Source organism: Bradyrhizobium sp. CCBAU 53415, from assembly GCF_028128735.1.
In the GTDB taxonomy this organism is placed as follows: domain Bacteria; phylum Pseudomonadota; class Alphaproteobacteria; order Rhizobiales; family Xanthobacteraceae; genus Bradyrhizobium.
In genome coordinates, this window is sequence record NZ_LBJF01000017.1 from 56,673 (window position 1) to 165,034 (window position 108,362).

Consider the following 108,362-nt stretch of genomic DNA (forward strand, 5'->3'; position numbering starts at 1 on the left):
GTAAGTCCGGAACCCTCCGGTTGCCTTGACGGCGGTGCCGCGGCGGGCTCATGGCTTCGGTGGCGCGCGCTGAAGTTGACGGAGATCAAACGGGTGGCGCTGGTACCTTCTAATCTGTCATCCGGAGGAAACTGTGATGAATGGGTCAATGCCCGGGCATCACGCGGCCCGTGTCGAGGCCGCCATCGCGTCAGGCCAGGCGGCTCGGTCCGCGCTCGTGGCCTCGTGGCGTCGTTCCTCCAGATTGCATCATCTCGATCCCGGCGGCCGCACTGCGCCGATGCGCCTGACGGAAGCCGAACTGCAGCAGGCACGCGAGCGCATCGCGCCGCTTCTGGCCGCCGCGCAGGGCGCGATGGACCGGCTCTATCAGGCCGTCGGCGCCGCGGGCTGCTGCGTGCTGCTTGCCGACGGCGATGGCGTGCCGGTCGATCGCCGCGGCACGGTGGCGGACGATGCGACGTTTCAGTCCTGGGGCTTGTGGACCGGTGCGCTCTGGAGCGAGGAGTACGAGGGCACCAACGGCATCGGCACCTGCCTCGTCGAGCAACGCTCGCTGACGATCGATCGCGACCAGCATTTCTTTGCCCGCAATACGCTTCTGAGCTGCACCGCCGTTCCGATCTACGACCATGAGGCGGCGCTCGCGGGTGTGCTCGACGTCTCCTCCTGCCGCGCCGACCGCACCGATGCCTTCGCCAGCCTGATCGCGCTTGCGGCGGGCGAGGCGGCCAGGCGTATCGAGGCCGACCTGTTCCGAAAGGCTTTTGCCCATGCCCGCATCGTCCTGACGCAAGCTGCGGACGGAAGTTGCGGCGGCCTCGTTGCGGTCGATGCGGACGATCTCGTGATCGGCGCGACCCGCTCCGCCCGGGTGGCGCTCGGAATCGCGCCCGGCCGGGCCTTGCAGCCGTTGCCCGCCGCCGACCTTCTCGGCGGCGATGTCGCGCGCGATCATCTTGCCGGCGGCCAGCGCGCGGTGTTGCAGCGGGCACTGCTCCGCGCCGGCGGCAACGTCTCGGCAGCCGCCAAGGCCCTCGGCGTCAGTCGCGCCACGCTGCACAGAAAGCTCAAGCGGTTCGAGCTGAACCACTGAGCCGGGCTGTTTACTCAAACCCCCATCTCGTGCCCCGGACGCAGCGCAGTGCGTCGCCCTTGCGACGTGGTGCGCTGCTGAGCCGGGGCCCATGTCTCCGCGATCTCGTTCTCGGCCACATATGGGTCCCGGCTCTGCGCCGCAACGCGAAGAGCGTTGCAGCGCGTCCGGGACACGACGGTGTTGCCTCGCCCGCGACTGTCGCAGAACTGCGACAGGTCCGCCCCACCATCGCTCCCGTCAGGGCTGACAGAAATCGCCTCCCGCATCATCGTCCGCGCAAGTCGTGAACACACGACGACAAGCGCAAACAGCAAACATCGGGAGTGATCAATGAACAAGGTGGAATTCCTCAGCGTCGCCAAAGTCCCCTTCGCCGAACGCTATGACAATTTCATCGGCGGCAAGTTCGTGGCGCCGGTCTCCGGCAAGTATTTCGACAATGCTTCGCCCGTGACCGGACAGATCGTCTGCAGGATCGCGCGGTCCGACGCGCAGGACGTCGAGGCCGCCCTCGACGCGGCCCATGCCGCCAAGGCCGCCTGGGGCCGCACCAGCGTCGCCGAGCGCGCCGCGATCCTGAACCGGATCGCCGACCGCATGGAGGAGAACCTGGAGCGGCTTGCGATTGCCGAAACCTGGGACAACGGCAAGCCGATCCGCGAGACCCGCGCCGCCGACCTGCCGCTCGCGATCGATCACTTCCGCTATTTCGCGGGCGTCGTCCGGGCCCAGGAGGGCTCGATCGGCGAGATCGACCACGACACCATCGCCTATCATTTCCACGAGCCGCTCGGCGTGGTCGGCCAGATCATTCCCTGGAACTTTCCGCTGCTGATGGCCTGCTGGAAGCTCGCGCCGGCGCTCGCCGCCGGCAATTGCGTCGTGCTCAAGCCCGCCGAGCAGACCCCGGCCTCGATCATGGTGTGGGCCGAGATCATCGCCGACATCCTGCCGCCGGGCGTCCTCAACATCGTCAACGGCTTTGGCATCGAGGCCGGCAAGCCGCTGGCGTCCAGCCCGCGCATCGCCAAGATCGCGTTCACCGGCGAGACCACGACGGGCCGGCTGATCATGCAGTACGCCAGCCAGAACCTCATTCCGGTCACGCTCGAGCTCGGCGGCAAGTCGCCGAACATCTTCTTCAAGGACGTTATCGCCGAAGACGATGACTTCTTCGACAAGGCGATCGAAGGCTTCGTCATGTTCGCGCTGAACCAGGGCGAGGTCTGCACCTGTCCGAGCCGGGCGCTGGTTCACGCGGATATCTATGACCGCTTCATGGAGCGGGCGCTGAAGCGTGTCGCCGCGATCAAGCAGGGCGATCCTCGCGATCCCACGACCATGATCGGCGCCCAGGCATCCGGCGAGCAGCTGTCCAAGATCCTCTCCTATATCGACATCGGCAAGCAGGAGGGCGCCAGGGTGCTGGCCGGCGGGGGACGCGCCCAGCTCGCGGGCGATCTCGCCGGCGGCTTTTACGTCCAGCCGACCGTGTTCGAGGGCAACAACAAGATGCGAATCTTCCAGGAGGAGATCTTCGGTCCCGTCGTCTCGGTCACGACCTTCAGGAACGACGAGGAAGCGCTCGCGATCGCCAACGACACGCTCTACGGCTTGGGTGCCGGCGTCTGGAGCCGCGACGCCAATCGCTGCTACCGCTTCGGCCGGGAGATCCAGGCCGGTCGGGTCTGGACCAACTGCTATCACGCCTATCCCGCGCATGCGGCCTTCGGCGGTTACAAGCAGTCCGGTGTCGGGCGCGAGACCCACAAGATGATGCTCGATCACTATCAGCAGACCAAGAACCTCCTGGTCAGCTACAGCCCGAAGAAGCTCGGCTTCTTCTGATGAGGGATATCCCGCTCAGGAGGTCGTCATGCCCGGGCTTGTCCCGGGCATCCACGTCCTCCGTACCGCGGGGCAAGGCGTGGATGGCCGGGACGAGCCCGGCCATGACGTCGCGGAAGCTGCAGCGTCCCATTCGTGGGACGCGTTTTTTGACCGGCAGGCTCGCAGGCTCTTGATCCGCGCGCACCCCATGGCGCGCATAGATTTGTTGCCCGATCAGCGCCAAAGATTTTGCAATATTTCGATCACGTTGCAGTGCGGCATAATGAAAGGCGTGTCATGCCGCCGCGGTGCTTTCGCGCGCGGTTGACTTGGGTTAGAGAGGGCGAAAGTTTTCTCTGACCCGGAATTCCTATGGCCGCACCCAAGAAAGCCGCCGCAAGCCCTCCACAGGACAAGACCGACGGCGGTTCGCCTCCGGAATTCACCAGGGAGCAGGAGCTCAAGGCGCTCCGCGACATGCTCCTGATCCGTCGGTTCGAGGAAAAGGCCGGCCAGCTCTACGGCATGGGCGCGATCGGCGGCTTCTGCCATCTCTATATCGGCCAGGAGGCCGTGGTGGTCGGCATGCAGATGGCGCTGAAGCAGGGCGACCAAGTCATCACCGGCTATCGCGATCACGGCCACATGCTCGCCACCGGCATGGATGCCAACGGCGTCATGGCCGAGCTCACGGGCCGCCGTGGCGGCTACTCCAAGGGCAAGGGCGGCTCCATGCACATGTTCAGCAAGGAGAAGCAGTTCTACGGCGGCCACGGCATCGTCGGCGCCCAGGTCTCGCTCGGCACCGGTCTCGCCTTCGCCAATCACTATCGCGGCAACGGCAATGTCAGCGTCACCTATTTCGGTGACGGCGCGGCCAACCAGGGGCAGGTCTATGAGAGCTTCAACATGGCGGAGCTCTGGAAGCTGCCGGTGATCTACGTCATCGAGAACAACCGCTACGCCATGGGCACCGCGGTCTCGCGCGCCTCGGCGCAGCAGGATTTCTCCAGGCGCGGCGTGTCCTTCAACATCCCGGGCAAGCAGGTCGACGGCATGGACGTCCGCGCCGTGAAGGCGGCGGGCGAGGAGGCGGCGGCCTGGTGCCGCGCCGGCAAGGGTCCCTTCATCCTGGAGATGCAGACCTATCGCTATCGCGGGCACTCGATGTCCGACCCAGCAAAATATCGCACGCGCGAGGAGGTCGAGAAGGTCCGCCACGACCAGGATCCGATCGAGCAGGTGCGCAACCGTCTCCTGGCGGCGAAGGTCAGCGAGCAGGATCTGAAGGCGATCGATGCCGAGGTGCGCGACATCGTCAACGCGTCCGCCGATTTCGCCCAGCACGATCCCGAGCCGGATCCCGCCGAGCTCTGGACCGACGTTTACCGCTGAACGCGCGCAAGCTTTCGTTTGGAGAAGATATGCCAATTCAAGTGCTGATGCCCGCGCTGTCGCCCACGATGGAGAAGGGCAACCTCGCCAAATGGCTGAAGAAAGAGGGCGAGCCGATCAAGTCCGGCGACGTCATCGCCGAGATCGAGACCGACAAGGCGACCATGGAGGTCGAGGCGACCGATGAGGGGACGCTCGGCAAGATCCTGATCCCCGAAGGCACCGCCGACGTTGCGGTGAACACGCCGATCGCCACGATTCTCGCCGACGGCGAGAGCGCCGCCGATCTCGGCAAGGCGTCCGCGCCGGCCAAGCAGGAGAAAGCCGCGGAGTCAGCGCCGCCCGCTGCGGCCGAGGCGCCGCAGCCGAAGGCCGCGCCGGCCGCCCCGCAGGCCGTTGCCGAGCCGGATCCGGATGTGCCCGCCGGCACCGAGATGGTGACGCAGACCATCCGCGAAGCGCTGCGCGACGCCATGGCCGAAGAGATGCGCCGCGACGCCGATGTGTTCGTCATGGGCGAAGAGGTCGCCGAATATCAGGGCGCCTACAAGGTGACGCAGGGTCTGCTCCAGGAGTTCGGCGCCAAGCGTGTCATCGATACCCCGATCACCGAGCACGGCTTTGCCGGCGTCGGCGTCGGCGCCGCAATGACCGGCCTGAAGCCGATCGTCGAATTCATGACCTTCAACTTCGCCATGCAGGCGATCGACCAGATCATCAACTCCGCGGCCAAGACGCTCTACATGTCCGGCGGTCAGATGGGGTGCTCGATCGTATTCCGCGGGCCGAACGGCGCCGCTGCGCGCGTCGCTGCCCAGCACAGCCAGGATTACTCGTCCTGGTACTCGCACATTCCGGGCCTCAAGGTGGTCGCGCCGTATTCGGCGGCGGATGCCAAGGGCCTTCTGAAGGCGGCGATCCGCGATCCCAATCCGGTGATCTTCCTCGAGAACGAGGTGCTCTACGGTCACACCGGCGAAGTACCCAAGCTCGACGATTTCGTGATTCCAATCGGCAAGGCGCGCATCGTTCGTTCCGGCGGCCATGTCACCATCATCTCCTGGTCGAACGGCATGACCTATGCGCTCAAGGCCGCCGACGAGCTCGCCAAGGACGGCATCGAGGCCGAGGTGATCGACCTGCGCACGCTGCGGCCGATGGACACCGAGACCATCGTCAACTCGGTCAAGAAGACCGGCCGTGCGGTGACGGTGGAGGAGGGCTGGGCGCAGAGCGGCGTCGGCGCCGAGATCGCCGCACGCATCATGGAGAACGCCTTCGATTATCTCGATGCGCCGGTCGCGCGCGTCTCCGGCAAGGACGTCCCGATGCCCTATGCCGCGAACCTGGAGAAGCTCGCACTGCCTTCCGCGGCGGAAGTCGTCGAGGCCGCCAAAGCCGTCTGCTACAGGTAGATCATGGCGGGCCCCAAGGAGCAGCCACTTCCGCCCGACGTCATGAGCCGCGACGACGCGGTCGAGATCCTGCGCGTGTTCGTGCTGGACGGCGGGCTGTCGATGGCGTTCCAGCGCGCCTTCGAGGAGCCCGACATGTGGGGCCTCCTGCTCGTCGATCTCGCCCGTCATGCCGCGCGCGCCTATGCGCGCGAGAGCGAATATACCGAGGAGGACGCCCTGAACCGGATCCTCGACATGTTCCAGGCCGAGATCGAGCGTCCCACCGACACCGGCACCACGACGCCGCGCGGCAAGGGGCACTGACCATGGCGATCGAGTCCTATCATCACGATTTCATGCTGGAAGCGATCCGCGAGGCGGAGGCCTCGATCGCGCAAGGCGGGCTGCCGATCGGCGCCGTGCTGACGCGCGACAACAAGATCATCGCCCGTGGCCACAACAACCGCGTGCAGGAGAACAACCCGATCCTGCACGGCGAGATGAGCTGCCTGCGCGAAGCGGGTGCGATCTCGTTCCACGACACCGTCATGTACACCACATTGTCGCCATGCTCGATGTGCGCGGGCGCGCTCGGGCTGTTCAAGGTCAAGCTGGTGGTGATCGGCGAATCCGTCACCTTCGAGGGCTCCAAGGACATCCTCGACAAGTTCGGCATCCCCTGGATCGACCTTGCCGACGACCGCTCCATCACGATGATGAAGAATTGGCGTTCCATCCCTGCCAATGAGCGCCTGTGGCAGGGCGACATCGGCAACTAAACCTGGTCCGTTCGTCTTCGCTGTCGAAAGACGACGTTTTGCAAAGTTCTTCTTGAGGTCAGCATGCCCATCAACATCCTGATGCCCGCTCTCTCGCCGACGATGGAGAAGGGCAACCTCGCCAAGTGGCTGAAGAAGGAAGGCGACAAGGTCAAATCCGGCGACGTCATCGCCGAGATCGAGACCGACAAGGCGACCATGGAGGTCGAGGCCATCGACGAGGGCACGATCGCCAGGATCCTGGTGCCCGAGGGGACGCAGGACGTCCCGGTCAACGACGTCATTGCGGTGCTGGCCGGCGAAGGCGAGGACGTGAAGGCCGCAGGCAGCGCCAAGCCCGGCGCTTCGGCTGCGCCGCCGAAGGCTGCCGAGGCTCCCGCTGCTGCTCCGGCGCCCGCGCCCACGCCCGCCGCGCCCAAGGCCGCGCCGCCGCCCGCGGCTGCACCCGCGCCGCAGCCCGCAACTCCGGCCGCGCAGGCCAATGGTCATGGGGGCCGTGTGTTCTCATCGCCGCTGGCGCGGCGTCTCGCCAAGGAAGCCGGCATCGATGTCGGCATGGTCACCGGCACCGGACCGCACGGCCGCGTGGTCGCGCGCGACGTCGAGCAGGCCAAGTCCGGCAAGGGTCTGAAAGCGCCCGCCGCGGCACCGTCAGGCGCGCCCGCGATCGCGCCGACCATGTCGGACAAGCAGATCCTGTCGCTGTTCGAGCCCGGATCCTACGACATCGTGCCGCATGACGGCATGCGCCGCACGATTGCCCAACGTTTGACCGCGTCGATCCAGAACGTCCCGCACTTCTATCTCACCATCGACTGCGATATCGGCAAGTTGCTCACTGCCCGCGAGGAGATCAACGCCGCAGCGCCGAAGGACAAGGAGAAGAAGCCGCTCTACAAGATCTCGGTCAACGACTTCGTCATCAAGGCGATGGCGGTGGCGCTGCAGAAGATCCCGAACTGCAACGTGAGCTGGACTGAAAGCGGCATGGTCAAGCACCACCATTCCGATGTCGGCGTTGCGGTCGCGATGCCGGGCGGCCTGATCACGCCGATCATCCGCAAAGCCGAGACCAAGACGCTCTCCACCATCTCCAAGGAGATGAAGGATTTTGCCGCGCGCGCGCGTTCCCGCAAATTGAAGCCCGAGGAATATCAGGGCGGCACAACGGCCGTCTCCAACCTCGGCATGTACGGCATCAATCACTTCACCGCCGTGATCAATCCGCCGCATGCGACCATCCTCGCGGTCGGCACCAGCGAGGAACGTCCCGTGGTGCGCGGCGGCAAGATCGAGATCGCGCATATGATGAGCGTGACCCTGTCCTGCGATCACCGCGCCATCGACGGCGCGCTCGGCGCCGAGCTGATCGGCGCATTCAAGCAGCTGATCGAAAACCCCGTGATGATGATGGTCTGACGCGGCGAATTTGCGTCGTCGTTGCGAGCGAAGCGAAGCAATCCAGGACGTGACCGGCAGACTGGATTGCTTCGTCGCAAGAGCTCCTCGCAATGACGAGCCGTAACATTCGAGCCGGTTGAACGATGGGAACGAGCATACAGCATGGCCGACACATCCTTCGACGTCATCATCATCGGCTCCGGTCCAGGCGGTTACGTCACCGCGATCCGTGCCGCGCAGCTCGGCTTCAGGACGGCGATCGTCGAAAAATCCTATCTCGGCGGCATCTGCCTTAACTGGGGCTGCATCCCGACCAAGGCGCTGCTGCGCTCGGCCGAGATCTACCACTACATGCAGCACGCCAAGGATTACGGCCTGTCGGCGGAGAAGGTCTCGTTCGATCCGAAGGCCGTGGTGCAGCGCTCGCGCGGCGTCTCCAAGCGGCTGAACGACGGCGTCGGCTTCCTGATGAAGAAGAACAAGGTCAGCGTGATCTGGGGCGCTGCTTCGATCGACGCGCCGGGCAAGGTCACGGTGAAGAAGTCCGACGTCGAGGCGCCCAAGGGATCGCTGGGCGAGGGGACCTATCAGGCCAAGCACATCATCGTTGCGACCGGCGCCCGACCGCGCGTGCTGCCCGGCCTCGAGCCCGACAAGAAGCTGATCTGGACCTATTTCGAGGCGATGGTGCCGGAGCGGATGCCGAAATCGCTGCTGGTGGTCGGCTCCGGCGCGATCGGTATCGAGTTCGCCTCGTTCTTCCACACCATGGGCTCCGACGTCACCGTCGTCGAGGTGCTGCCGCAGATCCTGCCCGTCGAGGACGCCGAGATCGCCGGCCTTGCACGCAAGCGCTTCGAGAAGCAGGGCATCAAGATCATGTCCTCGACCAAGGTCACAAAGCTGGAGAAGAAGGCCGACAGCGTCGTCGCCACCATCGACGACGGCAAGGGCAAGCCCGTCACCACCGAGTTCGAGCGCGTGATCTCTGCGGTCGGCGTCGTCGGCAATATCGAGAATCTCGGCCTCGAAAAGCTGGGCGTGAAGACCGACCGCGGCATCATCGTGGTCGACGGCCACGGCAAGACCAATGTTCCCGGCATCTACGCCATCGGCGACGTGGCCGGCCCTCCGATGCTCGCCCATAAGGCCGAACATGAAGGCGTGATCTGCGTCGAGGCGATCAAGGGCCTCAACCCGCACCCCATGGACAAGAACATGATCCCGGGCTGCACCTATTGCCATCCGCAGGTCGCGTCCGTCGGCTTGACGGAAGCCCGGGCGAAAGAGAATGGCCGTGAGATCCGCGTCGGCCGTTTCCCCTTCGTCGGCAACGGGAAGGCCATCGCGCTCGGTGAGGACCAGGGCCTCGTCAAGGTGATTTTCGACAAGAAGACCGGTCAGCTCCTCGGCGCCCACATGGTCGGCGCGGAGGTCACCGAGCTGATCCAGGGCTACGTCGTCGCCATGAACCTGGAGACCACCGAAGAGGAGCTGATGCATACGGTCTTCCCGCATCCGACCCTGTCGGAGATGATGAAGGAAGCCGTGCTGGATGCATATGGAAGGGTATTGAATATTTGATCGGCGAGTGCGCTGCCCGCCATCGTCATTGCGAGCGAAGCAATCCAGACTGTCTCTGCGGAAAGAATCTGGATTGCTTCGCTTCGCTCGCAATGACGAGCAGAGAGACCTGTTTGCAAGACGAGAAGGAAATCCCCCCATGCACGACAACGACAACCTCACCATTGAACGTCCGACCTTCGTCACCCATCTCGAATGCGCGATGGAAGGCGATCGTTACGCCGCCGACCAGGTCCACAACCTCTCCAAGGCCGGAAAGCCGCTTCTTGTCCGCTACGACCTCGCCGGCGTGAAGAAGGCGCTGACCAAGGACGCACTCGCACAGCGTCCCGGCGACATGTGGCGCTATCGCGAGTTGCTGCCGGTGCGCAAATGCAAGGACATCGTCTCGCTCGGCGAAGTCACGACGCCGCTGATCCGGCTGCCGAAGCTCGGCGCAAAGCTCGGCGGCGGCGAGATCATCGTGAAGGACGAGGGGCGGCTGCCGACCGGCTCGTTCAAGGCGCGTGGGCTGGTGATGGCGGTGTCGATGGGCAAGGCGCTCGGCATCAAGCACATGGCGATGCCGACCAACGGCAATGCCGGCGCGGCGCTGGCGGCCTACGCGACGGCCTGCGGCATCAAGACCACGATCTTCTGTCCGGCCGATACGCCGGAGGTGAATGTCAGCGAAATCGAGCTGCAGGGCGCAACCGTCTACCGCGTCAACGGCTATATCGACGATTGCGGCAAGATCGTCGGCGAGGGCAAGGCAAAGGTCGGCTGGTTCGATACCTCGACCTTGAAGGAGCCGTACCGCATCGAGGGCAAGAAGACGATGGGCCTCGAGCTCGCCGAGCAACTCGGCTGGGACGTGCCCGACGTGATCTTCTATCCGACCGGCGGCGGCACCGGCCTGATTGGCATGTGGAAGGCTTTCGACGAGCTCGAGAAGATCGGCTTCATCGGCTCGAAGCGCCCGCGCATGGTCGCGGTGCAGGCCTCGGGCTGCGCGCCGATGGTGCGCGCCTATGACGCCGGCACCGAGCATGCCACGCGCTGGGAAGATGCCCACACCATTGCGTCGGGCATCCGCGTGCCGCAGGCGATCGGCGATTTCCTGATCCTGCGTGCGGTGCGCGAGAGCAAGGGCTTTGCCATCGCGGTTGACGACGACAAGATCTCGGCCGCGCTGAACGAGGTCGCGCGCGAGGAGGGACTGCTGTTGTGCCCAGAGGGTGCCGCCACCTATGCTGCCTACAAGGAGAGCCTCGCCGACGGCCGCGTCTCGAAGGGTGATCGCGTCATGCTGTTCAACTGCGCAACCGGCCTGAAATACCCGCTGCCGCCGGTCACCCGCACGCTCGACCGCCACAAGCCGATCGACTATTCGCGGTTCTAGCGCGGCAACACGCCACGGACGATTCCTCTTCCCGTACGCGGGAAGAGCAAAAAACAATATCGACATCGCTGGGGAGAAGACAATGACGAAGACCGTTTGGGCTGCGCTGTTTGCTATTCTCGCGTTCACCGGCGCCGCGCGCGCCGATGATTTTCCATCCCATCCCATCACCATCATCGTGCCATTCGCGGCCGGCGGGCCGTCGGATGCAATGGCGCGGGTGCTCGCGGAGCGCATGCGCGTTTCACTTGGTCAGCCTGTGGTGATCGAGAATGTCACCGGCGCGGGCGGTTCGATCGGCGTCGGCCGCGCCGTGCAGTCGCTGCCTGACGGCTACACCATCTCGTTCGGCCATCTCGGCACTCACGTTGCCAACGGTGCCGTCTACAAGCTCAAATACGACCTGGTCGCCGACCTCGAGCCGGTGGTGTTGCTGCCGAGCAATCCGATGATCATCGTCAGCAAGAACGCGGTGCCCGCGACCTCGCTCAAGGAGCTCATCGAGTGGCTGAAATCGCGCACCTCGCCGCCGACCGCAGGCACCGCGGGTGCAGGCTCCGGCAGCCACATCGCCGGCGTCTATCTCGAGAACGTCTCCGGGATCAAGCTGCAATACGTGCCGTATCGCGGCACCGCGCCCGCGCTGAACGACCTCATCGCCGGCCAGATCGACCTCATCGTCGACCAGACCTCCAACTCGATCAACCAGGTCCGCGCCGGCACCATCCGCGCCTACGCCATCACCGACGACAAGCGCCTGGCCTCGGCGCCCAACATTCCGACCGCGGAGGAGGCGGGCCTCAAGGGCTTCAAAATGACACTGTGGTCCGGCATGTGGGTGCCGAAGGGGACTCCCAAAGAGATCGTGACCAAGCTCAACGCCGCGGCCGTGGAGGCGCTGAATGATCCGGCGGTGAGGAAGCAGCTCGAAAGCCAGGGGCTGGAGATGACACCCAAGGATCAGCTCACGCCCGAAGCGCTTGGCACCCGTCAGAAGGCCGAGATCGCCAAATGGTGGCCCATGATCAAAGCGGCGAACATCAAAGTGGATTGAAGCGGGCGGCGCACGCCTCGCGGTGTGTCGTCAGGTTCGGCGGCTCATTCTGAGCGGGCCGCGAACGGGAGGCCGTCTCGCGGGAAACCCTCGCGAGAAGCGGGATTGATCCCGGTCGCTGCCACCGTTCCGCCTCCCGGCCTCCGGGCGCTCACTGCATGGTTTCGTGACCTGCTGCCAGCGCGCGGTCCAGGCATTGCATCAGATCCGAGGCGGCGAACGGCTTGCCGAGAAAACAGATTGCCCCGGCTTTGAGCGCACGCACACGTACGCTCTCATCCGGGAAGGCCGTGATGAAGATGAACGGCGTTGCCGAACCATGCCCGCGCATCTGGGTCAACAGATCGATTCCGGTCATCAGCGGCATCTGCACGTCGGCGATCACGCACGAGGTGTCGTTCGAATCGGTCGACCTCAGGAACTCCTCGGCCGAGGCGAACGTGTGGACGATGTATCCGCGCGACTCCAGGAGGTTGTTGATCGCAGCCCGTACGTAGGGGTCATCGTCAAGCACCGAAATGACCGAGGCCACTGACAAGACGTCCGCTCCTCACCCGGGATTACGCTTGCCGTCGCCACGGCTACACATAAACCGGCAAGATGGACCTGCCAGCCACGATTGGAAACTCATACTTAGGTTTGTGCGTCGGGCTTGTTGGGCCCGATCCCGAGCGCCTCGCTCATCCGCACCAGATCGGCCAGCGACTTCGCGCCCATTTTCCGCATGATCTGGCCGCGATAGATCTTGACGGTGATTTCCGCCAATCCGAGCTGGGCGGCCACTTGCTTGTTCATCAGGCCGGCCGTGACCAGTGACAACACGTCTCGCTCCCGCGCGGACAGTGACTCGAAGCGTGATCTCACGGTCGAGACCGTCCTGTTGAGGTCGCGGCGCTTGCGGTCTCGCTCGATCGCGGCCTGGACTGCGTCCAGGATGTCCTGGTCGCGGACCGGCTTGGTCAGGAAGTCAATCGCGCCGCTCTTCATGGCCCGTACCGTCATGGGAATATCACCGTGACCGGTAATGAAGATGATAGGCGTGTGGATATTCGCCTTGGCAAGATCCGACTGCAGGTCAAGGCCGCTGGCTCCGGGCAGGCGGATGTCGAGCACCAGGCAACTGGGGACTTCCGGCGGCTTGGCCTGGAGGAGCTGCGGTGCCGAGCCGAATGCTTCGACCTTGAGGCCGACCGACTCGAACAGATTGGTGAGCGCACGGCGCATGGACGCGTCGTCGTCGACGATGAAGACGACTGGCTGATCACCGTCCTCCTGCGGCGGCGAAAGCTCCGCGCGCTCGGTCACGATGTTTCCTCTCGATGGAAGGGCAAAGTGATCCGAAAAGTCGCGCCGCGCTCCTGGTTGGGTGCGACGAGAAGCCGTCCGCCATGGGCCTCGATGATGGATCGACAGATCGACAGTCCCATGCCCATGCCCGAGGACTTCGTGGTGAAGAAGGGCATGAACAGGCGGTCTATCGCCTGTTCACTGATGCCGACCCCGCAGTCGGAAACGCTCACCAGCACCGCGCCATCGCCGCTCGCCGCCGAACAGATCGCCAGCTCGCGCGGGCGATCATGGACGTCTTCCATGGCCTCGATCCCGTTCATGATCAGGTTGATCAGGACCTGTTGCAACTGGATTCGATCGCCGAAAATTTTCGGCAGTGCCGACGACAGCTCCATTCGCACCGACACGGCGTGGCTGGCCATCTCGCGCTGAACGAGCGCGACGGCCTCCCGCACGACCACGCTGGCGTCGAGCGGAACCATCTCGATGTCGGACCGCTTGGCGAGCGCCCGAACGCGACGGATCACGTCGCTGGCACGCGTGCCGTCCTCGATGATCCACTCCACGGAGCGGCGGGCCGCTGTGAGATCGGGCGGACTGCGCTGCAGCCAGGCGAGGCAGGCGTCGGCGTTTGCGATCACGGCGGCGAGCGGCTGATTGATTTCGTGGGCAATGGACGCGGTCAGCTCACCCAGGGTCGTGACACGCGTCACATGGGCGAGCTCGGCCTGGGCCTTGCGCAGCGCGTCTTCGGCCTGATTGGCCCGGATGGCCGCGGTTACGTCGGTGCAGACGCCACGATAGCCCAGAAAAGCACCGTCGGCGTCGAAGAAGGGCTTGCCGCTGGTTCGGACGTAGATCGGCTGCCCGTTGCGATCCTTGCTGCGATACACCAGGTCGCGGAACGGGACGTGGGCGTCGAGCGCCGCCCGATGTTGTCGCCATTTCTCGGGTTCGAGATCGGCATCAGGAGCGATGTCCCAACGCGTGAGTCCGATCAGGCCGGCGGGGGCGGTGATGGTATCGGAGTGCTCCGATATCTGGGTGACGCGATGGTCTGGCCCGGTTTCCCAGAACCAGTCCGAGGCGGTTTCGGCATAGTCGCGGAAGCGCTGCTCGCTCGCACGCAGCCTGCGCTCCGCTTCCTTGGCCGCCGTGATGTCGGTCACGGATCCGACGAACTCCACGCAACCGCTGGAATCTCGCATGGCCCGGGCCACCGCTCGGACGTACTTGATCGAGCCGTCGGGCATCAGGAGTCGGTATTCGTGATCGTAGTCCTTTCCCTCTCGGGCGGCCCGACCCGTCGTCTGTTGCACCGCGAGCCGGTCGTCCGGATGGATCCGCTGGAGCATGAACGGGATCTTTGGCCTGGTTTCCTCGTCGCACTGGAAGATGCGATAGGTCTCCTTGGACCAGGTGATCTCGCGGGTTGCGGCCTTCCAGCCGAAACTGCCGGTGTGGCTCAGTTCTTGCGCCTGGGCGAGATAGGCCTCGCTCTGTCGCAGCGCATTCTCCGCTTCCTTGCGCTCGGTGATGTTCTCGCAGGCTACCAGGACGATTGGTCCGCCGTCGGCCCGCAGCATGGACTTGGCATTCTCGCGCACCCATAGCACCGAGCCGTCCTTGCGTATCTTCCGGATCTCCCAGGTGTGGGACTGATCGACGGTCTCGAGGCACAGCGCGACACACGCGCGGACGAAGTCGCGATCTTGCTCGAAGAAGACATCCAGCACCGATCGGCCGATCAGTTCCGCCGCAGTGTAGCCCAGTTGCGCGGCGCCGAACGTGTTCACGTTGATCACGGTTCCGGCCGGATCGACCATGAAGTACATGACCGGAGTGTGCTCGAAGACTTGCTGCCACTGCTTGACCGTCTCGAGCAAGTCGGCGCCATCGAGCTCGTTGCGCGGCTTGGCGGCGACGGTTTGCCTTACGCAACCGGCGAGGAATTGCGCGGCTGACTTCCCGAACGTCGCTGCCCGGCCAGGCTTCATCGCAGATGCTCACGGCGCTCTCGCCGTGAATGCGAGTAGAGCACGTTGCCGCGAGAGGAGCAATTCCGGCCGTTCGCCTCTGAATCGAACGCTGCCGCCCTGTCCGGCGCGGCGCATCAAGTACGCCATGCCGGCAAGCTCTTCACGGTGACCGTGCAGCCGGAGCGTCGTGCGCCGTCTCGTTGAAAATGAGCCAGCGCGGGAGCCCCCGGGCGAGTACGGGACAAACCTAGGTATAGCTCCTCCATTCCTAGTCATATCGGTCATTTACCTCCGTACAATTGAGCGTCGCGTGCCCGGGGGAATAGCCTCATGACCAATCGGGAGTGTCCCGAATGAGGTCGAAGGGAACGAACTGGCAAAGCGCGAGCAACAGAGGGAGACAACAATGTGCGAGACATCGGTACTTCCTGAGCGTGGCCCATCCGAGTCCGAACGTTGCTCTTCAGTCAATGGCTGTGCGGTGTGTGGCGGCAAGTTTGGTCTGATCCGCCACTATTCCTGGCGCACCGCGCTCTGCTCCAGGAAGTGTGTCGATCGCTTCCGCACGCGCCGCGAACGCGACCGCCGGTGGTTGTTCCGGGCTCAGGTCGCGTGAGGCCGAATTGGAGAGCTGACGTCGTTCCGAGGGTCTGATCCGGGAGCCCGTACATTGAACCGTTCATGCAAGCTGCTGTGCTCGATGGTTCTCCTCGGCTCGACTGCGACGGTCCAGGCACAGGAGACGGGACACGGTGCCGTACATCGCCAGCACCCACCCCAGGACCAGGCGCTGCACGAAAAATTCTATTCGACCTGGCACATGCCGGACAATCCGGGCCTCAGTTGTTGCAACAGTGCTGACTGCTATCCGACCGATATCAAATACATCGACGGTCAGATCTATGCCCGGCGCCGGGAGGACGGCAGATACATTCCGGTCCCACCGCAAAAGGTGGAGCGAAACAGGGATAATCCGGACGGCCGCAACCATCTTTGCGCTCCGCCGCCCGCACTCTCTCCGTTGGATAGCGTCTACTGCTTCGCCCTGGGAGGTGCCACATGAGATTCGCGTTCGTGCTGGTGAACGGCCGGACTCCGTTCCGGCAGGCCTGGTGCATGCAGTGCTGCGAGCCGATCAGCGGCAGCTATCTCCGCGAGATCTCCACCCGCCTGCCCTACTGCGACCATCAGTGCTACGCGCTGTTCTGCGAGACGCTCGCGAAAGATCGCGTGAGGGCGGCTTCATGAAATTCGTCCTGGTCAACCACGAGCCCCCGTTGTGCACGACCACGTGCAGCACATGCTCGCGGTCGATCCGGTCCGGCTACGTCCGGCATGTGCGGACACAGCGCCGTTACTGCGACTACGATTGCTACCGGCGCGGTGAGCTCGTGACGCTGTTGATGCCGTGGTCGGCGCCTGGGCGCAACGAGCCGGCCGTCGGGAACGTCGAGGTCGCTCGCTTGGTCGAGATGTTCGCGGTCCTGAGTGCCGTCTTTTGCTGGAGTTGCACGACCCACGCCTGGACCTTCGCAAGAGCCTTGACCGGCGCATATTTGGCCGGTCGCGATCCGATCACGATGGAAGGAGGTGACACCTAGCCGCGCGACGGCACTCGCGTGGAAGCCGCAGCGACGTAACCTGGCAGGCGCCGTGTCCAGCCCCGGCGATGTCGACTAGGGAGTGGGCGCTGCGGCCGCCACCGGTGCCGTTGCACCGGCCTCGTGCGTGACGACGCGCCGATCGCTCTTGCCGGCGATCGTACCGCTATCCTCGAAGCGCGCGCGGTAGACCAGCACGTTCTCCATCACACGCTGGACGTAGTTGCGCGTCTCCGACAGCGGGATGCGCTCGACCCAGTCGACCGGATCGACATTGGGATCCCTGGGATCGCCGCGCGCCTGCACCCATTCGCGCACGCGGCCGCGGCCGGCATTGTAGCCGGCGAAGGTCATGATCTGGTTGCCGCGGTATTCCGACAAGAGCGCACTGAGCTCGGCCGCGCCCATCTGCGTGTTGTAGACGGGATCGGAGACCATCCTGTCCCAGTCGTAAGTCAGGCCGAAGCGTTTTGCGGTGTCGCGGCCGGCCTCGGGTGTCACCTGCATGAGCCCGACCGCATTGGCCGGCGACTTGTCGCGCTGGTCGAACGAGCTTTCGGTGCGCGCCACCGAATAGATCACGCTGGTCTCGATCGCGGGCGCGACCTGCTTGTGCTCGGGGATGCCGATGGTCGGAAAGGCGTACTGGTCGAGCGCGAGCCCGCGCGCCAGCGCCGTCTTGCCGACCTCCAGCATCACGCGCGCATCGTTGCGCCGGCCGGCCAGCTCGCCGAGCGCTTCGAGCGCCGCGACGTCGGTGCTCTCCTTGGCGAAATCCTCGGCGTAGTAGAACACGATATCGCGCTCGCCGATGCCGTAGAGCATGTCGGCGGCGCGCACGCGCTCGTCCGCCGGCGGCGTATCGGCGGCGACCAGCACGGGCGCGGGCGGACGCAGCTCGATCCGGTCGAGGCCGAGCTTTGCGCGGGCGAGCTGGCCGTAATAGGCGGTCTGATAGCGCGCCGCAGCCCGATAGCTCATGCGCGCATCGGCCATTGCGCCCATGGCTTCGGCGGCGCGTCCGCGCCAGTAATGGGCCCGCGACAGCGCGATCGGATTGGCCGAGCCCTCGTCGATTGCGGCGAAGTGCATCATCGCCGTCTTGGGATCGTCGAGAAAGCGCAGCGCGATCCAGCCGCACATGAAGTGATAGTCGACGCGATAGACTTCCTTTTCCGGCACCGCGGCGGTACGCACCACGTCATAGGCGGTCTTGAACTTGCCCTGGTCGAGCAGCTTGCGCGCGAGCAGACGACGCTCGCGCCACCAGGCATCCGTGTCCTGGGCCGCCATGGTGTCGGGCGCGGCGGCCAGGATGACCTCGGCGGCGTCGTCGATGCGGTCCTTCTGCAGGTGCCATTGCGCGCGGCACAGCACGTAGCCGAGATCGCGGCGGGCGTCAGCGGGGACGTCATCGAGATCGTCCTTGGCCTTGCTCGCCTTGCCGGTGACCGCGGCGCAGGCCTTCACGATCGCGAGCGCATCCTCGCCGAGCCGTTTGGCCGCGCGCCTCGCGCCCGCATAATCCTTGACGCCGAGGCGCTTGTCCATGCGCGCGCGGTGATCGTCGGCGGACAGAAGATCGTGAAAAACTTCGTAGGAATCCTCTTCGCTGCGCTCGGACAGTTCGTCGGCGCGCCAGGCTTCGCGCACGAGCCGGGCGGCCCTGTCGGTCTCGCCGTCAGCGAGCAGGACGCGGGCGAGCGCAAACTTGCCCTTGGCGCTGGTCGGCCGGTCCATCGTGAACTTGTGCACGGTGGCGGCGTCGGCCTTTTCCTGCCACAGCCGCGCCTCGGCGCGCCGGCGGAGCAGGGCACTGCTCGGCCAGTCCGGATTGGCGGCGAGGAAGGCGGCGTAGCGCTTGAAGTTCGCCGTGCTATCGGAATGGCGCAGCATGTACCAGTCGGCGAGCTTCTGTCCGGCAGGATCAGCGATGCGGTCGCGCGCCGCGCTCGCGTCACCCGTCCTGCCCTTGCGCGCGAGATCGATGGCGTCCCTCAGCGCGGCGAGGTCGCCGGTCAGCGGCGGCGGTGCCGGCTTGTCCGAGGGCTGGTCGACCGTCTTCTTCGATCTGCGCTTGGCCTCGGCGTGTTTGCCGTGCCGCGCCTTGCCGGTGGAGGCATGGCGGTGCTTGCCGGCCTTCGCCTCGTGCGTCTTCTTCGGAGCGGATGATTTGTGACTGCTCTTCGCCGCCAGTTCGGTGGGAAGGAGGGCCACCGCGGCCACGGCAACGACACACGCGAGCGAGCGTAGGCACTGGTTCATTGGATGGTCCCCCTGCGAAACCACTACAAACCAAGGTCCGCGACGACATGCGGCTTGAGAATCAAAGCACCGAACGATGCCGAGGCATCGTGGCGCATTCGATACGCTGTCGCAACAATGCGGCAAAATACGGATGCGATGAGGGAACTTCCGCAAAGGAGAAAAGGGCAGCCTGTTTAACCTTTTGTTAACATGCGGACCCGCGCGGCGGTTGCGCATGGTGCAGGGCGCCCAGGAGGCCAGATTGCGCGTGTTCCCGCAGCCAGTCCGGTGTATGGAGTTCCCTTGCTTCGTCCTTTAGCCCTTTGCCTCCGCACCCCATGCCGATTTTCAACCAGTCGATCCGGCGCAAGATCGTCGGTATCGCCCTCGGATTGATCGTCTTGATGTTGGTCACCTCGATCCTGTCGATGGTGATGTCCAGCCAAGTCGGCGTCCTGCTCGACGAGCTGACCAACCGCTACATCCCGGCCTACAGCCATCTGGCGCGTGCCAACATTCACTCGCTGGAGCGAGGCCTGGCGCTGCGGCGGATGGTCATGACCCGGATGGAGGCGCCGTCGGACGAGGAGGCGTATGCGGCGCGCCTTCGCGAATTCGAGGAGTCGGACCGCAAGATCGAGGAGGACGCCGAGGCCTCGCGCAAGCTGATCAACGCGATCATCGACGATCCCAGGACGTATTCCGACAATGCCGCGCTGGGACGGATCGATATCCGCATCGAGACCGCCGTCGTCGAGCTGCGCCGCGACCTGAGCGAGGACCATGCGAAGCTCCTAAAGCAGGTCGACGCCAGGCAGATGACCGAGGCCCGCGGCACGCTGGAACACATCGACGTGCTGCGCGACCAGTTCAACCGGAAGGTCGATGCGATCCGGTCCGACATGCTGACGCAGGTCTTCTTCTCGACGTCGCAGGTGATCGGCCGCCAGCATCAGGCGATCATCATTTCGGGTGTCGTGACGTTGCTCGCGGCGATCGTCGGATTTGCCTTTGCGCTGCTGGTGTCCAGCGGCATCACGCGTCCGGTACGGCTGTTGCTCGCCGGCACCCGCGAGGTCGAGGCGGGCCGGTTCGACAAGCCCATCACCGTCTCGACGCAGGACGAGATCGGCGAGCTCGCCGCGGCCTTCAACCGCATGATCGAGCAGTTGCGGCACAACGAGCGCATCCGCGAGACCTTTGGCCGCTACATCGATCCCAAGGTGGTGCAGGGGTTGATCGACCGGCCGGAGGTCGCGATCGACGGTGAGCGCCGGGTGATGACCATCATGTTCTGCGACATGAGCGGCTTCACCTCGATGAGCGAGGGCATGACGCCGCGCGGCCTCGTCAAGGTGATGAACCACTATTTCACCGTGATGTCCGCACCCGTCAGGAACAATCGCGGCGTCATCGACAAATACATCGGCGACGCTATCATGTCCTATTGGGGGCCGCCGTTCATCGAAGAGGACGAGCAGGCGCTGCTCGCCGGGCTTGCCGCCGTCGAGATGGTCGACCAGGTGCCCGCGCTGCAGAAGCAGCTGCCCGATCTGCTCGGTATCCGCGCCATGCCCGCACTGTGCGATCTGCGGATCGGCATCGCCACCGGCGAGGTCCTGACCGGCAGCATCGGCTCCGAGCTGATGATGAGCTTCACCGTGATGGGCGACGCCGTGAACCTCGCCTCGCGGCTGGAGGCCGTCAACAAGATCTACGGCACCCGCATCCTGATCTCGCAGGCGACTGCGGATGCGATCGGCTCGCAGCTCGAACTGCGTGAGATCGATCGCCTCGCGGTCGCGGGCCAAAGCGCGCCGCAGGCGATTTTCGAGGTGATGGCGAGACCGGGCGCGCTCACCGATGCGCAAGCGAGCCTGCGCACGCACTACGTCGAAGGTCTCGCCGCCTATCGTGCCCAACGCTTCGATGACGCCCGCGCCGCCTTCAACGCGGCGCTCGAGGCGATCCCCGGCGACGGCCCTTCGCGCACGATGCTCGACCGCATCGCGCAGTTCGCGGCCGATCCGCCGCAGGCCGGCTGGGACGGCGCCTGGCGGCTGGAGCAGAAATAGGCTGCCGCGGAAAAATTGATGCTACCCGATAACGATGTTCGCCGTGACCTATTTCGCGGGTTTAGGTTCGCTGTCCTTGTGGCGTTTGATGGGGACACGCCGATGACAGAACTTCAAGACAGGCTGGAACGGTTCGAGACACTCACCGCCGAATGCGAGCTGATCGCCAAGCTCGCCACCGACAGCACCAAGCGCGAGTTCTATCTGAAACTCGGGGAGCAGTACCGTCAGCTGTCGTTGGATATTCGGCAGGCGATCGCGGCCAGGGCCGCGGCCTGAGGCCGGCTGCAATCCGTTCTTAACTTCTGGCGCGCATTCTAATTCTAGAAGCACGCGGGCGTCGCTGATGGGCGGCGGCCCGTGGTGGGAAGGCCGGGGTTCGTTGCAATGCAGCGCACCTCGCGCGTGTCGTTTTGCCAGGCCTGACAGGGCAATCCCATGCGCCTCGTTGCAGTGATCTTGTTCGCGCTCATGACGGCGGCCTGCGATCAGGAGCAGGACATCACCGGCTCGACGATGTCGAGCTGTCCGATGCGAAACTACAGCTACAATCCACGCGACATGAACCAGTGCGTCAGCGCCTGCAAATCGTGCGATCGCGGCACCACCGTCACCTGCACGACCTCCTGCACACTCAAGGGGGCTCGCTGAGTTCCTGATTCTTGTGAAGGTCGATGGCGGCGCGCGCAAACCCGCCGGCGCATCAAGGCAGGAGGCTGGCGGTGTTCGGGCACCGGAACTATTCACATGGATTGATCATTGGAAGGACTGGGCAAGACGCGGAGTCCGATGAAATGGGTATGCTCGATCCCGGCCGGTTCCTGGTGTCGTGCTCGCATTGCGATGCCTGGCCGATGGCCGCCAACGTGAAACGTTCGAGCTGGTCGGCATCCCCGCACGAGGTCCGTTTCATCTGCGCGCGCTGCCGCCACGAAGAGACCGCGATCGTCTCGGCCTCCGGCGAACTGACGCCGATCAGGCGCATCGACATTCCGCCGCGCGATGTCGCCGTCGCCTGGGCTCAGGCCCAGCGCCCGCGGGGACGGACGTAGGCGGCGCGCGCGCCATCCATTCGCGAATGACTGCGCGTCGCATCTTCGACTTCGACATTTGAGCGTCTCCAAGGGGGCGGACCAAGGCAGGATCAAGCCATGCCACTGCTCCTGCCTTCCGTGACCGGCAGTGTCTACGCCGCCTCTTGCGAGCAGGGCGCTGCCGCACGCATGTTCGGCGCCTTGCAAGACGACGAAGCCACGCTTCACCGCCGCCGCGCGAAGATCGTCCTTCGCTTGCGGCCTCTGCGCGTCGAGCCAGATCACCAGCACGGCGCGCGGCCCGAGGAAGCCGTCGAGCCAATCCATCGCCGCATCGACGGCGCTTAGCGGCAGTCGTCGCTTCTGCAGGTCCATCATCGATTCCATGCTCTTCGCGCCGACCACGACGATGCGCTGCCCTGGTGAGCAACCTGCGAGCGCGATCATCGGTTCAATGATTCTGTCGCGGACCTCTGAAGTGGACATGAGTTCACCGGTTCGGTTGTTGTGGCCTGGCAGGCAGGCGCAAACTGCGCCTCGAATCTCGCGACCGGCCGATCGCGTTGCGAGAGCTCCACATCGTGGCCGTCCACGAGCTTCGCGGCGCGAGAAATCGCGGAGCCAGCCTGGGGAGTTTGTCCTGCCAAGGCCTGATGGGGTCTGTGATTGTTGTAGTAGAAGAGTTGCTCGAAGAGTTCGTTGGCGATGTGGTCGAGGCTGTCGAAGGTCGATGACATCGTCATCGAGGGTCCGCCAGAAGCGTTCGACCTTGCCATTGGTTTGCGGCCGATAGGGCCTGGTGTAACGGTGTTTGATGTCGAGCTCGAGCAGCAGGGCGGCGCCGACTCAGTCGAGCGGTCGCGCCGTTTTCGCGACCAAGTGGGGAGCGTGGCTGGTGTCGTAAAATCAGAGGTTGTGGGTGGCGATCCCCAGGAGGGTATCTTGGTAGGTCAGCCCGTGTCTTCTGAGCCACGATTGTGCCGTCCCTGCAACAGTCGGTCCGGATTTGACCCACATCACCGGCGGTTCGCCGCGTCGCCGCTTTTTGGCCACACCCGAACATGAATAAAATCATGCTCATGTTTTAAGGGGCAGTGGCTGTCTTCGAAGGCGACGAGAAAATCCCAAGGTCGATTCAAATCTTGGCTCTGATTTTTCGGGTCTGAAAGGGTTGACCGGGGAAACTGGTTGCGATGAACGCAAGGACCGACAAGCAGAGGCTGCCGAGCCGTCACGTGACGGAAGGCCCTGCACGTGCGCCGCATCGATCCTACTTCTACGCCATGGGTCTGACCACCGAGCAGATCCACCAGCCCTTCGTCGGCGTCGCGTCCTGCTGGAACGAGGCCGCTCCCTGCAACATAGCGCTGATGCGCCAAGCCCAGGCGGTCAAGAAGGGCGTAGCATCGGCCGGCGGCACGCCGCGCGAATTCTGCACCATCACCGTGACCGACGGCATCGCCATGGGCCATGACGGCATGCGCTCCTCGCTGCCGTCGCGCGAATGCATCGCCGATTCCGTCGAGCTGACCGTGCGCGGCCACGCCTATGACGCGCTGGTCGGCCTTGCCGGCTGCGACAAGTCGCTGCCGGGCATGATGATGGCGATGGTTCGCCTCAACGTGCCCTCGATCTTCATCTATGGCGGCTCGATCCTGCCCGGCAATTTCCGCGGGCAGCAGGTCACCGTGCAGGACATGTTCGAGGCCGTCGGCAAGCACTCGGTCGGCGCCATGTCGGACGAGGACCTCGACGAGATCGAGCGCGTGGCCTGCCCCTCGGCGGGCGCCTGCGGCGCGCAATTCACTGCCAACACCATGGCGACCGTCTCCGAGGCGATCGGCCTCGCGCTGCCGTACTCGGCCGGTGCCCCGGCACCCTACGAAATCCGCGACGCCTTCTGCATGACCGCGGGCGAGAAGGTGATGGACCTGATCGCGTCCAACATCCGGCCGCGCGACATCGTCACCCGCAAGGCGCTCGAGAACGCGGCTGCCGTGGTCGCGGCCTCCGGCGGCTCGACCAATGCTGCGCTGCACCTGCCGGCGATCGCGCATGAGGTCGGCATCAAGTTCGACCTGTTCGATGTTGCCGAAATCTTCAAAAAGACACCATATGTCGCGGATTTGAAGCCGGGCGGCCGTTATGTCGCCAAAGACATGTTTGAAGTAGGTGGCATACCGCTTCTGATGAAGACGCTGCTCGACAACGGCTTCCTGCACGGTGATTGCCTTACCGTCACGGGCCGCACGATCGCCGAAAACCTCAAGAGCGTGAAGTGGAATCCGCACCAGGACGTGGTGCACCCGGCAGACAAGCCCATCACCGCGACAGGCGGTGTGGTCGGTCTGAAGGGCAATTTGGCGCCAGAAGGTGCGATCGTGAAAGTCGCGGGAATGTCCAACCTCAAGTTTACCGGTCCGGCCAGGTGCTTCGACCGGGAGGAGGATGCTTTCGAGGCGGTCCAGAAGCGTACCTATCGCGAAGGCGAAGTCATCGTGATCCGCTACGAGGGCCCCAAGGGCGGCCCCGGCATGCGGGAAATGCTCCAGACCACAGCGGCGCTGACCGGCCAGGGCATGGGCGGCAAGATCGCGCTCATCACCGACGGCCGCTTCTCCGGCGCCACCCGCGGCTTCTGCATCGGCCATGTCGGGCCGGAAGCCGCCGTCGGCGGCCCGATCGGGCTGCTTGAGGACGGCGACGTCATCGAGATCGACGCGGTCGCCGGTACCCTTAACGTAAAATTGAGCGACGCCGAGCTCGCCCAGCGCAAGACCAAATGGAGCGCTCGCGCGACTAACCACACGTCGGGTGCGCTCTGGAAATATGCTCAGCAGGTTGGACCAGCGGTCGGGGGGGCAGTGACCCATCCGGGCGGCGCGCACGAGAAACAGTGCTATGCGGATATCTAGGCGTGCCATAGTTGCGTTTGTGTTGGGGGCGGCTGCGCTGGCCGCGCCGGCGCTCGCCTTCGACGGTGCTCCGGTCAACCCGAAGGACGCGACCATCCCTGTCGTGACCACCTTGCCGGGCGCCGCGGGTGCGGTGCGCACCAAGGTTCCGCCGGCAGTCGCAGGCCAGGAAACCTCGCTCAGCGCACTGCAATATGCCGCGGAGGGCGGCCACCCCATCGCGCAGTGGAAGCTTGGCCGCATGTACGCCAATGGCGACGGCGTCGCCCAGGACGATTTGCGTGCCTTCGAATATTTCAGCCGGATTGCCAACGCGCATGCCGAGGACAGCCCGTCGGCGCCGCAGGCGCAGATCGTGGCCAACGCCTTCGTCGCGCTCGGCCGCTACTATCTGGCCGGCATTCCCAATTCGAAGATCAAGGCCGATCCGGACCGTGCGCGGGAGATGTTCTCCTATGCCGCATCCTATTTCGGCAACGCGGACGCGCAGTATGACCTCGCCCGTCTGTACCTGAAGACCCCGGACGCCTCGCGCGAGGACTTCCGGTACGGTGCGCGCTGGCTCGGTCTCGCCGCGCAGAAGGGGCAGCATCAGGCCCAGGCGCTGCTCGGCCAGATGCTGTTCAACGGCGACCGCCTGCCGCGGCAGGCCGCGCGTGGCCTGATGTGGCTGACCCTGGCGCGCGACAGCGCCGGTGCCGAGGAGATCTGGATCAAGGAAAGCTACAACCGCGCCTTCGCCAAGGCCTCCGACGACGACCGCGCCATGTGCCTGCAAATGCTGGAGCAATGGGTGCAGGGCCGTAGGGAGTAATCACTCCGCGCAGTCGTTCGGGGGCGATGCTTCGAGCCGCCCCGGAATGACGGCGCTGATGGCTCACGCCGCCTCCAGATCCAGATCCGCCCACACCGGCACGTGGTCCGACGGCTTCTCCCAGCCGCGCACATAGCTGTCGATGCCGACATTGGCGAGCCGGTCGCTGGCCTGTGGCGACAGCAGCAGATGGTCGATCCGCAGGCCCTGGTTCTTCTGCCAGGCCCCGGCCTGGTAGTCCCAGAAGGTGTAAAGCCCGGGCTCGTCGGTGACGGCGCGCAAGGCGTCGGTCAGGCCGAGGCCGAGCAGGGACTGGAAGCTCTCGCGCGTCTCCGTCTTGAACAGGGCGTCCTCGGTCCAGGCGGCCGGATTGTGCACGTCGCGGGCATGCGGGATGACGTTGAAGTCGCCCGCGAGAATCAGCGGCTCCTCAGCCTTGAGGCGTTCCTTCGAATACTCGAGAAGCCTGGACATCCATTTGAGCTTGTAGGGATATTTGTCGGTCCCGACCGGGTTGCCATTGGGCAGGTAAAGGCAGGCGATGCGCAGCACCCCGCGCTTGAGCGTGACCACGCCCTCGAGGAAGCGGGCATGCGTATCCTCGTCGTCGCCGGCAAGCCCCGACTTGGTCTCGTCGAATCGCAGCTTCGAGAGCAGGGCGACGCCGTTGAACGTCTTCTGCCCATGGGTGACGACGTTGTAGCCCAGCGCCTCGATCTCCAGCCGCGGAAAGGCCTCGTCGACGCATTTGATCTCCTGGAGGCAGACGATGTCGGGCTGGCACTCCTTCAACCAGGTCAGAAGGAGATCAATTCGCTGCCGGACCGAGTTCACGTTCCAGGTGGCTACTCTGATGGACATATCGACGGCTCCGGGCGGGGGCCATGGTTAGAACAAACTGCAAACGCGCCCGTCAAGGAGGCCGCAAAATCTCCCACAAAATTAACCCGGCCTAAGCAGGCGGCGGGCCATTGATGGTCAAAAGGTTCCGCGGATGGGATGGCCGGACAAGTCGATGAAGCGAACTGAGCCGCGTGACGGCCTGATCGGTGCGTTCCTGTATTGGCTCGGCGGCTTCGAGATCGAGGACGGCCTGACTACCGATCTCAGCGAGCGCGAGATCAGTCGCATCCGCGCCAAGCAGATCGACGCGGTGACCCGGCTGATCCCGGTGACGATGGCGGTCACGATGCTGAACGTCGCCATCGTGCTGATCCTGTTCTGGGGCAGGGGCTGGAACGACTTCCTCGCGATCTGGGGTCTGACGCTTGCCGTCACCGCCTCGCTCGCGGTGCGCTCCTGGCAGCGGTCGCATCAGAACCCGCCGCAGGAGGCTTCGCCGCGCGCGGCGCGGCAGATGCTGCGGCAGGCATTCTTCCTCGCCGCGATCTGGGGCACGCTGCCGCTCGCCCTGTTCAGCCGCACCGAGCCGACCAGCCAGCTCATCCTGGCCTGCCTGATGGTCGGCATGATGTCGGGCGGCGCCTTCACGCTCTCGGCGTTTCCGCGTGCCGGCCTCGTCTATCTCGCCACCATGACCGTCGCCTGCGCCGGCGCGCTGCTGCTATGCGGCACCGGGACGTATCTGGTGACCTCGGTGTTCCTGCTGCTGTTAGCATTCTTCATGGCGCGCAATATCGTCTCGCAGGGCAATCTGTTCCTCGGCAATCTCAAGGCGCGGCTCGAGCTCGAGCGCCAGACCGAGATCATCTCGCTGCTGCTAAAGGACTTTCAGGAGAACGCCAGTGACTGGCTGTGGCAGACCGATGCCGATGGGCATCTGATCGACGTGCCGCAACGCTTCGCGGACGTCGCGCAACTGCCGCTTCCGCTATTGAAGGGATCGTATTTCGCCGACGTGCTCGACATGCTCTGCCCGGAGGACAAGAGCGCAGCCTACGACGTTGTCGGCTTGATGGAGCAGAACGAGCCGTTGCACGAGATGAATCTCAAGGTCGTTGCCGGCGGCGAGGCGCGGCTGTGGTCGCTGACGGCGAAGCCGGCCTATGATCGCGAGGGACAGTTCCTCGGTTATCGCGGCTTCGGGCGCGACGTGACCGAGCGTTGGCGCGCAGAAAAGGCCGAGGCCGAGAGCCGCGCCAAGTCCGACTTCCTGGCGGTGATGAGTCACGAGATCCGCACGCCGATGAACGGCGTGCTCGGGCTTGCCAGCATGCTGCTCGAAACCGAACTCGATCCGGAACAGCGCGAAGCCGTCACCACGATCCGCGAGTCCGGCGACAATCTCCAGCGGATCCTCAATGACATTCTCGACCTGTCCAAGCTCGAAGCCGGGCGCTTCACCTTCGAGGTGATCGACTTCGCCCCGCAGGCTTTGGTCGAGGCTGTCGCGACCGTTGTTCGCGCGAGCGCCAAGAACATGGGGCTGACGGTCAAGGTCGAGCTCGATCCGAACCTGCCGCCGACGCTGCGCGGCGACGTCGCACGCATCCGCCAGGTGCTGCTCAACCTCGCGTCCAATGCGGTGAAGTTCACCGATGAAGGCGAGGTGACGATTTCGGCCACCTGCCGGGCGCGACGCGACCTGCTGGCGACCGTCGAATGGACAGTGACCGACAGTGGAATCGGCATCGCGCCGGAAAAGCTCGGCCTGCTGTTCAGCGACTTCGCCCAGGCCGATGCCTCGATCAGCCGCCGCTTCGGCGGCACCGGCCTCGGCCTTGCGATCTCGCGGCGCATCGTCGAGCAGATGGGCGGCACCATCGGCGTCACCTCGACGCCGGGCGAAGGCTCGACCTTCCGCTTCACGCTGGTGCTGCCCTGGAGCGAGGCGCAGGCGTCCGATCAGGCAGGCGGCCGCGACGAGGTCGACGATCTCAAGGCCCGTATCGCCGGCCTCGACCGGCCGCTGAAGGTGCTGGTCGCCGAGGACGATGCCGTCAACCGCATGGTCGTGAGCAAGATGTTGGGATCCTTCGACGTCGAGCTGCGCGTCGTCGCCGACGGCGCCGAGGCCGTCGCGGCAGCATCCGAGGGCAATTATGATGTCGTACTGATGGACGTGCGCATGCCCGATATGGACGGACTTGCCGCCACCCGCGCGATCCGCGCACAAGGCGGGCGCTTCGCAGCCCTGCCGATCGTCGCGCTCACCGCCAACGCCTTCCCCGAGGACGTCAGGATCTGCCGCGAGGCCGGCATGTCGGACTTCCTCGCCAAGCCACTGCGAAAGCCGGCGCTGGTTGCGGCACTCCTGCGCGCGCTTGACGGCCACGTCACGTCTGAGGGCGCGCCGCTCCAGCCGGAGCTGATGCCGGTCGATGTCGCGTGGACGGACGAGGAAAGGCAGATAACGGGCGCGTAAGCGGGTCAGACCGAGAAGCTGGTCCCGCAGCCGCAGGACGCGGTCGCATTGGGATTGTTGACGCGGAACGAGGCGCCGATCAGGTCATCGACGAAATCGACCTGCGAACCCGCCAGGAACGGCTGCGAGGCGGAATCGACCAGCACCACCGCGTTGTCCTGCTCGATCACGAGATCGTCGTCGGTTCGCGCACGATCGATGTCGAACTTGTACTGGAAACCGGAGCAGCCGCCGCCCTCGACGGAGATGCGCAGCATCGCGCCGGAACCTTCGCCCTTGAGGATCTCCCCAATCCGGCGTGCGGCCCGGTCGCTGATGGTCACGGCAGTCGTCATCACTGGTCTCCGATCGTCCCGCAGTCACACAGGGGTCTTGCCCAATTCATTTGGTATCCCGCGCCAAGCATAGTTAAGTGCCACCATACGCAGAATCAAATGGATAGGGACTAAATTCGCCGTGTCCGTCGGAATGGCAGCCCCCCGCGCGCCCTATGCCTGCGACCCCGATCGCAGCCGCGGCCGGCTGGTCGCCGAACCCCCGAGCCGGACTCGCAGCCCGTTCCGGCGGGATTGCGACCGGGTGATCCATTCCACCGCGTTTCGCCGGTTGAAGTACAAGACCCAGGTGTTCGTGTTCCACGAGGGGGACCACTACCGCACCCGGCTGACGCATTCGCTGGAGGTGGCGCAGATCGCCCGGGCGCTGGCCCGGCAGCTCGGGCTGGACGAGGACCTCACCGAGACATTGGCGCTCGCCCACGATCTCGGCCATCCGCCGTTCGGGCATGCCGGCGAGCGGGCGTTGGACGCCTGCCTGACGGAATTCGGCGGCTTCGACCACAATGCCCAGACGCTCCGCGTCGTCGCTTCGCTCGAGCACCGCTATCCCGAGTTTGACGGGCTCAACCTGACCTGGGAATCGCTGGAGGGCATCGTCAAGCACAACGGCCCGCTGACCGACCGCAGCGGCGCGCCGGTCGGGCGCTATCGCGAGCACGGCATTCCCGTCGGCATCGCCGACTACATCAAGACCTATGACCTTGAACTATGGAGCTTCGCCTCACTGGAGGCACAGGTCGCCGCGCTCGCCGACGACATCGCCTATGACGCCCACGACATCGACGACGGCCTCCGCGCCGGCCTGTTCCACCTCGACGATCTCAAGGTGATGCCGCTGACCGCGGAGATCATCGCCGGAATCACTGCGCACTATCCCGATCTCGAAGACGTGCGCCGCGGCGCCGAACTGGTGCGCGAGCTGATCTCGCACCTGATCGGTGCGGTATTTGCAGAGACACAGAAGAACCTCGCGGCCACCAAGCCGCAATCGGCCCAGGATGTGCGCCAGCAGAGCCGGGCGCTGATCGCGTTCCCCGCCGAAGTCGCGGAGGAAGAGGCCGCCATCAAGACCTTCCTGTACCAGCACATGTACCGCCACAAGCGGGTGATGCGGGTGATGGGGGAGGCGGAGCAGATCCTGTTCGACCTGTTCGCAAAATACCGGAAATCCCCCGGCGAGCTGCCGCCGGAATGGCTGCTGGGGGTGGAGGCGGACAATGAAGGCGACCGGGCGCGCCGGATCGGCAATTTCATTGCCGGAATGACGGATCGTTTCGCCCTGACCGAGCACCAGCGGCTTTTTGACTCGACCCCGGATTTGCGTTAGGCGGCGGCCATGCCCGACACATCCTCATCCCTGCATCTGTTCGCCGACGTGCTCGCGCGCGTACATGCTGCCTGCCGCGCGCTCGCGGTGGAAGCCAAATGGCCCGAGGGCGTCGATTTCTCGCGCGTGGTGGTCGAGCCGCCGCGCGATGCCTCCCATGGTGACATGGCGACCAACGCCGCCATGGTGCTTGCGAAAGAGGCAAGGGCAAAGCCCCGCGAGCTCGCCGAGCAGATCGCCGAGCGGCTTCGCGCCGACGCGCTGATCGCCAAGGTCGACGTCGCCGGTCCCGGCTTCATCAACCTGACACTGAAGCCAGCCGCCTGGGCCGAGGCGCTGCGGACCGTGTTGCGCGAGGGCGCCGATTATGGCCGCCTGCGCGGCGGCTCCAAGGTCAATGTCGAGTACGTCTCGGCCAATCCAACCGGGCCAATGCATGTCGGGCATTGCCGTGGTGCCGTGTTCGGCGACGCGCTGGCGGGCCTGCTCCAGTTCGCCGGCCACGACGTCACCCGCGAATACTACATCAACGACGCGGGCGCACAGGTCGACGTGCTCGCGCGCTCGGCCTTTCTGAGGTATCGCGAAGCGCTCGGCGAGAACATCGGTGCGATCCCGGAGGGCCTCTATCCCGGTGACTATCTGAAGCCGGTCGGCGCGGCGCTTGCGAAGGAGCACGGCGACAAGCTTCTCGCGATGACCGAGGCGCAATGGCTGCCGGCGGTGCGCGCCAAGGCGATCGCGATGATGATGGACGAGATCAAGGACGATCTCGCCGCCCTCAACATCCGCCACGACGTGTTCTTCTCCGAGCGCTCGCTGATCGAGGGGGGCAACAACAAGGTCGCCGAGACCATCGATTTCCTGCGCGCCAAGGGCGACATCTATGAAGGCCGTTTGCCGCCGCCGAAGGGCGCGCCGGTCGAGGATTGGGAAGACCGCGAGCAACTGCTGTTCAAGGCCACGGCTTACGGCGACGACGTCGATCGTCCGCTGATCAAGTCGGACAATTCCTATACCTACTTCGCCTCCGACATCGCCTATCACAAGAACAAGTTCGACCGCGGCTTCGCCGAGATGATCGACGTCTGGGGCGCCGATCATGGCGGCTACATCAAGCGCATGCAGGCGGCAGTGAAGGCGATGACATCCGGCAAGGGATCGCTCGACGTCAAGATCGTGCAGCTCGTGAAGCTCTTGCGCAACGGCGAGCCGGTGAAAATGTCCAAGCGGAGCGGGGACTTCGTCACCCTGCGTGAAGTGGTGGATGAGGTCGGCCAGGACGCCGTCCGATTCATGATGCTCTACCGCAAGAACGACGCGGTGCTCGACTTCGACCTTGCCAAGGTCATGGAACAGTCGCGCGACAACCCGGTGTTCTACGTCCAATACGGTCACGCGCGCGGCCACTCGATCTTCCGCAATGCACGGGCCGAAGTGTTCCCGGAACTGCCTGAGGATACCGGCAAGCGGATCGCCTGGCTCGGTGAGTCGGCGGTCGAGCGGCTGTCGGACCCGGTCGAGCTCGATCTTCTCAAGCGCCTCGCAATATATCCGCGCATGGTCGAGGCCGCCGCCACGGCCCACGAGCCGCACCGAATTGCCTTTTATCTCTATGATTTAGCCAGCGAATTTCATGCACTTTGGACGAAGGGGCGCGATTTGCCCTATTTACGCTTCATTATCAATAATGATGCAGATCTTACAAAGGCGCGGCTGGCGATGGTCCAGGGCGTCGTCTCGGTCCTGGCATCGGGCCTCGCCATCCTCGGCGTCCATGCCCCGGACGAGATGCGGTAGTTTGGGGCGAACTGCCTAAGGGTATTGGGGGGTAACCGGCAGAAGCCGGATCGCTTAGATTTGGTTGAAAGCCTTGTGGGTCGAAGGCCGTGCCTTGGTCGAGGGGCGCGCGGCTTTCCCGAAGGGACGCATCATCACGATGGCCGAACGATATCAGGACAGACCGTTTCCCTCCGATGACTTTGGTCGCGGTGGCGATCAGCATGGGAAGGGGGAAAGTGATCCCTTGGCCGAGCTCGCCCGTCTGATCGGACAGACCGATCCGTTTGCAGCACAGGGGCGACCGACTGCGCGTCCGCCGGCGACGCCCGCCCAGAGCTATCATGAAGACGATTATCGCCGGGACGATGATCAGCAGGACTATGCCGAGCGGGCCCCGCCGCCGGGGCCGCCCTCATGGATGCGCCGCGCCAACGTGCAGCCGCAGCCGGCACCGGCGCCGGAACCCAATTATCCCGTCTCCGTAGCCCCGGTTCATCCGTTGCATCGCTATCCGGCCAACCCCGCCGTGCCCGAGCCTGATGTTTATCGGCCGCAGGCCTATCAGGATCACGGGTATCAAGATCAGGCCGATCAGGATCAGGCCTACCAGCAGCACGGTCAGGCCTACCAGGAGCAGGCCTATCAGGAGCCGTACGCGCAGCCCGATCCGTCGCGCTACGACGATGCGCTCTACGGCCGGCTGGAGACAGGCGCGCAGGACTATCAGCGCGAGCCGGCCTATCCGGATGATCCTTACGCCTACCAAAGCGACTACCCCGAGGACGAGCTCGACGAGCCGAAGAAGCAGCGCGGCGGCATGATGACGGTCGCGGCGATCCTGGCGCTTGCCGTGGTCGGCACCGGTGCGGCCTTCGCCTACAAGACCTATATCGGCTCGCCCCGCAGCGGCGAACCGCCGATCATCAAGGCCGACAACACGCCGACCAAAATCGTGCCGGCGCCGACGGACTCCGCGGCCAAGGTGCCGGACCGCATGGTCACCGGTGACGGCACCGAGAAGATCGTGCCTCGCGAGGAGGCGCCCGTCGATGTCAATGCCAAGGCGGGCGGTCCCCGAGTCGTATTCCCGCCGCTGAACCAGAATGCGAACCCGCCGTCGGTGGCGAGCGTCTCGCCATCCGCGATTCCCTCGCCAAGCGCGGGTCCGGTCCCGAGCAACGGGACCCTGCCGAGCAATTCGCCGCGCCCGATACGGACCGTCGCCGTGAAGGGCGACCAGACCGATAGCGCCACGCCGCAATCTGCCGCTGCCGCCAGGTCGACGGCTGCTGCAGCGAAGCCCGTTGCGCCTGCCACGTCGCACAATCCGCCGACCTCGGCCAATGCCAGCGCCAATCAGCCGATGTCGCTGGCGCCGCAATCGGTTCCGGCGGCCGAACCGCCGCAGCGGATGGCTGCGACCACTCCGACTCAGCTGGCGCCCGCCAGCAGTGGCGGTGGCGGCTATATCGTGCAGGTCTCCTCGCAGCAGAGCGAGGAGAGCGCCGCTGCGTCGTACCGCGTGCTTCAGAGCAAGTATGGTAGCGTGCTCGGCTCCCGCTCGCCGGTGATCAAGCGCGTCGACCTCACCGACAAGGGCAAGGGGATCGTCTACCGTGCCTTCGCTGGGCCCTTTGGCTCGGCGGAGGAGGCGACGCACACCTGCAACAGCCTGAAGTCTGCAGGCTTGTCCGCCTGCTTCGTCCAGAGGAATTAACGGCCGTTTCCTTGACCCCCTCGCGGGGCAGGGTTAATCGGCCGTTATGAGCACGCGGGCCTTCATTACCGGCGTATCCGGAACGGAACTGACCGCCGCCGAGCGGGAGTTTATCCGTGCCGAACGCCCATGGGGCTTCATTCTCTTCAAGCGCAACGTCGCGACGCCGGCGCAAGTTACTGCGCTGGTTGCGGAATTGCGGGCGGTTGCCAATGCTTCCGATGCTCCTGTCCTGATCGATCAGGAAGGCGGACGGGTGCAGCGGCTTGGCCCGCCGCACTGGCCGGTCTATCCGCCGGGGACCGTATTCTCGAATTTGTACGACACTGATTCGGCACTCGGGCTGACCGCGGCGCGCCTGAGCGCCCGTCTGATTGCAGCCGATCTTGCCGATCTCGGCATCTCCGTGGATTGCCTGCCGCTGGCTGATGTGCCCGTGCCGGGCGCCGACGCTGTCATCGGAAACCGGGCCTACGGCACCGAGCCGGGAAAGGTCGCGGCGATTGCCCGTGCGGTCACCGAGGGCCTGGAGCAGGGCGGCGTGCTGCCGGTTCTCAAGCACATTCCCGGTCATGGTCGGGCCACCGCCGATACCCATTTCAAGCTGCCGACGGTCGACACGCCCCGGGACGAGCTGGAACGGACCGACTTCGCCGCGTTCAAGCCGCTTTCGGACCTGCCGATGGCCATGACTGCACATGTTGTGTTTAGCGCGGTCGACCCCGCCCATCCGGCGACGACATCTGCGACAATGATTGCTGACGTGATTCGCGGCGCAATCGGGTTCCAGGGTTTGTTAATGAGTGATGACGTGTCGATGAACGCGCTGTCGGGGAATATCGCCGAGCGGACCCGCGCCATCTTCGCGGCCGGCTGCGACATGGCCCTGCATTGCAATGGCAACATCGAGGAGATGCGCGACGTCGCCGGCCAGACGCCTGAATTGTCGGGCAGGGCATTGGAGCGGGCGAAAGCCGCGCTCGCCGCACGCAAGGCGCCGCAGCCGTTCGACCGGGCGGCCGCGCGCGCGGAACTGGACGCATTGATCGCACGGGCAAACACGGCATCGGCATGACCGCAGAAATCCTATCGTTTGAAACCGGGCGGCCCGCAGAGCTCGCCGAGGGTGAGCCGGCGTTGGTGGTGGACGTCGAGGGCTATGAAGGGCCGCTCGACCTCTTGCTCGCGCTGGCGCGGCAGCAGAAGGTCGATCTCGCCAAGATTTCGATCCTCGCGCTGGCCGACCAGTACCTCCACTTCATCGAGGCCGCGCGGAAGATCCGGCTGGAGCTTGCGGCCGACTACCTGGTGATGGCGGCTTGGCTTGCCTTCCTGAAGTCGCGGCTGCTGCTGCCGGAGCCGCCGAGTGCGGAAGGTCCGAGCGCGGAGCAGATGGCGACGGCACTGGCCAACCGCCTGCGGCGGCTGGAAGCCATTCGCGAAGCCGCCAATCGGCTCATGAACAGGCCGCAATTGCAGCGCGACATCTTCCCCCGCGGCGAGCCCGAGCAGATCGCCGAGATCAAGCATCCGAAATACACCGCGACGCTGTACGACCTGCTCACCGCTTATGCCGCGCAGCGCCAGTCGCGCGTGCTGGCGAGCGTGCACCTCGCCAAGCGCACGGTGTGGTCGCTTGCGGAAGCGCGCGCCACGCTGGAGCGGCTGGTCGGCAGCATCACCGAGCAGGACGATTGGGGCGTGCTCGACGACTTCCTGATCCGGCATGTCGCCGATCCGACACAGCGGGCAACGGTGTTCGCCTCGAGCTTCGCCGCCGCGCTCGAGCTGGTGCGCGAAGGTCAGCTCGAGCTGAACCAGAAAGAGGCGTTTGCGCCGATCTATTTCCGGAAGGGGCGCCCAAAACCGGTCCCGGACGCAGCTCCCGCGCCCGATGCGCCGGTCGCTTAAGTGCAAGAAGGAGAATCTGCCATGGCAAGCCTGGCTGAAGTGCGGGTAGAAGAGGCCGAGCCGATGGAGAACGAATCCCAGGCGCGTCCCGAGGAATTGCGGCTGCTGGAAGCGCTGCTGTTCGCCTCCAGTGAACCGCTTGATACCGCGACGCTGGCCAAGCGCATGCCCGAGGGCGTCGACGTCAAGGCCGCGCTCGAGCAGTTGCAGGCGGATTATGCCTCGCGCGGCGTCAACCTCGTCCGCGTCGCCAACAAGTGGACGTTCCGCACGGCCGGCGATCTCGCCTGGCTGATGACGCGGGAGAGCACCGAGACCCGCCGTCTGTCGCGCGCCGCGATCGAGGTGCTCGCGATCATCGCCTATCACCAGCCGGTGACGCGTGCCGAGATCGAGGAGATCCGCGGTGTCGTCACCTCGAAGGGCACGCTCGACGTGCTCCTGGAGACCGGCTGGATCAAGCCGCGTGGCCGGCGCAAGACGCCCGGCCGTCCGTTGACCTTCGGAACCACCGAGGAATTCCTGTCGCAATTCACCCTGGAACAGCTCGGCGACCTGCCGGGCCTGGAAGAGTTGAAGGGCACGGGCCTCCTGGATTCGCGCCTGCCCACCGGATTTAGCGTGCCGACGCCGTCCGATGACCCCGCTCTGCGCGAGGACGAGGATCCGCTGGAACCGGGCGATGACCTCGATCTCGCGCTGGCGCCTGCGGTCGAGCCCGAAACGTCCCAAGAGACGTCGGAGGGCGGCAATGAGGGCGGCGGCGAGGCCGGCACCGAGGAGTGACGCCCGTCCGCTTACGGGCCCTGCGACCGGTTAACACTAGCAAGATTGCGTAGTGCCGACAGCGAATTGGCGCTGCCTTGGTCCTTGTTTTTGACACCCGCCAAGCCTAGGTTTCGGTAAAGATCGGCCGGGTCCCCGGCCACATGCGTTTGGAGGGTTGCAGGATGGGTTCACTCAGCATTTGGCACTGGATCTTGGTGATCGCAGTGGTCCTGCTGCTGTTCGGCCGCGGCAAGATTTCGGATCTGATGGGCGACGTGGCGCAGGGCATCAAGGCGTTCAAGAAGGGCATGCAGGACGACGACAAGCCTGCCGAGAAGCCCGAGCCGGCGAAGTCGATCGAGCACAATGCTGCGCCGACCGCGGCACGGTCCGACGTCGGCAGCAAGGCCGTCTGAGCCAGAGAGCACGCGAGACACGGGTAGCATAGTGGCCCCGATCCTGCGCGCAAGGATTGGGCCGGCTCCGGCTGGCGTGAACGGAAGACCTCATGTTCGACATCGGGTGGAGTGAACTGGTCCTCATCGGGGTCGTGGCCCTGATCGCTATCGGCCCGAAAGAGCTGCCGGGCGTTTTGCGCATGGTCGGGCAGTGGATGGGCAAGGCTCGCAAGATGGCTGCCGAGTTCCAGGGGCAGTTCCAGGAAGCGATGCGCGAGGCCGAGATGGCCGACCTCAAGAAGAGCTTTGACGAGGTCAGGGAAGCCGCCACCGGCTTTACCAGCAACAATCCGTTGACCTCGCTCCAGAAGGACGTCAGCGACGCGCTTCGCGTCGATGCGCTGGACAAGCCGGCCGAGACGCCTGCGGCCACCCCCGTCGATCCGCCCGTTACGCCCACGACGCCGGAGACGCCGACGCCTGCGACCTTCATGGAAGCCGAGGCGCATGCCGCTGCGAACGAGCCGCTAGCGATCACCCGTGAGGTCGAACAGGCCCCGGTTGCGCAGGACACCGCGCCATCCGAGGCGATCAAGGACGCCAAAGCGTCATGACCGACGTCGATATCGAGGCCAGCAAAGCCCCGCTGATGGACCATTTGATCGAGCTGCGCTCGCGGCTGATCAAGGCGCTGCTCGGCTTTGGCATTGCCTTCATCTTCTGCTTCTTCTTCGCCAAGCAGATCTACAATGTGCTGGTCTGGCCGTTCGTGTGGGTCGCTGGGGCCGAGAACTCCAAGTTCATCTACACGGCGCTGCTGGAATATTTCATCACGCAGCTCAAGCTCGCGCTGTTCGGCGCCGGCTTCATCTCGTTCCCGATCATAGCGACGCAGATCTACAAGTTCGTCGCGCCCGGGCTCTACAAGCATGAGAAGCAGGCCTTCCTGCCTTATCTGGTCGCGACCCCGCTCTTCTTCTTGCTGGGCGCGGCGCTGGTCTATTTCGTCGTGCTGCCGATGCTGGTCCGCTTCTCGCTCGGCATGCAGCAGGCCGGCAGCGACGAGACCGCGCAGATCCAGCTGTTGCCCAAGGTCGGCGAATATCTGTCGCTGATGATGTCGCTGATCTTCGCCTTCGGCATCGCCTTCCAGCTTCCGGTGATCCTGACGCTGCTCGGCCGCGTCGGCATCGTCACCTCGAAAATGCTGCGCGAGAAGCGCCGCTATTTCATCGTGATTGCTTTCGTCATCGCGGCCGTGCTGACGCCGCCGGACATCCTCAGCCAGTGCTCGCTGGCGATTCCCTTGCTGGCGCTCTACGAGGGCTCGATCATCGCGGTGGCGATGGTGGAGAAGAAGGCCGCCGCCGCGCAGGCCTCGACAGGCACTGACGTGTCGACGCCGGCCAATCCGGCGGAGTAGGGCATCCCGACCTCCGCCGTCATTCCCCGCGAAAGCGGGGAATCCAGTACGCCGCGGCCTCTCGTGGAATCACTGCCGTCTCTGGAATACGGGATCGCCCGCTTTCGCGGGCGATGACGGAGTGCTAGGGGAAGGCGCGCCAATGGAAGATGTCAGCATAAACGTTGACGATTTGCGCGCTGACCCAGGACCACGGCCATGCACGACATCAAATCGATCCGCGACAATCCGCAAGCCTTCGACGCCGGCCTCGCTCGGCGTGGCCTGAAGCCGCTGTCGGCCTCGCTGCTCGCGATCGACGAGAGGCGGCGCGCGGCGATCCTCGCCTCCGAGCAGGCGCAGGCTCGACGCAACGCGGCCTCGAAGGAAATCGGTGACGCCAAGAAAGCCAAGGACGAGGCGCGTGCGGCGAAGCTCATGGCCGAAGTCGCCGAGCTGAAGACCACGATGCCGGAGCTCGAAGCGGCCGCGAAGGCCGCCGACGAGGAGTTGACGAAAGAGCTATCCGCAATCCCGAACATTCCGTTCGACGAAGTGCCTGATGGCATCGACGAGCACGGCAACGTCCAGCACCATTTGTTCGGCAACAAGCGCAACTACAGCTTTGCGCCGAAGCTGCATGACGATCTCGGCACCGCGCTTGGCTACATGGATTTCGAGGCGGCGGCCAAACTCTCCGGCGCGCGCTTCGTCGTGCTGAAGAAGGGTCTGGCGCGGCTGGAACGCGCCATCGGCCAGTTCATGCTCGATCTGCACACGACCGAGCACGGCTACACCGAGATCAACCCGCCGCTGCTGGTGCGCAACGAGGTGATGTTCGGCACCGGGCAATTGCCGAAATTCGAGGACGACCAGTTCTGGGCGATCAAGGGCGAGCTGTTGGCTGCGCCCGACCATGAGCGGCTGAAGACCGAGCGCCTCGGCTTGATCCCCACGGCCGAAGTCTCGCTCACCAATCTCGCGCGCGAATCCATCCTCGACGAGAAGCAATTGCCGATGCGGCTCACCGCGCTGACGCCGTGCTTCCGCGCCGAGGCGGGCGCGGCCGGGCGCGACACGCGCGGCATGATCCGCCAGCACCAGTTCACCAAGGTCGAGCTGGTCTCGATCACGACGCCGGAAGCGAGCAGGGACGAGCTGGAGCGGATGTTGTCCTGCGCCGAGCAGGTGTTGCAGAAGCTCGACCTGCATTACCGCGTCATGACGCTCTGCGCAGGGGATATGGGTTTCTCGTCGCAAAAAACCTATGACATCGAGGTCTGGATGCCCGGGCAGGGCGACGGCGGCATGTTCCGCGAGATCTCGAGCTGCTCGGTCTGCGGCGACTTCCAGGCCCGGCGCATGGATGCGCGCTCGCGCGGCCCCGACGGCAAGCCGCGTTTCGTGCACACGCTGAACGGCTCCGGCACCGCGGTCGGCCGCGCGCTGATCGCCGTGATGGAGACCTATCAGCAGGAGGACGGCTCGATCGCGGTCCCCGACGTGCTCCAGCCCTATATGGGCGGGCTGAAGGTGATCGCGCGCGCGTAGGGTCGCGCGGACCCGAAGGCCGGCTATCCTGCCGGCCCGCCAACGCGAACCCACCGTTCATGGCCTTGCACCGCGACATCTTCTGGGGCGGCCGACAGCAATGGGCGGCGACAAGGTGACCGCGCGGAAGGCCGCCTCGCGCGCCTCCTGCTGCAATGGCGCATTCGCCGCTGGCACGACCAGGCCGGGAACCTGCCGCCGGACCGCAATCGTCCGGTTTGCCTGATCGGCCCTGGCCGGATAAGACGGCTCAGACCGGCTTTCAGGAATCGATCTTCCGATGCGCATTCTCTGCACCAATGACGACGGCATCCACGCTCCCGGCCTCAAGGTCGTGGAGGAGATCGCGCGCGCCTTGTCGGACGACGTCTGGGTGGTGGCGCCCGAGCTCGACCAGTCCGGCGTGTCGCATTCGCTGTCGCTGAACGATCCCTTGCGCCTGCGCGAGGTGGGCCCGCGGCACTTTGCCGTGCGCGGCACGCCGACGGACTGCGTCATCATGGGGGCCCGCCACATCCTGGGTGCCAAGCTGCCTGATGTCGTGCTGTCCGGCGTCAACAAGGGCCGCAACGTCGCCGAGGACGTCGTCTATTCCGGCACCATTGCCGGCGCGCTGGAGGGCACCATCCTTGGCCTGCCGTCCTTCGCACTGTCGCAGGAGTTCAGCGTCGAGACCCGCGAACGGCCGCCATGGGACACCGCGCGCAAATTCGGGCCGGACATCCTGCGCAAGGTGATCGCCGCCGGCGTCCCGAAGGACACTGTCATCAACGTCAACTTCCCGTCCTGCGCGCCGGAGGAAGTGCTGGGCATCCGCGTCACGCGCCAAGGCAAGCGCAATCTCGGTTTCCTCAGGATCGACGAGCGCCGGGACGGCCGCGGCAATCCCTATTTCTGGGTCGGCTTCGAGCGCACCGCGATGATGGATACGCCTGCCGACGGCACCGATCTCGCGGCGCTGCGCGAGCGCTACGTTTCCGTCACGCCGCTCAGGCTCGACCGCACCAACGAAGCTTTTTCGGAAGAGCTGACCGCGACGCTGAATAGCGGTTAGCCGCCGCGAAGGGCGGCTTCGATGGTCTTGCCGAGCGCGTCCAGCTGAAACGGTTTTTGGAGCGCCGGCCGGTCGCGATACTGTTCGGGCAGGCCGGAGGAGCCGTAACCGGTGGCGAAGATGAACGGGCGGCCCTTCGCCATGATGACATCGGCCACCGGCGAAATGACCTTGCCGTTGACGTTGACGTCGAGAATGGCGAGATCGAACTGGGTGGATTGCGCGAGCCGCATGGCCTCGGTGATATCGCCCGCTTCGGCGGCAACCTTGTAGCCGAGTTCCTCCAGCATGTCCGCGACCATCATTCTGATCATGACCTCGTCCTCGACGAGGAAAACAGAGCGGCCCGAAAGCCCTGTCGGAGTCATAGGTGAGTCCTTGCCCATACTCGCGAACGTTTGCAGATAACGATGAGCGACGCAATGCGCGTTTCGGCGAACGCAAATCCGCAAGAGGCTTAGCGCTTTGAAAGCCCGTTGTGGTCAAATGCTATGCCGAAAGGCTATCATGAGTTCCTGAGCCGGAACAAGATTCTCGTCTCGGGTTCTTGCGATGCAGTACGGGGACCCGCCAGACGAGATGAGCAACAGCAGCAATGACGTCCCATCAGCATCCGCCGGAGAAGATGATGTTTCAGCTGACGCTGAGGCGTCGGGGCATCAGCGATCAGGCCGTGCTGCGGACCATGGAGGCGGTGCCGCGCGAGCTGTTCGTCGACGAGACCGATCGCGACGGCGCCTATCGTGACAGCGCGCTGCCGATCGCCTGTGGGCAGACCATCAGCCAGCCGTTCGTGGTCGCCTACATGACCGAGCAGCTCCAGCTCCAGAAGCAGCACCGGGTGCTCGAAATCGGCACCGGCTCCGGCTACCAGGCTGCCGTGCTGTCGCGGCTCGCCGGCCAGGTGTTGACCGTCGAGCGCTATCGCAAGCTGGCCGACACGGCACGCGCCCGACTCGAAAAGCTCGATTGTCACAACGTCGAGGTGATGCTCGGCGACGGTCTCAGTCTGCCTCCCAATATCGGTTCGTTCGATCGCATCATCGTCACCGCGGCGGTGGAGCAGATTCCGGAGAACCTGGTCGAGCGGCTGGAGGTCGGGGGCATCCTGATCGCCCCCGTCGGTCCGCTCCAGGGCGTCCAGACGCTGACCCGCCTGACCCGCCGCGAAACCGGGATCGAGCGCAAGGAACTCGTCGAGGTGCGCTTCGTGCCGGCACTGCCCGGCGTGGCGCGGGAGCTGTAGAATCCCGGATCGGCTGTGCCGCCAACGTCTTATTGAGAGGGTTAAGCCGTTATTTACTCGGTGCGTGTTTACTTAAAACACCAGTTCTGTTGCGTACGAGTGAGTAACCATGTCCGCTGTCGCCGAGTTGCTTTACTCGCGCCGCGTGCCGCAGGTCGCGGTGCTGGCGCTGATCTCCTTCAGCTTTGCAGGGTGCAGCGCCGACATGTCGTCGCGGCTGTCCCAGTCGAACTTCTCCAATCCCTTCGCCTCGGAATCCACGGGATCGGTGCAGCAGGCGTCACCCCCGCAGCGTGAGCTGCCGCAATATGCGCGGCCGCAGACGCAGCCCGGTCATTATCAGTCGCAGCCCTTGCCGCCGCCGGCAGTGTCCGCGCCGCAATCCTATCCCGTTGCTGGAGGTGGCGGCGTGTCCGGTGGCGGGCGCGGCGTCGGCTCCTACGCGCCTCCGGCGCAGCCGCATCTGGAGACCACGGCCGCCGTGCCGTCGCGCTCGGTCGCGGTCGCTCAGCCGGCCGGCGGGACCAAGATCATCGTCGGCACCAGCGATACGCTCGACGTGCTCGCCAAGCGCTATCACGTCACGCCGCAGGCGATCCTTGCCGCCAATGGCTACAAGGGCCCGCGCGCGCTCTCGCCCGGCCAGCAGCTGATCATCCCGCATCCGGCGACGGCCGCTGCGCCAGCGCCGGCTCCGGTCGCGGCAGCTCCTGCTGCGAAGCCGGTTGCCACCATGGCTGCGCCGTCGGGCACCCATTTCGTCAATCGCGGCGATACGCTCGCCAGCATTGCCCGGAAGAACCATATCCCGACGGCTGAACTTGCCCGCGCCAACGGCCTCGATCCGTCTGCAAAACTCAAGCTCGGCACCAAGCTGACCGTGCCCGGTGCCAGGACTGCTGCTGTCTCGGCGCCTGCGGCTCCGGTCGCAGCCGCGCACGTTGCTGGGACGCTCCAGCCCGTCGCGGCCGCTCCCGCGCCCGCCACCAAGATGGCGGCCGCCGCGCCGGCGCAGAGTGCGCGCCTGGCCCAGGCGACGGCCAATGTCGAAGACAAGCCCGCCGAGACGCCGGCGAAGGCCGCGGAGGCCACCGGCGCGCTGCCGACCTTCCGTTGGCCCGTCCGCGGCAAGGTGGTCACGAGCTACGGCGCCAAGACCAACGGCAAGTCCAATGACGGCATCAACCTCGCTGTGCCGGAGGGGACGCCGGTCAAGGCGGCAGAAGACGGCGTCGTCGCCTATTCCGGCAACGAGCTGAAAGGTTACGGCAATCTCGTCCTGGTTCGGCACTCCAACGGCTACGTCACCGCATATGCCCATGCGAGTGAGCTGTTGGTGAAGCGCGGTGATACCATCAAGCGCGGCCAGGTCATTGCCAAGTCGGGTCAATCCGGGGAGGTGGCGTCGCCGCAGCTCCACTTCGAGATCCGTAAGGGATCGACCCCGGTTGACCCGCTCCAATTCCTGAACGGAGCGTGAGGCGAGCCGCTTCGGTCGGGCTCACCCCCGCCAAAACACGCTGCCATCGTCCGCCTTGTGCACAATTGCGCACTGGGCGGACGATCCAGCATTCCAGAGACATCGGTTGTTTAGCCGCCAAGCCGCGGCGTACTGGATTCCCCGCTCCAGTGCGCAATTGCGCACAAGGCGGGGAATGACAGTTGTGGGTGAGGCAAGACCGTCCGCTACTTCGCCGTCAGCTTCACGCCGAGCCGCCCCGCCAGTTCCTGCACGAACTGCCAGGCGACGCGGCCCGAGCGGGAGCCGCGGGTCGTGGACCATTCCAGTGCCTCGCGCTCCAGCGCCTCGTCGTCGACCTTGATGCCGAAATGGCTGCAATAGCCGCGCACCATGGCGAGATATTCGTCCTGGCTGCAGCGGTGGAAGCCGAGCCAGAGGCCGAACCGATCCGACAGCGAAACCTTCTCCTCGACCGCTTCGCCCGGATTGATCGCGGTCGACCGCTCGTTCTCGATCATCTCGCGCGCCAGCAGATGGCGGCGATTGGAGGTGGCGTAGAGAATGACGTTCTCGGGCCGGCCTTCGATGCCGCCTTCGAGCACGGCCTTGAGCGACTTGTAGGACGCGTCGTTGCCGTCGAAGGAGAGGTCGTCGCAGAACACGATGAAGCTGAAGGACGAGGCCCGCAGCTGCTCCATCAGCGCCGGCAGGCTCTCGATGTCCTCGCGGTGGATCTCGATCAGCTTGAGCTTGTCGGCCGGTTTGCGCTCCGCGTTGATGCTGGCATGCGCCGCCTTCACCAGCGACGACTTGCCCATGCCGCGTGCGCCCCAGAGCAGCGCATTGTTGGCCGGCAGGCCATCGGCGAAGCGCTCGGTGTTCTCCATCAGGATGTCGCGCATCCGGTCGACGCCCTTCAGCAGGAACAGCTCGACGCGGCTGACCCGCGGCACGGCCGCAAGGCGCCCGTCGGGATGCCAGACATAGGCATCCGCCCGTTCGAACGACTCGCGCTCGACGGCCGGCCTGCCCTGGGCGGAGAGGTGCGCCGCGATCGTCTCCAGCGCGCGGACGATGCGCTCCTGGGAGAGGTCCGGGGCTGGCTTGGCGACGGCCTTGGGGGCCGCCGTGGGGCGTTTTGCCGCGACGCTGGCGGGCTTCCTGGCAGGGGTGTGGCGGCCTTTGCCGGCCGGGCTTTTGCTTGGTTTTTTTGGCATGTCCGAAGTTCCTGAGAATGCAGCCTTATCGGGCCTGACGGCGCGCCGCAAGGTGATCCAAAAGGACAGTCTGGCAGCGTTGCAATTGGGGCAATGGCCGCTATAGTCCGCGCGAATTTGACCGAACCGGTCGCCTTCGAGGGCCTGACCGGCTTTCTCCCGTTCTCACGAGGATCGTCCGAATGCTGATTACCCCTGCGTATGCCCAGGCCGCGGGCGCCGGCGACACCAACAGCATGTTGATGTCGCTGCTGCCGTTCGCCCTGATCTTCGTGATCATGTACTTCCTGATTCTGCGTCCGCAGCAGAAGAAGGTCCGCGACCACGCCGAGCTCGTGAAGAACATCCGCCGCGGCGACACCGTCGTGACCTCGGGCGGTCTCGTTGGCAAGGTCACCAAGGTCGTCGACGACGACCAGATCGAGTTCGAGATTTCTGACGGCGTGCGCGTGCGGCAGATGCGCCAGATGATCTCCGGCGTGCGAGCCAAGGGCGAGCCTGCGAAAGAAAGCTCGAAGGAAAGCGCCAAGGACGACACCGCGGCGAAGTGAGCGCTCGCGCGAGTCTCTATAAGTCTCCTGCAAGTCTCCCGATCTGACAGGTCCAGTCGATGTTGTATTTCACGCGGTGGAAGGCGCTGGGGATTATCCTGACGGCGCTGATCGTGTGCCTCTGCGCGGTCCCCAACTTCTTCCCCGAGGCGCAGGTCAAGACCTGGCCCGCCTGGGCGCAGCGCCGGCTCGTGCTCGGCCTCGACCTCCAGGGCGGCTCCTATCTGCTGCTCGAGGTCGATTCCAGCTACGTGAAGAAGGAGCGACTCGACCAGGTTCGCGACGACGTTCGCCGGACGCTGCGCGATGCCAAGATCGGCTTCACCGGCGGCGTCACCGTGCGCAATGATGCGGTCGAGGTTCGCATCACCAAGGAAGCCGACGCGCAGCCGGCGCTCGCCAAGCTGCGCGAATTGTCCCAGCCACTCGGCGGGCTGATGGGATCGAGCGGTCAGCGCGACCTCGATGTGGCTGATGCCGGCGGCGGGGTGATCCGCCTGAGCATTCCGCAGGCCGCGATGCTCGACCGCATGCGCAAGACCATCGAGCAATCGATCCAGATCGTCGAACGCCGCGTCAACGAACTCGGCACCGTCGAGCCCGTCATCCAGCGCCAGGGCAACGACCGCATTCTGGTGCAGGTCCCGGGTCTCCAGGACCCGACGCGCCTGAAGGAACTGCTGGGCAAGACCGCGAAGATGGAATTCCGCATGGTCGACACCTCCGTGCCGCCGGATCAGGCGCAGCAGGGCAGGTTGCCGCCGGAATCCGAGCTGCTGATGAGCGCATCGCCGCCGCCCACGCCTTACGTGGTCAAGAAACAGGTGCTGGTCGCCGGCGGCGACCTGACCGACGCCCAGGCGAGCTTCGACCAGCGTACGGGCGAGCCGGTCGTCAGCTTCAAGTTCAACACGTCGGGTGCGCGCAAGTTTGCGCAGGCGACGCAAGAGAACGTGGGGCTGCCGTTCGCGATCGTGCTCGACAACAAGGTGATCTCGGCGCCAGTCATTCGTGAGCCGATCACCGGCGGCCAGGGCCAGATCTCCGGCAATTTCACGGTGCAATCGGCCAACGATCTCGCGATCCTCCTGCGTGCCGGCGCGCTGCCGGCGCCGCTCACGGTGGTCGAGGAGCGCACCGTCGGTCCGGGCCTCGGCCAGGATTCGATCGAGAAGGGCGAGCTTGCGGCCTATGTCGGCTCGATCCTCGTCATCGTCTTCATGCTGTTGACCTACCGCCTGTTCGGGGTGTTCGCCAACGTCGCGGTGGCCATCAACGTCGCCATGATCTTCGGCCTGTTGTCGCTGCTCAACGCCACGCTGACGTTGCCCGGCATCGCCGGCATCGTGCTCACCGTCGGCATCGCGGTCGACTCCAACGTGCTGATCTACGAGCGCATCCGCGAGGAGCTGCGCGGCGGCCGCAACGCGATCTCGGCGATCGACGCCGGCTTCAAGCGGGCGCTCGCGACCATCCTCGATTCCAACATCACCACCTTCATTGCCGCCGCGGTGCTGTTCTACATCGGCACCGGCCCGGTGCGCGGCTTTGCCGTGACGCTCGGCATCGGCATCATCACCACGGTGTTCACCGCCTTCACCATGACCCGGCTGATCGTCGCCGGGTGGGTGCGGTGGAAGCGGCCGCAGAGCGTGCCGATCTAGGAGCCTGATCGTGACTCACACCGTTCTCATCGGGCTCGGCGTCCTCATTGCCATTCTCACCGTGGTTTCGGCCCTCGGCCTGCTGCCGTCGCTGCGCATTGTTCCGGACAACACGCATTTCGACTTCACGCGATTCCGCCGCATCAGCTTTCCGATCTCGGCGGCGCTGTCGATCGTCGCGATCACGCTGTTCTTCACCCATGGCCTGAACCTCGGCATCGACTTCAAGGGCGGCACGCTGCTGGAGGTGAAGGCGAAGTCCGGCACCGCCGACATCGCGGCGATGCGCACCAAGCTCGATGCGCTGGGTCTGGGCGAAGTCCAGCTGCAGCAGTTCGGCGGCCCCGAGAACGTCCTGATCCGTGTTGCGGAGCAGCCGGGTGGCGACGCCGCGCAGCAGGCGGCCCTGCAGAAACTTCGTGGCGCGCTCGGCGACAGCGTCGACATTCAGCGCACCGAGGTGCTCGGTCCGCGCGTCGCAGGTGAGCTCCTGGCCTACGGCATGCTCGGCCTGATGCTCGCGATCGTCGGCATCCTGATCTATCTCTGGTTCCGCTTCGAATGGCAGTTCGCGCTCGGGGCCATGATCGCCAACGTGCATGACATCGTGCTGACCATCGGATTCATGTCGATCAGCCAGGTCGATTTCGACCTGACCAGCATCGCCGCGCTTCTGACCATTCTCGGCTATTCACTCAACGACACCGTCGTCATCTACGACCGTATCCGTGAAATGCTGCGGCGCTACAAGAAGATGCCGATGCCGCAGCTGCTCAACGAGTCCATCAACTCGACGCTCTCGCGCTCGATCATCACTCACTTCACGGTGACGCTGGCGCTGCTCGCGCTGTTGTTGTTCGGCGGTCACGCGATCCACAGCTTCACCGCGGTCATGATGTTCGGCGTGGTGCTGGTCGGCACCTACACCTCGATCTTCATTGCGGCCCCGATCCTGATCTATCTCGGTGTCGGCGAGCACCGCGAAGATGCGCCCGATACCGCTACGCCGGCGAAGAAAAGCAAGGCATGATCCGAACCTCGTGCCGTCGCAGGCGTTTGCGAGGGCAGTAAGCCAATTCGGACGAAGCTCATGGCCGGCGATCCCAATGCTCCGCATTTCCCGCGCTCGGCGCCGATCGATGCCTATGGCAAGGGCGGCTTCGCCTTTGCCGGCATGTCGCATCGCGGCTCGTTGCTCTTCCTGCCCGACGCGATCTGGGCCTGGGACGTGACGGACCCCGCGAAGATCGACCGCTATTCGCTGGATCGGGTCTTCGCGGCCGCCAACAGCATCGACACGCTCCTGGTCGGCACCGGAACCGGGCCTTGGCTGCCGCCCCCGGAGCTGCGTCAGGCGCTCAAGGCGGTGAGGGTGGTGCTGGACACGATGCAGACCGGGCCCGCCGTACGGACCTACAACATCATGATCGGCGAACGGCGGCGGGTTGCCGCTGCGCTGATCGCAGTGCCATGAGCAGCCCTGCGCCGCCGCCCGACTCCGTTGCGTTCTGCGCCGATCTCGTGCGCAGCCATGACTTTCCGCGCTTCGCCGCGACCCTGTTCGCGCCAGCCGCCGAGCGCCGCGCGCTGCTGGCGCTATATGCGTTCAACGTCGAGATCGTCCGCGTCCGCGACCACGTGAGCCAACCCTTGCCCGGCGAGATCCGCCTGCAATGGTGGACGGACATGCTGTCGGGCCATGTCCATGGCAGCGCCGAGGGCAATCCGGTCGCGGCCGAGCTGCTCTGCGCGATCCGCGATTTCGAACTGCCGGTCGAGCCGCTGTCGCTGCTTGCCGAGGAGCACCAGTTCGATCTCTACAACGACCCGATGCCGACCATGGCCGCGCTGGAGGGGTATCTGGCCGCAACCTCGTCGGCGTTGTTCGGTCTGGCGGCGCAGGTTTTGGGACCGCCGTCGGAGGCGGTCGAGCATCTCGCCCGCCATGCCGGGCTGGCGCAGGGCATCGTGCAGGTCATCGCCAATCTGCCGCGCGATGCCGCGCATCGGCAATTGTTCCTGCCGCAGCAGGTGATGGCGAGGCACGATTGCAGCATGGAGGACGTCTTCGCCGGCAAGGAGACACCAAATCTCCATGCCGTGCTGGAGCAGCTTGCGGGAGAAGCCAGGCAGCATATGACGGCAGCTTCGTCGCTGCTGGCGCAGGTGGCGCCGTCCGTGCGGCCGGCGTTTCTGCCGCTGAGCCAGGCGCGCGCCGATCTCAAGCGCCTGTCGCGTCCGGGACGCAATCCGTTTGCGTTGCAGCCGTCGTCGCGGCTGCGCACGCTCTGGACGCTGTGGCGCGCCTCGCGATTGCGTGAATTTACCAAATAGAGGCTGGCTTATCGCCTGGGCCGGCCAAATGCTCTATGCTGTCCCATGGCCGATTTGTCCCAAAGCATGTCCGATCTGAGCGGCTTTCCGGTCGCGCCGGGTGACATTCATGCCGCGGCCGAGACGATCAGGGGCGCCGTCGTCCAGACACCCTGCAGCCATAGCCGCACGCTGAGCAGTATCTGCGGCTGCGACATCTGGCTCAAATTCGAGAACCTCCAATTCACTTCCTCGTTCAAGGAGCGCGGCGCGCTCAACCGGCTCACTGCGCTGACGCCGGAAGAGCGCGCGCGGGGGGTGATCGCAATGTCCGCGGGCAACCACGCGCAAGGCGTCGCCTACCACGCCAAGCGGCTCGGCATTCCCGCCACCATCGTCATGCCGATCGGCACGCCCATGGTGAAGATCGAGAACACCAGGCACCACGGCGCCGAGGTGGTGGTCACGGGCGCGACGCTGGAAGAGGCGGCCGCCTTCGCGCGCAGCCACGGTGAAGCGCGCAGCATGATCTTCGTCCACCCTTACGACGATCCGCTTGTCATCGCGGGGCAGGGCACGATCGGGCTGGAAATGCTCAAGGCGGTACCGGATCTCGACACGCTGGTCGTTCCGATCGGCGGCGGCGGGCTGATCAGCGGCATTGCCATTGCCGCGAAGTCGATCAAGCCGTCGCTGCGGATCCTGGGCGTCGAGGCCTGGCTGTATCCCTCAATGTACAACGCGATCCATGACGGCAATTTGCCTGTGCGCGGCGACACGCTCGCCGAAGGCATCGCGGTGAAATCGCCGGGGAAGATCACCACCGAAATCGTCCGCCGCCTGGTCGACGACATCGCGCTGGTCAATGAAGCCGAGCTCGAGCGCGCGGTCGCCACCCTGATCTCGATCGAGAAGACCGTGGTCGAGGGCGCCGGCGCCGCGGGCCTCGCCGCGCTGATGTCCGATCCGTCCCGGTTTGCCGGCCAGAAGGTCGGCCTGGTGCTGAGCGGAGGCAATATCGACACGCGGCTGATTGCCTCCGTCCTCACCCGCGAGTTGGCGCGCGAGGGACGGCTGACGCAATTGTCGCTCGATATTCCTGATCGCCCTGGGCAGCTTGCCGCCGTGGCCGCACTGCTGGCCGAAGCCGGCGCCAACATCATCGAGGTCTCGCATCAGCGAACCTTCTCAGATCTTCCGGCCAAGGCGACGCTGCTGCAGCTGGTCATCGAGACCCGCGACAGCGCGCATCTCGACGAGGTAATGGCGAGACTGAGCGCATCCGGACTGAGCGCGCGCTGCACCTGAGCGGTGCGCGGGCATGCCGCTATCGCGACGCCAGAGCCGCGAGGTGACCGATCAGCCGATCGATCTCGGCTTCGGTATTGTAATAGTGCGGGGATGCCCGCACGAGCGGCGGCAGCGAGCGGAGCTCGGCATCGATGCGGGTACTTGATGGGTCCGACGCGCCGATCGTGATGCCGGCGGTAGCGGCGCTGCCCACGATGGCGTCCGCCTCATACCCGTCCATCGTGAAGCTGACGATGGCGCCCGGCGCGCGGCCGAGGTCGCGAATGGCGAGGCCGCGGACGGACGCAAGGCCGTCCCGAAGGCGGTCCGCCAGCAGACGGCACTGCTGCTCGATGGGACCCATTCCGATATCGAGTGCATAATCGACGGCAGCGCCGAGCCCGAGCCGGGCCGCATAATTGTTCTCCCAGGTCTCGAAACGGCGCGCATCGTCGCGGAGCCGATATTCATCCCGCGAGACCCAGGGCGCGGCGAAATGGTCGATCATCGGTGGTTCGAGCTGTTGCAGTAGAGCCCGGCGGACGTAGAGAAAGCCCGTGCCGCGCGGGCCGCGCAAGAACTTTCGCCCCGTGGCCGACAGCATGTCGCAGCCGACCGCCTCGACGTCGACGGCCATCTGGCCGACCGCCTGACAGGCGTCGAGCAGATAGGGAATACCATGTGCCCGGGCGATCTTGCCGATCGCCGCTGCCGGATTGACCAGCCCGCCATTGGTCGGAACCCAGGTGATGGCGATCAGCTTTGTGCGCTCATCGATCATGCGTTCGAGCGCGTGCACGTCGAGTTCGCCGCTGGCATCGCTCGGCACGACATCGATCGTCGCGCCGGTTCGCTTCGCGACCTGAAGAAAGGCGACATAGTTGGCAGCGTATTCGGCCTCGGCCGTCAGGATGCGGTCGCCCTTGCGGAAGGGAAGCGCGTAGAACGCCATCTGCCAGGCAACCGTCGCGTTCTCCACCAGGGCGATCTCGTCAGGTGCGGCATTGAGCAGACGCGCCACCGAGCCATACACCGCGTCGAGCCGATCGGATTCACGGTCGGCGGCGGCATAGCCGCCAATTTCGCTTTCCAGGTCGATATGTCCCTTCACTGCCGCGACGACCGGCGCCGGCATCAGAGCCGCACCCGCATTGTGCAGGTATGCGAGCCGGCTGGTGGCTGGTGTGTCGGCACGTATCCGGTCGAGGTCGATCACTTACGCCTCCGCTTCTCGCGATCTTCGTGCATGAATTAGACGCGTCGAGGACTGCGAGCAAGACGGCGCAGTCTTGGCTCAGATGCAGAGGCTGAGCAGCTTGATTGTGCAGGCGCTGGATCTGGGCTTGGTTGCGGGCGCCGCCTCGCGCTTCACGGCAACCAGCGGCTCCTTGTCCTTCTTGCCCTTACCCTTGCCCTTCTCGTAATCGCCGGCGATCACCATGGCCCAATAGGTGCGCTTGCCGCTGGCATTCCTGGCGCTGGCGATGCCGACGCGGGAGGCGTTGTGCAGCAGCAGGTTCTTGCGGTGCCCGGACGAGTCGATCCACTGTCCCAGCGTCTTCTCGAAATTGTCGTAGCCGTAGGCGATGTTCTCGGCGGCGCGGCCCGCGCCCGCCGGCGCGACGCGACGGTTGAAGGGCCCGAGCGCGTCGTGACTGAGATCATCCTTCGCCGCCATGGCGCGGGCCTGGTCCATGGCGATGCGGTCGAGGGTGGCATCGCGGACGACGCGGACCTCACCGTGCTTGAGACGGAAGCTGGAGATAAGCTCGGCCGGAGATTCGGCCATGGCTGGCACAGCCGTCAGCAGCAGGAAGCCGGCGATCAGGCCGCCAACCACACGATGCATCATCGTCCCCCGAGTCCCCATGATCCCGCCAAGCCCGAATGATCCGACCGCTTCTCTATCGCCAATGTGGAGGCTTCAAGGCACGGACCGCCACACTAGCTCGCCGGCAGGTTCGCCTCGAAATTGAAGCGGTCGCGCAGGTTCTTGCGCTGCTCCAGGATATCCTTGAGGAAGGCACGGTCCTGCTCGTTCTTCATCATGGGCTCGATCAGGTCGAGCTGGTTCATGGCGACCAGTTGCAGCACCTCGGTGCGCGGCTTGCCGCTGGTGGTGCGTGGCAGGGCGTGCACGACCTGGATGTGCTCGGGCGGCTTCGGTCCCTTGGCCGCGGCAAGCTCGCTGCGGAGCTGGCCTTCGAGCGCGGCCTGATCGGCCTCGACGAAGGCGTAGAGCCCGACGCCGGAGCGGCGGTCGGCAAAGGCGACGATGGCGGTATCGCGCACGGCGGGATTCCGGCGGATCAGTTCGGCGAGCACCGGCGCGTCATTGACGAGCCGCCGGCCGCCGCCCTCGCGGTCGGTGAAGTTGAACAGGCCGCGGGTGATGGCGCGATAGACCTTCTTGCCGGTGGCGAGCCACAGGCTCGCGGCGAGCGACTTCTTCGCCAGGATCTTCCGCTCCCGCGGCGTCAGCGCCTCCGGCGCGTAGGAGCGCTTGTGCTTCAGCAGGTGCCGCAGGTCTTCATAGGCGAGGATGCGATAGAGCCGGCCGCGCCGGGCAAAGCAGGCCGCAAGCTGGAAGTCGGTCACATAGGCCCGGCCGTCGCGGCCGACCAGCCAGTTCTGCTCCTTGGCGAGATCGTTGTGGCAGATACCGGCACGGCGCAGCCGGCGCAGCGCGGTCTTGGCCGAGCGGAAATAGGCGAGATCGCCATGGGGCTTTGCCAGATGCAGCGCGACGCCGTCGACGAAGCCGCGCACCAGAGCGCGGCGTCCGGCCCACAGCAGCTCGGGACCGACGTTGAGGCCCTTGGCGCGCACCAGCGCGTGCTTCTCGCGGGCGAACAGATGGCGTGCGAGCAGAAACGACCACCATGGCACCTCGTCGAGCCGGCGCAGCACCGCGTCGGTCTCGCCGCCCTCGTTGCGGAAGCGGCCGCGCTCGACGGTCGAGAACACGTCGCGCTTGAGCAGCACGCCTTCGGTCCAGCGCGCCGACAGCTCCGCGGCATCGTCCTTGGGGAGGCTCATCGAAAACTCACGCGGCAGCGGCAATGCGCAGGTGATCGGCGATCCAGCGGTCGAGATCGGCGAGCGCCCGTGCGCTCATCGCCTGCTTCTTGGCCACCGTCTTCTCGTTGCCGCGCAACCGCGTGCCGTCGGGCTTCTTGGTCGGCACGTTTGCGAGCGGCGGGAACAGGCCGAAATTGATGTTCATCGGCTGGAACGAGCGCGTGCCCGGTTCGATCGTCTCGATATGGCCGCCGGTGATGTGGCCGAGCAGCGATCCAAGCGCGGTCGTGTTCGGCGGACTTGCAAGCGTCTCGCCGCGCGCGTCCGCGGCGGCGTAGAGACCGGCGATCAAGCCGACGCTGGCGGATTCCACGTAGCCTTCGCAGCCGGTCATCTGACCGGCGAAGCGCAGCCGCGGCTGCGCGCGCAGGCGCAACTGGCCGTCGAGCAGCTTTGGCGAGTTCAGGAAGGTGTTGCGATGCAGGCCGCCGAGACGGGCGAACTCCGCCTTTTCCAGCCCTGGAATGGTGCGGAAGATGCGCTGCTGCTCGCCATACTTCAATTTCGTCTGGAAGCCGACGATGTTGTAGAGCGTGCCGAGCTTGTTGTCCTGACGGAGCTGCACGATCGCATAGGCCTTCGTGGCGGGATCGTGCGGATTGGTGAGGCCGACGGGCTTCATGGGACCATGGCGCAGCGTCTCGGGGCCGCGCTCCGCCATCACCTCGATCGGCAGACAGCCGTCGAAATAGGGCGTGTTGGTCTCCCACTCCTTGAACTCGGTCTTCTCGCCTGACATCAGCGCGGCGACGAAGCCGTCATACTGCTCCTTGGTCATCGGGCAGTTGATGTAATCGGCGCCGTTGCCGCCGGGGCCGACCTTGTCGTAGCGCGACTGGAACCAGGCCACCGACATGTCGATGGACTCGCGGTGCACGATCGGCGCGATCGCGTCGAAGAAGGCGAGGGCGTTCTCGTCGGTCAGCGCGCGGATCGCATCGGCGAGCGGCGCCGAGGTGAGGGGGCCGGTGGCAACGATGACGTTGCTCCAGTGGGCCGGCGGCAGGCCATCGACTTCGCCGCGGGCGATCTCGATGAGGGGATGGTCGTTGAGGGCCCTGGTCACGGCCGCGGAGAAGCCGTCGCGGTCGACCGCGAGTGCGCCTCCGGCGGGCACCTGGTTGGCATCGGCCGCGCGCATGATCAGCGAGTCGAGCCGGCGCATCTCCGCATGCAAGAGGCCGACGGCGTTGTTGGCGGCATCGTCCGAGCGGAACGAATTGGAGCATACGAGCTCGGCGAGCCCGTCGGTGCGGTGCGCCTCGGTCGTGCGGTCCGGCCGCATCTCGTGCAGCACCACGGGCACGCCCGATTTCGCCACTTGCCAGGCAGCTTCGGAACCGGCGAGGCCGGCGCCGATCACGTGGACGATGTTGGATTGGGGTCCTGTCATGGGGCGGACAGGTAGCGCTTTTCCACGGAGAGTGGAATCGCCGAGATCGAGTTTTCTGCCATCAGAAACGACAACGCCCGCACGAGGCGGGCGCTATCGGTCCGTTCCGGTGAAGGGCTGAATGATATCAGCCCTGATACTGGCCGGCGGCAACGCGCGGGATGTCCGAGCGATCGAGGCCGATATCGGCCAGTTCGCGATCGCTGAGCTGGGACAGCTCGGCAACATTGCGCTGATAGTCCCGGAAGGCCTGGATCATGCGGATGAGCGAGAGCAGCATTGGTAGTCTCCTGTAGTTCGATTCAGCCCTTGTCCGGGCCTCATCGTTGAAATGAATATAGGTGAGAGTGGTGCAGTGCGAAAGTTCCGATGTTGCGATGCAGCTAAGCGAAGCGCGCATAGCGCAGGTAAGGGGTGATTAACCTCTTGGCGGTCTTGCCCAGGAGTTGAGCGGAGCTGACCGTCTTCTGCAATAAAATACCGTGAAATCACGGGTTTATAACAGGCGTTTGCGGTTCCCGATGAGATTGAAATGGGTTGCGTCCTCATAATCCGCAACACGATGCGTTAGCTTGTAAGCCCAAGTCCCGCATGCATGGATCGCATGAAACGTAAGATATAGAAGTGAATATAAATTACAGTATTTGATCCGTCATCCGTCCGCGCAGGCTACGATTCGCGGGCGCTGCCCGACAGGATTGGCATCGGCGCACCCTGGTGCATGCGCCGCCATAAGTCTGGGGCCAATCACCGCCCCATTTGATGCGGTGCATACACGGCATACGTGCGTCCCCTGACGACCAAGCGCATGCGGCTCTGCGCGGCGTGCAATATCACGCAATTCTCGCGGAGAATTTATTGCGGCAAGTTGCCGCATCCGGAGGAAAGTCATGACACAGATTCCAGCAATGTCGCCGGGTCTGGCCCAAGAACAAGAGAAGGGAAAGTAACATCATGACGAAGTTACTCGGGGTTATCGCAATTGCCGCCGCCGCGTTCGCGGTCGCACCGGTCCAGGCCGCCAAGCACGCCGTGGGCGGCTGCAGCGGGGCCAATCTGGAGAAGACGGAGACCGCGATCGAGAACATGGCCGACGGCGACAGCAAGTTCGTCGCGCAGAAGGAGATCGCGGCGGCGCAGGGCGCGCTGCTCAACGGCAAGATGGGTGCGTGCGGCGCGCACCTGAACAAGGCGACGCACGCCGCCATGGGCAAGTGAACGCTGACCAAGAGAGGGCCGGTCGCCTGGCGGTCGGCCCTGTGAATTTTATCGAGTGTTGTCTAAGGAGCGCGTGCCAGCTGGGTTGCGAAATAGGCGACGGTCTTGGAATAGACCTCGCTCTTGTTCCACTGCTGCAGCACCGTAAAATTCGGACTGCCGGGCTGCCAATCCTTGCCCTTCTGCCAGCCATAGCCGGCAAGATAGTTGGCGGTGGAGGCGAGTACGTCCGGCGCGTTATGCAGGAGATCGCGCTTGCCATTGCCGTCGAAATCGACGGCATATTTCATCCAGGACGACGGCATGAACTGGGTCTGGCCGAGCTCGCCGGCCCAGGCGCCCTTCATATCGGCTGGGGCGAGATCGCCGCGCTGGACGATGCGCAGCGCATCCATCAGCTCGGCTCGAAACTGCTCGGAGCGGCGGCAGTCGTAGGCGAGCGTTGCCAGCGATCGGATGGTGGCGAACTTGCCGGTGTTGACGCCGAAATCGGTCTCCAGGCCCCAGATCGCGACCAGGACCTCGCCGGGCACGCCGTAGGCCTGCTCGATGCGCGACAGCACGGAGCCGTATTGCTTCATCCTGTTGGAGCCGCGCTCCAGGCGTGGCGGCACCATGCGGCCGGAAAACTCCTCGAAGGACTGGGTGAAGACCTTTTGCGAGCGGTCGCGGTTGAGCACGCTCTGATCGAGCGTCACGCCGGCGAGCCCGGCGGTGATGGCCTGCTGCGAGATGCCCTTCGCCGCGGCGTCGGTCTTGAAATCTGCGAGCCAAGCGTCGAAATTGCCCGACCCGCAAGCAACGGCGGCCGCCGCTGGCTGGGCGGACAGAATAAACGCGGAAAGGGTGAAGGCTGCGACAGCGAGACGGGAAATCGTCGGGGTCATTCGAGCAAATGAATTCCGTGAAGCGATCTGAGAAGCGATCTGACCGACGGGCGCAATCTCAGTTGGAACCGCGGCCAAAGCAAGGCGCCCACCAGCTGCGATCCTGCCCGAGCCGGGGCAGGATCGCATGTCACGATATCGTCAGGCGTCCGTCCGATTTCGCCACGGGAAGAGGTTGGCCGGGAAGTCGGCGGCGGGCTTGCGCGGACGATGCGGCGGGGGCGGTACCGGCCGTGCCCCGGGCTCCGAGGCGATCACTTTGCGGTAGAGGTGCCAGGTGGCATGACCGAGCAGGGGGATCACCACGGCGAGGCCGAGGAACGCCGGTATGGTCCCGAGCGCGAGCAGCACCGCCACGATCACGCCCCAGGCCGCCATCGGCACCGGGTTTCTTGCGACGACGCGCAACGACGTCACCATCGACTCGAACGCGCCGGCATGACGGTCCAGCATCAAGGGGAACGACACGACGCTGATGCAGAGCGCGGCGAGCGCGAACAGGAAGCCCGTGCCGCAGCCGACCGCGATCAGCCACCAGCCTCGCTGCGTGGTCAGCACGCGCGTCATGAAGTCCGAAAGGCCGGTGACGCCCTCGTAGCCGAATGCCGCGATATAGATCGCCTGCGCGGTCGCAACCCAGGTGACGAACAGGGCGAGCAGCAACGTGCCGAGGCCGAGCATCGCACCGAACGAAGGCGAGCGCAGCACCTCCATGGCATCCCAGGCGCTGGCCGGTTCATAGCGTTCGCGCCGGCTGGACAGCTCGTAGAGTCCCAGCGCCGCGAATGGCCCGATCAACGCGAAGCCGGCAGCCAGCGGAAACAACAGCGGCAGCACCGAATAGCCCATCACCGCGCGGGCGAGCACGAGGCCGAGCACCGGGTAGATCACGCAGAGGATGATGGCGTGGCTCGGAACGGCCTTGAAGTCTTCCCAGCCGCGCCTGAGCGCATCCTGCAAATCTGACAGTCGGATGGTTCGGATCACCGGTCCAGCCGCATCCGAGGGCTGGGCCATCCCGGGGACATTGCCCTGATAGAGTGTGGCCATGGTCGCTAGCTCCCTTGCCGGGCGGCCGAGTCCGACGCCGGCAACGGCGCAAGCGGCCGCCATTCTTTGAAATTTCGCGATCCCGACCAGACGCGAATTCCGGATGGCATCGCGAACTGAAGGGCAAGCATACTCCCAAGTCCAAGTCCTGTCCCTCACGCTTGGGTGAAATTCGATGCCGCGGCGCAACCACAACGACGTCATTCTGTCGTCATTTCGCCGCAGATAAGCTGATGCTGGTCGTTCGCGGAGCTTCGCGGGCACAGCGCAGTGACTTCGTCTATAAGGCCCTTCCAACGGATCCTTTTCGGGGAGCAGACATGAGCATTTTCGGGAAAATCATGAGCGCGATCTTCGGCAGCCAGCCGGCCACCGCCGCGCCCGCCGGTGGCGCAGCATCGCCCGGCGCGCCCGCAGGGGCGCCAGGCGCTTCGGCGCCGGCCGCCGCGCCCATGGCCGCCGTCGATGTGGCGGCGATCGTCGACAAGGCGGCGGCCGCACATAAGGGCGAGAAGCTGGAATGGCGCACCTCGATCGTCGATCTCATGAAGGCGCTCGACATCGATTCCAGCCTCGCTGCGCGCAAGGATCTCGCCAAGGAGCTGGGCTACAGCGGCGACATGAACGACTCGGCGAGCATGAACGTCTGGCTGCACAAGCAGGTGATGTCAAAGCTCGCCGCCAACGGCGGCAAGCTGCCGCCGGAGATCAAGCACTGACCCGCCCCTGGTCGCGCCGCAGGGGCCCGCGATCTCGCGGGTCCCTTCGCTTTCAGGCGACCAGATCCGCATCCTCCGGATGCCTGGCGAGATAGTCGACGACGAAGCCGCAGCCGGCGATCACCTTCCTGCCGTCGCGCCGGATCATGTCCAGCGCGCCCTTGACCAGCTCGGACCCGATGCCACGGCCGCGCAGCGCGCGCGGAGTCTCGGTGTGGGTGATGATGACGGCGGACGGCGTCAGCCGGTAGTTGGCGAAAGCGATGTCGCTGCCGACATCGAGCTCGAACCGGCTCCTGTCCTTGTTGTCACGTACCGATGCCGCCATGGCAGATCCTTCCGAAGGGAGCGTAGCCTTTGATCTAGGGGGCCGAGCCCGCCTTTGGCAAGGCGCGGCCAACGCAGCTCGCCGCACGGAAGCCAGCTGCAAATGCACCTGCCTGGTGCCGCAGCGTCAATAATTCCGGACTCCGCCCTTGCATGTCCCATGGCGGTTCCCACGTCCTAGCAAGGACATACGCCCGAATCCGGCCGGCAGGGTCGCCAGATATTCGGAGTGTCATGATCGCCGGCCGCAGACGTATGCCTCTTTTGCAGGAGGGTACGATGTCGGACTTTGGTTTCTTGAAGACTCATCGAACATGGGAGGACTGGTGCGGGATGCTGGTCGGCGCGCTGATCGTGGCTTCGCCGTGGTTCCCCGTCCAGGAGGAGGCGATCGCCGGACACCAGACGGTCATCCTGAACACGGTCGCGATCGGTCTGGTCGTGTTTGGCATCAGCCAGCTCGAATATGTGGCCTTGCAGCGCTGGGAAGAGGTGGCGACCATCCTGGTCGGGCTGTGGCTCATCGCCTCGCCTTACGTGATCGGCTATTCCGGTGAGGGCTTTCTCCGCATCTATCACACGAGCCTCGGTGCGGTGGTGGTGCTGCTCGGCATACTCCAGCTGTGGCAGGACTGGGACATGACCGACCAGGACTTGCTCAAGCACGGACAGTAGGCCGTAGATTTCGGCAGGCGATGACGTCGCTCATGTCGTTGCCCCTCCAGCTGCCAGCCGCGCGTACGAAGCCGTAACGCGCGGTTGGGTCGGCAGCTGTCCGATGCTGAGGTCGTTCGGTTCAATCGCTCGCTTTGGCGAGCCTGGAATCTTCGGCCTGAGGCTGCGGGTGGAGGCAGCCGTGGCAGATGAGCAGGGAGCGGTTGACCCTGGCGTCCTGCTCGGCCTCGATGCCGTCCTGCGCCTGCCACCATTCCTTCGAAGAGGGCTGAACGCCAGCTTGCGGCCTGTTGCGCTCGGATCTGGCAGCGGTCCGCGTTGGTTGTGACGAAGCGCGCGGCTGATTGGGATCCTGACCGGCGCCATCCCAAGCATAGCGCGCAGGCTTGAAGGCGGGATCGGAGGCCAGATGCGTCTGCGGCCCCATGGCGCATCCGGCCAGCGCCAACGACAACAGCAGGAGGGCGGGCGCTTTGACCATGATGCGGTACTCTGTACGCGAGAACTAACCGAGGTTGCGCCAATCATATTTAAGATTCCCTGAACGCGCAGGGCAGCAGGTCCACGGCAGCCGGCCTTGCAGGGGCGCTGGCGATGGCGATAAATGAGCTGCAATGAGCGGGCAGCCTGGGCGCTGTCCGTCGTCGAAGAGGAAGCCCCATGCAGCCCCTGCGCATGTCCCGCCGCGTCATGAATCTCGCTCACATGCTGACCCAGAATGCGCGCCGGCATGGCGCGCGTCCCGGTTTCGTCTGGGGAGACAAATCCTGGACCTGGCGCGAGATCGATGCGCAGGTCTCGGCGCTGGCCGCAGCGCTTGCCGCGCGTGGCATCGTCAAGGGCGACCGCATTCTCGTCCATTCCAAGAACGGCGAGGAGATGTTCGTCTCTATGTTCGCCGCGTTCCGGCTCGGCGCGGTCTGGGTGCCCACCAATTTCCGCCTGATGCCGGACGAGGTCAGCTATCTCGCGCAGGCCTCCGGCGCCAAGGCGTTTCTGTGCCATGTTGATTTTCCCGAGCACGCTGCGGTCGTGAGCGGCGGCGCGCTGGAATTCACCTGGAGCATCGATGGCAGGGCCGCGTTCGGCGAGTGGACGGTTGCCGATGCCATCGCATCGCAGGCCGGCGCGAACGTGGCGAACGTCGCTGTCGAGCACGACGATCCCTGCTGGTTCTTCTTCACGTCCGGCACCACCGGCCGCTCCAAGGCGGCCGTGCTGACCCACGGCCAGATGGGATTCGTCGTCACCAATCATCTCGCCGACCTGACACCAGGGGTGACGGAGCAGGATGCCTCGCTGGTGGTGGCGCCGCTGTCGCACGGCGCCGGCGTGCACCAGTTGATGCAGACCGCGCGTGGCGCATGCACCGTGCTGCTGCCGACCGAAAAATTCGACATCAACGAGGCGTTCCGCCTGATCGAGGCGCATCGCGTCGGCAATCTCTTCACGGTGCCGACGATCCTCAAGATGATGGTCGAGCATCCCTCCGCCGACAAATACGATCATTCCTCGCTGCGCCAGGTCATCTATGCGGGCGCGCCGATGTATCGCGAAGACCAGAAGGCTGCGCTGAAGAAGCTCGGCAGGGTGATCGTGCAGTATTTCGGCCTTGGCGAGGTCACCGGCAACATCACCGTGCTGCCGGCCGCGCTGCACGATCCCGAGGACGGCCCGCATGCGAAGATCGGCACCTGCGGCTTCGAGCGCACCGGCATGCAGGTCTCGATCCAGGACGACGAGGGCCGGGAGCTCAAAGCCAACCAGAGCGGCGAGATCTGCGTGATCGGGCCTGCCGTGTTCGCCGGCTATTACGATAACCCCGAAGCCAATGCGAAGGCGTTCCGCAACGGCTGGTTCCGCACCGGCGATCTCGGCCACATGGACGAGGAGGGTTTCGTCTACATCACGGGACGCGCCTCCGACATGTACATCTCCGGCGGCTCCAACATCTATCCGCGCGAGATCGAGGAGAAGATCCTGACCCATCCCGCGGTGGGCGAGGTCGCCGTGCTCGGTGTGCCCGATGCGACCTGGGGCGAGGTCGGCGTTGCCGTCTGCGTCGCGCGCGAGGGCGCGAACGCCGTGAGCGAGGCCGAGATGGCGGCGTTCCTCTCGCCGAAAGTGCCGCGCTACAAGATGCCCAAGCGGTTCTTCTTCTGGGAGGCGCTGCCGAAATCCGGCTACGGCAAGGTGCCGAAGCGCATGGTGCGTGACGAGCTCGAGGCGCGCGGGCTGCTCGACCTCGACAAGACCAGGACGGGCTGAGCGCAGGTGATGCGCAGGATCAAGCAGCCGGGCGCGCCGGTCCCTGAGCGCATTCAATGGGTGGAGGCGAGGGGGCGCGCTTTCGCATTCACGCTTCAAGCGGGTCTGCCGCTGCTGGAAGCCGCGCGGCGCGGCTTGGCCGCGGAAGGTTTTGCCGGCGGCGTGCTGAATTTCCGGCGCGGCACGCTTGGGCCGTTCGCCTATGTCATGCCCGCGCTGTCGAAGACCGGCGAGAACGCCGCGTTCTACAGCGACACTTACCGGCCCGGCGGCGTGACCCGCACGAAGCTCGGCAGCATGACGCTCGGCATGCGCGACGGCGCGCCGTTCTTTCATTGCCATGGGCTGTGGACCGAGGCGGATGGCAAGGCGAGCGGCGGCCACATGATGCCGGATGAGACCATTGTTGCCGAACCGTTCGAGGTCGAGGCCTTCGGCATTGAAGGTGCGATGTTTACCGCCGAGCCCGATCCGGAGACCAATTTCAAGCTGTTCGGGCCGGTGTCGGCCGCGCGCATCGGCGCGCGCACGACGAGCCGCGCTTTCGCGCTGCGGCTGCGGCCCAATCAGGACTTTGCCTTCTGCCTCGAAGGCTTCTGCCGTGCACACGGCATTGCGCGTGCGAAAATTCATGGCGGCGTCGGCTCGACCATCGGCGCGCGTTTCGCCCATGGCGGCGTCACCGAGCCGTTTGCCACCGAACTGGCGATCACGGCCGGTGCAATCGCGCCCGGTCCCGCCGGTGCGCTGAAAGCCGCGCTGGACGTTGCCTTGATCGACTACACCGGCGGCATTGCGGAGGGCCGTCTGATCCGCGGCGACAATCCTGTGCTGATGACCATGGAGCTGGTGCTGGAGGTGGTGGATTAGCCTGCTGGGCCTGGACGAGTGGGTGCAGATACCGCTTTTGCAATTCTCGTGTTCCTGGTATGTTCTGGTAGAGACTTCAGGGGGGCGGGCAATGGCACGAAGAGGCAATCGAACGATCAACCTGCCTGCGCCGTATTTGAAGCGGGTCTGGCTCGATCCGTCGCAAGTTCACGATCGCGAGGCCTATCCGTTCTGCCTGCCCATCTTCCCCGATGATTTCGAGCTCAGCTTCGACGCGGCCATCACGATCATCGTGGGAGAGAACGGCACCGGGAAGTCGACAATCCTCGAGGGGATCGCAGCGCTCGCCGGCTATGACGATGCCGGTGGCGGCAAGGGTTACATGCCGGTCGATCATTCCGAAGCGCGCGAGAAGATGGGCGGCCAGCTCTCCAGGGCGCTGCGCGCAAGCTGGCTGCCGAAGATCACCAATGGCTGGTTCTTTCGTGCGGAGAGCTTCTTCTCGGTCGCGCGATATCTGGACAAGGCTGCGCGTGATGCCGGCCAGGTCGGCCCCGATTTCCTGTCCCACTCCCATGGAGAGGGTTTTCTCCGCTTCTTCGAGGAGCGCTGCCAGCGCCAGGGCATTTTCATCTTCGACGAGCCGGAATCCGCGCTGTCGCCGGCGCGGCAGATTGAATTCCTGAGGCTGCTGCGACGCATGGAGGACTCCCGCATCTGCCAGGTGATCATGGCGACCCATTCGCCGATGCTGATGGCCTATCCCAACGCGCAGCTGCTGCGGCTCCGCAAGTACGGGCTTGAGCCTGTCACGTTGGAGCAGACCGATCATTACCGGGTGATGCGGGAGTTTTGCGACGACCCGCGCGGATTTGTGGAAGCCACGCTGGCGGAGTAATAGCGCCGTTGGCGGTCGTTCTCTGTCGCGTCGTAAGGGGCTCCTCGCAATGAGGAGTGTGGAGCGCAACTTTTTCCACTCTCGTGTCCCGGACCAGCTGCAACGCGTGAAGCGTTGCGGCGCAGAGCCGGACCCAGGCGTCCGCGCGTCGTGCCGCTGCATGGGCCCCGGCTCTGCAGCGCACCGCCGAAGGGGCGCTGCGCTGCGTCCGGGGCACGAGAGCGAGTCCATTCATGTTCGAATCTTGATTGCACGCGCGGTTTCCCGTTCTCGCGGCACGTTGTGTCCGAGCTTTGCCTCAGTCATCACCCTCGAAAGTGCCGAGGGCGCAGGGATGGCCGGGCGCCGGCTGGCACCCGCGGTCCGCTGTGCGCAAATGCGCTGGAAACAGATGCACAGCGGCATACAGGGCAGCCTGAACGTCCGGCCTTCCCTGCGCAGCGGTTTTACGGCTTATGTCGTGCTCTCCCCGGGGAGCGATGCACTATTGCCCCCGTCGCCTTGCGGATGGCTGACGGTGCGAACCCGGTCGGGCCGCGACGTCACCGCAAGCCTTGGCGCACAGACCCCGGGCGCCAGGACCACACGATTTTGCCGTACGCAGGCTGCACCGGTCGTGTGCGCGCAGGTAGCTGCTCACGGAGTGATCCGCCCTGCAATCACCTTTCGCGCCGACGCCGCCTGCGTCCACCACGTCCCATCCCGCGTTCGTGACGATCGCGATCCGCCCCTCGGCCCGGGTTGGGGTGGCCGAAACATGCGACAATTCCGAATTCGAGTAAAGCGAATTATTTCGGCGTGGACATCTTGACCCTGCTCCGGGGTGTTTTGCCCGTCGGGCAACGCAAGGATTGGTGTGGATTGCAGGCCGCGGCCTCGCCACAACCGTGCCACGAACGGGTCTCCCCATCCTCCAAAAATGCGTTACGATGACCTCAGCGCGCCTCAAGCCGCGCAGATTGAAGAGTGAGGAAACGACATGCGGATGAGAAGCGGAACGGCGATCGCCGGGGTGGCGGCGCTGGCGGTGGCGGGGATGGCTCTGACGGCCGGTTTTGAGCCAGTCCGGGCCCACGGACCGACGCGGCAGAAGGTGCGGGAATCCATCGAGATCAACGCGCCGCAGGACAAGGTCTGGGCCGCGATCCGCAACTTTCAGGACATGAGCTGGCTTCCGCCCGTCACCAAGACCACGGGCGAGAAGGGCAACGAGATCGGCGCGACACGCCAACTGACGCTGACGGGCGGCGCGACCGTCGACGAGGAGCTCTACAAATACGAGCCCGACATGATGAGCTATTCGTACCGCATCACCAAGGTCGACGTGAAGGTGCTGCCGGTGACCAATTATTCCTCGACGCTGACGGTGTCGCCCGCGCCTGACGGCAAGGCGAAGCTGGAATGGGCCGGCGCGTTCTATCGTGGCTATCCCAACAACGATCCGCCGCCGGAGCTGAGCGACGAGGCCGCCAAGACCGCGGTGAGCGGGCTGTACAAGACCGGCCTTGAGGCGCTCAAGAAGAAGATCGAGAGCGGTAGCTGACCGTGCGGATGCTGGCACTGGCGGCGCTCGCCGCCGGCCTTTGCCTCGTCGGACCCGGCCGCGCCGCTGCCGAGGAGGCGTTCGTCACCAACCAGCTCAGCGACGACCTGATGGTCGTGGATCTCGGCAATTTGCGTAGCATTGCGACCATCCCGATCGGCGGCAAGCCGGCGGGCGTCGCTGTCAGCGCCGACGGACGCTTTGCCTATGTGACGAGCCCCGACGCCAAGGCGGTGACGGTGGTGGACGCGGCTGCGCGCCAGGTTGCGGGCCGCATCGAGGTCGGCGGCGGTCCGCTCGGCATCGCCGTGGCGCCAGACGGAAAGTCAGTCTATGTCGCCGACTGGTACGCGGCGGCGGTGCGGCTGATCGATGCGGCCTCGCGCAGCGTCACGGCCAGCATTGCGGTAGGCGCCTCGCCGTCGGGGCTTGCGGTGACGCCCGACGGCAAGCTGCTGCTCTCGGCCGACCGCGACGACGACGTGATCGACATCGCTGAAGGCCGCGAGGTCGCCCGCGTGCCGGTCGGCATGCGCCCCTATGCTGTGGCGCTGGCGCAAGGACGCGGCTTCGTCACCGACCAATATGGCGGCACCGTCAGCGTCTTCGACCTCGCGAGCTTGAAGCCGATCAAGCGCATCAATGTCGGCGACTATCCGGAAGGCATCAATGCGACCGCCGACGGCAAGCGCGTCGTCGTCGCCTGCTGGGAGAGCAACGTGCTTGATGTCATCGACGCGGCTGAGCTGAAGGTGATCAGCGAGATCAAGACCGGCGACGGCCCGCGCGCGTTCGGGGCGTTCTTGCGCAGGACGGAGTAGGGCGGCGTAGCGATCGTAGCCCCGATGAGCGAAGCGACATCCGGGACAGCGCCATCCTCATCCGCCGACGTTCCCGGATATCGCTGCGCTCATCCGGGCTACGGCATCGGGCAAAGCGTCGCCCTAATCTCGTCCATCCGCTCGAACACATGATCCGGCCCCAGCGCCCGCAGCGCCGCCGGCGCCGCATAGCCCCAGCACACGGCCCCGCAGGCAATTCCCGCGGCCCGCGCCGCCTCGATGTCGCGGACCTCGTCGCCGATCGCGATGACACTTTCGGGCTGGACGCCTGCGCGCCTGACAACCCGGCGGAATTTCGCGGGCTTGCCGAACAGTGACGCCGAGCAATCGAAATGCGCGATCAGCGACGCGGCATCCCCGAGCTTCTCGCGCGCATTGGCCTCGCTGTCGGAGGTCACCAGCGCGAGCTGAACGCCGTTGTCAGCCAACGTCCGCAGCATCATCTCGACGCCCGCGAACAATGCGATCTCGCTGGCTGCCTCGGCCTTCAGCCGCCGCGCATGCCGCGCGATCGCGGGGAGCTTCCACAGGGGCACTTCGAGGCGGGAGAGGATTTCGCGGCTCGACGCATGCCGAAGCTCGTCGATGTCCTCATCCTTCACGCGACGAAAATTGAAGTGGTCGGCGACATCGTTGATGGTGCGCAGGAACCACGGAAAGCTGTCGACGAGCGTGCCGTCGAGATCGAAGATGGCGAGGGAGTAGCGCATGGAGGAGATTGAAATACCGGGCGGACCCACGCATCGGGCCCAGCCGGCGACGCGCTGACAGATGTGATCGGAGATGCTATATTGAGGTTCAGAGGTGACAGATGTCGGAGCTGCTGGCAAGGATTACCGTCGATCCGCAACGCATGCATGGACGCCCGTGCATTCGCGATCTGCGCATCACGGTTGCCGACGTCCTGGGACTGCTGTCCGCAGGACAGTCGCGGGAAAGCATCCTCGAAGATTATCCATATCTGGAAGAGGCCGATATCGACGCTGTGCTCGCCTATGCCGCCCGCCAGGTCGACCACCCAATCATAGCGGCCAAATAGCGCTTGCCATACTTGATCGATGCTCAGCTTCCACCTGCACTCGCGGAAGCCATGCGTCGCGCTGGATACGATGCGGTTCATGTGGCTGAGTTCGGGATGGCAAACGCGATCGACGGGGTGATCTGGAACGAAGCCATTTCTCGATCGGCCGTTCTCGTCAACAAGGATCGCGACTTTTCGCTTCTGCGCGTTGCAAAGAGTCAGGGACCGATCGTGCTGTGGGTGCGGGTGGGTAACATCGACAATCGCACGCTGATCCGCCAGTTGCTCGGCGCCATGCCGCAGATAGTCGAAGCCGTCGCGAGGGGCGAGGCCGTCATCGAATTTGTCGGTGGTTAGCGTGGCAAGTAGGATCGAGCCACCCTTCCTATTTGGTCACGAGGATCCATCGATCGAGGCCGCTGTCCGCGCGAACCTCCCGGATCATCCGCTCCGCGTAGTATTTCCGCCTGCTTGTCGTGACCAGATATCGTGGCTTCTTCGACTGTAGGAGCGAAGGCTGCCTACTCCGCCGCCTCGCTCGTGCTCCGCCGCTTCGGCTTCCTGGCCTTCCTCAGCACCGGCTCCAGGAACTTGCCCGTATAGCTCCGCGGCGCCTTTGCGATGTCCTCCGGCGGGCCCCAGGCGACGATCTCGCCGCCGCCGTCGCCGCCTTCGGGGCCGAGGTCGATGACCCAGTCTGCCGTCTTGATGACTTCGAGATTGTGCTCGATGACGACGACGGTGTTGCCCTGCGCGACCAACTCGTGCAGCACCTCAAGCAGCTTCTTGACGTCGTGGAAGTGCAGGCCGGTGGTGGGTTCGTCCAGGATGTAGAGCGTGCGGCCGGTGGCGCGCTTGGACAGCTCTTTTGCCAGCTTGACGCGCTGGGCTTCGCCGCCCGAGAGCGTGGTGGCCTGCTGGCCGACATGGATGTAGTCGAGGCCGACGCGGTGCAGGGTCTGAAAGGTCTCGCGGACGCGCGGCACCGCCTTGAAGAACTCGGCGGCTTCCTCGACGGTCATGTCGAGCACGTCGGCGATGGACTTGCCCTTGAACAGGACCTCCAGCGTCTCGCGGTTGTAGCGCTTGCCCTTGCAGACGTCGCAGGTGACGTAGACGTCGGGCAGGAAGTGCATCTCGATCTTGATGACGCCGTCGCCCTGGCAGGCCTCGCAGCGGCCGCCCTTGACGTTGAAGGAGAAGCGGCCGGGCTCGTAGCCCCGCGCCTTGGCCTCGGGCAGGCCCGCAAACCATTCGCGGATCGGCGTGAAGGCGCCGGTGTAGGTCGCCGGGTTCGAGCGCGGGGTGCGGCCGATCGGCGACTGGTCGATGTCGATGATCTTGTCGATGTGCTCGAGGCCCTCGATGCGGTCGTGCGGGGCGGCGCCTTCACTGGCATTGTTCAGCTTGCGGGCGATGGCGCGATAGAGCGTGTCGATCAGCAGCGTCGACTTGCCGCCGCCGGAGACGCCGGTGACGCAGGTGAACAGGCCGAGCGGGATCTCCGCGGTGACGTTCTTGAGGTTATTGCCGCGAGCGTTGACCACCTTGATGGTGCGGCGATGGTTCGGCGGACGCCGCTCCGGCACCTCGACCTCAAGCTCGCCGGTCAGGTATTTGCCGGTCAGCGATTTCGGGTTGCGCATGATCTCGGCGGGCGTGCCTTCGGCGACGATGTGGCCGCCATGCATGCCGGCGCCGGGGCCGATGTCGAGCACGTAGTCGGCGAGGCGGATGGCGTCCTCGTCATGCTCGACCACGACCACGGTGTTGCCGAGGTCGCGAAGCCGCTTCAGCGTATCGAGCAGGCGGGCATTGTCGCGCTGGTGCAGGCCGATCGAGGGCTCGTCCAGCACGTAGAGCACGCCCGTCAGCCCCGAGCCGATCTGCGAGGCGAGGCGGATGCGCTGGCTCTCGCCGCCGGACAGCGTGCCGGAGGAGCGCGACAGCGTGAGGTAGTTGAGGCCGACGTCGAGCAGGAAGGTGAGGCGCTCGCGGATCTCTTTCAGGATGCGGCCGGCGATCTCCTTCTGCTGCGCGTTCAGCGCATCCATCACGGTCTCGAACCATTCGCCGGCCTTTCTGACCGACAGCTCCGAGATCTCGCCGATATGCTTGGCCCCGACCTTGACGCACAGTGCTTCCGGCTTCAGCCGGAAACCCTTGCAGGCTTCGCAGGGCACGTCGTGGAAATATTTCGCCAGCTCCTCGCGCGCCCACTCGCTCTCGGTCTCGCGATAGCGTCGGTTGATGTTGGTGATGACGCCCTCGAACGGCTTCCTGGTGTCGTAGGAGCGGACCCCGTCCTCGTAGGAGAACTTGATCTCGTCCTCGCCTGAGCCATAGAGCAGCGCGTCTTTCGTCTTCTTCGGCAGATCCTTCCACTTGGTGTCGAGCGTGAACTTGTAGTGCTTGCCGAGCGCGGTCAGCGTCTGCACGTAATAGGGCGATGACGATTTGGCCCAGGGCGCGATCGCGCCCTTGCGCAATGTCAGATCCTTGTCGGGGATGACGAGATCCTCGTCGACATGCTGCTCGACGCCGAGGCCGCCGCAGGCGGGACAGGCGCCATAGGGATTGTTGAACGAGAACAGGCGCGGCTCGATCTCGGGGATGGTGAAACCGGAGACCGGACAGGCGAATTTTTCCGAGAACAGGATGCGCTCGGGGCCGCTCTTGTCGTGGATCTTCGCGGTCTTCTTTTTCTCTTTCTCTTCCGCAAGCGCCGCCGGCGCGTCGGCGAACTCGATGACGGCAAGACCTTCAGCGAGCTTCAGCGCGGTCTCGAAGCTTTCGGCGAGGCGCTGGCCGATGTCGGCGCGGACCACGATGCGGTCGACCACGACGTCGATGTCGTGGGGAAATTTCTTGTCCAGCGTCGGCGCTTCCGCGAGCTCATGGAAGGTGCCGTCGATCTTGACGCGCTGAAAGCCCTTCTTGAGCCATTCGGCGAGTTCCTTGCGGTACTCGCCCTTGCGGCCGCGCACGACCGGCGCGAGCAGATAAAGGCGGGTGCCTTCGGGCAGGGCCAGCACGCGGTCGACCATCTGCGAGACGGTCTGGCTCTCGATCGGCAGGCCCGTGGCCGGCGAATAGGGCACGCCGACGCGGGCCCAGAGCAGGCGCATGTAGTCGTAGATCTCGGTGACGGTGCCGACGGTGGAGCGCGGGTTCTTCGACGTCGTCTTCTGCTCGATCGAGATCGCCGGCGACAGGCCGTCGATCTGGTCGACGTCGGGCTTCTGCATCATCTCCAGGAACTGGCGCGCATAGGCCGACAGCGATTCGACGTAGCGGCGCTGGCCCTCGGCATAGATGGTGTCGAAGGCGAGCGAGGATTTGCCGGAGCCGGAGAGGCCCGTGAACACCACCAGCTTGTCGCGGGGGATCTCGACGTCGATATTCTTGAGGTTGTGCTCGCGCGCGCCACGGATCGTAATTGCGCGCAGGCTGGAGCCCGCGTTCTGCTGTTGGCGCTTCGCCTTGATCACTTCGTCCATCCCGCTGGTCCTCAAGGAATCCAAAGACGCGCGATCGCGCCAATGCAAAAGGCGCGCTTCGCCCGGAACCGGGAACGGCGCCGATGGGTATGGCAGCGAACGTAGGAAGAACGGCGGCAGATTTCCAGTGCGACTTGCGAATCGTCAACGGATTGTTGGCGCGCTGGCGGCATCTGGCAGCAGAAACCTTTAGCCCTAGCCAGATGCGCAAAACAAAAAGGCCGGCGCGAGGCCGGCCTTTCGTCACGCTGAGGCGCTGAAGCGTAGCTTAGTACTTGGCGACCACGGGGGCGCCGAAGTGATAGTTCACGCCGACCTGCACGGTGTGGAGGTTGAGCGTGCCGGTGTTGACGGCACCGAAGTAGGTCTCGCCGCCGAGGCTGCGATAGAGGTACTCGCCCTTGACCGACCACTGCGGAGCAAAGAACGCCTCGACGCCGGCGCCGACGGTCCAGCCCGAGTGGAACTGGCTGTCGGAGGCCGAGAGGCCGCCCAGGGTCGCGGTGATCTTGTTGTCGATCCAGGCGTAACCACCGGTGCCGTACAGCAGCACATTGTTCACAGCCCAGCCGATGCGGCCGCGCACGGTGCCCATCGCGTCGGTCTTGGAGCTCACCGAAGCGGGGATGCCACCGACGCCGGCGACGAAAACGGTGCCAGCCGCCGAGGCGCTGACGTCGGCCCAGGCACCATCGGCCTCGATGCCGAACACGACGTTGCCGGTCTGCCAGTTATAGCCGGCGGTGCCGCCGACGAAGCCACCCTGCATCTTCGGGTCGCCCGAACTGGCTTCCCAGGCGCCGCCGCCGACGATACCGAGGTAGAAGCCGGTCCAGTTGTAGACCGCAGCAATCGGAGCGACCGGAGCCTTGGTGTAGGGGCGCGCCGCGAGATCGGCCGCCGAGGCAGGAGCGGCGAGAGCGAACAAACAGGCCGAAGCCAACAAAACCTTCTTCATTTTTAACTTAATCCCAGTCCCAGTTTCTGTTGTTGCCTTCCGTGACCGGAAGGGCAGCGGACTCAAACGGCCCAACTGGCGCGATGCTTACACCAACAAAGCCGCAAGTTGTGTCTCCGAAAAGCCACAACGCCGCAAAAGGTGATGGTTACTGACTCATTGCCACGGGCAATTCTGCGCCCGAACAACAAAGGCCGGCGCGAGGCCGGCCTTTGATCTCAAAACAATATCAGCGGATATCAATATCTTGCGATCAACGGGCCGCCCCAGCGATAGTTCACGCGGATAAGGCCGATATCGACGTCCTGGCTGATGCGATCGGAGGCAGTGAAGGCACCGAGCGGAGCCGCGGCAAAATTGCCGGATCCGGTGAAGTCGACCGTGCGGTGGCCGAGGAAGATGTGATCGTACTCGAAGCCGACCGACCAGTTCGGGGCGAATCCGAACTCGACGCCCGCGCCCACCGTGCCGCCCCAACGGGTCTCGCTGGCCCGGTCGAATTCGAGACCGGTCGCCAAATCGTAGGTCCGGTAGCGATCACCGACGACGGCGGCGCCGCCCTTCACGTAGAGCAAGACGTTGTTCCAGGCGTAGCCGACCTGTCCGGTGATCAAACCGAAAGAGTCAATCTTGGACTGGTTGCGAAGGCCGGACACCGCGCTGATGTTGTCGCCGGTAAAGTCGGCCCAGTTGCCCTGTCCTTCGAAGCCGAACACCCAGTTCGTCGACTGCCAGCGATAGCCGACCTGGCCACCGACCGTGCCGCCCGTCGCGTTGTGGCAGCCCTCGCCGACCAGAACGCCGGTTGCCGGAGTCACGAAGTCCCAGCACTTGTGGCTTGTGCCGCCACCGCCGTTGATGCCGATGTAGAAGCCGCTCCAGTCGTAGATGGCGGCGACCATCGGCGCGGGAGCCTTGGTGTAGGGACGCGCGGCAAGATCCGCCGCACTTGCAGGAGCCGCCAGCCCCAACGCCATCGCACTGATTGCACCAAACAGAATCTTATTCATTGCAGTCTCCCCAGTTTCGTCCGCTTCTCGATGTCTCCGAAAGCGGCTGATCAGGCGCGACGCCCATATGAACTAATTCCGAGGCAACGATAGCCAAAGGAATGGGCAAAGTCCGTCTCCGAAATGCCACACTCGCCGGCCGATTGAGGTGGCTGCAACTTGATGAATGTTAAGCGGTTTTTGTATTTCTCGGGAACCCGGAAAGGTTCCATCCGGGTTCCCCTGCCATCGGCCTGAAGCCAAATTGTTCTGTCCTTTTGGCATGAAGAACAAATCTGGAACGGAGCCGACGGGAATGCTATATGTGGGGATAACCCTGAGGGGTGCGGGCTGATTGGTGCCCGCAAGCGTATAGGGTCGCCTCAACAGGCGCAGAGGAACGCGGACAGCGGGCCTCGCCCTTTTGAAATTCAGCGGCATTCGGAGTGGAGAGCGGCGATGGCGGGAAGCGTCAACAAGGTCATTCTGGTTGGAAATCTCGGCAAGGATCCTGAAATCCGCCGCACCCAGGACGGGCGGCCGATCGCGAATTTGAGTATCGCGACCTCGGAGACCTGGCGCGACAAGAATACCGGCGAGCGCAAGGAGAAGACCGAGTGGCACCGCGTCGTGATCTTCAATGAAGGGCTCTGCAAGGTCGCCGAGCAATACCTGAAGAAGGGCGCCAAGGTTTACATCGAGGGCGCGCTGCAGACTCGCAAATGGACCGACCAGAGCGGGGTCGAGAAGTATTCGACCGAGGTCGTGCTCCAGGGCTTCAACTCGACGCTGACCATGCTCGATGGCCGCGGTGGCGGCGGAGGAGGCGGAAGCTTCGGCGACGAGCCGGGCGGCGATTTCGGCTCCTCCGGTCCGGTCAGCAGCGCGCCGCGTCGTCCCGTTGCCGCCGGTGGTGGCCGCAACAGCGACATGGACGACGACATCCCGTTCTGAGGACGCGGATCGCGCCTGTCGAGACGCGCCGAGCGCATGGAGCCTGGCGTGTCGTATCAGCAATTCTGGCTAGTCGACGGGGCGGGCTCGGGTTTTCCGGGCCCGCTTCATGTCCGGCTTGAATTCAATCGACCCGACATTTCAGACGACGGCACTCCGCAGCTCCAGAGCGCTGCGAACGGGCCGGTGGGGCGCGCCGCGCGGCGCGGTTTTCGGGGTGTCGGAGGCGGTTCCGCGGTGCCATTTCCGGGGTTGCCCGAGGCACCTTGTCCGAAGCCGTAAGTCGTTGGAAAAATAAGCGGAAAAAGCGCTTCTCGATCCTCCCGCGAGGGTGGTTATCCGACCCCCGATGCGCTATATGATTCCCAGACAAGAACTCACCGGATTCCCCCTTGGCTGACGACGACAACAAGCCCGGCGACCAGCCGGCGCATCCCTCGGATATTCGCCCCGTTTCCATCTACGAGGAGATGAAGAAGTCCTATCTCGATTACGCCATGAGCGTGATCGTGGCGCGTGCGCTGCCCGATGCGCGCGACGGGTTGAAGCCGGTGCACCGCCGCATCCTGTTCGCGATGAACAATCGCGGCGACACCCCGGACAAGAAACACAAGAAGTCCGCCGGTGCCGTCGGCGAGGTCATGGGCAAGTACCATCCCCATGGCGACCAGGCGATCTACGACGCCTTGGTTCGCATGGCGCAGGACTTCTCGATGCGCGCGCCGCTGATCGACGGGCAGGGCAATTTCGGCTCGGTCGACGGCGATCCGGCCGCGGCGATGCGCTACACCGAGTCGCGCCTGACCAAGATCGCGCTGAAGCTGCTCGAAGACATCGACGACGACACGGTCGACTTCCAGGACAATTACGACGGCTCCGAGCGGGAGCCCGTGGTTCTGCCGGCACGGTTCCCGAACCTGCTGGTGAACGGCGCCGGCGGCATCGCGGTCGGCATGGCCACCAACATCCCGCCGCACAATCTCGGCGAGGTGATCGACGCCTGCGTGGCGCTGATCGACAATCCGTCGCTGACCATCGACGAGCTCAACAACATCATCCCGGGCCCGGATTTCCCGACCGGCGGCATCATCCTCGGACGCCAGGGCATCCGCAGCGCCTATCATCTCGGCCGCGGTTCGATCGTGATGCGCGGCAAGGTCACCTTCGAGACGATCCGGAAGGAACGCGAGGCGATCGTCATCACCGAGATCCCTTATCAGGTGAACAAGGCGACGATGGTCGAGCGCATCGCCGAGCTCTACAAGGAGAAGAAGATCGAGGGCATCTCCGATCTTCGCGACGAATCCGACCGCGACGGCTACCGCGTCGTCGTCGAGCTCAAGCGCGATGCGGTGCCCGACGTGGTGCTGAACCAGCTCTACAAGTTCACGCCGCTGCAGACCAGTTTCGGCGTCAACGCCGTCGCGCTCGATTCCGGCCGTCCGCAGACGATGACCCTGAAGGACATGCTGACGATCTTCGTCGGCTTCCGGGAGCAGGTCGTCACCCGCCGCACCAAATACAGGCTGCGCAAGGCGCGCGAGCGCGCGCATGAGCAGGTCGGCCTCGCCATCGCGGTCGCCAATATCGACGAGATCATCAAGGTGATCCGGCACTCGCCGACGCCGGCCGCCGCGCGCGAGACGCTGATGACGCGCGACTGGCCCGCGCGCGACGTCGAGGACATCATCACGCTGATCGACGACCCCCGTCACCGCATCAGCGAAGACGGCACCATCCGCCTGTCGCTGGAGCAGGCAAGGGCGATCCTGGAGCTGCGCCTCGCACGTCTCACCGCGCTTGGCCGCGACGAGATCGGCGAGGAGCTCGCAAAGCTCGCCGGCGAGATCGGCGAATATCTCGAGATCCTGCGCTCGCGCGCCCGCATCCTCGACATCATCAAGACCGAGCTCACCGAGGTGAAGGCCGAATTCGCCACGCCGCGCCGCACCGTGATCATGGAGCAGGAGGGCGAGGTCGAGGACGAGGACCTGATCCAGCGCGAGGACATGGTCGTCACCGTCTCCCACGCCGGCTACGTCAAGCGCGTGCCGCTGTCGGCCTACCGGGCGCAACGCCGCGGCGGCAAGGGCCGCTCCGGCATGCAGACCCGCGACGAGGATTTCGTCAGCCGCCTGTTCGTGGCGTCCACGCATACGCCGGTGCTGTTCTTCTCCTCGCGCGGCCAGGTCTACAAGGAAAAGGTCTGGCGGCTGCCGATGGCCGCGCCGAACGCGCGCGGCAAGGCGATGATCAACATCCTGCCGCTGGAGCAGGGCGAGCGCATCACCACCATCATGCCGCTGCCGGAGGATGAATCGACCTGGGGCGAGCTCGACGTGATGTTCGCCACCACGGGCGGCAACGTCCGTCGCAACAAGCTGTCCGACTTCGTCGACGTCCGCCGCTCCGGCATCATCGCCATGAAGCTCGACGACAACGAGGCGATCGTCGACGTGCAGATCTGCACCGAGCGCGACGACGTGCTGCTGACCGCCGCCGGCGGCCAGTGCATCCGCTTCCCCGTCACCGACGTGCGCGTGTTCACCGGGCGCACCTCGATGGGTGTGCGCGGCATCGCCCTCGCCGACGCCGACAAGGTGATTTCTCTGGCGATCCTGCGCCACGTCGAGACCACCTCGGACGAGCGCTCGGCCTACCTGAAGATGCGCCGTGCGGTGGCGGGCGAAGCTGCGGCGGACGAGGCGCCGGCCGATACCGAGGCCGAGGAGATCTCCGGCAGCTTCCAGCTGTCGCAGGAGCGTTATGCCGAGATGTCTGCGCAGGAGCAGGTCGTGCTGACCGTCTCCGTCAACGGCTACGGCAAGCGGACCTCGTCCTACGAGTATCGCACCACGGGGCGCGGCGGCAAAGGCATCGTCGCCATGAGCGTCAACAACCGCAACGGCAACCTCGTCGCATCCTTCCCCGTCGAGGATGCTGATCAAATCATGCTGGTCACCGACAAGGGCCAGTTGATCCGCTGCCCGGTCGAGGGTATCCGCATCGCCGGCCGCTCGACGCAAGGCGTGATCGTGTTCGACACCGCCGAGGACGAGCACGTCGTTTCGGTCGAGCACATCACGGAAGAGGCGGAGAACGGGAACGGCGAAGGCGGGAGCTAGACTAAGCGGGCGCTGCACCGGACCCAGCGGCGCTCCCTCCGATTGTGTCCACGGACGCCCCCCGCGGCGCGTTCGCCTGAAAGCTGCGTTCGCGCGGAATTTGCTTGCCGAGGCCGGCGTCGGGCCAGCCGGCGCTTTGTCAGGATTTCGGCTCCGGCGCTGCGTCCGAGCCGGCTTCCGCCGGGATCGTCCTGCTTGCAACGAGTCCGAGGGTGGAGCCCTGGATGACGATGCTGAAGAGAACGACGGCATAGGTGGCGGCGAGGATAATGGGTTTGTCCGGACTGTCGGGAACGGACAGCGCCAGCGCAACCGAAATGCCGCCGCGCACGCCCGCCCAGGTGAGGAACGGGACGTTCTGTAGCGACAGAAGGTTGGTCCACGCAAACGCGAGCGGCGGAGCGGCGACGGCCAGCAGGCGCGCGACGAGAGCAATCGGAATCGTTGCGAGCGCCACGACCAGCGCCGATGGTTCGAAGCGCAGCACGAGCACCTCAAGTCCGATCAGCAGGAACAGGACTGAATTGAGGATCTCGTCGATCAGGGTCCAGAGCGCGTAAACGTAGCTACGGGTTCGCTCGCTCATCGCGTAGCGAGGACCGCGATCGCCGATCAGGAGTCCGGCCGCCACCACCGACAGGGGGGCGCTGACATGGAGCCGCTGCGCCAGCGCGTATGTGCCGGTCACCAGGGCAAGCGATATCAGCACTTCGATCGGGTAGTCGTCGATCCACCGCATCGCCAGATACGCAATGTAGCCGGTCATCAGACCAAGCAGCAGGCCGCCGCCCGCTTCGAGCAGAAGAAGCTCGAGGATGGCAAACCCACCGGTGTCCTCGCCGTTACCTGTGGCAAATCTCAGCAGGATGACGAACAGGACGATGCCGACGCCGTCGTTGAACAGGGACTCGCCCTGCATCTCGACTTCAAGGCTGGCAGGCACCTGCACGTTCTTCAGGACGCCGAGCACGGCGACAGGATCGGTCGGGCTGATCAAGGCGCCGAACACCAGCGCCCAGGCCAGGGTCATGGGGTGGCCGATCAACCCGGCGGCCGCCCAGATTCCGAAACCGATGGCGGCGGTCGAGACTACAGTGCCAAGACCGGCCATGATGGCGACCGGAATCGCGCGGCTGCGCAGCTTGTCCAGATCGACGTGAAGGGCGCCGGCGAACAACAGGAAGCCCAGCATTCCGTTCATGACGACGGAGGCGAAGTCGATCTGCAGCAGCGCCGAGGTCAGCGGTTCGAACAGATGCTGTTTCGGAAAAGCGACATCGATCATGACCAATATGACGGAGGTCGCGACGCTCATGACGAGCAGTCCGATCGTGTGCGGCAGAGGAATGAATTTGTGATTGAGCCAGCCGAATGCCGCTGAAAGCGTGAGAAGAATAGCTGCAAGCTCGAGGAGGGAAAACAAGTGGCTGGGCTCCGTTCTACGCGGCGCCACCGGTTCGAAGATGCATTCGCCGGACATCACTCGATGGCTGCAACGTCGCTCGCGTCCGGATCAAGCGCGGGGTTAGCCATGGTACAACAAGAATATCGCATTTGCGAAGTGAAATGCGATCGACCCCGATGTCGTTCTCATGCGCTGCCTCGGAGCAGACGATGTCCGGCGACGTGGTCGTGACCGAGTGACACGATCAATCGCGTCTGCGGCGCGCCGAAATCTGCCTGGCGAGCATCATCATTGGTACGGTACCGACCCTTCGGTGAATAATGACCGCACGACTTCGCAGGCTGATTGACGAATTGGCCGATGCGTTCTGGCTGTTTCCGGCCATGCTCGTCCTTGCAGGAGTGCTCGGCGCGCTCGCTCTGGTCGGACTTGATCGCAGCGGGCTCGTTCCCGGCTGGATGCTGGAAGAGTGGTTCTACAACGGCGGTGCGACCGGGGCCCGTACCTTGCTCGGCACCGTCGCTTCGTCGATTATCGGCGTTGCTGGCACGGTGTTCTCGATCATGATCGCGGCTCTCTCACTGCAGCAGGCCAGATGGGGCCGCGGTTGCTCCGAAATTTCACCAAGGATCGCGGCAATCAGTTCACACTCGGAGTGTTTCTGGGGACCTTTTGTTACGCAATGATCGTGCTGCGCAGCGTGCGTACCGCGGCTGAGGGGGCATTCATCCCGCACCTCTCGCTGACCGTCGCGATCCTTCTGGCTTTCGTCTGCGTGGCGATGCTTGTGTATTTTGTCGGGCAGATGGCCGGCCGGATCAATGTCGACACCGTCATTGAACTGGTGAGCGACGAAATCCAATCGGCGATAAGGCGTCTGACGACCGAACAGCGTCGGGATCAGGAGCTTCCCGCCGGGTTCTGCGAGGACAGAACGGTTATTGTCGATCCCAGGCAGGGATATCTGCAGCATCTGGACGAGTGGGGGCTCGCGGACTGGGCGGCCGAGCAAAACACATCAATCAGGATGCTGGTCAGACCAGGACACTTCGTTTTTCAGGGCGCGCCGGTCTCCTCAATGTGATGTTTCACATGATCCGGCAGAACGCATCGGCCAACGCGGCCATCCTGATCCGGATTCTGGAGGTGCTTACCGCAGTCGTCGGTGTCGAGCGCGATCCGGCACGTCTGACGTGTCTTGAAGTGCACGCCGACCTCGTCGCCGGCGACGCCCGGCGCAACCTCTCGACCCCGGCGGACCTTCGGGATGTCGACCGCCGTCATGAAGCCTTTCTGGTCATGCTACGGGAGGGGCCGCCCGGCCCGCTGGGTCACATCGATGCTGCTTGGGCAGAGACGAACGGGCACCGCGCGCGGACGAAGTCCCGCGCGGACAATGCGGAGTGATGTCGCGACAATTTCGACTATGGGGTGCGGTCTGCCGTCACCAGGCGCGCCTCGTGGACATTGGCCTTGGTGCCGGCGCGGCGCAGGCACGAGGCCTCGAAGTTCGGCCAGGCCTGTTGCGAGCAGTCCTTTCCGATGTTGCGGATATCGAGCCGGTCGCTCTTGGCCAGCGGCTGCGGCACGCTGGCTTCGACGGTCGGGGCAAAGCCGGGCAGGAGGGTGAGGGCTGCGGCAACGCATGCAGAGATGGCAATCGCTGAAAGAGTCTTGATCATCGACGGTCCCCTGTGATGCGGCCGCAAGCGCCTTGTGGTGCGGCCCGTCATTCGTTGGTGGGATTGGTAACCATGCCCGGTTTCGCGACGTCTTCGCCGGCACCTAAAATGGTTTCGTTCGCTGTCCGTTTTGTTTCGTGGCGGCCCTTAGGACGAAACAAACCGGCCGTCGCCGCCACGACCCGCGGAAATTTGCCGGAATCGGCCAGGGAACTCGCCCGGCTTGCCGGGCCGGGCCGGGCGCGGTAGGAGGGAGGCATGCCGCGCATCGCCTTCTATCCCGGTTCCTTCGACCCCATCACCAACGGCCATCTGGACGTGGTCCGGCACAGTGTTTCCCTGTGCGACAGGCTTGTCGTCGCGATCGGGGTGCACCCCGGCAAGAAGCCGCTGTTCTCGACCGAGGAGCGGCTGAAGATGCTCCATGATGTCTGCGGGCCGCTCGCAGCCCAGGCTGGCTGCGTGCTCGAAGCCGTCACCTTCGACGATCTGTCGGTCACCTCGGCGCGCAAATACGGTGCCACCATCATGATCCGGGGCCTGCGCGACGGCACCGACCTCGACTACGAGATGCAGCTTGCCGGCATGAACGAGGCCATGGCGCCCGAGGTGCATACGGTCTTCCTGCCGGCCTCGCCCATGGTCCGCCCGATCACCGCCACTTTGGTGCGCCAGATCGCCGGCATGGGCGGGGACGTCTCGGCCTTTGTCCCGCCGCAGGTCGCGGCACAGCTCAAGGCCAAATTCGCCGGATAACGGCCCGCTTCCTTTCTCATCCTGACCGGAGTTGTCATGATCCGAATTCTCGCAGTTCTTGCCGCGCTTCTGTTCGCGGTGCCGGCGGTGGCGCAGCAATTGCCGGCAAACCTCGACAAGGCCAACGCCATCGTCATCGACAGCACCAAGGGCCGCATCGTCATCAAGCTCAGGACCGACATCGCGCCGCAGCATGCCGAGCGCATCAAGCAGCTCGCGCGCGAGGGGTTCTACAACAACGTGCCGTTCCACCGCGTCATGGACGGCTTCATGGCGCAGACGGGCGATGGTCAGAACGGCAACGGCACCGGCGGCTCGAAATATCCGAACCTGAAGCAGGAATTCTCCAAGGTGCACTTCGCCCGCGGCATCGTCGGCATGGCCCGACGCGGCGACAGTGTCGACAGCGCCAACTCGCAGTTCTTCATCATGTTCGCCGATGGCGGCAGCCTCGACGGCCAGTACACCGTGATCGGTGAGGTCGTGCAGGGCATGGACGTCGTCGACAAGCTGAAGAAGGCGCCCCCGGGCTCGCCAGGCGGCTCCGTCACCGATCCCGACAAGATGGTGAAGGTTCAGGTCGCCTCCGACATCAAATAGGAGAGACCATGGCGCGCCGCGGTGGCAAGCTGCTGCTGGTTGCCGCGATGCTGCTGCTCGGGGTTTCCAGCACGGCCGCGCAGGACGCGCAGGTCAACACGATCCAGGACATCTTCCGGCACCTGCGCACCTGCTGGAGGCCGCCGTCGCCGGCCAAGGCGCGCCCAGTCGACATCACGGTCGTGGTGAGCTTTAACCGGGCCGGAAACATTCTGGGCCATCCGAGGATTACCTATGAATCCGCGGAGGCCTCCGACAATGACCGGCTGCAATACCGGATCGCGGTGATGGAGGCGTTGCAACGCTGCACGCCGATGCCATTTACCGATGCAATGGCCGGCGCCGCCGCGGGACGTCCATTCGCGATCCAGTTCCGCAATCGGAAGACTTCACCCCTAACGCAAGAGAGACGAGCATGAGCGTCACCGAAAACACCCTGATCCTCGAGACCACGCAGGGCCCCGTCACCATCGAGATGCGGCCCGATCTCGCGCCCGGCCACGTCGCGCGCATCAAGGAGCTCGTGCGCGAAGGCTTCTATGACGGCATCGTGTTCCACCGCGTGATCGAGGGCTTCATGGCGCAGACCGGCTGCCCGCATGGCACCGGCACCGGCGGCTCCGGCAAGAAGCTGAAGGCCGAGTTCAACAAGGAGCCGCATGTGCGCGGCACCGCCTCGATGGCCCGCGCCGCGAGCCCCGATTCCGGCGACAGCCAGTTCTTCATCTGCTTCGACGATGCCCGCTTCCTCGACAACCAGTACACGGTCTGGGGCAAGGTCACCGAGGGCATGGAGAACGTCGACAAGATCAAGCGCGGCGAGCCCGTGCAGAACCCCGACAAGATCGTCAAGGCGCGGATGGCCGCGGACAAGGAATGACGCTTCGCCGGTGTCATGCCCCGCGCAGGCGGGGCATCCAGTAACCACCAGCGGTGGCTACGACAACGATCGTGAGTACTGGATCGCCCGCCTGCGCGGGCGATGACAAGTTCTGGATATGCGCACCGATCTCTTCGATTTCGATCTGCCCGCCGAGCGCATCGCCTTGCGCCCGGCGAGCCCGCGCGATTCCGCCAAGATGCTGGTCGTGGAGAACGGCGCGTTGCGCGACCGGACCATCGCCGACCTGCCGCAATGCCTGAGGCCCGGCGACCGGATCGTCGTCAACGACACCAAGGTGATCGCGGCGCAACTGAAGGGCCGCCGCATCGGCCGCGAGACCGAGCCGAAGATCGAGGCGACGCTGATCAAGCGGCTCGACGGCTCGCGCTGGCAGGCGCTGGTGAAGCCGGCGAAGAAGCTCACGGCCGGCGACCGCATCCGCTTCGGCAATGAAGGCAAGGTCTGCCTGCTCGGCCATCTCGATGCCGAGGTCGAGGCCAAGGGCAGCGAGGGCGAGGTGACGCTGTCGTTCTCGTTCCACGGCCCGGCGCTGGACCAGGCGATCGCCGATCTCGGCAGTCCGCCGCTGCCGCCCTACATCGCCTCGAAGCGCACGCCCGACGATCAGGATTTTGCGGACTACCAGACCATGTTCGCGGCCAACGAAGGCGCGGTGGCGGCTCCGACTGCGGGGCTGCATTTCACCCCGGCGCTGGAGCAGGCATTGCGCGAGCGCGGCGTCGGCATCGAGCGTGTCACGCTGCATGTCGGGGCTGGGACGTTCCTGCCGGTGAAGGCGGACGATACCGAAGGCCACAAGATGCATGCCGAGTGGGGCACCATCTCGGCCGAGACGGCCGAGCGGCTCAACGCGGCGCGAAAGAACGGCGGCCGCATCGTCGCGGTCGGCACCACGTCATTGCGTCTGCTCGAAAGCGCAGCCAGCCAGGACGGCACGATCCGGCCGTTCGCCGCGGAAACCTCGATCTTCATCACCCCCGGCTATCGCTTCCGCGCCGTGGACATCCTGCTCACCAACTTCCATTTGCCGAAGTCGACGCTGTTCATGCTGGTGTCGGCATTTTCGGGGCTACCGACGATGAAGCAGGCCTACGCGCATGCCATCGCGCAGGGCTACCGATTCTATTCCTACGGTGATGGCTGCCTGCTGTTTCGGGCAGCCGAGGCTTAAATCCAAGATCGGGCGCGGCCGCAGCCCGGGCCAAGGCGGTGCGTTGTCGCTGCTTCTGCATCTTTGCTGTTTCGCAAGCAATTGGGCCTAACGTCCTGCCGAACGATGGAGGCGCCTGGCCGATGCCGGCCTTTTTGGCGGGGCGTGCCTGCCAATCGACGTCGGCGGTCGGTTAAGGAGTGGTAAACTTGCCGATCCCGGCAGCGCACACCGCAACAATCCCGTTCGCGGAACGAACATTCGTCGCGCTCGACGGATTGCGCGGCGTTGCGGCCATCATGGTTGCCCTGCGCCATGCTCCGTTCCTCTGGGAAGGCGCGCCGGGGCCGACCGGATGGATGAGGAACGGCTATCTGGCTGTCGACCTTTTTTTCGTTCTCTCGGGCTTCGTGCTGGAGCACGCCTATCGAAAGCGCTTCCTCCAGGGAATGCCGGTTCGGTCGTTCATGCTCGCCAGGGTGCAGCGGCTCTACCCGCTGTATGCTCTGGCGTTCATCCTCTCGCTGCCATTTCTGCTCGGCCAGCTTGCAGACGGCGTGCCGGACTCGGTGCAAAGGACCCTCGGTCTGCTGTGCAGCGCGCTGATGCTCCCGACCCCGAATGCTGCCTATCCCGATGCCGATCTGTACCCGTTCAATTTCGCCGCCTGGTCGCTGCTCTTTGAGCTTGCGGCCAATCTGCTGTTTGCGGTGTTTGGAGCGCGGCTCGGCACGAAATCCCTGATCCGGCTCGTGAGCGGCTTCGCCGTTGCGCTCGTGGTCTGCGCGGCGATGGGATGGCTAGGGTTCGGCATCGAAGTTGGGAAGCGCGGCGTCCTCGGCGGCGGACCGACCTGGGAAACGTTCGGAGCCGGTGTGATCCGGGTCGGATTCTCGTTCTTTGCGGGCGTGCTGCTCTACCGGTTTCACGAAACGGCACGGTTGCAGCCGGCAAGATCCGGATTCGCGCTCGGCGCGTTTGCTCTCGTCACCGCCATTCTTGCAGTGGGCTTTCCCGCAAGTCTCGATCTCGCGTTGAGCCTGGTCTCGGTCCTTGTCGTGTTTCCGCTGGCCATCATGATCTGCGCGCGCTTCGATCCTCCGAAAGGCGCTTTGGCAAGCATCATGCAGACCCTCGGTCTGCTGTCCTACGGGATCTATGTCCTGCAGGTCGTGACGTTCCATGCAGTGGAGGTCTGCGCGCTGCAGCTTGGGATCCAGTCCGCCCTTGTCGGGCTCGTCGCGATACCCATCGTCGCGGCGGTGGCGTACGCAGCCACCGTGTTCGTCGATGTTCCCGTCAGGCTCACGATGAAACAGGCATTGAAGGGATTGGCGTAGGAGCTCGAGGGACAGGCGGACGCTTGACGCCGCCTGTCCGAAGGTCGGCTCACGCCATCACGCGCTGGGGCAGGAGCTCGGCGATCTGCACCGCATTCAGCGCCGCGCCCTTGAGCAGCTGATCGGCCGCCACGAACATCGAGATCGAATGGCCGCTAGCGTCGCTGAGATCCTTGCGGATGCGGCCGACCAGGACGTCGTCCTGGCCCGAGGCGTCGATCGGCATCGGGAAGTAGTTCCTGGCGCGGTCGTCGACCACCTTCACGCCGGGCGCCCGGGCCATGATGGCGCGGACCTGGTCCTCGGTGATCGGCCTCTCGCATTCGAAGGTGATGGCTTCGCAATGGGCGCGCAGCACCGGCACGCGCACGCAGGTGACGCCGACCGCGATGGTCTCGTCCTCGAAGATCTTGCGGGTTTCCTTGATGACCTTGGTCTCTTCGTCGTTGTAGCCGGTGTCGGGGTCGACGGCCGTGTTGTGGTTGAAGAGGTTGAAGGCGTAGGGGTGGGGCATCACCTTGGGCGTATAGACCTGCCCGTTGAGATTGGCGCGGGTGGACTCGACCAGCTCTTCCATCGCGGCGGCGCCGGCGCCGGAGGCCGCCTGATAGGTCGAAATGATGACGCGCTTGATGCGGTTCTGCCGGTGAATCGGCCAGAGCGGCACCAGCGCGGTGATCGCAGCGCAATTGGGGTTGGCGATGATGCCCTTGTGGTCGCGGATACGGTTGGCGTTGATCTCGGGGATCACCAGCGGCACGTTCGGATCCATGCGGAAGGCAGAGGAGTTGTCGACCACCACCGCGCCGGCCTTGACCGCGATCGGCGCATACTTCCTGGAGATGCCGCCCCCTGCGGAGAACAGGGCTATGTCGACGCCTTCGAAGGAGCGTTCATTGAGCTCCTCGATGACGACGTTCTGGCCGCGGAACGACACCGTCTTTCCGGCCGAGCGGGCGCTGGCCAGCGCCTTCAGCTTGCCGACGCGAAAGCCGCGCTTGTCCATGGTGGCGATGAATTCGGCGCCTACCGCACCGGTGACGCCGACAATAGCGACGACGGGATCGTTACTCACTTTGTCCTCCATTGAGATTTGCGAATTAGACAACAAAAAAGCCCCGGACCATCGAGGGCGGGGCTTCGGTAGAGCTGATGCGTTCAAGTCGACGACCTACGCGCGCACGCCTCCCTGGGCCCCTGGGGCCGTGGTGGTTTTGGTCGTGCGTTTGGTGGTCGTGAACATGGCGGCGACTTATGCGGGAGAGTCCTGCCGCCGTCAATGGCTTTTCGTCCCCGGCCGATGACGGGGCGCGAACCCCGCCGCTATCTGGCCCGGGCGCCCGGCGGCTCCAGGATGACCTCCTTGAGTTCGTCGCCGCTGATCACGACGATCGCAAAATTGAGCCGGCCGCGCTCGCGCACGAGGCCGCCACTGATGGCCTTGCCGGCGGCTGCGCGCTCGGCGACGCGCACGGCATCGGCAAGGCGGTGCCTGATCGCGCCGAGCGCTGCGAGATTGCTGCGGTCTTCATGGTCGAGCTCGGCGAGGGGCAGGGCGGCTTCGCCGCCGACGAGCTCGCCGGTCGCGGCATTGATGGTGTGGCGCCAGATCCGGTCGTTGTGCAGGGTCTTCACCCGGTAGACCGGCACGCCCGAGGCGCCGTCGAAGCTCACATCCGCCGTCGTGGCGCCGGCATGGCGGGCTTCCGCAATCGCCATGGCCTGGCCGATCGTGATCGACGAAGAGCGGAAGCGTTCGATCTCGCGGCTGACTGCCTGGCGCTCCGCCTCGGCATCACCATCTGCGTCGCTGTGGAGCGCGGTCGGCGTGCCCGTGGTCACGACCGCCTGCGCCGGTGCGGCGAGCAGCAGCGCGGGCAAGGCGGCCGCGAGCAGTTGCGAGGTCCATCGTCTGGCTGTCGTCATGCTCGAAACCTTCGGCCTGCGAGTGTGCCGGATGATCGTAAAGAATTCGCGGCCGGCCTTGGGCAAAGGCCGGCCGCGGAACGCCGCGGCGGGCTGGACCTGCCGTGACGATCGAAGCGGTGCGGACCTCTTTGGGGCTGGTGAAAAAAGCGGCCCGCATCGACTTATAACTAAACCATACCGTATCGTTTTATTTTGGTCAATGACGCCGTGCCGGCCCGCTTGGGGAAAGATCGCAAGCTCACGGAATTGTCAGCGGGAGGAGCGGCGCCGCGGCGTGACTTTGGGAGCGTTCCGGACGCGGTCGGCAGGCCCCAGCGCGCCGGCCAGGAACAGCTTGATCGCCGCGCGCATGCGCTTTTCCGCGGCCTTCAGTTCCAGCGCCGTTCCGAACGTCGCCATGCGGTGGGTGTGGCCGACGACGACGTCGAGGAACACCTCGGCTGCGATGGTGGTGTCTTCGACATCGAGCGCACCTTGCGCCACCAGATGGTCGAAGAAGCGCGCGGTGGTGGCGACGGCCTTGAGCCAGCCTTCCTCCTTGCCGAGCTTGGCGACGTCGGGGAAGTTGATGGCCTGCGACGTCATCATGCGGCTGAAGGCGACGGCGTCGGGACCGCAGGTGAAGGTCAGCAGCTCGCGTCCGATCTCGACCAGCCGCTGCTCGACTGGAATGTCGGAGCCGCTCGAGAGCTGCGTTTCAGCCGCAGCCGACAAGGGCGCGAGCCAGCGCTCGATTTCGCGCCGGAGCACGGCCGCGAACAGCCCGCGCTTGTCGCCATAGCGGGAATAGACCGTGGGCTTGCTCACCCGGGCGGCTTCCGCGACCGCGTCGAGCGAGGTCGCATCGAAGCCGCGATCCAGGAACAGGCGGGTGGCGACTTCGATCAGCCGCTGGTCGCGCTCGATCGCGGCTGACTTCGTCGGCCGGCCGCCGCGCGATTTCGGCACCTCGCGCCGCGGCGCTGCCGATCTCGTCTTGGTCGCAGTCAATCCCATGCCCAATGATTCCTGCGCGTTTCGGACAGTCGTCATTCGCTCTATATCGTGCAGGAGCCGAGGCGTCATCGCGAATCTGGCCGAATGGGCGGTATCGTCAACGATTTCGGCAGGGCCTCGTTCCCCCACGCGAGCTCACGGCACCGTGGAGGTCCAGGCCTGACCGGACGCGGCCTTGTCATATCCGTATTGATAGAGCGCCCGCATATAGGCGGTGTCGAACCCTTCCGACGGTGGCGCCGGATAGTCGCGCGCGATGTAGGAGAGATGGAAGCCCAGTCGGTTGCGCCTGGCGAAATCGTAGGTCGAGAAGATGATCGAACGCGTCTGCGATTGGGTGATCGCCGACAGGCTGCGTGAGGCAACGTCGATGGTGCCGTTGGAGACGAGCTCGAAGTTGCGTTCGATCTTCTTATTGACGAGGATGTAGATGTCCATCTTCGCATTGCCGGGCAGGCGTCCGCTCTGGAACAGCAGGGCTTCCGGCAATGTCAGCACCGGGGCCGTCACGCCGCCGTCGACGTGCATCTCCTGGAACTTGCGGCCCCCGCCTTCGGCATCGATCATGATCGGCGGAAACACCAGGGGAATGCTGGCCGAGGCCGCCATCACGTCGCGAAACAGCTTCAGGGCCTCGGGCGTTCCGACCGCGGCGATCCTGCCCATGTCCCAGATCGCAGTGCGCTGGGTGTCAAGGTCGGTCGTCACCACCAACAGCTTGCGACCTTTGGCATTCTCGCGCGCGACCTGGGCCATGATCTCGGGTCCGACATAGCGTGCGACCAGCTCGCGCAGCCGCGTGTTGCCGAACAGGCCGGATCCGAACAGCACGCGCATGATGCTGGGATCGTTCAGGAGGCTCTCCGCGATGCCGCTGGTGTAGACCTCCTTCAGCGTGTCGTCATACTGCGGGCCGAGGAACGCAAAGGGCGCGATCAGGCCGCCGGTGCTGACGCCCGAGACGACGGTGAAGGTGGGGCGGGTTCTGGCCGCGGTCCAGCCGTTGAGCACGCCGACGCCATAGGCGCCGTCGGCACCGCCGCCGGAGAGCGCCAGATAGGTTTTGGTCGCGGTGCTGGTGTCCTTCTCGAAGCTGAATTTCGTGACGGGCTCGTCGGCATAACGCCTGAGGCCGTCGATATCCAGCACGCGCGATGTGCTGGCTTCTGCGGCCGTATAGGGCGTGCGGGGCAGGGACGTGCAGGCGCCGAGCGCCAGGCTGCACATCAGGACCAGCAATTGGATCAGGCCGGCAGCTGTCTGCCTGATCCAGTCGCGCGCGGAGACGGATGCGTCGGTCGAGGAAGGGGTGGGCATTGTCGGTGGCTGGCGATCACGCATCTACCGCCGCCGGCAAATTCGCCGCGGCATCACGTCCAGCCCCAACGAGAAAAACTACACTGTTTCGTTTTGTTTGACAAGGGTGAAGGGCATCGATCCGGCGCGGTTGATGCCCCAGTCTGAAGCACAAACCGGCCGGAGCGCGGCTTGGCGGTTGATCGGCCTGCTCCGACACGCAATAAGCACCGCCATGACCCCCGACAATGACCTTCCCAATCACTTTGAATTGCTCGCCACGGATGGCGCCGCGCGCACCGGGCGGCTGACCACGCCGCACGGCGTGGTGCGGACGCCGGCCTTCATGCCGGTCGGAACCGCCGGTGCCATGAAGGGCATGCACTGGCGCGAGGTGCGCGATGCCGGCGCCGACATCGTGCTCGGCAACACCTACCACCTGATGCTGCGTCCGAGCGCCGAGCGGATCGCGGCGCTCGGCGGCTTGCAGCGGTTCACCGGCTGGAACGGACCGATGCTGACGGACTCCGGCGGCTTCCAGGTGATGTCGCTGGCGGATCTGCGCAAGGTCAGCGAGAACGCCGTGACCTTCCGCTCGCATATCGACGGTGCCAAGGTCGAACTATCGCCGGAGCGCTCGATCGAGGTGCAGCGGCTGCTCGGCTCCGATATCGCCATGCAGATGGACGAATGCGTGCGGCTGCCGGCCGAGCGCGCCGACATCGAACGCGCGATGCAATTGTCGCTGCGCTGGGCCGAGCGCAGCAAGCGCGCCTTCTCGAGCGCGCCGGACGGCTACATGCTGTTTGGTATCGTGCAGGGCGGCGACGTGCCGCAGCTTCGTCATGCGAGTGCTAGAGGCCTGGTCGCGATCGGCTTCCACGGTTATGCGATCGGCGGCCTTGCCGTCGGCGAGCCGCAAGCGGTGATGCTGGCGATGATCGACGAGACCGCGCCATTGCTGCCGAGAGAGCGCCCGCGCTATCTGATGGGCGTCGGCACGCCCGACGACATCCTCGAAGCGGTGAAGCGCGGCATCGACATGTTCGATTGCGTGATGCCGACCCGCAACGGCCGGCACGGCGTCGCCTTCACGCGCTTCGGCCAGGTGAATTTGCGCAATGCGCGTCATGCCGACGATCCGCGGCCGCTCGACGAAGAGAGCTCATGGCCTGCGGCGCGCGCCTATGCGCGCGCCTATCTGCACCATCTCGTCAAGGCGGGCGAGACGCTGGGCGCGATGCTGCTGTCCGAGATCAATGTCGCCTACTACCAGTTCCTGATGCAGGGCATCAGGGCTGCGATCGCGCAGGGACAATTCGATGAGTTCTACCAGCGCACGCGCGAGGACTGGGCGAGGGGCGACATCGCCCTACGCTAGATCAGCTGCAATCTGGATCAGTTGCAAATGAAGCGTTGCTTCAGGGCGTGCTTGGTCACGAAGCCGTAGCCGCAATTGTCGCAGGTCCAGAGATAACTGATCACGCGGTCCGAGACGTAGGCGGACGCTTCGGCGGCGACCATGGAGTCGGCGCAGACCGGACAGGTAGGCAACTCGCTGCAACGCGGATCGCGGTTCAGCGCGACGGTCGACAACACTTCAGCAACTGCTGACATCGTGTGACCTCCCTGTTTTTGAGACCTAAGTCTAACATAAGCAGAAGCGGTTGACGAGGTCGCGACACAAATACGTTGGTTTTCTGATTCGACCGCTCACGTGATTTTGCGATGCAGCGTATTTAACATGTACGGCATTGCCGCTTGCGTGTCGCCGCAAGCTGTCTGTAACTGCGCAACGGTTGGGATTGAAGTACAGATCGCCGCCACAGGGAGTTCATCATGGACGCATCGTCCACCACGGGTGCAGCGCACCAAGCCGGCCGCGGCCGGATCTACGACTCGATCGTCGATGCCTTCGGCAACACCCCCATCGTGCGCTTGCGCCGGCTGCCCGGCATGCACGGCGTGAACGCGACCATTTTGGCAAAACTTGAATATTTCAATCCTGCCGCGAGCGTGAAGGACCGCATCGGTGCGGCGATGATCATCGCCATGGAAAAGGCAGGCATCGTCAAGCCCGACACCGTGCTGATCGAGCCGACCTCCGGCAATACCGGCATCGCGCTCGCCTTCGTGGCGGCTTCGCGCGGCTACCGGCTCAAGCTGGTGATGCCGGAGTCGATGTCGATCGAGCGACGCAAGATGCTGGCTTTCCTCGGCGCCGAACTGGTGCTGACGCCGGCGGCGCAAGGCATGAAGGGCGCGATCGCGGCCGCCGAGGAGCTGTTGAAGACGACGCCGAATTCGGTGATGCCGCAGCAGTTCAAGAACCTCGCCAATCCCGAGGTGCACCGCCGCACCACCGCGGAGGAGATCTGGAACGACACCGGCGGCAACATCGATTTCTTCGTGGCCGGCGTCGGCACCGGCGGCACGATCACCGGCGTCGGCCAGGTGCTCAAGCCACGCAAGGCCTCGCTGCGTGTGGTGGCGGTCGAGCCGGAGGAGAGTCCGGTGCTGTCAGGGGGACAGCATACACCGCACAAGATCCAGGGCATCGGCGCGGGTTTCGTGCCTGACATCCTCGACCGCTCGGTGATCGACGAGATCGTGAAGATCAACTCGACCACGGCGATCGAGACCTCCCGCGCGCTGGCGCGGCATGAAGGCATTCCGGGTGGCATCTCCTCGGGCGCGGCGATCGCGGCCGCGCTGCAGATCGGCAAGCGTCCCGAAGCTGCGGGAAAAACCATCCTGGCAATAGTGCCGTCCTTCTCCGAGCGCTATCTTTCGACGGCTCTGTTTGAAGGAATCTAGGACATGGCGGATCAACCGAGGCGGCCGCGTACGCTTGGCGATGCCAGGACGGAAGCCGAGGCGGCGTTCAAGAAGGTGACGGCGAAGGTCGCTGCGGCACCGCCCAAACAGAACGCAGTTCCCGGCATCAAGGAGCAGGTCACGCTGCGCATCGACCAGGACGTTCTGGAGTTTTTCCAGGCGAGCGGTCCGGGCTGGCAGGACCGCATCAACGAGGCACTGCGCAAGGCGGCGGGGAAGTAGGGCTCACTCGTTACGCGCGGTGTGGCTCCTCATCGCAGCTTGCGCAACAAGCGTCTCCAAGGATGGAAGGGGCCCCGCTGCGAGAGCGGGGCCTTCATGGTTGGAGACGGCGCTTCGCGCCTCCTCACCATGAGGATTACATACGAAAAAGCCCGGCGCGAGCCGGGCTTTTGTATTTTCAATCTTGCTTCGATCAGCGCCGGAACATGCCGCCCATCATGCCGCCGACAACGCCACCCACGAAGGCTGCGCCGGCAGCATCGCCGGGACTGCTGCGATGAGGAGCGGGTGCCGGCGCGCTGCTGGGGGGCGGGGCACTGGCGGCGCGCCGGGCCGGCTTCTGGCTGGTGTCACTCGCCGTCGCCGGGGCAGCCACGATCTCCGAGAGCAGAGCCTTGTGCTGATGCTTGTTGAGGTAGCCTGATGCGGGATAGCCGCGCGCCGTCTGCCAGCGCTTGAGCACGGATCGCGTCTCGTCGTTGAATGTGCCGGTCTGCTTGGTGTCGAAGCCGAGCGCCGTCAGGCGGCGCTGCACGTCGCGGCGCTTGCTCTTGTCGAGGCCGATTTGATCCTCGGTGACTTGGGTGGCTTCGTCGGTGAAGGTCGCCGGATCGACGCCCGCGTTGAGGGTGCGGGTCGCGGTCGAGGGGCCGCTCTTGATCGCGGCGAGGCGCGCCAGCGCCAGCGCCTTGAACTGGCCGTTGGGATAGGCGGTGAGGTAGGCGTTGAGCTCTTCTGGCTTGTTCGACTCCTTCACCGAGCGCCAGTATTCGAGTTCGACACCGTCCGAATTGCCGGCGGACGCCGCCGGCAAGCTGCCGGCCGCCGTCGGCGCCGCATTGGCGACCTGGGTCGTCGGAGCCTGGTTGAGATAGACGGCGCCGATCAGGTTGGTATGGCCCCAGGGCAGCTGGCCCTTGTGGGTCTCTTCATTGACCTGAGCGCGCACGGACGTCATCGCCTGTTGGATCTCGACGCCGGGCTTGGTGATGTTGTCGATCAGCGCACGGGTGAACGGGCTGTTGTTACCTTCCTGGCCATCGAGCGCGGTCTGGCCGGGGCCGGTGGCGAAGGCGATCAGCGTGCCTTCGCCGGACTTCATCTCGGCAAGACCGCTCTGGACGTTGACGCTGCGGGTCGCCGAGTTCGACTTGATCTTGGCGGCGAACGGATTGTCGCGGCAGGCATCGAGGAAGACGAGCTTGACCTTGGCATCGCCCATGGTTTGCTCGAGCGTCAGGTCGATGTTGATGGCAGCGCCGAGCTTGACGTCCATCTCCGACTTGATGTCGGCGTCGACGGGCAACAGGTAGTTGGTGCCGCTGACGGCGATGCCGTGGCCGGCATAATAGAACAGCGCGATGTCCGAGCCCTGCGCCTTGCGGCCGAAGTCGAGCAGCTTCTCCGTCATCTGGTCGCGGCTGAGATTGGACCCTTCAATTACCTCGAAGCCGACATTGCGCAGCGTTGCCGCCATCGCCTTGGCATCGATCGGCGGGTTCGGCAATTGCGCGACGTTCTTGTAGGAGCCGTTGCCGACGACGAAGGCGACGCGGCGGTCGGCTTTCGCGGCGCTGACCGACAGCGCCATGCACATCAGCGAAGCGAGGAAGGTGAGATAGCGCATTCTGAAATCCCCAGAATCGAATTGCAGGCAGCAACAAATTGGCGACGAACCTACACGAAGTGCCCGACTTCGCGCCACCGAAACGGGGGGCCGTTGCATCAACCCGCTGCTGTGTGGCCGAATGTGCACGATGAAGTGCCCCTCCAACGTGATCCAAATCACACGGCCACTTCGTTTTGTCGCGCCAGGCGGCGAGAGGTTCACTGCGCGCGAGCGGGAATCGGCGAGGCAGGCTTCAGGTTCAGGAGATTGCCGCCCAGGATCAGCGCCGCGCCGAGCACGGTCCAGGCGTCGAGCCGCTCGGAATACAGCAGCCAGCCGGCGGTCGCGGTCAGTGGAACTCGCAGGAAGTCCATCGGAACCACGATCGTCGCGTCGGCGTAGCGCATCGCGCTGGCGAGGCAGTAGTGCGAAAATGTGCCGCAGACGGCGATCACGCCGACCCAGGCCCAGACATAGGCCGATGGCCAGGTCCACACGAACAGCGTCGGAACGAAGCCCGCGACCGATTGCACCACCAGCATCCAGAACAGAATCGAGAGCGCGCTTTCGGTGCGAGTCAGCGATTTGACCAGCGCCATCGAGATGCCAAATCCCATGGCGGCCCCGAGCGCGATGAGCTGGCCCGGGTTGATCTGCCCGGTCGCAGGCCGGACGATGACGATCACCCCGATGAGTCCGAGCACGATGGCGGCGATCTTCCATGCCGTCATCCGCTCGGACAGGAAGCTTGCGGCGAGGATTGCCGTCCAGATCGGCATCGTAAACTCGATCGCCACCACCTGGCCGATCGGAATCAGCGTCAGCGCGAAGAACCAGCCGAGCTGGGCGACATAGTGCACCAGATTGCGCCCGACATGCTGCGGCAGGCGCGATGTCTTGAGCACCTTCAGGCCGCCGGCGCGGTAGATGATCGGCGAAAGCAATAGGAAGCCGACCAGCGACCTCACTTCCATGATCTGGAAAACATTCAGTTCGCGCGTGGTCTCGCGTCCGGCAACCGCCATGACCAGCATCAGCGACAGCCAGCCCGCCATCCATAGTGCAGCCATCGTTTTGGACGGTGTCACGCTCATTGGGGCAGGATGCTGGAGGATGGAAACCCGAAAGGACGGTCGGTATCGGCGACATCGCCGGCGTTTGCAACGGTCAAATCTGCGGATGCAGCGATGCAGCATGTCGTGCTAGGCATCTCCAAACAACGAGAAGATCGGGAGAGCTTCGCTCATGCACATCCTGCAGCCGGCCGAGTGGAAAAAACCGCGCGGCTTTTCCCATGGCGTCGTGGTCGACGGGCCCGGGCGCTGGGTGGTTCTGGCCGGCCAGACCGGCGGCGACGAGGCCGGCAGCTACGCGCCGGACATGGCGGGGCAGGTCGCGACTGCGCTGAAGCGCATCGTCAAGATCCTGGGCGAGGCCGGCGCCGGCCCCGAACACATCGTCCGCTTGACCTGGTATCTGACCAGCCGCAGCGAATATGAAGCGGCCGGTCCCGGCATCGGCGCGGCCTGGAAGGAAACGCTGGGACGCAATTTCCCGCCCTCGACGCTGCTCTATATCGGTGGCCTCGTAGACGATCGGGCCAAGGTCGAGATCGAGGTCACGGCGTTCGTCCCGAACACATAAAAATGACCCGGCGGAGCCGCCGGGTCGATTGTCCAAACCGCGGTCGACCTTAGCGCGACATCGAGATGTTGGCGCCGCGGAACTGGCTGTCCGCGCGGATCGTGACGGTCTGCCTGTTGCCGCTCGTCCTCAGCGCGATGTCGGCGTTGAAGCCGGCGGCGGAGGCGACCACCTCGAAGTTTCCACCGCCACCGCGGCCCTGGAGCGAGCCGGAGATGTTGCGGCTGGCCTCGCTCCAGCTTCCCGAAATGGCATGACCCGAGGACTGAACGTTGGCGGCGAGGATGAACTTGTAGGCGTCGCTGGCGCAGGTCAGCGTCATTTCCATTGTGGGGCCGATGGGAGCATATTTGGCCCGGCAACGGATGCGCTCCGTGGATCCGTCCTCGAGGCTGACAGTGCCGCCGCCGCTCCAGCTTCCCGCCATCGGAGCGAACGGACCGGATTGCGCCTTGCTTTCGGAATTGGCCGCTGCGGCCGCAAGCAAGACGGCGGCCGCGATCAGCAGCCGCCGGTTCCCGGCACGAACCTGCGCTGGTTTATTGGCGCGATGCTTCCCAGCGCCCGCTGCACGGTATGCCTGCTGATGCTCCATTCCACTTCCCCGATCCGGCGTTGCCGTTGAGTTGACCGTTGGCATATGCACCATTGATCGAAACTTTCACAAGTCCCCCGCTACCGATGGTGCCGGAAACGTTAGCGCCGGGCGCGGTGATCTTGCCATCGGCAACGGTCAGCATGGAGCTTGCGGTCGGCTCGCACGAGCCGCTCTTGGTCACGATGGTGACATGCCAATTGCCGTCATAGGGGCTCTGGGCAAAAGCGGGGACAGCAAGGGTGCCGGCGAAAACTGAAGCGGCACAAAACACCGCAATGCGACCAAAACGCATGAATTCCGTCCTTGAATTTGTCTGATATGCTGACGCTTATTCGGACGAAATGTGACGGAAATTTGTTGCGATGCCAAACCGAAAATTGTTCCTGTCAACACAATGGTTTATTTGGGTTTCCGTCTCCGATTTTCGAAGCAGAATCAACGCAGGTTCACGTTAAGGGTAAACGTCAGGAGAGACTCGGTGCCGAGGTCGCGAACTGCTCGTCCTGAGTTTTGGCGGGCAGTGCCTTGTGAACCTTGACGTAGTCGATCACGTCGGCCAGCAGCTTGAGTCCGAGCGGCGCCAGCGCGCGCTCCCAAAGCTCCCGCGCGGTCTCGCCCTTCTTGACGAAGCACCAGTCCTGAGCGGCGATCGCGCCGGCGTCCATGCGGTCGGCGAGATGATAGATGGTGCCGCCGGCGATCGGATCGCCTTCCTTGATGGTCCATTCCACGGCGGCCTTGCCGCGATGGCGCGGCAGCAGCGAGGGGTGATAGCCGATCCCGCCGAACCTGGCGGCGGCGAGCGCGTCCTTGCCGATCCGGGCGTGGCTGTGCGCCGTGATGATCAGATCGGTGTCGGGGGCGATCTCGGAAGCCACGACCAGCTTCGGATTGGCCTGGACCACGACCTCGATGCCGGCGGCCCTTGCGGTCGCGGCGAGACGATCCTCGGCATCGGCAACCACGACCCGGACGACCGAAACACTGTGCTCCCGGAGCATGTTCAGGGTGGTCACGCCGAAATGGCGGGAGCCGACGAGGGTAATGCGCATGGGTGTCCGATCCGTCTCGCAACTGCGTTATGCTCGGGATAACACGTCCGCACGCCCTGTCACCACCCGAGCAGCGTTTGCGAGGGTTATCAACAATGCGCCGGGCGCCGGCGCCCCCATCTCTGCGTCACGGACCAGCGTTGCCGCGCCGCCACGGTCGGACGATAAGCGGCCGATAAGTGGTTCCCGTGTTTCGTTTTTAGCAGAGATGTCCCCGATCGGCTGATAACATGCGCCGACCGGGGCTGGCGACATTTCAACCCGCATGCATTTTCGAACCCGGCTTTGGCCGCTGGCGTGATCGCCGGCGGCCTTTTCATGCCACACATCACGAAATCGTCCGACGGTAACACGATCTCAACCAGCTTGGCGTATCGACGAATCCGTCGCGGATTTGTATTGCGTACCGCGACACTGGAAACGTCCGCCGGCGTGGGCGCGCCGCCGGGCCTTTTCGCCGGGACAGATTTCATGCCGAGCGCTATCGAGCACATCGTGGACGCCTATGTGCGTCTGAAAAACCGCCGCGGGCTCGACGAGCTGATGATGCACAGGCAGCGGCTCGCGGTCGATTTGAAGAGCAGGTCTGGCTATGATTTCAGCCTGCCGATCGGCCAGATCGACGAGGAGATCGCGATCATCGAGGCGGGGCTCAGCCGGCTCAAGGCGGAGAATTCCACGGCGATCTGAGAGGTCTGCAAGCCGACGTCGTGCGCGGGAGACCGCCGGCTGTACGGGCGCGAGCAGATCGCCGTACCGGCGCGCTATCGCTCAGTCGCGCCGGCCGCCGTCAATCACCGTGAATAGCGGCCGCGCCGGGGTCGGCTCGACCAGCAGTTCCTCCACCAGTGCGGTGGCCGCATCGACATATTTGCGTGTCGGCTTGTCGAGAGGGCGCCTGGCCTCGTCGTCGAGCGCGACTTTCGCGGCCTCGACCAGCTTGCGCATGCGTGCCGCATGGTCGTCACCCGCCGTCAGCGTCGCGCGCGCCAGCGAGCGCAGCACGAACAGCTCGCCCTCGAGGCGGAGCAGACGGTCGTTGAGCCTGGTGAGGACGGCGTTGAGGTCGGCCATGATCGGGTTCGACGCGGAGGATCGGTCCTGATCTAGCGGCGACCGGTGAACGGAGTCCAAACGGCACCGGTGCAATTCGGTCGATCCCCGGTGCGACGCCGCGGACGGCTTACCACTCGACGCCCGCCCAGCGCTTCCCGAACACGGGCGGCCTCGTCTTCACGGCTTGCCAGCCGAAGAAATGATGCCTGCCGGACCAGGCGTGCACGACGCCGCTGCAGATGCCGCATTTGAAGCTGCCGGTATGGGCTTCGCTGTGCTCCTCTCGGGTCGCGGTGTAGTTCATGCCGCAACCCGCACAGGTGAACTCTTCGATCGTCCAGATGCTGTTGGCCATTGCACAGAATGTGTTTCGGTGACCTCCATCCACGATAGTCGCCAGCGTTTGCAGCGGCGTAAACTGGCGCGGGGAAATCCGGTTAACGGGCGTTAGCCAAGCCGGTTGCGGCTTGCCTTGGGCCCGTCCGGAACGGACTTTGTCGCTGATCGCATAAGCATAGCGGCAAAAGCCTGGCGCGGCATCCGGCTGCAGGGAGTATTGGATACCACGATGCATCCCCGCGCGTGCACCGAGCTCTCGGGGAAGGGGCGTCGTCGTCTCGGAATGCGGAATGGCCTGATGGGTTCCTGATCGCGGGCGTGGTCGGTTCCAGTCGTCTTGACGGCGGAAGCGTTGCTGGCAATAACGGCAAGGCCCCGCAAGCGCCGGAAGTTGCGTTCATGCCGCAAGGAAAGCTGTGCCCGTGAAAAGCCTCCGTCAGCTCCTGACGGGAGAGGACGTCATCCAGCTCGTGATCCGGCTTGGCCTGCTCGCCCTGCTGATCATCTGGACCTTCCTGATCATCCGTCCGTTCGTGCCGATTCTGGCCTGGAGCGGCGTGCTCGCGGTGGCGTTCTATCCGGCGTTCAGCTGGGTCGCCAAGATCCTCGGCGGCCGGCCCAAGACCGCAGCAGCGATCCTGACCCTGATCACGCTCGGCATCGTCATTGGTCCGGCGACCTGGCTCGGCATCAGCGCGGTGGACGGCGTGCGCGAGCTGGCTCACCAGCTCGGCACCGGCGACCTCGCGCTGCAGTCAGCGCCGGAGCAGCTCAAATCGTGGCCGCTCGTCGGCCCCTGGCTCTACGAGCTCTGGGACCAGGCCTACAAGAACGTCCGGGCGGTGGTGCGTGAGGTCGCGCCGTATCTCCAGCCGCTGGCAGGCCCGCTGCTCTCGCTCGCGGGCGACGCCGGCGTCGGCACGCTGCAGTTTCTGGTCTCCGTGTTCGTGGCCGGCTTCCTGTTTCCGCACGGGCCGCGGCTGGTCGCGGCCGGCCGCGGCTTCCTGTTTCGCATCGTGCCGGAGCAGAGCGAGCATTTCCTGTCGCTCGCTGGCGCGACCATCCGCGCCGTGGCGCAGGGCGTGATCGGCATCGCGATCGTGCAGGCGCTGCTCGCCGGCATCGGCTTCAAGCTCGCGGCGGTGCCGAGCGCGGGCCTTCTCGCCTTCATCGTGCTGCTGCTCTCGATCGTGCAGATCGGCGCCTTCCTCGTGCTGCTGCCGGTGATCATCTGGATCTGGACCGCCAAGGACGTCACCATCGCGCTGCTGCTCACCGTGTTTCTCGTCCTCGTCGGCTTCATCGACACGATGCTGAAGCCGCTGGTCATGGGGCGCGGCCTGACCACCCCAACCATCGTGATCTTCGTCGGCGTGATCGGCGGCACGCTGGCCCACGGCATCGTCGGATTGTTCATCGGGCCGATCATCCTGTCGGTGGCCTGGGAAATGATGATGGCCTGGATCAGGACGGAAGATCAGGCGGAGGCGGGCAAGGACTGATCTCGCGCCTCGAACGGCGCGGTCCGCCGATCGCGCCGCGCCAGGGCCCGACGCACTGGCGGCCTGTGATCAAGGCGCGCCGCGAACTTGTCTATTTGACTAGACAAGTTACCATTGGATCGATTCTGTTCTCGATGACGGCAGCAATGGCGAAGTCTTCCAAACTGGTTGCCGCCAGGCGCGGCAAGGTATTGTTGGTCAGACGGCGATCGGACGGGCTCTGGATGTTCCCGGGCGGCCGCAAGCGTGCGCGCGAGTCGGAGAAGGACTGCCTGCGGCGGGAGATCAGGGAGGAGCTGCCCAAGCTCAAGCTCGGCAGGATCAGCCTCTGGAAGGAAGTGAAGGCGAGGAACAAGCGCTCCGGCCGCAAGATGAGCGACGCAATCTTCACTACCAAGTCCGCCAAGGGCAGGCTGGCGATCGGCGACAAGAAGGAGATCGACCGCGCCGCCTGGCACAAGCCCCGCGGCATCCGCCTGACGCCCACCTCGCGCTACATCCGCGACCGGCTGTTTCCGAGGAAGCGGCGGCGGAGCTGAGCCAGTCCTGCCGCTCCGCCGATCGCATCCGTCCATCGAGCACCTCGACCGGACCGCCCGCGGCTCTGCAGCGAGCCTGACGACTTCGGCCTTCCGCATCTGCCTTCGGACCTTGCGCGCATTGCGCATCGCGCATCGCGCCAAGACGCCGGTTGGAACAGTCGGCCGTTATCGCTTGGCCGCTATCGTCTCCAGGCAATGATTGAGAAAGGCGGTGCGATCCCTGGGCAGCACCTTCTCGAGATCCGCCTTCAGCGCGCATTCACGCTGGCGCAACTGCTCGGCCCGGCGCTTCTCGGCCGCCTCGCGGTATTCGGGAGCGACCTTGTTGGGATCGACCAGCGTCTGTGCGTGGGCGGGGGCCATCGCAAGCAGCGCGATGGCGCCGATGAAAATGAATGGCTTCAAATGAGCCTCCGTTAAAGGAGGCATCCTAGCGCGCTGCTTGCGCAAGTCCAAAACGGAAGGATGCGGTACCCCGTTCCTGATGGATCGAGCCGACATTGCGCCGACCGCGCCGGCGGACTTCCCGCCCACTTGCTTGGAACGACTCTGCGCGTCGCGCGTAGAGTCTTGGCTCCCGGCCCATCCCCAACCCCCAAAGCCCCTGGGCCGCGAGAAAACCTTCCCCACAAAGGTTGGCGACCTCAGGGCCTTCGCACTGAGGTCGTTTGGCGCAGCGTGTGAACCAGTTCACAAGCGCGCGGCGAAACCGCTGCTATGAAGGCGTCATTGCTCAACCGCTTCATTTTGAACGAGCGCCCCAGCGTGGCTCCAAGCGCTGGGGCTTTTTCGTGCCTGCCACCGTGTAGAGCGCCTCGATCGCATCGACTTTCGCATCGAGAGCACGGGGTTGCATTTCACGCGTCGGAACGGAGCCAGTTCCAACTGCCGGGGCGATCAATGGCGAGACTGCCGGGATCGCGACGGCCTTCCCGGACGTTGCCCACGAGGGGTGCGTTCGCGGGGCAAATCCCATATGCATGGCGGCGAGCTGCCGATTCGGAATGAGGCGGCTCGCATTGAGTTGGCGACGGGTTAAGACCAGAAACGGGTTCAAGTGAGGCTTTCCAAAAAGGCGCGGGTGGCCAAGAAGGCGCCGAAGAAGAGCAAAGGATCGCAGCGCGCCACGATCTCGTCTTCGTCGCCCCTCGGCATGATGGCTCTCCATCTGCTTGCACAATGGAAGCAGTCCGGACGCAGCGGTCTCGTCTTTCTCGCCGAGAACGAGAACAGGGCGGAGCGGCTGGGCAGCGTCATTCACGCGCTCGACCCGTCCTGCGAGGTCCTGGTATTTCCGCGACTGAACACCTTGCCGTTCGATCAGCTGGAGCCATCGCACGAGCTCGCGGGGCGCAGAGCCTCCGTGCTGAGGCGGATCGCAAAATCCAAGAAACCGCTGTTTCTCGTGTCGACGGCAGAAGCGGTGATGGAGCGCCTGCCGCCACCGGCGAGCCTGTCGCGCCTGAGCCTGAGCTTGAAGGTGGGCGGCACGTTCTCCGAGCGGGACCTCGAGACCTGCCTCGAGGCCCTGGGATACGATCTCGACGATGAGCCGGACTATCCGGGCGGAGCGCTGTTCCACGGGCAGACCTTCGAGATATTTCCGGCGGGCGCGCTGGGGCCATTCCGGATCGAGCATTCGGACCGCGCGATCAGACGGATCGTGGCGTTCGATCCGAACGAGCACAGCATCATCTTCGAGACCAGGGAGCTGCTCGTCGATCCCATGTCGGAGCGGCTCGGCCTTGCCGGCAAGCGCGGCAGGCGCGCGAGCCTGTTCGACTATTGCGGTGGCGCCAAATGGATCGCGGACGCCGGGGTGCCGTTGCACGCCGACGCGTGGCTGGGCACGATCGAGGAGGCCGCGCCGCGGGCGGAGCGTGAGCGCGAATATCTCGGACGGCGCGACTGGAAGCGGCTCTCCAAGGGCATGAAGGTGCTGCCGCGGACGGCGTCGTTCCAGCCCATCCCCGAGTTTTCGAAGCTGACATCATCGAGGAAGGCGCTGCGTGCCTTCGTCGAGGAGACACGCCGGGCCGGATCGCGGCTGATGCTCGTCGCCGCGCACGAGGACGATCTGCGCGCGATGGAGCGCATGAGCGGCGTCAAGGCGGAGCGCTGCGAGGACTGGGAGCAGGCGGCGCGGGGACGGGGCGGCGAGGCGGCGCTGTCGGCCGATCTCGATGCCGGCTTCGTGGTGCCTGGGAAGAAGCCTCTGGTCGTGGTGACGGCGTCCGACGTGCTCGGCAGCCGAGCGCATCATCCGCAGCCGATGGCGCGCGCCTGGAGCGCGGCCTTCGACCATGCCGATGTGCCCGAGCAGGGCACGGTGGTCGTCCACCTCCAGCGCGGCCTTGGCGTGCTCGACGGCTTGCAGACCGTCAACACCGGCGGCGGCGCCATGCGGGAGATGATCCGCCTCAAGTTCGCAGGCGACAACGCGGTTCTGGTGCCGCCGCCCGATCTCGCCTTGATGTGGCCCTACGCCGGCGAACTCGGCAAGCTGGCGCTCGACAAGGCGGACGGCAGCACATGGTGGGCGCGCCGCACTTCGGCCGAGCGCGAAATTCAGGTCGCCGGCAAGGTGCTGGCCAGGCACATCAGCCAGCGCCGCCGGCGGCGCGCCGAAAAGCTGGTGCCGCCGGGGTCGGCCTACGAGAAGTTCGTGGCGCGTTTCCCTTACTTCACCACGAGCGATCAAGCCAAGGCGATCAGCGACGTGCTGGACGATCTTGCATCCGGCCATCCGATGGACCGGGTGATTTGTGGTGACGTTGGCTTTGGCAAGACCGAGGTGGCGCTGCGGGCGGCGGCGGCCGTGGTGCTGTCGGGGAAACAGGTGGCGGTCGCGGTGCCGACGACGGTGCTGGCCCGGCAGCACGTCGCGACATTCCAGAAGCGCTTTGCGCCGTTCGGCATCGAGGTCGGCAACCTGTCGCGGGCGACGTCCGGTGCGGAACTGCGGGAGACCAGGGAGGGACTGCGCAGCGGCCGCATCAAGGTCGTGATCGGCACGCAGGCGCTCACCGGCAAGGACGTCAGGTTCGACGATCTCGGCCTCGTCATCATCGACGAGGAGCAGCATTTTGGCGCGGCCGAGAAGGCCAAGCTCGCCGGCCTCGCCAGGAACGTCCACGTGCTGATGATGAGCGCGACGCCGATCCCGCGGACGCTGGCCGCCGGCCTTGCCGGCTTCCGCGACCTCAGCGTGATTGCTTCGCCGCCGGTGCACCGGCTGCCGGTCGCAACAAGGATCGCGCCGCTGTCGGATGCGGCGATTGCCTCGGCGCTGCTGCGCGAGCAGCGCCGCCACGGCCAGAGCTTTCTGATCTGTCCGCGCATCCACGATCTCGATCCGATGCTGGCGCGGGTGCAGGCGGTGGCGCCGGACCTGCGCATCGTCTGTCTGCACGGCAAGCTGCCTGCCGACGAGATCGACGACCGCATGATGAGCTTCGTCGAGGGCGGAGCCGACGTCCTGCTCGCGACCAACATCGTCGAGAGCGGCCTCGACATTCCCCGCGCCAACACCATCGTGGTGTGCTGGCCGGAGAAGTTCGGCCTTGCCCAGCTGCACCAGCTCCGCGGCCGTGTCGGCCGCAGCGGCATCCGCGCCTTCGCCCATCTGTTGACCGAGACGGAATCCGGACAGTCCGCGAAGCGGCTGGCCGCGCTCGAGGAGTTCAGCCGGCCGGGCGCCGGCTTTGCCATCAGCGAGCGCGACCTCGATCTCAGGGGGGCGGGCGACCTGTTCTCGGAGCAGCAGTCCGGCCACGTCCAGGTGTTCGGGCCCGTACTCTACAGCCACCTCCTGAAAATGGCCTCGGAGAAGGCCGATGAGGAGCGCGCCGCGGTGTGGGTGCCCGACCTGAACCTGCCGGTCGGAGACATGCTCCCGGAGACCTATGTGCAGTCCGAGCCGGTGCGGCTCGAGCTCTATGCGCGCGCCGCAAGATGCAATGGCGAGGACGACCTCGAAGACCTCGAGGAAGAGACCTCCCGCCGCTTCGGACCGTTGCCGAAGGTCGCGCGCGACTTCTTCGCCGCAGCCCGGCTCAGGATCGAGTGCAAGCGCAGAGGCATCATCCGGCTCGACGTCGGCCCCGAAGCGGCCGCAGCGACGTTCCTGCCGGGGCGCTTGCGGAAATCGCGGGGAAAGTCACTTCAACGCGACGGCGATCGCGTCGTCTACCACAGCCCGATGCAGGACGCGCCGTTCGAGCGGGTGGAGGAGCTGTTCGAACTGCTGGACGAGGGGTGAGAAGCCAAAAACGCGAAAACAACCCCATGCACAGTAGCCAAGTGCCTCTGCCACAATGCCTTCTTTATCCGGCGCAAAGGCCGGTTGATCCGTCGGGCAAAACAGTGGCATGATGCCAGCTTCGGAAAATCCGTCGGCGCGAAGCGGCTGCTGCGGGGCCGCCTGTTCGACGGTCCAGAGTGAGCCGCTGCCCACGGACCCCGTAATCGGCCGGGGTCGCCGAGGGCGTCCGCCGGAGCGGCCGCTAACGTGGAATTAATCCGAAAAGCCTACAATTTTAGACAGTTGGAGATGGGTGCTGCGTAGAGGAGGCGTCGCGAGGACGTTCCGGCGACGGCTTCCTGTTGCTCGCTCATTGGGGTCAATGCAAATGACCACGACTTTCGAAACGCAAAGCTTCGCCGAAGAACTCGACGCCGTGGCCCTTGCGGCCGCCGCAGCGGGGCACGAACCCGAAGCCCTGGAAGCTCCGGTGCCTGCCAGGCGCTCCGGCCGGAAATCGGTCCTGGCGTTGTCCGTGTGCGCCCTGGCCATCAACGGCGCGGCGGCGATCTATACGCTGCCGTCCGATTTTCCCTCGCTGAATGTCGGCAGCCTGGCTGAACTGCTTCCGCGCCAGCAAGCGCCCGCGCAAAAATCGGATCCGGTCGTCACTGCCTTGAAGGACATTCAGTCGGCCCAGCAGCAGCATGCTGCCCTGCTGAAGGAGAGCAATGACTCAGCTCAGCAGAATGCAGCCCTGCTGCAGCAGGATTCATTGCTGCTCCTGTCCCTGCGACAGAGCATCACGGACGAACGGGTCGATGTGAGGAAGATATCTTCGCAGCTGTCCACGCTGATCGCGAAGGTCGATTCGCTGCAAAATGCGATGATGTCGGACGTCACGTCCTCCATTCGGAGGGCGAATGCTCGCTATGGACTGTCCGCAGCGATGCGCAAACGGATGGCGCGGCAATCGAAACCCGTGGGGCCCGTTTCGGTCGGAGGCGCTCCGCTGAGTGTGCCGGCTGTGGCGTCGGCTCCGGAAAGCTGAAGGCGCATCGAGCGAAGCACTCGGGATGCGTCCGCGCCAAGCGGGCCCGCGCGAACGGGAGCACGGCTTCGCCTGGCTCAGAGCCGCCCCCGTGGAGGGGGTGTCCGGCTGCGGTCTATTGCCGCTCCTCGTACTTGTTGCAGCGACCATCGCCCATTTGCACCCGGTTGAGTTCCTGAAATGGCGGGTCGCAACGCAGGAGCGTGTACGTCTTCGCGGAAGGCGGGGGCACGCGCCAGCAAAGAGTCTGCCCCGCGGGGACCTGATAGGTTTCCCCGCTGCTCGCCAGCGTATAGCTGCACGCAGGGTTGGACGGGTTGGACCCTTTCGTCTGCGCCTCTGCGTTGGCCTGGGTGAGCGAAGCCGCCGCGAGGAGTGCCACCGACAATACACGCATCATTTTCCTTCCTCCGCTCATGTGACCACACGGTGAGTTGGGATGCGGGCGTCGGTGCTGCAAGACGGCTCCGGGGTAGAAATTTCCAGGAAGCACGATAGTTGTGAAGGCCCGACGTGTAACCTTTTTGCTGTCGAGGCTGCACGAGCTCCGGCCGCGGCGATCGAGGACTGGCTTGCACGCAAGAGCCCGCGCTTCTCTCTCCTGCTTGTGAAGGCGCGATCGATTGTGGCGGGCCGATCGGCGCATCAAATACCGGTGGGCGATTGCTCGATTGGAGTTGATGTGATGCGAGCTCTTTTTGCCATGGGTCTGTTGCTCGTCCTGTGCACCTCCGCAAACGCCGCACCGGTGCATCATGCCCGCGCGCGCCATCATGCAGTGGACCGGCCCCGCGCGAACGTGACTCCGCCGGTTCGCTTTGCCGTCCCAGGCTGGAGCGACGAGGCAACGCTGCGCTGGCTGAACAACGCCTCGTCGAACGTCGGCCGAGGCGGATAGCGGCGGAGACGGCGCCGGCGATCGTTTGAATAGCGTCGAAGGGCGAAGCGGCCAGGCGGCCTGCTTCTTCAATCGAGGTGTGGACGCAAACTACGTTGGCTGTGCACTTAACTGGAAGTGGCCATCCGATCCGTGCAACGCACTGTTCCCGATTTAACGTTTTCCCGCGACGTCAACATTAACAAGCGACTTTCGTTGCGCGACAAGAATGGCTTGATACGCTCTGCGCATATCAAACGCAGCGTGTTCAAGATGATCAGATACTCATCCTACGGCACGACGAATTCTTCGAAGCGACCGCCGACGCTCGATTGCAACGATCCGCTTCGTGCCGCATATTGTGAACTGTTGGAGCTTCGTCGGCGCGTCAGGGCCGCTGAAGCGGGCAGGGTGACGCAATCCAGTGCTCGCAGACGCAAGCGGACGAAGAGATATGAGGTGCTCGGCTAAAGCGCCAACTGCGCCAATAGCCGGTCGCGGTCCTGCATTTGCAAGGTCTGTGTGTGCCGCATCGTCTCCTGGATGGCCAAGGTATCTGTCGTGTCGTGGCCATCGCGGTCCAGCTCCGCAAGCAAGGCCTCTTGTCTCGCAAGATGGTTTTCACCGAGCGTAACGTGGCGCTTGGCCATCGCGAGATGCCGCAGGAGCATGTTGCGGTCCATGGTCTCTTGTGCCGCGCGGCGGGACCGGACCCCTGATCTGGATCACCATTCCCTTGATCCAGCACGTAGGATGGGTTGAGCTCTTGCGAAACCCATCGCCGGCAATTCGCTGCTCGCTCTACGGCCCTTTGAGGATTGCTTCAATAATCGCGGATCGCAGTGGCGCGATCGCAACGAGTGATGGGTTTCGCAAGAGCTCAACCCCATCCTACGTGCTGAATGATGCCTACGCCTTGCTTAAGGCCAGCGGCGCAACCGAAATCGAACTTCACATCACCCGCAAGCAATGTGCGCTTCTGTCGTGCAAATATCACAAGGCGCGTGACCGGGCGTCGAATCTATTTCGCGGCATTCAGCCGGTAATCCGCATGCCCCGCTCGCCTGAGGCCGAACATTTTTATCGCGTGGCGCTGTCGAACGCGTTGCTCGATGCCGACAAACGTCGTTCGTCAGCCCTGCGATTGATTGAAGGGCGTCGCTTAACGCGGCGAAAGCGATTTCCAAAGAAGATACGAGCCCAAGAAGATTAGTACCATGGGCATCAGCGGCAAAGGTATCGAGAGCAGGTCCCATGCGCC

General features: G+C 64.9%; 109 protein-coding genes and 2 pseudogenes. 69 read left to right on the forward strand and 42 right to left on the reverse strand.

The window, feature by feature from the left end; genetic code table 11:
* Positions 1 to 136 precede the first annotated feature (136 nt).
* From XH87_RS10015 to XH87_RS10060, 10 genes are all read left to right on the forward strand, one after another.
* Positions 137 to 1,096 (forward strand): helix-turn-helix domain-containing protein, encoded by a 960-nt coding sequence (locus XH87_RS10015; protein WP_271587143.1) that lies wholly within the window; start codon positions 137 to 139, stop codon positions 1,094 to 1,096.
* A 333-nt stretch (positions 1,097 to 1,429) separates the two neighbouring features.
* A complete protein-coding gene (adh, locus tag XH87_RS10020; RefSeq protein WP_271587144.1) occupies positions 1,430 to 2,947 on the forward strand; it encodes an aldehyde dehydrogenase in 1,518 nt (505 codons plus the stop codon).
* A gap of 354 nt (positions 2,948 to 3,301) precedes the next feature.
* Positions 3,302 to 4,324, forward strand: a complete 1,023-nt coding sequence (gene pdhA, locus XH87_RS10025; RefSeq protein ID WP_271587145.1) for a pyruvate dehydrogenase (acetyl-transferring) E1 component subunit alpha — start codon at positions 3,302 to 3,304, stop codon at positions 4,322 to 4,324.
* A 29-nt stretch (positions 4,325 to 4,353) separates the two neighbouring features.
* Positions 4,354 to 5,739: a pyruvate dehydrogenase complex E1 component subunit beta gene (locus tag XH87_RS10030; RefSeq protein ID WP_271587146.1), complete on the forward strand. Its 1,386-nt coding sequence runs from the start codon at positions 4,354 to 4,356 to the stop codon at positions 5,737 to 5,739.
* A 3-nt stretch (positions 5,740 to 5,742) separates the two neighbouring features.
* Positions 5,743 to 6,045, forward strand: a complete 303-nt coding sequence (locus XH87_RS10035; RefSeq protein ID WP_035702462.1) for a DUF5076 domain-containing protein — start codon at positions 5,743 to 5,745, stop codon at positions 6,043 to 6,045.
* Positions 6,046 to 6,047: 2 nt separating this feature from the next.
* Positions 6,048 to 6,500, forward strand: a complete 453-nt coding sequence (locus XH87_RS10040) for a nucleoside deaminase (protein WP_271587147.1) — start codon at positions 6,048 to 6,050, stop codon at positions 6,498 to 6,500.
* A 63-nt stretch (positions 6,501 to 6,563) separates the two neighbouring features.
* Complete coding sequence (locus tag XH87_RS10045) at positions 6,564 to 7,919, forward strand: pyruvate dehydrogenase complex dihydrolipoamide acetyltransferase (protein ID WP_271587148.1); 1,356 nt, start codon at positions 6,564 to 6,566, stop codon at positions 7,917 to 7,919.
* A gap of 144 nt (positions 7,920 to 8,063) precedes the next feature.
* Positions 8,064 to 9,485, forward strand: coding sequence for a dihydrolipoyl dehydrogenase (gene lpdA / locus XH87_RS10050; RefSeq protein WP_271587149.1), 1,422 nt, complete (start codon positions 8,064 to 8,066; stop codon positions 9,483 to 9,485).
* Between the two features lie 139 nt (positions 9,486 to 9,624).
* Positions 9,625 to 10,866 carry a threonine synthase gene (locus XH87_RS10055; RefSeq protein WP_271587150.1) on the forward strand — a complete coding sequence of 414 codons (1,242 nt, stop codon included), beginning with the start codon at positions 9,625 to 9,627 and terminating at the stop codon, positions 10,864 to 10,866.
* 82 nt (positions 10,867 to 10,948) lie between these two features.
* Complete coding sequence (locus XH87_RS10060; protein WP_271587151.1) at positions 10,949 to 11,920, forward strand: tripartite tricarboxylate transporter substrate binding protein BugD; 972 nt, start codon at positions 10,949 to 10,951, stop codon at positions 11,918 to 11,920.
* A 151-nt stretch (positions 11,921 to 12,071) separates the two neighbouring features.
* On the opposite strand, the gene XH87_RS10065 is transcribed toward XH87_RS10060, so the two are convergent.
* The 3 genes from XH87_RS10065 to XH87_RS10075 form a co-directional block, all read right to left on the reverse strand.
* Complete coding sequence (locus XH87_RS10065; protein WP_271587152.1) at positions 12,072 to 12,458, reverse strand: response regulator transcription factor; 387 nt, start codon at positions 12,456 to 12,458, stop codon at positions 12,072 to 12,074.
* A 95-nt stretch (positions 12,459 to 12,553) separates the two neighbouring features.
* On the reverse strand, positions 12,554 to 13,228 hold the full coding sequence (locus tag XH87_RS10070) for a response regulator transcription factor (RefSeq protein ID WP_433960374.1): 675 nt from the start codon (positions 13,226 to 13,228) through the stop codon (positions 12,554 to 12,556).
* Positions 13,222 to 15,207, reverse strand: a complete 1,986-nt coding sequence (locus XH87_RS10075; RefSeq protein ID WP_271587153.1) for a PAS domain S-box protein — start codon at positions 15,205 to 15,207, stop codon at positions 13,222 to 13,224. The genes XH87_RS10070 and XH87_RS10075 overlap by 7 nt, the downstream gene beginning before the upstream one ends.
* Positions 15,208 to 16,248: 1,041 nt before the next feature.
* On the opposite strand from XH87_RS10075, the gene XH87_RS10080 reads away from it, so the two are divergent.
* Complete coding sequence (locus tag XH87_RS10080) at positions 16,249 to 16,437, forward strand: hypothetical protein (protein ID WP_271587154.1); 189 nt, start codon at positions 16,249 to 16,251, stop codon at positions 16,435 to 16,437.
* 124 nt (positions 16,438 to 16,561) lie between these two features.
* On the opposite strand, the gene XH87_RS10085 is transcribed toward XH87_RS10080, so the two are convergent.
* Positions 16,562 to 16,786, reverse strand: a complete 225-nt coding sequence (locus XH87_RS10085) for a hypothetical protein (protein WP_271587155.1) — start codon at positions 16,784 to 16,786, stop codon at positions 16,562 to 16,564.
* 79 nt (positions 16,787 to 16,865) lie between these two features.
* Positions 16,866 to 19,055, reverse strand: a complete 2,190-nt coding sequence (locus tag XH87_RS10090; protein ID WP_271587156.1) for a lytic transglycosylase domain-containing protein — start codon at positions 19,053 to 19,055, stop codon at positions 16,866 to 16,868.
* A 320-nt stretch (positions 19,056 to 19,375) separates the two neighbouring features.
* Here XH87_RS10090 and XH87_RS10095 point away from each other — a divergent pair, with 320 nt between their 5' ends.
* From XH87_RS10095 to XH87_RS10115, 5 genes are all read left to right on the forward strand, one after another.
* On the forward strand, positions 19,376 to 21,112 hold the full coding sequence (locus XH87_RS10095; protein ID WP_271587157.1) for an adenylate/guanylate cyclase domain-containing protein: 1,737 nt from the start codon (positions 19,376 to 19,378) through the stop codon (positions 21,110 to 21,112).
* A 102-nt stretch (positions 21,113 to 21,214) separates the two neighbouring features.
* Positions 21,215 to 21,391 (forward strand): hypothetical protein, encoded by a 177-nt coding sequence (locus tag XH87_RS10100; RefSeq protein WP_193374101.1) that lies wholly within the window; start codon positions 21,215 to 21,217, stop codon positions 21,389 to 21,391.
* A 159-nt stretch (positions 21,392 to 21,550) separates the two neighbouring features.
* Positions 21,551 to 21,763, forward strand: coding sequence for a hypothetical protein (locus tag XH87_RS10105; protein WP_158669660.1), 213 nt, complete (start codon positions 21,551 to 21,553; stop codon positions 21,761 to 21,763).
* Positions 21,764 to 21,906: 143 nt separating this feature from the next.
* A complete protein-coding gene (locus tag XH87_RS10110; RefSeq protein WP_035702505.1) occupies positions 21,907 to 22,164 on the forward strand; it encodes a hypothetical protein in 258 nt (85 codons plus the stop codon).
* A 99-nt stretch (positions 22,165 to 22,263) separates the two neighbouring features.
* Entirely contained in the window at positions 22,264 to 22,494 is a 231-nt protein-coding gene (locus tag XH87_RS10115; RefSeq protein ID WP_271587158.1) for a hypothetical protein, read from the forward strand.
* Positions 22,495 to 22,589: 95 nt separating this feature from the next.
* Here the strand turns inward: XH87_RS10115 and XH87_RS10120 are convergent, their stop codons facing one another.
* Both XH87_RS10120 and XH87_RS10125 read right to left on the reverse strand, forming a co-directional pair.
* Positions 22,590 to 22,889: an integrase core domain-containing protein gene (locus XH87_RS10120; RefSeq protein WP_035702509.1), complete on the reverse strand. Its 300-nt coding sequence runs from the start codon at positions 22,887 to 22,889 to the stop codon at positions 22,590 to 22,592.
* Positions 22,884 to 22,965 (reverse strand): annotated as a pseudogene (locus XH87_RS10125) (integrase core domain-containing protein); the annotation flags it as partial. The gene XH87_RS10120 and the pseudogene XH87_RS10125, both read right to left, overlap by 6 nt.
* A 374-nt stretch (positions 22,966 to 23,339) precedes the next feature.
* Here XH87_RS10125 and ilvD point away from each other — a divergent pair.
* Together ilvD and XH87_RS10135 are read left to right on the forward strand one after the other, a co-directional pair.
* Positions 23,340 to 25,061, forward strand: a complete 1,722-nt coding sequence (gene ilvD, locus XH87_RS10130; protein ID WP_271587159.1) for a dihydroxy-acid dehydratase — start codon at positions 23,340 to 23,342, stop codon at positions 25,059 to 25,061.
* A complete protein-coding gene (locus tag XH87_RS10135; protein ID WP_271587160.1) occupies positions 25,048 to 25,875 on the forward strand; it encodes a tetratricopeptide repeat protein in 828 nt (275 codons plus the stop codon). The genes ilvD and XH87_RS10135 overlap by 14 nt, the downstream gene beginning before the upstream one ends.
* 63 nt (positions 25,876 to 25,938) lie before the next feature.
* Here XH87_RS10135 and xth read toward each other — a convergent pair whose 3' ends face one another.
* Positions 25,939 to 26,736: an exodeoxyribonuclease III gene (xth, locus tag XH87_RS10140; protein ID WP_158669654.1), complete on the reverse strand. Its 798-nt coding sequence runs from the start codon at positions 26,734 to 26,736 to the stop codon at positions 25,939 to 25,941.
* Between the two features lie 133 nt (positions 26,737 to 26,869).
* On the opposite strand from xth, the gene XH87_RS10145 reads away from it, so the two are divergent.
* A complete protein-coding gene (locus XH87_RS10145) occupies positions 26,870 to 29,200 on the forward strand; it encodes an ATP-binding protein (RefSeq protein WP_271587161.1) in 2,331 nt (776 codons plus the stop codon).
* Between the two features lie 5 nt (positions 29,201 to 29,205).
* On the opposite strand, the gene erpA is transcribed toward XH87_RS10145, so the two are convergent.
* Complete coding sequence (gene erpA, locus XH87_RS10150; protein ID WP_024342679.1) at positions 29,206 to 29,535, reverse strand: iron-sulfur cluster insertion protein ErpA; 330 nt, start codon at positions 29,533 to 29,535, stop codon at positions 29,206 to 29,208.
* A gap of 121 nt (positions 29,536 to 29,656) precedes the next feature.
* On the opposite strand from erpA, the gene XH87_RS10155 reads away from it, so the two are divergent.
* From XH87_RS10155 to surE, 11 genes are all read left to right on the forward strand, one after another.
* Positions 29,657 to 30,865, forward strand: coding sequence for a deoxyguanosinetriphosphate triphosphohydrolase (locus XH87_RS10155; RefSeq protein ID WP_271587162.1), 1,209 nt, complete (start codon positions 29,657 to 29,659; stop codon positions 30,863 to 30,865).
* Positions 30,866 to 30,874: 9 nt separating this feature from the next.
* A complete protein-coding gene (argS, locus tag XH87_RS10160; protein WP_271587163.1) occupies positions 30,875 to 32,665 on the forward strand; it encodes an arginine--tRNA ligase in 1,791 nt (596 codons plus the stop codon).
* Between the two features lie 139 nt (positions 32,666 to 32,804).
* Positions 32,805 to 34,364 (forward strand): SPOR domain-containing protein, encoded by a 1,560-nt coding sequence (locus tag XH87_RS10165; RefSeq protein ID WP_271587218.1) that lies wholly within the window; start codon positions 32,805 to 32,807, stop codon positions 34,362 to 34,364.
* 46 nt (positions 34,365 to 34,410) lie between these two features.
* The gene (nagZ, locus tag XH87_RS10170; RefSeq protein WP_271587164.1) at positions 34,411 to 35,439 is read left to right on the forward strand and encodes a beta-N-acetylhexosaminidase; all 1,029 of its coding nucleotides are present in this window, start codon (positions 34,411 to 34,413) and stop codon (positions 35,437 to 35,439) included.
* On the forward strand, positions 35,436 to 36,275 hold the full coding sequence (locus XH87_RS10175) for a segregation and condensation protein A (RefSeq protein ID WP_025036467.1): 840 nt from the start codon (positions 35,436 to 35,438) through the stop codon (positions 36,273 to 36,275). Before nagZ ends, XH87_RS10175 begins: the two co-directional genes overlap by 4 nt.
* 21 nt (positions 36,276 to 36,296) lie before the next feature.
* A complete protein-coding gene (gene scpB / locus XH87_RS10180) occupies positions 36,297 to 37,061 on the forward strand; it encodes an SMC-Scp complex subunit ScpB (RefSeq protein ID WP_035702556.1) in 765 nt (254 codons plus the stop codon).
* A 164-nt stretch (positions 37,062 to 37,225) separates the two neighbouring features.
* Positions 37,226 to 37,459, forward strand: a complete 234-nt coding sequence (locus XH87_RS10185) for a twin-arginine translocase TatA/TatE family subunit (RefSeq protein WP_018642198.1) — start codon at positions 37,226 to 37,228, stop codon at positions 37,457 to 37,459.
* Between the two features lie 92 nt (positions 37,460 to 37,551).
* On the forward strand, positions 37,552 to 38,055 hold the full coding sequence (gene tatB, locus XH87_RS10190) for a Sec-independent protein translocase protein TatB (protein WP_035702559.1): 504 nt from the start codon (positions 37,552 to 37,554) through the stop codon (positions 38,053 to 38,055).
* A complete protein-coding gene (gene tatC, locus XH87_RS10195; RefSeq protein WP_271587165.1) occupies positions 38,052 to 38,864 on the forward strand; it encodes a twin-arginine translocase subunit TatC in 813 nt (270 codons plus the stop codon). Before tatB ends, tatC begins: the two co-directional genes overlap by 4 nt.
* A 198-nt stretch (positions 38,865 to 39,062) precedes the next feature.
* Positions 39,063 to 40,394, forward strand: a complete 1,332-nt coding sequence (gene serS / locus XH87_RS10200) for a serine--tRNA ligase (protein ID WP_271587166.1) — start codon at positions 39,063 to 39,065, stop codon at positions 40,392 to 40,394.
* A gap of 280 nt (positions 40,395 to 40,674) precedes the next feature.
* Entirely contained in the window at positions 40,675 to 41,448 is a 774-nt protein-coding gene (gene surE, locus XH87_RS10205) for a 5'/3'-nucleotidase SurE (protein WP_035702568.1), read from the forward strand.
* On the opposite strand, the gene XH87_RS10210 is transcribed toward surE, so the two are convergent.
* The gene (locus XH87_RS10210; RefSeq protein ID WP_271587167.1) at positions 41,445 to 41,816 is read right to left on the reverse strand and encodes a response regulator; all 372 of its coding nucleotides are present in this window, start codon (positions 41,814 to 41,816) and stop codon (positions 41,445 to 41,447) included. The genes surE and XH87_RS10210 overlap by 4 nt on opposite strands.
* A 227-nt stretch (positions 41,817 to 42,043) precedes the next feature.
* Between XH87_RS10210 and XH87_RS10215 the strand changes: the two genes are divergently transcribed.
* Both XH87_RS10215 and XH87_RS10220 read left to right on the forward strand, forming a co-directional pair.
* Positions 42,044 to 42,694, forward strand: coding sequence for a protein-L-isoaspartate(D-aspartate) O-methyltransferase (locus tag XH87_RS10215; protein ID WP_085973621.1), 651 nt, complete (start codon positions 42,044 to 42,046; stop codon positions 42,692 to 42,694).
* 109 nt (positions 42,695 to 42,803) lie between these two features.
* Complete coding sequence (locus tag XH87_RS10220) at positions 42,804 to 44,174, forward strand: LysM peptidoglycan-binding domain-containing M23 family metallopeptidase (RefSeq protein WP_271587168.1); 1,371 nt, start codon at positions 42,804 to 42,806, stop codon at positions 44,172 to 44,174.
* 206 nt (positions 44,175 to 44,380) lie between these two features.
* Here XH87_RS10220 and XH87_RS10225 read toward each other — a convergent pair whose 3' ends face one another.
* Positions 44,381 to 45,373, reverse strand: a complete 993-nt coding sequence (locus XH87_RS10225) for an ATP-binding protein (RefSeq protein WP_271587169.1) — start codon at positions 45,371 to 45,373, stop codon at positions 44,381 to 44,383.
* A 182-nt stretch (positions 45,374 to 45,555) separates the two neighbouring features.
* Between XH87_RS10225 and yajC the strand changes: the two genes are divergently transcribed.
* From yajC to XH87_RS10255, 6 genes are read left to right on the forward strand one after another with little or no spacing between them, the layout of a single operon-like run.
* Positions 45,556 to 45,924, forward strand: a complete 369-nt coding sequence (gene yajC / locus XH87_RS10230) for a preprotein translocase subunit YajC (RefSeq protein WP_027576227.1) — start codon at positions 45,556 to 45,558, stop codon at positions 45,922 to 45,924.
* A gap of 59 nt (positions 45,925 to 45,983) precedes the next feature.
* Positions 45,984 to 47,588: a protein translocase subunit SecD gene (secD, locus tag XH87_RS10235; protein WP_158671887.1), complete on the forward strand. Its 1,605-nt coding sequence runs from the start codon at positions 45,984 to 45,986 to the stop codon at positions 47,586 to 47,588.
* Positions 47,589 to 47,598: 10 nt separating this feature from the next.
* Positions 47,599 to 48,618: a protein translocase subunit SecF gene (gene secF, locus XH87_RS10240; RefSeq protein WP_271587170.1), complete on the forward strand. Its 1,020-nt coding sequence runs from the start codon at positions 47,599 to 47,601 to the stop codon at positions 48,616 to 48,618.
* Between the two features lie 60 nt (positions 48,619 to 48,678).
* A complete protein-coding gene (locus XH87_RS10245; RefSeq protein ID WP_271587171.1) occupies positions 48,679 to 49,062 on the forward strand; it encodes an Mth938-like domain-containing protein in 384 nt (127 codons plus the stop codon).
* A complete protein-coding gene (locus XH87_RS10250; protein ID WP_271587172.1) occupies positions 49,059 to 49,922 on the forward strand; it encodes a phytoene/squalene synthase family protein in 864 nt (287 codons plus the stop codon). Before XH87_RS10245 ends, XH87_RS10250 begins: the two co-directional genes overlap by 4 nt.
* A 45-nt stretch (positions 49,923 to 49,967) precedes the next feature.
* Positions 49,968 to 51,209, forward strand: coding sequence for a threonine ammonia-lyase (locus tag XH87_RS10255; protein WP_271587173.1), 1,242 nt, complete (start codon positions 49,968 to 49,970; stop codon positions 51,207 to 51,209).
* Between the two features lie 19 nt (positions 51,210 to 51,228).
* Here XH87_RS10255 and XH87_RS10260 read toward each other — a convergent pair whose 3' ends face one another.
* The 5 genes from XH87_RS10260 to XH87_RS10280 all read right to left on the reverse strand — a co-directional run bounded on the left by XH87_RS10260 (position 51,229) and on the right by XH87_RS10280 (position 55,945).
* Positions 51,229 to 52,407 (reverse strand): aminotransferase class V-fold PLP-dependent enzyme, encoded by a 1,179-nt coding sequence (locus XH87_RS10260; protein WP_271587174.1) that lies wholly within the window; start codon positions 52,405 to 52,407, stop codon positions 51,229 to 51,231.
* A gap of 78 nt (positions 52,408 to 52,485) precedes the next feature.
* A complete protein-coding gene (locus XH87_RS10265; protein WP_271587175.1) occupies positions 52,486 to 53,040 on the reverse strand; it encodes a CAP domain-containing protein in 555 nt (184 codons plus the stop codon).
* Between the two features lie 95 nt (positions 53,041 to 53,135).
* On the reverse strand, positions 53,136 to 54,230 hold the full coding sequence (locus tag XH87_RS10270) for an AMP-binding enzyme (RefSeq protein WP_271587176.1): 1,095 nt from the start codon (positions 54,228 to 54,230) through the stop codon (positions 53,136 to 53,138).
* A gap of 7 nt (positions 54,231 to 54,237) precedes the next feature.
* Positions 54,238 to 55,665: a methylenetetrahydrofolate--tRNA-(uracil(54)-C(5))-methyltransferase (FADH(2)-oxidizing) TrmFO gene (trmFO, locus tag XH87_RS10275; RefSeq protein WP_271587177.1), complete on the reverse strand. Its 1,428-nt coding sequence runs from the start codon at positions 55,663 to 55,665 to the stop codon at positions 54,238 to 54,240.
* A gap of 127 nt (positions 55,666 to 55,792) precedes the next feature.
* On the reverse strand, positions 55,793 to 55,945 hold the full coding sequence (locus XH87_RS10280) for a DUF1127 domain-containing protein (protein WP_007590701.1): 153 nt from the start codon (positions 55,943 to 55,945) through the stop codon (positions 55,793 to 55,795).
* Between the two features lie 674 nt (positions 55,946 to 56,619).
* Here XH87_RS10280 and XH87_RS10285 point away from each other — a divergent pair.
* The gene (locus XH87_RS10285) at positions 56,620 to 56,883 is read left to right on the forward strand and encodes a hypothetical protein (RefSeq protein WP_271587178.1); all 264 of its coding nucleotides are present in this window, start codon (positions 56,620 to 56,622) and stop codon (positions 56,881 to 56,883) included.
* Between the two features lie 62 nt (positions 56,884 to 56,945).
* Here the strand turns inward: XH87_RS10285 and XH87_RS10290 are convergent, their stop codons facing one another.
* Both XH87_RS10290 and XH87_RS10295 read right to left on the reverse strand, forming a co-directional pair.
* Positions 56,946 to 57,770, reverse strand: a complete 825-nt coding sequence (locus XH87_RS10290) for a lytic murein transglycosylase (RefSeq protein ID WP_271587179.1) — start codon at positions 57,768 to 57,770, stop codon at positions 56,946 to 56,948.
* A gap of 141 nt (positions 57,771 to 57,911) precedes the next feature.
* Positions 57,912 to 58,820, reverse strand: a complete 909-nt coding sequence (locus XH87_RS10295) for a DUF2189 domain-containing protein (RefSeq protein ID WP_035702633.1) — start codon at positions 58,818 to 58,820, stop codon at positions 57,912 to 57,914.
* A 320-nt stretch (positions 58,821 to 59,140) separates the two neighbouring features.
* On the opposite strand from XH87_RS10295, the gene XH87_RS10300 reads away from it, so the two are divergent.
* Positions 59,141 to 59,539: a DUF3597 domain-containing protein gene (locus tag XH87_RS10300; protein ID WP_271587180.1), complete on the forward strand. Its 399-nt coding sequence runs from the start codon at positions 59,141 to 59,143 to the stop codon at positions 59,537 to 59,539.
* A 52-nt stretch (positions 59,540 to 59,591) separates the two neighbouring features.
* Here XH87_RS10300 and XH87_RS10305 read toward each other — a convergent pair whose 3' ends face one another.
* On the reverse strand, positions 59,592 to 59,867 hold the full coding sequence (locus XH87_RS10305) for a GNAT family N-acetyltransferase (RefSeq protein WP_035702614.1): 276 nt from the start codon (positions 59,865 to 59,867) through the stop codon (positions 59,592 to 59,594).
* Between the two features lie 278 nt (positions 59,868 to 60,145).
* Between XH87_RS10305 and XH87_RS10310 the strand changes: the two genes are divergently transcribed.
* Complete coding sequence (locus tag XH87_RS10310) at positions 60,146 to 60,541, forward strand: SPW repeat protein (RefSeq protein ID WP_035702635.1); 396 nt, start codon at positions 60,146 to 60,148, stop codon at positions 60,539 to 60,541.
* A 121-nt stretch (positions 60,542 to 60,662) separates the two neighbouring features.
* Here XH87_RS10310 and XH87_RS10315 read toward each other — a convergent pair whose 3' ends face one another.
* The gene (locus tag XH87_RS10315; RefSeq protein ID WP_271587181.1) at positions 60,663 to 61,022 is read right to left on the reverse strand and encodes a hypothetical protein; all 360 of its coding nucleotides are present in this window, start codon (positions 61,020 to 61,022) and stop codon (positions 60,663 to 60,665) included.
* A 179-nt stretch (positions 61,023 to 61,201) separates the two neighbouring features.
* Between XH87_RS10315 and XH87_RS10320 the strand changes: the two genes are divergently transcribed.
* The 5 genes from XH87_RS10320 (at position 61,202) to XH87_RS10340 (ending at position 66,902) form a co-directional block, all read left to right on the forward strand.
* Positions 61,202 to 62,809 (forward strand): acyl-CoA synthetase, encoded by a 1,608-nt coding sequence (locus XH87_RS10320; protein WP_271587182.1) that lies wholly within the window; start codon positions 61,202 to 61,204, stop codon positions 62,807 to 62,809.
* Positions 62,810 to 62,818: 9 nt separating this feature from the next.
* A complete protein-coding gene (locus tag XH87_RS10325) occupies positions 62,819 to 63,679 on the forward strand; it encodes a PCC domain-containing protein (RefSeq protein ID WP_271587183.1) in 861 nt (286 codons plus the stop codon).
* A gap of 91 nt (positions 63,680 to 63,770) precedes the next feature.
* Positions 63,771 to 64,538, forward strand: a complete 768-nt coding sequence (locus tag XH87_RS10330; RefSeq protein WP_271587184.1) for an AAA family ATPase — start codon at positions 63,771 to 63,773, stop codon at positions 64,536 to 64,538.
* A gap of 979 nt (positions 64,539 to 65,517) precedes the next feature.
* Positions 65,518 to 66,081 carry an SRPBCC family protein gene (locus tag XH87_RS10335; RefSeq protein WP_271587185.1) on the forward strand — a complete coding sequence of 188 codons (564 nt, stop codon included), beginning with the start codon at positions 65,518 to 65,520 and terminating at the stop codon, positions 66,079 to 66,081.
* A 2-nt stretch (positions 66,082 to 66,083) separates the two neighbouring features.
* Positions 66,084 to 66,902 (forward strand): YVTN family beta-propeller repeat protein, encoded by an 819-nt coding sequence (locus XH87_RS10340; RefSeq protein ID WP_271587186.1) that lies wholly within the window; start codon positions 66,084 to 66,086, stop codon positions 66,900 to 66,902.
* Between the two features lie 98 nt (positions 66,903 to 67,000).
* On the opposite strand, the gene XH87_RS10345 is transcribed toward XH87_RS10340, so the two are convergent.
* A complete protein-coding gene (locus XH87_RS10345; protein WP_271587187.1) occupies positions 67,001 to 67,633 on the reverse strand; it encodes an HAD-IA family hydrolase in 633 nt (210 codons plus the stop codon).
* Positions 67,634 to 67,734: 101 nt separating this feature from the next.
* On the opposite strand from XH87_RS10345, the gene XH87_RS10350 reads away from it, so the two are divergent.
* On the forward strand, positions 67,735 to 67,962 hold the full coding sequence (locus XH87_RS10350; RefSeq protein WP_130212464.1) for a DUF433 domain-containing protein: 228 nt from the start codon (positions 67,735 to 67,737) through the stop codon (positions 67,960 to 67,962).
* A 12-nt stretch (positions 67,963 to 67,974) separates the two neighbouring features.
* Positions 67,975 to 68,301 (forward strand): DUF5615 family PIN-like protein, encoded by a 327-nt coding sequence (locus tag XH87_RS10355; protein ID WP_271587188.1) that lies wholly within the window; start codon positions 67,975 to 67,977, stop codon positions 68,299 to 68,301.
* Between the two features lie 164 nt (positions 68,302 to 68,465).
* On the opposite strand, the gene uvrA is transcribed toward XH87_RS10355, so the two are convergent.
* The 3 genes from uvrA to XH87_RS10370 all read right to left on the reverse strand — a co-directional run bounded on the left by uvrA (position 68,466) and on the right by XH87_RS10370 (position 73,412).
* A complete protein-coding gene (gene uvrA, locus XH87_RS10360; protein WP_271587189.1) occupies positions 68,466 to 71,444 on the reverse strand; it encodes an excinuclease ABC subunit UvrA in 2,979 nt (992 codons plus the stop codon).
* A 268-nt stretch (positions 71,445 to 71,712) separates the two neighbouring features.
* Positions 71,713 to 72,402, reverse strand: a complete 690-nt coding sequence (locus XH87_RS10365) for an outer membrane protein (protein ID WP_271587190.1) — start codon at positions 72,400 to 72,402, stop codon at positions 71,713 to 71,715.
* Positions 72,403 to 72,641: 239 nt separating this feature from the next.
* Positions 72,642 to 73,412, reverse strand: coding sequence for an outer membrane protein (locus XH87_RS10370; protein WP_271587191.1), 771 nt, complete (start codon positions 73,410 to 73,412; stop codon positions 72,642 to 72,644).
* A gap of 438 nt (positions 73,413 to 73,850) precedes the next feature.
* Between XH87_RS10370 and XH87_RS10375 the strand changes: the two genes are divergently transcribed.
* Both XH87_RS10375 and gyrA read left to right on the forward strand, forming a co-directional pair.
* Complete coding sequence (locus XH87_RS10375) at positions 73,851 to 74,345, forward strand: single-stranded DNA-binding protein (protein WP_027575349.1); 495 nt, start codon at positions 73,851 to 73,853, stop codon at positions 74,343 to 74,345.
* 392 nt (positions 74,346 to 74,737) lie between these two features.
* The gene (gene gyrA, locus XH87_RS10380; protein WP_271587192.1) at positions 74,738 to 77,470 is read left to right on the forward strand and encodes a DNA gyrase subunit A; all 2,733 of its coding nucleotides are present in this window, start codon (positions 74,738 to 74,740) and stop codon (positions 77,468 to 77,470) included.
* A 139-nt stretch (positions 77,471 to 77,609) separates the two neighbouring features.
* Here gyrA and XH87_RS10385 read toward each other — a convergent pair whose 3' ends face one another.
* Positions 77,610 to 78,893, reverse strand: a complete 1,284-nt coding sequence (locus XH87_RS10385) for a cation:proton antiporter (protein ID WP_271587193.1) — start codon at positions 78,891 to 78,893, stop codon at positions 77,610 to 77,612.
* A gap of 365 nt (positions 78,894 to 79,258) precedes the next feature.
* Here XH87_RS10385 and XH87_RS10390 point away from each other — a divergent pair.
* Positions 79,259 to 79,959, forward strand: a pseudogene (locus tag XH87_RS10390) (DUF2254 domain-containing protein).
* A gap of 8 nt (positions 79,960 to 79,967) precedes the next feature.
* Entirely contained in the window at positions 79,968 to 80,282 is a 315-nt protein-coding gene (locus tag XH87_RS10395; RefSeq protein WP_271587194.1) for a hypothetical protein, read from the forward strand.
* 17 nt (positions 80,283 to 80,299) lie between these two features.
* On the opposite strand, the gene XH87_RS10400 is transcribed toward XH87_RS10395, so the two are convergent.
* Positions 80,300 to 80,557 (reverse strand): hypothetical protein, encoded by a 258-nt coding sequence (locus XH87_RS10400; protein WP_271587195.1) that lies wholly within the window; start codon positions 80,555 to 80,557, stop codon positions 80,300 to 80,302.
* A gap of 47 nt (positions 80,558 to 80,604) precedes the next feature.
* Entirely contained in the window at positions 80,605 to 80,826 is a 222-nt protein-coding gene (locus XH87_RS10405; RefSeq protein ID WP_271587196.1) for a hypothetical protein, read from the reverse strand.
* On the opposite strand from XH87_RS10405, the gene coaD reads away from it, so the two are divergent.
* From coaD to XH87_RS10435, 6 genes are all read left to right on the forward strand, one after another.
* On the forward strand, positions 80,816 to 81,313 hold the full coding sequence (coaD, locus tag XH87_RS10410; RefSeq protein WP_271587197.1) for a pantetheine-phosphate adenylyltransferase: 498 nt from the start codon (positions 80,816 to 80,818) through the stop codon (positions 81,311 to 81,313). The genes XH87_RS10405 and coaD overlap by 11 nt on opposite strands.
* A gap of 36 nt (positions 81,314 to 81,349) precedes the next feature.
* The gene (locus tag XH87_RS10415) at positions 81,350 to 81,913 is read left to right on the forward strand and encodes a peptidylprolyl isomerase (protein ID WP_025036418.1); all 564 of its coding nucleotides are present in this window, start codon (positions 81,350 to 81,352) and stop codon (positions 81,911 to 81,913) included.
* An 8-nt stretch (positions 81,914 to 81,921) separates the two neighbouring features.
* On the forward strand, positions 81,922 to 82,332 hold the full coding sequence (locus XH87_RS10420; protein WP_271587198.1) for a hypothetical protein: 411 nt from the start codon (positions 81,922 to 81,924) through the stop codon (positions 82,330 to 82,332).
* Positions 82,329 to 82,793: a peptidylprolyl isomerase gene (locus XH87_RS10425; RefSeq protein ID WP_035702663.1), complete on the forward strand. Its 465-nt coding sequence runs from the start codon at positions 82,329 to 82,331 to the stop codon at positions 82,791 to 82,793. Before XH87_RS10420 ends, XH87_RS10425 begins: the two co-directional genes overlap by 4 nt.
* 118 nt (positions 82,794 to 82,911) lie before the next feature.
* Complete coding sequence (gene queA, locus XH87_RS10430; RefSeq protein WP_271587199.1) at positions 82,912 to 83,988, forward strand: tRNA preQ1(34) S-adenosylmethionine ribosyltransferase-isomerase QueA; 1,077 nt, start codon at positions 82,912 to 82,914, stop codon at positions 83,986 to 83,988.
* A 179-nt stretch (positions 83,989 to 84,167) separates the two neighbouring features.
* Positions 84,168 to 85,307 (forward strand): acyltransferase family protein, encoded by a 1,140-nt coding sequence (locus XH87_RS10435; RefSeq protein ID WP_271587200.1) that lies wholly within the window; start codon positions 84,168 to 84,170, stop codon positions 85,305 to 85,307.
* A 49-nt stretch (positions 85,308 to 85,356) separates the two neighbouring features.
* On the opposite strand, the gene XH87_RS10440 is transcribed toward XH87_RS10435, so the two are convergent.
* From XH87_RS10440 to XH87_RS10455, 4 genes are all read right to left on the reverse strand, one after another.
* Positions 85,357 to 86,394: an aspartate-semialdehyde dehydrogenase gene (locus tag XH87_RS10440; protein ID WP_271587201.1), complete on the reverse strand. Its 1,038-nt coding sequence runs from the start codon at positions 86,392 to 86,394 to the stop codon at positions 85,357 to 85,359.
* Between the two features lie 236 nt (positions 86,395 to 86,630).
* Entirely contained in the window at positions 86,631 to 87,233 is a 603-nt protein-coding gene (locus XH87_RS10445; protein WP_271587202.1) for a PepSY domain-containing protein, read from the reverse strand.
* A gap of 252 nt (positions 87,234 to 87,485) precedes the next feature.
* Positions 87,486 to 88,232 carry a TetR/AcrR family transcriptional regulator gene (locus tag XH87_RS10450; protein ID WP_271587203.1) on the reverse strand — a complete coding sequence of 249 codons (747 nt, stop codon included), beginning with the start codon at positions 88,230 to 88,232 and terminating at the stop codon, positions 87,486 to 87,488.
* Between the two features lie 135 nt (positions 88,233 to 88,367).
* A complete protein-coding gene (locus XH87_RS10455) occupies positions 88,368 to 89,573 on the reverse strand; it encodes a patatin-like phospholipase family protein (RefSeq protein WP_271587204.1) in 1,206 nt (401 codons plus the stop codon).
* Between the two features lie 190 nt (positions 89,574 to 89,763).
* Between XH87_RS10455 and tgt the strand changes: the two genes are divergently transcribed.
* On the forward strand, positions 89,764 to 90,909 hold the full coding sequence (gene tgt, locus XH87_RS10460; protein WP_271587205.1) for a tRNA guanosine(34) transglycosylase Tgt: 1,146 nt from the start codon (positions 89,764 to 89,766) through the stop codon (positions 90,907 to 90,909).
* A gap of 17 nt (positions 90,910 to 90,926) precedes the next feature.
* On the opposite strand, the gene XH87_RS10465 is transcribed toward tgt, so the two are convergent.
* Entirely contained in the window at positions 90,927 to 91,145 is a 219-nt protein-coding gene (locus XH87_RS10465) for a hypothetical protein (protein ID WP_035702696.1), read from the reverse strand.
* Positions 91,146 to 91,367: 222 nt separating this feature from the next.
* Between XH87_RS10465 and cysK the strand changes: the two genes are divergently transcribed.
* Together cysK and XH87_RS10475 are read left to right on the forward strand one after the other, a co-directional pair.
* A complete protein-coding gene (gene cysK / locus XH87_RS10470) occupies positions 91,368 to 92,345 on the forward strand; it encodes a cysteine synthase A (protein WP_212373154.1) in 978 nt (325 codons plus the stop codon).
* Positions 92,346 to 92,348: 3 nt separating this feature from the next.
* A complete protein-coding gene (locus XH87_RS10475; RefSeq protein ID WP_271587206.1) occupies positions 92,349 to 92,588 on the forward strand; it encodes a BrnA antitoxin family protein in 240 nt (79 codons plus the stop codon).
* A gap of 193 nt (positions 92,589 to 92,781) precedes the next feature.
* On the opposite strand, the gene XH87_RS10480 is transcribed toward XH87_RS10475, so the two are convergent.
* Positions 92,782 to 94,215: a caspase family protein gene (locus XH87_RS10480; RefSeq protein WP_271587207.1), complete on the reverse strand. Its 1,434-nt coding sequence runs from the start codon at positions 94,213 to 94,215 to the stop codon at positions 92,782 to 92,784.
* Between the two features lie 200 nt (positions 94,216 to 94,415).
* Positions 94,416 to 95,291: a DMT family transporter gene (locus XH87_RS10485; protein ID WP_271587208.1), complete on the reverse strand. Its 876-nt coding sequence runs from the start codon at positions 95,289 to 95,291 to the stop codon at positions 94,416 to 94,418.
* Between the two features lie 151 nt (positions 95,292 to 95,442).
* On the opposite strand from XH87_RS10485, the gene XH87_RS10490 reads away from it, so the two are divergent.
* Positions 95,443 to 95,841: a RidA family protein gene (locus XH87_RS10490; RefSeq protein WP_035702716.1), complete on the forward strand. Its 399-nt coding sequence runs from the start codon at positions 95,443 to 95,445 to the stop codon at positions 95,839 to 95,841.
* 49 nt (positions 95,842 to 95,890) lie between these two features.
* Here the strand turns inward: XH87_RS10490 and XH87_RS10495 are convergent, their stop codons facing one another.
* The 3 genes from XH87_RS10495 to XH87_RS10505 all read right to left on the reverse strand — a co-directional run bounded on the left by XH87_RS10495 (position 95,891) and on the right by XH87_RS10505 (position 97,491).
* A complete protein-coding gene (locus XH87_RS10495) occupies positions 95,891 to 96,436 on the reverse strand; it encodes a hypothetical protein (RefSeq protein WP_271587209.1) in 546 nt (181 codons plus the stop codon).
* The gene (locus XH87_RS10500; protein ID WP_027575371.1) at positions 96,381 to 96,731 is read right to left on the reverse strand and encodes a hypothetical protein; all 351 of its coding nucleotides are present in this window, start codon (positions 96,729 to 96,731) and stop codon (positions 96,381 to 96,383) included. Before XH87_RS10500 ends, XH87_RS10495 begins: the two co-directional genes overlap by 56 nt.
* Positions 96,732 to 96,903: 172 nt before the next feature.
* Positions 96,904 to 97,491 carry a formyltransferase family protein gene (locus tag XH87_RS10505; protein ID WP_035702722.1) on the reverse strand — a complete coding sequence of 196 codons (588 nt, stop codon included), beginning with the start codon at positions 97,489 to 97,491 and terminating at the stop codon, positions 96,904 to 96,906.
* A gap of 471 nt (positions 97,492 to 97,962) precedes the next feature.
* Between XH87_RS10505 and XH87_RS10510 the strand changes: the two genes are divergently transcribed.
* Complete coding sequence (locus XH87_RS10510) at positions 97,963 to 98,181, forward strand: hypothetical protein (protein WP_035702757.1); 219 nt, start codon at positions 97,963 to 97,965, stop codon at positions 98,179 to 98,181.
* Between the two features lie 81 nt (positions 98,182 to 98,262).
* On the opposite strand, the gene XH87_RS10515 is transcribed toward XH87_RS10510, so the two are convergent.
* Both XH87_RS10515 and XH87_RS10520 read right to left on the reverse strand, forming a co-directional pair.
* Positions 98,263 to 98,565: a hypothetical protein gene (locus XH87_RS10515; RefSeq protein ID WP_028136298.1), complete on the reverse strand. Its 303-nt coding sequence runs from the start codon at positions 98,563 to 98,565 to the stop codon at positions 98,263 to 98,265.
* Positions 98,566 to 98,674: 109 nt separating this feature from the next.
* Positions 98,675 to 98,902 (reverse strand): hypothetical protein, encoded by a 228-nt coding sequence (locus XH87_RS10520; RefSeq protein WP_271587210.1) that lies wholly within the window; start codon positions 98,900 to 98,902, stop codon positions 98,675 to 98,677.
* Positions 98,903 to 99,302: 400 nt separating this feature from the next.
* Between XH87_RS10520 and XH87_RS10525 the strand changes: the two genes are divergently transcribed.
* Entirely contained in the window at positions 99,303 to 100,388 is a 1,086-nt protein-coding gene (locus XH87_RS10525) for an AI-2E family transporter (protein ID WP_158671622.1), read from the forward strand.
* 146 nt (positions 100,389 to 100,534) lie between these two features.
* On the forward strand, positions 100,535 to 100,927 hold the full coding sequence (locus XH87_RS10530; protein ID WP_193374102.1) for an NUDIX hydrolase: 393 nt from the start codon (positions 100,535 to 100,537) through the stop codon (positions 100,925 to 100,927).
* Between the two features lie 168 nt (positions 100,928 to 101,095).
* Here the strand turns inward: XH87_RS10530 and XH87_RS10535 are convergent, their stop codons facing one another.
* On the reverse strand, positions 101,096 to 101,335 hold the full coding sequence (locus XH87_RS10535; RefSeq protein ID WP_271587211.1) for a hypothetical protein: 240 nt from the start codon (positions 101,333 to 101,335) through the stop codon (positions 101,096 to 101,098).
* Positions 101,336 to 102,083: 748 nt separating this feature from the next.
* On the opposite strand from XH87_RS10535, the gene XH87_RS10540 reads away from it, so the two are divergent.
* Together XH87_RS10540 and XH87_RS10545 are read left to right on the forward strand one after the other, a co-directional pair.
* Positions 102,084 to 105,191, forward strand: a complete 3,108-nt coding sequence (locus XH87_RS10540) for a DEAD/DEAH box helicase (protein ID WP_271587219.1) — start codon at positions 102,084 to 102,086, stop codon at positions 105,189 to 105,191.
* 364 nt (positions 105,192 to 105,555) lie between these two features.
* Entirely contained in the window at positions 105,556 to 106,224 is a 669-nt protein-coding gene (locus XH87_RS10545) for a hypothetical protein (RefSeq protein WP_271587212.1), read from the forward strand.
* A gap of 115 nt (positions 106,225 to 106,339) precedes the next feature.
* Here the strand turns inward: XH87_RS10545 and XH87_RS10550 are convergent, their stop codons facing one another.
* Positions 106,340 to 106,624: a hypothetical protein gene (locus XH87_RS10550; protein ID WP_271587213.1), complete on the reverse strand. Its 285-nt coding sequence runs from the start codon at positions 106,622 to 106,624 to the stop codon at positions 106,340 to 106,342.
* A 39-nt stretch (positions 106,625 to 106,663) separates the two neighbouring features.
* On the opposite strand from XH87_RS10550, the gene XH87_RS10555 reads away from it, so the two are divergent.
* A complete protein-coding gene (locus tag XH87_RS10555) occupies positions 106,664 to 107,122 on the forward strand; it encodes a hypothetical protein (protein ID WP_271587214.1) in 459 nt (152 codons plus the stop codon).
* Between the two features lie 446 nt (positions 107,123 to 107,568).
* Here XH87_RS10555 and XH87_RS10560 read toward each other — a convergent pair whose 3' ends face one another.
* Complete coding sequence (locus XH87_RS10560; RefSeq protein ID WP_271587215.1) at positions 107,569 to 107,784, reverse strand: hypothetical protein; 216 nt, start codon at positions 107,782 to 107,784, stop codon at positions 107,569 to 107,571.
* A gap of 53 nt (positions 107,785 to 107,837) precedes the next feature.
* Between XH87_RS10560 and XH87_RS10565 the strand changes: the two genes are divergently transcribed.
* Positions 107,838 to 108,314: a hypothetical protein gene (locus tag XH87_RS10565; protein WP_271587216.1), complete on the forward strand. Its 477-nt coding sequence runs from the start codon at positions 107,838 to 107,840 to the stop codon at positions 108,312 to 108,314.
* The last annotated feature ends 48 nt before the right edge of the window (positions 108,315 to 108,362 follow it).

Excerpts from the sequence above, each read along its gene's own strand:
- XH87_RS10305 (WP_035702614.1), bottom strand. The coding sequence starts at position 59,867 with ATGGCGGCATCGGTACGTGACAACAAGGACAGGAGCCGGTTCGAGCTC.
- XH87_RS10335 (WP_271587185.1), top strand. The coding sequence starts at position 65,518 with ATGCGGATGAGAAGCGGAACGGCGATCGCCGGGGTGGCGGCGCTGGCG.
- uvrA (WP_271587189.1), bottom strand. The coding sequence starts at position 71,444 with ATGGACGAAGTGATCAAGGCGAAGCGCCAACAGCAGAACGCGGGCTCC.
- XH87_RS10060 (WP_271587151.1), top strand. The coding sequence starts at position 10,949 with ATGACGAAGACCGTTTGGGCTGCGCTGTTTGCTATTCTCGCGTTCACC.
- XH87_RS10420 (WP_271587198.1), top strand. The coding sequence starts at position 81,922 with ATGGCGCGCCGCGGTGGCAAGCTGCTGCTGGTTGCCGCGATGCTGCTG.
- XH87_RS10165 (WP_271587218.1), top strand. The coding sequence starts at position 32,805 with ATGGCCGAACGATATCAGGACAGACCGTTTCCCTCCGATGACTTTGGT.
- XH87_RS10080 (WP_271587154.1), top strand. The coding sequence starts at position 16,249 with ATGAGATTCGCGTTCGTGCTGGTGAACGGCCGGACTCCGTTCCGGCAG.
- XH87_RS10415 (WP_025036418.1), top strand. The coding sequence starts at position 81,350 with ATGATCCGAATTCTCGCAGTTCTTGCCGCGCTTCTGTTCGCGGTGCCG.
- tgt (WP_271587205.1), top strand. The coding sequence starts at position 89,764 with ATGACCCCCGACAATGACCTTCCCAATCACTTTGAATTGCTCGCCACG.
- XH87_RS10135 (WP_271587160.1), top strand. The coding sequence starts at position 25,048 with ATGCGGATATCTAGGCGTGCCATAGTTGCGTTTGTGTTGGGGGCGGCT.
- adh (WP_271587144.1), top strand. The coding sequence starts at position 1,430 with ATGAACAAGGTGGAATTCCTCAGCGTCGCCAAAGTCCCCTTCGCCGAA.
- surE (WP_035702568.1), top strand. The coding sequence starts at position 40,675 with ATGCGCATTCTCTGCACCAATGACGACGGCATCCACGCTCCCGGCCTC.
- XH87_RS10270 (WP_271587176.1), bottom strand. The coding sequence starts at position 54,230 with ATGAGCCTCCCCAAGGACGATGCCGCGGAGCTGTCGGCGCGCTGGACC.
- nagZ (WP_271587164.1), top strand. The coding sequence starts at position 34,411 with ATGAGCACGCGGGCCTTCATTACCGGCGTATCCGGAACGGAACTGACC.
- XH87_RS10215 (WP_085973621.1), top strand. The coding sequence starts at position 42,044 with ATGACGTCCCATCAGCATCCGCCGGAGAAGATGATGTTTCAGCTGACG.
- XH87_RS10110 (WP_035702505.1), top strand. The coding sequence starts at position 21,907 with ATGGGTATGCTCGATCCCGGCCGGTTCCTGGTGTCGTGCTCGCATTGC.
- XH87_RS10295 (WP_035702633.1), bottom strand. The coding sequence starts at position 58,820 with ATGGCCACACTCTATCAGGGCAATGTCCCCGGGATGGCCCAGCCCTCG.
- XH87_RS10325 (WP_271587183.1), top strand. The coding sequence starts at position 62,819 with ATGCGCAGGATCAAGCAGCCGGGCGCGCCGGTCCCTGAGCGCATTCAA.
- XH87_RS10310 (WP_035702635.1), top strand. The coding sequence starts at position 60,146 with ATGTCGGACTTTGGTTTCTTGAAGACTCATCGAACATGGGAGGACTGG.
- XH87_RS10015 (WP_271587143.1), top strand. The coding sequence starts at position 137 with ATGAATGGGTCAATGCCCGGGCATCACGCGGCCCGTGTCGAGGCCGCC.
- XH87_RS10375 (WP_027575349.1), top strand. The coding sequence starts at position 73,851 with ATGGCGGGAAGCGTCAACAAGGTCATTCTGGTTGGAAATCTCGGCAAG.
- XH87_RS10145 (WP_271587161.1), top strand. The coding sequence starts at position 26,870 with ATGGGATGGCCGGACAAGTCGATGAAGCGAACTGAGCCGCGTGACGGC.
- secD (WP_158671887.1), top strand. The coding sequence starts at position 45,984 with ATGTTGTATTTCACGCGGTGGAAGGCGCTGGGGATTATCCTGACGGCG.
- XH87_RS10290 (WP_271587179.1), bottom strand. The coding sequence starts at position 57,770 with ATGACCCCGACGATTTCCCGTCTCGCTGTCGCAGCCTTCACCCTTTCC.
- serS (WP_271587166.1), top strand. The coding sequence starts at position 39,063 with ATGCACGACATCAAATCGATCCGCGACAATCCGCAAGCCTTCGACGCC.
- argS (WP_271587163.1), top strand. The coding sequence starts at position 30,875 with ATGCCCGACACATCCTCATCCCTGCATCTGTTCGCCGACGTGCTCGCG.
- XH87_RS10225 (WP_271587169.1), bottom strand. The coding sequence starts at position 45,373 with ATGCCAAAAAAACCAAGCAAAAGCCCGGCCGGCAAAGGCCGCCACACC.
- XH87_RS10515 (WP_028136298.1), bottom strand. The coding sequence starts at position 98,565 with ATGGCCGACCTCAACGCCGTCCTCACCAGGCTCAACGACCGTCTGCTC.
- tatB (WP_035702559.1), top strand. The coding sequence starts at position 37,552 with ATGTTCGACATCGGGTGGAGTGAACTGGTCCTCATCGGGGTCGTGGCC.
- xth (WP_158669654.1), bottom strand. The coding sequence starts at position 26,736 with ATGTCCATCAGAGTAGCCACCTGGAACGTGAACTCGGTCCGGCAGCGA.
- yajC (WP_027576227.1), top strand. The coding sequence starts at position 45,556 with ATGCTGATTACCCCTGCGTATGCCCAGGCCGCGGGCGCCGGCGACACC.
- XH87_RS10115 (WP_271587158.1), top strand. The coding sequence starts at position 22,264 with ATGCCACTGCTCCTGCCTTCCGTGACCGGCAGTGTCTACGCCGCCTCT.
- XH87_RS10030 (WP_271587146.1), top strand. The coding sequence starts at position 4,354 with ATGCCAATTCAAGTGCTGATGCCCGCGCTGTCGCCCACGATGGAGAAG.
- XH87_RS10320 (WP_271587182.1), top strand. The coding sequence starts at position 61,202 with ATGCAGCCCCTGCGCATGTCCCGCCGCGTCATGAATCTCGCTCACATG.
- XH87_RS10530 (WP_193374102.1), top strand. The coding sequence starts at position 100,535 with ATGGCGAAGTCTTCCAAACTGGTTGCCGCCAGGCGCGGCAAGGTATTG.
- XH87_RS10315 (WP_271587181.1), bottom strand. The coding sequence starts at position 61,022 with ATGGTCAAAGCGCCCGCCCTCCTGCTGTTGTCGTTGGCGCTGGCCGGA.
- scpB (WP_035702556.1), top strand. The coding sequence starts at position 36,297 with ATGGCAAGCCTGGCTGAAGTGCGGGTAGAAGAGGCCGAGCCGATGGAG.
- XH87_RS10405 (WP_271587196.1), bottom strand. The coding sequence starts at position 80,826 with ATGCGCGGCATGCCTCCCTCCTACCGCGCCCGGCCCGGCCCGGCAAGC.
- ilvD (WP_271587159.1), top strand. The coding sequence starts at position 23,340 with ATGAACGCAAGGACCGACAAGCAGAGGCTGCCGAGCCGTCACGTGACG.
- XH87_RS10210 (WP_271587167.1), bottom strand. The coding sequence starts at position 41,816 with ATGACTCCGACAGGGCTTTCGGGCCGCTCTGTTTTCCTCGTCGAGGAC.
- XH87_RS10185 (WP_018642198.1), top strand. The coding sequence starts at position 37,226 with ATGGGTTCACTCAGCATTTGGCACTGGATCTTGGTGATCGCAGTGGTC.
- XH87_RS10365 (WP_271587190.1), bottom strand. The coding sequence starts at position 72,402 with ATGAAGAAGGTTTTGTTGGCTTCGGCCTGTTTGTTCGCTCTCGCCGCT.
- XH87_RS10490 (WP_035702716.1), top strand. The coding sequence starts at position 95,443 with ATGCACATCCTGCAGCCGGCCGAGTGGAAAAAACCGCGCGGCTTTTCC.
- XH87_RS10095 (WP_271587157.1), top strand. The coding sequence starts at position 19,376 with ATGCCGATTTTCAACCAGTCGATCCGGCGCAAGATCGTCGGTATCGCC.
- XH87_RS10220 (WP_271587168.1), top strand. The coding sequence starts at position 42,804 with ATGTCCGCTGTCGCCGAGTTGCTTTACTCGCGCCGCGTGCCGCAGGTC.
- XH87_RS10350 (WP_130212464.1), top strand. The coding sequence starts at position 67,735 with ATGTCGGAGCTGCTGGCAAGGATTACCGTCGATCCGCAACGCATGCAT.
- XH87_RS10540 (WP_271587219.1), top strand. The coding sequence starts at position 102,084 with ATGATGGCTCTCCATCTGCTTGCACAATGGAAGCAGTCCGGACGCAGC.
- XH87_RS10345 (WP_271587187.1), bottom strand. The coding sequence starts at position 67,633 with ATGCGCTACTCCCTCGCCATCTTCGATCTCGACGGCACGCTCGTCGAC.
- tatC (WP_271587165.1), top strand. The coding sequence starts at position 38,052 with ATGACCGACGTCGATATCGAGGCCAGCAAAGCCCCGCTGATGGACCAT.
- XH87_RS10255 (WP_271587173.1), top strand. The coding sequence starts at position 49,968 with ATGGCCGATTTGTCCCAAAGCATGTCCGATCTGAGCGGCTTTCCGGTC.
- lpdA (WP_271587149.1), top strand. The coding sequence starts at position 8,064 with ATGGCCGACACATCCTTCGACGTCATCATCATCGGCTCCGGTCCAGGC.
- XH87_RS10090 (WP_271587156.1), bottom strand. The coding sequence starts at position 19,055 with ATGAACCAGTGCCTACGCTCGCTCGCGTGTGTCGTTGCCGTGGCCGCG.
- XH87_RS10370 (WP_271587191.1), bottom strand. The coding sequence starts at position 73,412 with ATGAATAAGATTCTGTTTGGTGCAATCAGTGCGATGGCGTTGGGGCTG.
- XH87_RS10440 (WP_271587201.1), bottom strand. The coding sequence starts at position 86,394 with ATGGAGGACAAAGTGAGTAACGATCCCGTCGTCGCTATTGTCGGCGTC.
- coaD (WP_271587197.1), top strand. The coding sequence starts at position 80,816 with ATGCCGCGCATCGCCTTCTATCCCGGTTCCTTCGACCCCATCACCAAC.
- XH87_RS10500 (WP_027575371.1), bottom strand. The coding sequence starts at position 96,731 with ATGCGTTTTGGTCGCATTGCGGTGTTTTGTGCCGCTTCAGTTTTCGCC.
- XH87_RS10035 (WP_035702462.1), top strand. The coding sequence starts at position 5,743 with ATGGCGGGCCCCAAGGAGCAGCCACTTCCGCCCGACGTCATGAGCCGC.
- XH87_RS10400 (WP_271587195.1), bottom strand. The coding sequence starts at position 80,557 with ATGATCAAGACTCTTTCAGCGATTGCCATCTCTGCATGCGTTGCCGCA.
- XH87_RS10280 (WP_007590701.1), bottom strand. The coding sequence starts at position 55,945 with ATGCTGCTCTCGCTCATCCGCATGATCCAGGCCTTCCGGGACTATCAG.
- XH87_RS10485 (WP_271587208.1), bottom strand. The coding sequence starts at position 95,291 with ATGAGCGTGACACCGTCCAAAACGATGGCTGCACTATGGATGGCGGGC.
- XH87_RS10520 (WP_271587210.1), bottom strand. The coding sequence starts at position 98,902 with ATGGCCAACAGCATCTGGACGATCGAAGAGTTCACCTGTGCGGGTTGC.
- XH87_RS10510 (WP_035702757.1), top strand. The coding sequence starts at position 97,963 with ATGCCGAGCGCTATCGAGCACATCGTGGACGCCTATGTGCGTCTGAAA.
- XH87_RS10395 (WP_271587194.1), top strand. The coding sequence starts at position 79,968 with ATGATCCGGCAGAACGCATCGGCCAACGCGGCCATCCTGATCCGGATT.
- XH87_RS10105 (WP_158669660.1), top strand. The coding sequence starts at position 21,551 with ATGCGCCTCGTTGCAGTGATCTTGTTCGCGCTCATGACGGCGGCCTGC.
- XH87_RS10055 (WP_271587150.1), top strand. The coding sequence starts at position 9,625 with ATGCACGACAACGACAACCTCACCATTGAACGTCCGACCTTCGTCACC.
- XH87_RS10480 (WP_271587207.1), bottom strand. The coding sequence starts at position 94,215 with ATGCGCTATCTCACCTTCCTCGCTTCGCTGATGTGCATGGCGCTGTCG.
- cysK (WP_212373154.1), top strand. The coding sequence starts at position 91,368 with ATGGACGCATCGTCCACCACGGGTGCAGCGCACCAAGCCGGCCGCGGC.
- XH87_RS10455 (WP_271587204.1), bottom strand. The coding sequence starts at position 89,573 with ATGCGTGATCGCCAGCCACCGACAATGCCCACCCCTTCCTCGACCGAC.
- XH87_RS10040 (WP_271587147.1), top strand. The coding sequence starts at position 6,048 with ATGGCGATCGAGTCCTATCATCACGATTTCATGCTGGAAGCGATCCGC.
- XH87_RS10475 (WP_271587206.1), top strand. The coding sequence starts at position 92,349 with ATGGCGGATCAACCGAGGCGGCCGCGTACGCTTGGCGATGCCAGGACG.
- trmFO (WP_271587177.1), bottom strand. The coding sequence starts at position 55,665 with ATGACAGGACCCCAATCCAACATCGTCCACGTGATCGGCGCCGGCCTC.
- XH87_RS10300 (WP_271587180.1), top strand. The coding sequence starts at position 59,141 with ATGAGCATTTTCGGGAAAATCATGAGCGCGATCTTCGGCAGCCAGCCG.
- queA (WP_271587199.1), top strand. The coding sequence starts at position 82,912 with ATGCGCACCGATCTCTTCGATTTCGATCTGCCCGCCGAGCGCATCGCC.
- XH87_RS10550 (WP_271587213.1), bottom strand. The coding sequence starts at position 106,624 with ATGATGCGTGTATTGTCGGTGGCACTCCTCGCGGCGGCTTCGCTCACC.
- XH87_RS10075 (WP_271587153.1), bottom strand. The coding sequence starts at position 15,207 with ATGAAGCCTGGCCGGGCAGCGACGTTCGGGAAGTCAGCCGCGCAATTC.
- XH87_RS10450 (WP_271587203.1), bottom strand. The coding sequence starts at position 88,232 with ATGGGATTGACTGCGACCAAGACGAGATCGGCAGCGCCGCGGCGCGAG.
- XH87_RS10175 (WP_025036467.1), top strand. The coding sequence starts at position 35,436 with ATGACCGCAGAAATCCTATCGTTTGAAACCGGGCGGCCCGCAGAGCTC.
- XH87_RS10495 (WP_271587209.1), bottom strand. The coding sequence starts at position 96,436 with ATGGAGCATCAGCAGGCATACCGTGCAGCGGGCGCTGGGAAGCATCGC.
- XH87_RS10425 (WP_035702663.1), top strand. The coding sequence starts at position 82,329 with ATGAGCGTCACCGAAAACACCCTGATCCTCGAGACCACGCAGGGCCCC.
- XH87_RS10045 (WP_271587148.1), top strand. The coding sequence starts at position 6,564 with ATGCCCATCAACATCCTGATGCCCGCTCTCTCGCCGACGATGGAGAAG.
- pdhA (WP_271587145.1), top strand. The coding sequence starts at position 3,302 with ATGGCCGCACCCAAGAAAGCCGCCGCAAGCCCTCCACAGGACAAGACC.
- XH87_RS10265 (WP_271587175.1), bottom strand. The coding sequence starts at position 53,040 with ATGCATCGTGTGGTTGGCGGCCTGATCGCCGGCTTCCTGCTGCTGACG.
- XH87_RS10465 (WP_035702696.1), bottom strand. The coding sequence starts at position 91,145 with ATGTCAGCAGTTGCTGAAGTGTTGTCGACCGTCGCGCTGAACCGCGAT.
- erpA (WP_024342679.1), bottom strand. The coding sequence starts at position 29,535 with ATGACGACTGCCGTGACCATCAGCGACCGGGCCGCACGCCGGATTGGG.
- XH87_RS10250 (WP_271587172.1), top strand. The coding sequence starts at position 49,059 with ATGAGCAGCCCTGCGCCGCCGCCCGACTCCGTTGCGTTCTGCGCCGAT.
- XH87_RS10285 (WP_271587178.1), top strand. The coding sequence starts at position 56,620 with ATGACGAAGTTACTCGGGGTTATCGCAATTGCCGCCGCCGCGTTCGCG.
- XH87_RS10330 (WP_271587184.1), top strand. The coding sequence starts at position 63,771 with ATGGCACGAAGAGGCAATCGAACGATCAACCTGCCTGCGCCGTATTTG.
- XH87_RS10445 (WP_271587202.1), bottom strand. The coding sequence starts at position 87,233 with ATGACGACAGCCAGACGATGGACCTCGCAACTGCTCGCGGCCGCCTTG.
- XH87_RS10545 (WP_271587212.1), top strand. The coding sequence starts at position 105,556 with ATGCAAATGACCACGACTTTCGAAACGCAAAGCTTCGCCGAAGAACTC.
- XH87_RS10560 (WP_271587215.1), bottom strand. The coding sequence starts at position 107,784 with ATGGACCGCAACATGCTCCTGCGGCATCTCGCGATGGCCAAGCGCCAC.
- XH87_RS10100 (WP_193374101.1), top strand. The coding sequence starts at position 21,215 with ATGACAGAACTTCAAGACAGGCTGGAACGGTTCGAGACACTCACCGCC.
- XH87_RS10555 (WP_271587214.1), top strand. The coding sequence starts at position 106,664 with ATGCGGGCGTCGGTGCTGCAAGACGGCTCCGGGGTAGAAATTTCCAGG.
- XH87_RS10120 (WP_035702509.1), bottom strand. The coding sequence starts at position 22,889 with ATGACGATGTCATCGACCTTCGACAGCCTCGACCACATCGCCAACGAA.
- XH87_RS10505 (WP_035702722.1), bottom strand. The coding sequence starts at position 97,491 with ATGCGCATTACCCTCGTCGGCTCCCGCCATTTCGGCGTGACCACCCTG.
- XH87_RS10245 (WP_271587171.1), top strand. The coding sequence starts at position 48,679 with ATGGCCGGCGATCCCAATGCTCCGCATTTCCCGCGCTCGGCGCCGATC.